80 protein-coding genes, 1 tRNA gene and 1 pseudogene (1 of these 82 cut by a window edge) are annotated in these 95,232 nt (G+C 67.3%); 41 read left to right on the top strand and 41 right to left on the bottom strand.

Going from position 1 to position 95,232, the window contains the following annotated elements:
* Window positions 1-21, bottom strand: partial view of a MarR family winged helix-turn-helix transcriptional regulator gene (locus O1Q03_RS11650; protein ID WP_269503558.1) — the 5' portion only. Its footprint begins 414 nt before the window's first position; 21 of the gene's 435 nt are visible here — the first part of the coding sequence; the start codon lies at window positions 19-21; the stop codon falls past the left edge of the window.
* Between the two features lie 103 nt (window positions 22-124).
* Here O1Q03_RS11650 and O1Q03_RS11655 point away from each other — a divergent pair, with 103 nt between their 5' ends.
* From O1Q03_RS11655 to O1Q03_RS11675, 5 genes are all read left to right on the top strand, one after another.
* Complete coding sequence (locus O1Q03_RS11655; RefSeq protein ID WP_269503560.1) at window positions 125-1,045, top strand: LysR family transcriptional regulator; 921 nt, start codon at window positions 125-127, stop codon at window positions 1,043-1,045.
* A 107-nt stretch (window positions 1,046-1,152) separates the two neighbouring features.
* Window positions 1,153-1,584 (top strand): MarR family winged helix-turn-helix transcriptional regulator, encoded by a 432-nt coding sequence (locus tag O1Q03_RS11660; RefSeq protein WP_269503562.1) that lies wholly within the window; start codon window positions 1,153-1,155, stop codon window positions 1,582-1,584.
* A 64-nt stretch (window positions 1,585-1,648) separates the two neighbouring features.
* Window positions 1,649-2,743, top strand: coding sequence for an HlyD family secretion protein (locus O1Q03_RS11665; protein WP_269503564.1), 1,095 nt, complete (start codon window positions 1,649-1,651; stop codon window positions 2,741-2,743).
* 13 nt (window positions 2,744-2,756) lie between these two features.
* On the top strand, window positions 2,757-4,331 hold the full coding sequence (locus O1Q03_RS11670) for a DHA2 family efflux MFS transporter permease subunit (protein WP_269503566.1): 1,575 nt from the start codon (window positions 2,757-2,759) through the stop codon (window positions 4,329-4,331).
* A 15-nt stretch (window positions 4,332-4,346) separates the two neighbouring features.
* The gene (locus tag O1Q03_RS11675; protein WP_269503568.1) at window positions 4,347-5,789 is read left to right on the top strand and encodes an efflux transporter outer membrane subunit; all 1,443 of its coding nucleotides are present in this window, start codon (window positions 4,347-4,349) and stop codon (window positions 5,787-5,789) included.
* Window positions 5,790-5,839: 50 nt separating this feature from the next.
* Here the strand turns inward: O1Q03_RS11675 and O1Q03_RS11680 are convergent, their stop codons facing one another.
* The 3 genes from O1Q03_RS11680 to O1Q03_RS11690 all read right to left on the bottom strand — a co-directional run bounded on the left by O1Q03_RS11680 (window position 5,840) and on the right by O1Q03_RS11690 (window position 7,169).
* Entirely contained in the window at window positions 5,840-5,998 is a 159-nt protein-coding gene (locus O1Q03_RS11680) for a hypothetical protein (RefSeq protein WP_269503571.1), read from the bottom strand.
* A 30-nt stretch (window positions 5,999-6,028) separates the two neighbouring features.
* Complete coding sequence (gene yfcF / locus O1Q03_RS11685) at window positions 6,029-6,661, bottom strand: glutathione transferase (protein ID WP_269503573.1); 633 nt, start codon at window positions 6,659-6,661, stop codon at window positions 6,029-6,031.
* 97 nt (window positions 6,662-6,758) lie between these two features.
* Window positions 6,759-7,169 (bottom strand): TIGR02594 family protein, encoded by a 411-nt coding sequence (locus O1Q03_RS11690; RefSeq protein ID WP_269503684.1) that lies wholly within the window; start codon window positions 7,167-7,169, stop codon window positions 6,759-6,761.
* Between the two features lie 211 nt (window positions 7,170-7,380).
* Between O1Q03_RS11690 and O1Q03_RS11695 the strand changes: the two genes are divergently transcribed.
* From O1Q03_RS11695 to O1Q03_RS11705, 3 genes are all read left to right on the top strand, one after another.
* Window positions 7,381-8,268, top strand: a complete 888-nt coding sequence (locus O1Q03_RS11695) for a LysR substrate-binding domain-containing protein (protein ID WP_269503685.1) — start codon at window positions 7,381-7,383, stop codon at window positions 8,266-8,268.
* 147 nt (window positions 8,269-8,415) lie between these two features.
* Window positions 8,416-9,732 (top strand): MFS transporter, encoded by a 1,317-nt coding sequence (locus O1Q03_RS11700; protein ID WP_269503575.1) that lies wholly within the window; start codon window positions 8,416-8,418, stop codon window positions 9,730-9,732.
* A gap of 11 nt (window positions 9,733-9,743) precedes the next feature.
* Window positions 9,744-10,985: a metal-dependent hydrolase family protein gene (locus O1Q03_RS11705; RefSeq protein ID WP_269503576.1), complete on the top strand. Its 1,242-nt coding sequence runs from the start codon at window positions 9,744-9,746 to the stop codon at window positions 10,983-10,985.
* Window positions 10,986-11,043: 58 nt separating this feature from the next.
* On the opposite strand, the gene glmS is transcribed toward O1Q03_RS11705, so the two are convergent.
* On the bottom strand, window positions 11,044-12,861 hold the full coding sequence (gene glmS / locus O1Q03_RS11710; RefSeq protein ID WP_269503578.1) for a glutamine--fructose-6-phosphate transaminase (isomerizing): 1,818 nt from the start codon (window positions 12,859-12,861) through the stop codon (window positions 11,044-11,046).
* 1,214 nt (window positions 12,862-14,075) lie between these two features.
* Between glmS and wecB the strand changes: the two genes are divergently transcribed.
* On the top strand, window positions 14,076-15,293 hold the full coding sequence (wecB, locus tag O1Q03_RS11715) for a non-hydrolyzing UDP-N-acetylglucosamine 2-epimerase (protein WP_269503580.1): 1,218 nt from the start codon (window positions 14,076-14,078) through the stop codon (window positions 15,291-15,293).
* 99 nt (window positions 15,294-15,392) lie between these two features.
* Here the strand turns inward: wecB and O1Q03_RS11720 are convergent, their stop codons facing one another.
* The 5 genes from O1Q03_RS11720 to O1Q03_RS11740 form a co-directional block, all read right to left on the bottom strand.
* Window positions 15,393-16,181: a hypothetical protein gene (locus tag O1Q03_RS11720; protein ID WP_269503582.1), complete on the bottom strand. Its 789-nt coding sequence runs from the start codon at window positions 16,179-16,181 to the stop codon at window positions 15,393-15,395.
* A 101-nt stretch (window positions 16,182-16,282) separates the two neighbouring features.
* Window positions 16,283-18,145: a methyl-accepting chemotaxis protein gene (locus O1Q03_RS11725; RefSeq protein WP_269503583.1), complete on the bottom strand. Its 1,863-nt coding sequence runs from the start codon at window positions 18,143-18,145 to the stop codon at window positions 16,283-16,285.
* A 163-nt stretch (window positions 18,146-18,308) separates the two neighbouring features.
* Complete coding sequence (locus O1Q03_RS11730) at window positions 18,309-18,983, bottom strand: OmpA/MotB family protein (protein ID WP_269503585.1); 675 nt, start codon at window positions 18,981-18,983, stop codon at window positions 18,309-18,311.
* An 18-nt stretch (window positions 18,984-19,001) separates the two neighbouring features.
* Window positions 19,002-19,766, bottom strand: a complete 765-nt coding sequence (locus O1Q03_RS11735) for a flagellar motor protein (RefSeq protein ID WP_269503586.1) — start codon at window positions 19,764-19,766, stop codon at window positions 19,002-19,004.
* A gap of 22 nt (window positions 19,767-19,788) precedes the next feature.
* On the bottom strand, window positions 19,789-21,045 hold the full coding sequence (locus O1Q03_RS11740; protein ID WP_269503587.1) for a Crp/Fnr family transcriptional regulator: 1,257 nt from the start codon (window positions 21,043-21,045) through the stop codon (window positions 19,789-19,791).
* Between the two features lie 536 nt (window positions 21,046-21,581).
* Here O1Q03_RS11740 and O1Q03_RS11745 point away from each other — a divergent pair.
* The gene (locus O1Q03_RS11745; protein ID WP_269503686.1) at window positions 21,582-22,484 is read left to right on the top strand and encodes a hypothetical protein; all 903 of its coding nucleotides are present in this window, start codon (window positions 21,582-21,584) and stop codon (window positions 22,482-22,484) included.
* Between the two features lie 36 nt (window positions 22,485-22,520).
* Here the strand turns inward: O1Q03_RS11745 and O1Q03_RS11750 are convergent, their stop codons facing one another.
* Both O1Q03_RS11750 and O1Q03_RS11755 read right to left on the bottom strand, forming a co-directional pair.
* Window positions 22,521-24,209, bottom strand: a complete 1,689-nt coding sequence (locus O1Q03_RS11750; RefSeq protein WP_269503588.1) for an NfrA family protein — start codon at window positions 24,207-24,209, stop codon at window positions 22,521-22,523.
* Entirely contained in the window at window positions 24,206-26,146 is a 1,941-nt protein-coding gene (locus O1Q03_RS11755; protein WP_269503589.1) for a glycosyl transferase family protein, read from the bottom strand. The genes O1Q03_RS11750 and O1Q03_RS11755 overlap by 4 nt, the downstream gene beginning before the upstream one ends.
* 954 nt (window positions 26,147-27,100) lie before the next feature.
* Here O1Q03_RS11755 and O1Q03_RS11760 point away from each other — a divergent pair.
* The 3 genes from O1Q03_RS11760 to O1Q03_RS11770 all read left to right on the top strand — a co-directional run bounded on the left by O1Q03_RS11760 (window position 27,101) and on the right by O1Q03_RS11770 (window position 30,121).
* On the top strand, window positions 27,101-27,391 hold the full coding sequence (locus O1Q03_RS11760) for a hypothetical protein (RefSeq protein ID WP_269503590.1): 291 nt from the start codon (window positions 27,101-27,103) through the stop codon (window positions 27,389-27,391).
* A 12-nt stretch (window positions 27,392-27,403) separates the two neighbouring features.
* Entirely contained in the window at window positions 27,404-29,047 is a 1,644-nt protein-coding gene (locus O1Q03_RS11765; protein ID WP_269503593.1) for a DUF2334 domain-containing protein, read from the top strand.
* A gap of 105 nt (window positions 29,048-29,152) precedes the next feature.
* Entirely contained in the window at window positions 29,153-30,121 is a 969-nt protein-coding gene (locus O1Q03_RS11770; protein WP_269503596.1) for a hypothetical protein, read from the top strand.
* A gap of 146 nt (window positions 30,122-30,267) precedes the next feature.
* On the opposite strand, the gene O1Q03_RS11775 is transcribed toward O1Q03_RS11770, so the two are convergent.
* The 3 genes from O1Q03_RS11775 to O1Q03_RS11785 all read right to left on the bottom strand — a co-directional run bounded on the left by O1Q03_RS11775 (window position 30,268) and on the right by O1Q03_RS11785 (window position 31,786).
* The gene (locus O1Q03_RS11775; protein WP_269503598.1) at window positions 30,268-30,723 is read right to left on the bottom strand and encodes a hypothetical protein; all 456 of its coding nucleotides are present in this window, start codon (window positions 30,721-30,723) and stop codon (window positions 30,268-30,270) included.
* 62 nt (window positions 30,724-30,785) lie between these two features.
* Window positions 30,786-30,920: an HHHH-motif protein gene (locus tag O1Q03_RS11780; protein WP_269503600.1), complete on the bottom strand. Its 135-nt coding sequence runs from the start codon at window positions 30,918-30,920 to the stop codon at window positions 30,786-30,788.
* A gap of 215 nt (window positions 30,921-31,135) precedes the next feature.
* A complete protein-coding gene (locus O1Q03_RS11785) occupies window positions 31,136-31,786 on the bottom strand; it encodes a glutathione S-transferase family protein (protein WP_269503602.1) in 651 nt (216 codons plus the stop codon).
* Between the two features lie 302 nt (window positions 31,787-32,088).
* On the opposite strand from O1Q03_RS11785, the gene O1Q03_RS11790 reads away from it, so the two are divergent.
* Entirely contained in the window at window positions 32,089-33,447 is a 1,359-nt protein-coding gene (locus tag O1Q03_RS11790) for a polyhydroxyalkanoate depolymerase (protein ID WP_269503606.1), read from the top strand.
* A gap of 205 nt (window positions 33,448-33,652) precedes the next feature.
* Here O1Q03_RS11790 and O1Q03_RS11795 read toward each other — a convergent pair whose 3' ends face one another.
* From O1Q03_RS11795 to O1Q03_RS11815, 5 genes are all read right to left on the bottom strand, one after another.
* Complete coding sequence (locus O1Q03_RS11795) at window positions 33,653-34,087, bottom strand: cupin domain-containing protein (RefSeq protein WP_151065338.1); 435 nt, start codon at window positions 34,085-34,087, stop codon at window positions 33,653-33,655.
* 70 nt (window positions 34,088-34,157) lie between these two features.
* Window positions 34,158-34,925 carry an ABC transporter ATP-binding protein gene (locus tag O1Q03_RS11800; RefSeq protein WP_269503609.1) on the bottom strand — a complete coding sequence of 256 codons (768 nt, stop codon included), beginning with the start codon at window positions 34,923-34,925 and terminating at the stop codon, window positions 34,158-34,160.
* Window positions 34,926-34,958: 33 nt separating this feature from the next.
* Window positions 34,959-35,672, bottom strand: coding sequence for an ABC transporter permease (locus O1Q03_RS11805; RefSeq protein WP_269503610.1), 714 nt, complete (start codon window positions 35,670-35,672; stop codon window positions 34,959-34,961).
* A complete protein-coding gene (locus tag O1Q03_RS11810) occupies window positions 35,669-36,358 on the bottom strand; it encodes an ABC transporter permease (RefSeq protein WP_269503612.1) in 690 nt (229 codons plus the stop codon). The genes O1Q03_RS11805 and O1Q03_RS11810 overlap by 4 nt, the downstream gene beginning before the upstream one ends.
* A 176-nt stretch (window positions 36,359-36,534) precedes the next feature.
* The gene (locus O1Q03_RS11815; RefSeq protein ID WP_269503614.1) at window positions 36,535-37,308 is read right to left on the bottom strand and encodes an ABC transporter substrate-binding protein; all 774 of its coding nucleotides are present in this window, start codon (window positions 37,306-37,308) and stop codon (window positions 36,535-36,537) included.
* A gap of 490 nt (window positions 37,309-37,798) precedes the next feature.
* Between O1Q03_RS11815 and hutC the strand changes: the two genes are divergently transcribed.
* Window positions 37,799-38,494: a histidine utilization repressor gene (gene hutC, locus O1Q03_RS11820; RefSeq protein WP_269503615.1), complete on the top strand. Its 696-nt coding sequence runs from the start codon at window positions 37,799-37,801 to the stop codon at window positions 38,492-38,494.
* A gap of 122 nt (window positions 38,495-38,616) precedes the next feature.
* Here the strand turns inward: hutC and O1Q03_RS11825 are convergent.
* A pseudogene (locus O1Q03_RS11825) lies at window positions 38,617-39,138 on the bottom strand (glycosyltransferase); the annotation flags it as partial.
* Between O1Q03_RS11825 and O1Q03_RS11830 the strand changes: the two are divergent.
* Window positions 39,092-39,736: a TetR/AcrR family transcriptional regulator gene (locus O1Q03_RS11830; RefSeq protein WP_269503617.1), complete on the top strand. Its 645-nt coding sequence runs from the start codon at window positions 39,092-39,094 to the stop codon at window positions 39,734-39,736. The pseudogene O1Q03_RS11825 and the gene O1Q03_RS11830 overlap by 47 nt on opposite strands.
* 221 nt (window positions 39,737-39,957) lie before the next feature.
* Window positions 39,958-40,311 (top strand): hypothetical protein, encoded by a 354-nt coding sequence (locus O1Q03_RS11835; RefSeq protein WP_269503619.1) that lies wholly within the window; start codon window positions 39,958-39,960, stop codon window positions 40,309-40,311.
* A gap of 42 nt (window positions 40,312-40,353) precedes the next feature.
* On the opposite strand, the gene O1Q03_RS11840 is transcribed toward O1Q03_RS11835, so the two are convergent.
* The 4 genes from O1Q03_RS11840 to O1Q03_RS11855 all read right to left on the bottom strand — a co-directional run bounded on the left by O1Q03_RS11840 (window position 40,354) and on the right by O1Q03_RS11855 (window position 44,511).
* Window positions 40,354-41,181 (bottom strand): alpha/beta fold hydrolase, encoded by an 828-nt coding sequence (locus O1Q03_RS11840; protein ID WP_269503621.1) that lies wholly within the window; start codon window positions 41,179-41,181, stop codon window positions 40,354-40,356.
* Between the two features lie 114 nt (window positions 41,182-41,295).
* Window positions 41,296-42,213: a LysR family transcriptional regulator gene (locus tag O1Q03_RS11845; protein WP_269503623.1), complete on the bottom strand. Its 918-nt coding sequence runs from the start codon at window positions 42,211-42,213 to the stop codon at window positions 41,296-41,298.
* 220 nt (window positions 42,214-42,433) lie between these two features.
* Complete coding sequence (locus O1Q03_RS11850; protein WP_269503624.1) at window positions 42,434-42,679, bottom strand: DUF3717 domain-containing protein; 246 nt, start codon at window positions 42,677-42,679, stop codon at window positions 42,434-42,436.
* Between the two features lie 296 nt (window positions 42,680-42,975).
* Window positions 42,976-44,511, bottom strand: a complete 1,536-nt coding sequence (locus tag O1Q03_RS11855) for an amino acid permease (RefSeq protein ID WP_269503626.1) — start codon at window positions 44,509-44,511, stop codon at window positions 42,976-42,978.
* 597 nt (window positions 44,512-45,108) lie between these two features.
* Here O1Q03_RS11855 and O1Q03_RS11860 point away from each other — a divergent pair.
* From O1Q03_RS11860 to O1Q03_RS11875, 4 genes are all read left to right on the top strand, one after another.
* On the top strand, window positions 45,109-46,641 hold the full coding sequence (locus O1Q03_RS11860; RefSeq protein ID WP_269503627.1) for a sensor domain-containing diguanylate cyclase: 1,533 nt from the start codon (window positions 45,109-45,111) through the stop codon (window positions 46,639-46,641).
* A 209-nt stretch (window positions 46,642-46,850) separates the two neighbouring features.
* Window positions 46,851-47,930, top strand: a complete 1,080-nt coding sequence (locus tag O1Q03_RS11865) for an FUSC family protein (RefSeq protein ID WP_269503628.1) — start codon at window positions 46,851-46,853, stop codon at window positions 47,928-47,930.
* A 339-nt stretch (window positions 47,931-48,269) separates the two neighbouring features.
* Complete coding sequence (gene argG / locus O1Q03_RS11870; RefSeq protein WP_124830512.1) at window positions 48,270-49,607, top strand: argininosuccinate synthase; 1,338 nt, start codon at window positions 48,270-48,272, stop codon at window positions 49,605-49,607.
* A gap of 304 nt (window positions 49,608-49,911) precedes the next feature.
* Window positions 49,912-50,409 carry a shikimate kinase gene (locus O1Q03_RS11875; RefSeq protein WP_269503632.1) on the top strand — a complete coding sequence of 166 codons (498 nt, stop codon included), beginning with the start codon at window positions 49,912-49,914 and terminating at the stop codon, window positions 50,407-50,409.
* 168 nt (window positions 50,410-50,577) lie between these two features.
* Here the strand turns inward: O1Q03_RS11875 and O1Q03_RS11880 are convergent, their stop codons facing one another.
* Window positions 50,578-51,888: an MFS transporter gene (locus O1Q03_RS11880; protein WP_269503633.1), complete on the bottom strand. Its 1,311-nt coding sequence runs from the start codon at window positions 51,886-51,888 to the stop codon at window positions 50,578-50,580.
* A 188-nt stretch (window positions 51,889-52,076) separates the two neighbouring features.
* A complete protein-coding gene (locus O1Q03_RS11885) occupies window positions 52,077-53,159 on the bottom strand; it encodes a tartrate dehydrogenase (protein ID WP_269503634.1) in 1,083 nt (360 codons plus the stop codon).
* A gap of 108 nt (window positions 53,160-53,267) precedes the next feature.
* On the opposite strand from O1Q03_RS11885, the gene O1Q03_RS11890 reads away from it, so the two are divergent.
* The 4 genes from O1Q03_RS11890 (at window position 53,268) to O1Q03_RS11905 (ending at window position 56,954) form a co-directional block, all read left to right on the top strand.
* On the top strand, window positions 53,268-54,176 hold the full coding sequence (locus O1Q03_RS11890) for a LysR substrate-binding domain-containing protein (protein ID WP_269503635.1): 909 nt from the start codon (window positions 53,268-53,270) through the stop codon (window positions 54,174-54,176).
* A gap of 228 nt (window positions 54,177-54,404) precedes the next feature.
* Window positions 54,405-54,917, top strand: a complete 513-nt coding sequence (locus tag O1Q03_RS11895; protein ID WP_269503636.1) for a helix-turn-helix domain-containing protein — start codon at window positions 54,405-54,407, stop codon at window positions 54,915-54,917.
* Window positions 54,914-56,185, top strand: coding sequence for a type II toxin-antitoxin system HipA family toxin (locus tag O1Q03_RS11900; RefSeq protein WP_269503637.1), 1,272 nt, complete (start codon window positions 54,914-54,916; stop codon window positions 56,183-56,185). The genes O1Q03_RS11895 and O1Q03_RS11900 overlap by 4 nt, the downstream gene beginning before the upstream one ends.
* A 142-nt stretch (window positions 56,186-56,327) precedes the next feature.
* Complete coding sequence (locus O1Q03_RS11905; protein WP_269503638.1) at window positions 56,328-56,954, top strand: LysE family translocator; 627 nt, start codon at window positions 56,328-56,330, stop codon at window positions 56,952-56,954.
* Window positions 56,955-57,043: 89 nt separating this feature from the next.
* Here the strand turns inward: O1Q03_RS11905 and rtcR are convergent, their stop codons facing one another.
* Window positions 57,044-58,663 (bottom strand): RNA repair transcriptional activator RtcR, encoded by a 1,620-nt coding sequence (gene rtcR, locus O1Q03_RS11910; RefSeq protein ID WP_269503639.1) that lies wholly within the window; start codon window positions 58,661-58,663, stop codon window positions 57,044-57,046.
* A 335-nt stretch (window positions 58,664-58,998) separates the two neighbouring features.
* Here rtcR and O1Q03_RS11915 point away from each other — a divergent pair.
* The 4 genes from O1Q03_RS11915 to O1Q03_RS11930 all read left to right on the top strand — a co-directional run bounded on the left by O1Q03_RS11915 (window position 58,999) and on the right by O1Q03_RS11930 (window position 63,104).
* Window positions 58,999-59,070 (top strand) — tRNA-Cys (locus O1Q03_RS11915).
* Between the two features lie 256 nt (window positions 59,071-59,326).
* Window positions 59,327-60,466 (top strand): slipin family protein, encoded by a 1,140-nt coding sequence (locus O1Q03_RS11920; RefSeq protein ID WP_269503640.1) that lies wholly within the window; start codon window positions 59,327-59,329, stop codon window positions 60,464-60,466.
* Between the two features lie 88 nt (window positions 60,467-60,554).
* On the top strand, window positions 60,555-61,778 hold the full coding sequence (locus tag O1Q03_RS11925) for an RtcB family protein (protein ID WP_269503641.1): 1,224 nt from the start codon (window positions 60,555-60,557) through the stop codon (window positions 61,776-61,778).
* Window positions 61,779-61,949: 171 nt separating this feature from the next.
* Complete coding sequence (locus tag O1Q03_RS11930; RefSeq protein WP_269503642.1) at window positions 61,950-63,104, top strand: DUF1176 domain-containing protein; 1,155 nt, start codon at window positions 61,950-61,952, stop codon at window positions 63,102-63,104.
* A 216-nt stretch (window positions 63,105-63,320) separates the two neighbouring features.
* Here O1Q03_RS11930 and O1Q03_RS11935 read toward each other — a convergent pair whose 3' ends face one another.
* Complete coding sequence (locus O1Q03_RS11935; protein ID WP_269503643.1) at window positions 63,321-63,989, bottom strand: O-methyltransferase; 669 nt, start codon at window positions 63,987-63,989, stop codon at window positions 63,321-63,323.
* Window positions 63,990-64,130: 141 nt separating this feature from the next.
* Here O1Q03_RS11935 and O1Q03_RS11940 point away from each other — a divergent pair, with 141 nt between their 5' ends.
* Window positions 64,131-65,426, top strand: coding sequence for an O-acetylhomoserine aminocarboxypropyltransferase/cysteine synthase family protein (locus tag O1Q03_RS11940; protein WP_269503644.1), 1,296 nt, complete (start codon window positions 64,131-64,133; stop codon window positions 65,424-65,426).
* Between the two features lie 120 nt (window positions 65,427-65,546).
* Here O1Q03_RS11940 and O1Q03_RS11945 read toward each other — a convergent pair whose 3' ends face one another.
* The 8 genes from O1Q03_RS11945 to peaA all read right to left on the bottom strand — a co-directional run bounded on the left by O1Q03_RS11945 (window position 65,547) and on the right by peaA (window position 76,567).
* On the bottom strand, window positions 65,547-66,737 hold the full coding sequence (locus O1Q03_RS11945; RefSeq protein WP_269503645.1) for a phosphotransferase enzyme family protein: 1,191 nt from the start codon (window positions 66,735-66,737) through the stop codon (window positions 65,547-65,549).
* Between the two features lie 36 nt (window positions 66,738-66,773).
* Entirely contained in the window at window positions 66,774-67,418 is a 645-nt protein-coding gene (gene pnuC / locus O1Q03_RS11950) for a nicotinamide riboside transporter PnuC (RefSeq protein WP_269503647.1), read from the bottom strand.
* 59 nt (window positions 67,419-67,477) lie between these two features.
* A complete protein-coding gene (locus tag O1Q03_RS11955; protein WP_269503648.1) occupies window positions 67,478-69,709 on the bottom strand; it encodes a TonB-dependent siderophore receptor in 2,232 nt (743 codons plus the stop codon).
* 511 nt (window positions 69,710-70,220) lie between these two features.
* Window positions 70,221-71,939 carry an AMP-binding protein gene (locus tag O1Q03_RS11960; RefSeq protein WP_269503651.1) on the bottom strand — a complete coding sequence of 573 codons (1,719 nt, stop codon included), beginning with the start codon at window positions 71,937-71,939 and terminating at the stop codon, window positions 70,221-70,223.
* 46 nt (window positions 71,940-71,985) lie between these two features.
* Window positions 71,986-73,104, bottom strand: coding sequence for a quinohemoprotein amine dehydrogenase subunit beta (gene peaD / locus O1Q03_RS11965; RefSeq protein WP_269503652.1), 1,119 nt, complete (start codon window positions 73,102-73,104; stop codon window positions 71,986-71,988).
* Between the two features lie 28 nt (window positions 73,105-73,132).
* A complete protein-coding gene (qhpC, locus tag O1Q03_RS11970) occupies window positions 73,133-73,456 on the bottom strand; it encodes a quinohemoprotein amine dehydrogenase subunit gamma (RefSeq protein ID WP_269503653.1) in 324 nt (107 codons plus the stop codon).
* A 1-nt stretch (window position 73,457) separates the two neighbouring features.
* A complete protein-coding gene (peaB, locus tag O1Q03_RS11975; protein ID WP_269503655.1) occupies window positions 73,458-74,888 on the bottom strand; it encodes a quinohemoprotein amine dehydrogenase maturation protein in 1,431 nt (476 codons plus the stop codon).
* Between the two features lie 71 nt (window positions 74,889-74,959).
* Window positions 74,960-76,567: a quinohemoprotein amine dehydrogenase subunit alpha gene (gene peaA, locus O1Q03_RS11980; protein ID WP_269503657.1), complete on the bottom strand. Its 1,608-nt coding sequence runs from the start codon at window positions 76,565-76,567 to the stop codon at window positions 74,960-74,962.
* Window positions 76,568-77,014: 447 nt separating this feature from the next.
* On the opposite strand from peaA, the gene O1Q03_RS11985 reads away from it, so the two are divergent.
* The 7 genes from O1Q03_RS11985 (at window position 77,015) to O1Q03_RS12015 (ending at window position 86,355) form a co-directional block, all read left to right on the top strand.
* The gene (locus O1Q03_RS11985; protein WP_269503658.1) at window positions 77,015-78,508 is read left to right on the top strand and encodes an aldehyde dehydrogenase family protein; all 1,494 of its coding nucleotides are present in this window, start codon (window positions 77,015-77,017) and stop codon (window positions 78,506-78,508) included.
* A 117-nt stretch (window positions 78,509-78,625) separates the two neighbouring features.
* On the top strand, window positions 78,626-78,946 hold the full coding sequence (locus tag O1Q03_RS11990; protein WP_269503659.1) for a high-potential iron-sulfur protein: 321 nt from the start codon (window positions 78,626-78,628) through the stop codon (window positions 78,944-78,946).
* Between the two features lie 233 nt (window positions 78,947-79,179).
* A complete protein-coding gene (locus tag O1Q03_RS11995) occupies window positions 79,180-81,111 on the top strand; it encodes a sigma-54-dependent Fis family transcriptional regulator (RefSeq protein ID WP_269503661.1) in 1,932 nt (643 codons plus the stop codon).
* 49 nt (window positions 81,112-81,160) lie between these two features.
* The gene (locus tag O1Q03_RS12000) at window positions 81,161-82,888 is read left to right on the top strand and encodes an ABC transporter ATP-binding protein (RefSeq protein ID WP_269503663.1); all 1,728 of its coding nucleotides are present in this window, start codon (window positions 81,161-81,163) and stop codon (window positions 82,886-82,888) included.
* A complete protein-coding gene (gene qhpE, locus O1Q03_RS12005) occupies window positions 82,881-83,573 on the top strand; it encodes a subtilisin-like serine protease QhpE (RefSeq protein ID WP_269503665.1) in 693 nt (230 codons plus the stop codon). Before O1Q03_RS12000 ends, qhpE begins: the two co-directional genes overlap by 8 nt.
* Window positions 83,570-84,886 (top strand): flavin-dependent monooxygenase QhpG, encoded by a 1,317-nt coding sequence (gene qhpG / locus O1Q03_RS12010; protein ID WP_269503666.1) that lies wholly within the window; start codon window positions 83,570-83,572, stop codon window positions 84,884-84,886. The genes qhpE and qhpG overlap by 4 nt, the downstream gene beginning before the upstream one ends.
* A gap of 329 nt (window positions 84,887-85,215) precedes the next feature.
* Window positions 85,216-86,355, top strand: a complete 1,140-nt coding sequence (locus O1Q03_RS12015) for a porin (protein WP_269503667.1) — start codon at window positions 85,216-85,218, stop codon at window positions 86,353-86,355.
* Between the two features lie 47 nt (window positions 86,356-86,402).
* On the opposite strand, the gene O1Q03_RS12020 is transcribed toward O1Q03_RS12015, so the two are convergent.
* The 3 genes from O1Q03_RS12020 to O1Q03_RS12030 all read right to left on the bottom strand — a co-directional run bounded on the left by O1Q03_RS12020 (window position 86,403) and on the right by O1Q03_RS12030 (window position 89,616).
* On the bottom strand, window positions 86,403-86,606 hold the full coding sequence (locus O1Q03_RS12020) for a DUF2970 domain-containing protein (protein WP_269503668.1): 204 nt from the start codon (window positions 86,604-86,606) through the stop codon (window positions 86,403-86,405).
* A 143-nt stretch (window positions 86,607-86,749) separates the two neighbouring features.
* On the bottom strand, window positions 86,750-88,936 hold the full coding sequence (locus O1Q03_RS12025) for a pyridoxamine 5'-phosphate oxidase family protein (protein WP_269503669.1): 2,187 nt from the start codon (window positions 88,934-88,936) through the stop codon (window positions 86,750-86,752).
* A 35-nt stretch (window positions 88,937-88,971) separates the two neighbouring features.
* Window positions 88,972-89,616, bottom strand: coding sequence for a glutathione S-transferase family protein (locus tag O1Q03_RS12030; RefSeq protein WP_269503670.1), 645 nt, complete (start codon window positions 89,614-89,616; stop codon window positions 88,972-88,974).
* A gap of 126 nt (window positions 89,617-89,742) precedes the next feature.
* On the opposite strand from O1Q03_RS12030, the gene O1Q03_RS12035 reads away from it, so the two are divergent.
* The gene (locus O1Q03_RS12035; protein WP_269503671.1) at window positions 89,743-90,684 is read left to right on the top strand and encodes a LysR family transcriptional regulator; all 942 of its coding nucleotides are present in this window, start codon (window positions 89,743-89,745) and stop codon (window positions 90,682-90,684) included.
* Between the two features lie 111 nt (window positions 90,685-90,795).
* Here O1Q03_RS12035 and O1Q03_RS12040 read toward each other — a convergent pair whose 3' ends face one another.
* Window positions 90,796-91,440 carry a TetR/AcrR family transcriptional regulator gene (locus O1Q03_RS12040; protein WP_269503672.1) on the bottom strand — a complete coding sequence of 215 codons (645 nt, stop codon included), beginning with the start codon at window positions 91,438-91,440 and terminating at the stop codon, window positions 90,796-90,798.
* Between the two features lie 102 nt (window positions 91,441-91,542).
* On the opposite strand from O1Q03_RS12040, the gene O1Q03_RS12045 reads away from it, so the two are divergent.
* Genes O1Q03_RS12045 through O1Q03_RS12055 form a run of 3 tightly spaced genes read left to right on the top strand, consistent with a single transcriptional unit; the run spans window position 91,543 to window position 94,998 of the window.
* Window positions 91,543-92,445 (top strand): SDR family NAD(P)-dependent oxidoreductase, encoded by a 903-nt coding sequence (locus O1Q03_RS12045; protein WP_269503673.1) that lies wholly within the window; start codon window positions 91,543-91,545, stop codon window positions 92,443-92,445.
* A complete protein-coding gene (locus tag O1Q03_RS12050) occupies window positions 92,442-94,004 on the top strand; it encodes a flavin-containing monooxygenase (RefSeq protein WP_269503674.1) in 1,563 nt (520 codons plus the stop codon). Before O1Q03_RS12045 ends, O1Q03_RS12050 begins: the two co-directional genes overlap by 4 nt.
* A gap of 7 nt (window positions 94,005-94,011) precedes the next feature.
* Entirely contained in the window at window positions 94,012-94,998 is a 987-nt protein-coding gene (locus O1Q03_RS12055) for an alpha/beta fold hydrolase (protein WP_269503675.1), read from the top strand.
* Window positions 94,999-95,232 lie beyond the last annotated feature (234 nt).

Raw genomic sequence — 95,232 nt, forward strand, 5'->3', positions numbered from 1 at the left:
GGCCATCTGGATGTCGTTCATGATCGGCAATTTATATGTGCATATGCATAAAGTCAATGTACACTCCGCCGTAACGGCCGGCCGCGTGCGTTCGGCGCGCCGTCATCGCGTCGAGGAGACGGACATGGACTACATCGACAAGCTGCGCATTTTCCGGTCGGTGGTGGAGCTGCGCAGCTTCACGCGCGCCGCCGACATGCACGGCCTCGCGCGGCCGGTCGTGTCGCGGGCGGTCGCGGAGCTGGAAGCGCGCTTCGGCAGCCGGTTGCTGCACCGGACCACGCGGCAGGTCTCGCTGACCGAAACGGCCGAGCGGATCTACGAGCGCTGCGCGGCCGTGCTCGACGAACTCGATTCGCTGGAGGCGCAAGCGCAGTCGCACACGCGCGAGCCCGAGGGCCTGCTGCGCGTCGTCGCGCACACGACCGCCACGCTGAACCGGCTGGTACCGCTGATCGCCGGCTTCAAGGCCGCGCATCCGAAGGTACGCCTCGACGTCACGCTGACCGAACGCCCGGTCGATCTCGTCGGCGAAGGCTACGACATCGGCATCGTCGTGCCGTACATGCTGACGAGCGAGACGACCGTCGTGCGGGTGATCGAACGCATTCCGGTGGTGCTCGTCGCGACACCGGCATACCTGCGCGCGCATCCGCGCCCTGAAACGCCGGCCGCACTCGCCGATCATCCGTTCGTGCCGCTGTCGCCGTCGTTGCGCCGGCCCGCGCTGTCGTTCCGCGTCGACGGCGACACGCTGACCGTGCCGTTTCACTTCGACATCTCGTCGAACAGCCCCGTCTTCAACCGCGAAATGGTGCTGCACGACTTCGGCATCGGGATCGTGCCGAGAACGCTCGTCGATGCCGAACTCGCGTCGGGCGCGCTCGTGCAGCTGCTGGAAGACGCCGATCTCGTCGATGCGTTCGTGGACATCAAGCTCGCGTACGCGAACCGCGCGCTCCTGCCCGCGAAGGTGAAGGCGTTCATCGACTATACGGTCGCGTACTGCGACCGCGAAGGCCGCAGCGTTCCGGCGGCCGCCTGACCCGGCGCGCGAGCGCGCCCGCCTGCCGCCGATTGGTACAGCCACGATACCAATCTGATCCCGCCCCGCCGCTCGCTCGATGCCGTCTCGCCGCCTAACATGTGCATATGCATACGAAAACCCTCACCGATGACGACTGCTTCGCGGTCCGGCAAGCGGCGCGACGGATCTCGCAGTTCTACGAACGCTATCTGTCGCGCGCCGGTGTCACGCCGTCGCAGTACAGCATTCTCGCGCTGTTGCGGGAGCGTCCGGGCCTGACGATGGCGACGCTGTCGGCCGTGCTGGTGATCGAGCGCACCGCGCTGTTGCGCGCGCTCAAGCCGCTGGTCGCCGCGGCGCTGGTGGCGGGCCGCATCGAGCCGCCGTGCCGCGGGCAGACGTTCGCACTGACCGCGCACGGCGAAACGAAGGTCGCCGACGCGCACGTGCACTGGCTCGCCGCGCAGGAAGCGTTCGAGCGGCGCTTCGGGCCGGCGCAGGCGGCCCGCCTCAGAGACGAATTGTTCCGCATCACGCACAACCTGCCGGAACGTTAGCCCCTTCCCCGATCGACGCCCCGTCGTCGATCGCCTCAATCAGTGCATATACATAGGTGAATCGATGGATACGACCCAAACCGCTGCCGCATCACGCGAGGCAGCCACAATCGACCGGCCCGCGAAGCAGCGCCGCCGCGTGCCGTGGATGCGGATCGCGGTGGCCGTCGTGGCCGTCGCGGTCGCGGCCGCCGCGCTCGACTGGTGGCTGGTGCTGCGCTTCCAGGAAAGCACCGACGACGCGTACGTCGGCGGCGACGTCACGGTGCTCGCACCGAAGGTCAACGGCTTCGTCGACAAGATTCTCGTGACCGACAACCAGCGCGTGAAGGCCGGCGACGTGCTCGTGCAGCTCGATGCGCGCGACTACGACGCGAAGCTCGCGCAGGCCAGCGCCGAAGTCGACAGCGCACGCTCGGCCGTGACCGAACTCGAAGCGAAGCAGCAACTGCAATTCGCGGTGATCGGCCAGCACGCGGCGGACAAGAACGCATCGTCGGCCGAACTGACGCGCGCCGCATCGGATCGCGTGCGCTACCGCGAGCTCGTGAAATCCGATGCGGTGTCGAACCAGATCGTCGAGCGCGCGGACGCCGACTATTCGAAGGCGGGCGCCGCCGTCGAGCGCAGCGATGCCGCGCTGCTCGCGTCGAAGCGCCAGCTCGACGTGCTCGGCGCGCAGCTCGCCGATGCACGGGCGCGCGTGAACACCGCGCTCGCCGCGCAGCGCGTCGCAGCGCTGAACGTCGAATACACGACGATCCGCTCGCCCGTAGACGGTTACGTCGGCAACCGCACAGGCCGCGTCGGGATGCTCGCGAACGTCGGCGTGCCGCTGCTGACGGTCGTGCCGGCGTCGGGGCTGTGGATAGATGCGAACTTCAAGGAAGACCAGTTGCGCAAGATGCATGCGGGCGATCGCGTCGACGTCGCGCTCGATGCATCGAGCACGCGCCTGCATGGCCGCGTCGACAGCCTCGCGCCGGCGACCGGCGCGACCTTCAGCGTGCTGCCGCCCGAGAACGCGACCGGCAACTTCACGAAGATCGTCCAGCGCGTGCCGGTGCGCGTGCATCTCGATCCGCAGCCGGGCATCGAGCACGTGCTGCGCCCCGGCCTGTCCGCGGTCGTGACCGTGCATACCGACCACAAGAACTGAGCGGGAGCCGACGATGACCACCGCATTCTCAGGCGACCCCGCGTCGCAACCGACCAGGCAGCGCGTGTTCGCGTTCGCGCTGATGTGCGTCGGCTTCTTCATGGCGACGCTCGACATCCAGATCGTCGCGTCGTCGCTGCGCGACATCGGCGGCGGGCTCTCCGCGAGCCAGGACGAACTGTCGTGGGTGCAGACCGCGTACCTGATCGCCGAGATCATCGTGATCCCGATGTCGGGCTGGCTGTCGAAGGTGATGTCGACGCGCTGGCTGTTCGCCGCGTCGGCCGTCGGCTTCACGATCACCAGCATGCTGTGCGGGCTCGCGTGGGACATCAACTCGATGATCCTGTTTCGCGGCCTGCAGGGCGCGCTCGGCGCCGCGATGATCCCGACCGTGTTCACCACCGCGTTCGTGCTGTTCCCCGGCAAGCAGCGTCTGATCGCGTCGACGACCATCGGCGCGCTCGCGTCGCTCGCGCCGGCGATCGGCCCCGTGATCGGCGGCTGGATCACCGACCAATGGTCGTGGCACTGGCTGTTCTACCTGAACCTCGTGCCGGGCATCGCGGTGGCCGCGCTCGTGCCGCGCTACGTGCATATCGACGCGCCCGATCTCAGCCTCGTCAAGCGCGGCGACTATCTCGGCATCGTCCTGATGTCGGGCTTCCTCGGCTGCCTCGAATACGTGCTCGAAGAAGGCCCGCGCAAGAACTGGTTCGGCGACGACGCGATCGTGATCTGCGCGTGGATCTCCGGCATCTGCGGCTTCCTGTTCATCGTGCATGCGCTGACCGCGAAGGATCCGATCGTCGACCTGCGCGCGCTCGTCGTGCGCAACTTCGGGATCGGCAGCCTGCTGTCGTTCGTGACGGGCATCGGGATCTTCGTGACCGTGTTCCTCACGCCGCTGTTTCTCGCGCAGGTGCGTGCGTTCAGCTCGCTGCAGATCGGCATCGCGCTGCTGTCGGTCGGCGCGTTCCAGTTGGTCGCGCTGTGCGCGTATGCGTTCGCCGCGCGCTACGTCAGCATGCGTGCGCTGCTCGTGTTCGGGCTGATCTGCTTCGGCCTCGGCTGCTACCTGTACACGCCGATCACGCACGACTGGGGCTGGCGGGAATTGCTGCTGCCGCAGGCGCTGCGCGGCATCGGCCAGCAGTTCAGCGTGCCGCCGATCGTGACGATGGCGCTCGGCTCGCTGCCGCAATCGCGGCTCAAATCGGCGAGCGGCCTGTTCAACCTGATGCGTAACCTCGGCGGCGCGATCGGCATCGCGGTGAGCGCGACGATGCTCAACGACCGGCTGAACTTCCACTACCTGCGCCTGAACGAGCACGTGAGCGCCGGCGAACCGCAGGTCGCATCGCTGCTCGATCGCCAGGCCGCGTACTGGACGTCGGTGGCCGGCGACACGCTGAATACCGCGCAAGCCGGCCTCGCGAACCTGCACCGGCTGATCTATCGCGAAGCGCTGACGCTGACCTACGCGGACGCGTATTACGCGCTGTCGCTGTGCTTCGTCGTCGCGCTGGTTGCCGTCGCGTTTTCCAAACCCATTACCCTGAACGCGCCGCCGCCGGACGCGCACTGAGTCGAGGTCATCGTCATGAAAAAGCTACTCGTCGCGCTGGCCGTCAGCGCATTCGCCGCCGGGTGTGCGGTGCAGCCCGCGCAGCATCCGGCGCTGAACGAATCGGTTCAGACGCTTGCGCCGACCGCGTGGGATACCGATGTGCCGCGCGCCGACATCGACGCCGCCGCCTGGTGGGCGCAGTTCCACGATCCCGTGCTCGACCGGCTGATCGCGACCGTGCTCGACGGCAACCTCGACCTGCAGGCCGCCGCCGAACGCGTGAAGCAGGCGCAGGCGCTGACCGTGCAGAAGCGCGCGGTGCTGCTGCCCGAACTCGATGCGACCGCGCATGCGGCCGACGCGCGGCAGAACACGCCGCCGCCGCTCGGCTATGTGCGGCAGGCCGGCGCGGGGCTGGCGCTGAGCTGGTCGCCCGATGTGTTCGGCGGCGAACGGCTCGATCTGCTCGCCGCTCAAGCGGAGCTGGTCGGGCAGAAGCATGCAGAAGATGCGATGCGGCTCGCGCTTGCGGCCGATGCGGCATCCGCGTATGTCGATCTGCGCTGGGCGCAGCAGGAATTGAAGATCCTGCAGGACAACGCGAAGATCCGGCAGCATGCGCTCGAACTGACGCGCAAGCGGCAGGCGTTCGGGCTGTCGACGGAGCTCGACGTCACGCGCGCGCAGAACCAGCTCGATGCGCTCGAAGCCAGGATTCCACCGACGCAGGCGCAGATTTCACATCAGCTGAATCTGATCGCCGTGTATTCGGGGCGGACGCCGGAATCGGTCGATCGGCTCGTGCTGGCGCAGGCGGGCGACATTCCCGCGCCGCCGGTTGGCGCGCCGGGAACGTTGCCTTCGCAAGCGTTGTTGCGGCGGCCGGATGTGCTGACTGCCTACGCTCAAGTCGAGCGGCGTGCTGCGCAAGTGGGCGTGGCGAAGGCCGAGCGGTATCCGAAGTTTTCGTTGAATCTGACGGACGGGATTCTCGCAGCTTCGTATCTCGGGTTGCCGACGTTGACCGATAACCTGTTCAGCGCGGCGCTGAGTGCGACTAGCCCGATCTTCAACGCGGGACGCATTACCGCCGATATCTCGCAGAGCGAAAGCCGGATGCGTGAATCCGAACTCGGGTTGCGGCAGACGATGCTGCAAGCGTTGCGGGAAGTCGAGGATGCGCGCGCGAATCTCGTCAGTTCCGATGAGGCGACGCGGCGGCTCGATAGTGCATTGGCGGCTTCCGATAAAGCGCTTGGGTTGGCGAATCAGCTTTATAAGGGCGGCGCGACGGACTTTCTGGACGTGCTGTCGGCGCAGGAGGTGTATCTGCGCGATTCGGATTCGCTCAATCAGGTCAAGCGCGAGCATGCGCTGGCGGCGGTGGCGTTGTATCGGTCGCTTGGGGGTGGATGGAGCCGGAATGACGCGGCCGGCGGGCCGCCGACGGAAACCGAGGCAGTGGCAAAAAACTAGGCAGGATCACGATACGGCGCCGGCTCCCATACTCGCCGGCGCCCTGCTCTTCAGCCGCACGATCCGAGACATTGGACCGTCGACAACGCAATCGAGTAAGCCACGATCCCCGCAATACCGAGCCCGACGATCACGGTGACGATACGCGTGACGAGCTTGTGCCGGAACCGGGCCGCAACGAACACGCCTGCCGCCAGCAGGAGCACCATGAGAATCGGCCAGAACACATTCATCGCGAATTACAGCGGCGGACGCTTCAGCTTCACCCAGCGCTGCACCGACGCCCGCTCCCACTGCGCACGCGCGTAATCGGCGAGCCGCTGCGGCACCGGATCGTCGTTCAGCACCAGACGGTTCAGCATCACCGCCAGATCGACATCGGCAATGCTCCATTCGCCGCACAGGTTCGCCGCGCCCGGCGCGAGCAGTTTGTCGGCGGCCGCGAACAGCTTCTGCGCAGCGGCCTGCGCGAGACTCGACAGCGGCTCGCTCGACGGGCCGTAGAACAGCACTTCGGTCGACCGTTCCGTGCGGATCGGCATCAGGTCGCTGCGCAGCCACGCCTGCACCTGCCGCGCCCGCGCGCGCTGGCGGGGATCGGCCGGATAGAGCCGCGTGCCCGGGAAGGTTTCGTCGAGATACTCGGTAATCGCCGACGATTCCGACAGCGCGAAGTCGTCGTGCACGAGCGTCGGCACGCGCTGCGTCAGCGACGTCGCCGCATAGTCGGGCGCGAAATGCGCGCGGTTGCCGAGATCGACGGTCACCAGTTCGTAGGGCCGCGATTTTTCTTCGAGCGCGACGAACACGGACATCGCGTAAGGGCTCGCGTATTGCGTATCCGCGTAGAGACGGAGATGACCGGTTTGCACTGCAGGCTCCTCATGGGTGGAGAACATGGGTAGGGAATTCGGGCGCGATGACCTGGCGCGCCGACGAACCCGGGATGAATCGATGCGGACGGCGCGTTCAGCCGGCGTCGGGCCACCGGTATCCGATCACCTCGCCGACCGGATACGCGAGCTCGCGCACCGCTTCCAGCTGATTGCCGCCGAACAGATGCACGTGTTCGGCGTCGTGGCGCAGATAGAAGCCGACGTGGCCCTTCCAGCTCGCCGGGTCGTCGCGCGTCAGGACGGCGATGCAGCCGTACACCGGGCGCTCGAGCGGGCGCCCCCATTCGAGCCACGAACGCGCGAGCGCGGAACCCGTGCCGCGAATCCCGGCATGCGTCATGCACCAGTTGACGAACGACGAACACCACGAAATCTTGTCGTCGTAGCCGACCAGGTTCGTGTGGTTGTTGTATTCGACGATGCGCGGGTTGATGCTGCCGGGCGGGAAACGGCGGATGCCCAGCTCGGCCAGCGCGACGGACATCCACGGCGGATGGCCGGCTTGCGGGTTGCCCTCGGGGTTCGGTCGGATCACGACGGTCTCGATGGAATGCGGATGGAACGCAGGTTGAATGTCGCTCAATCTTCGCACGAATACGCGCCGGCCGGCAGCGCGTTGTCCGACATGCGGTTTCCGGCCCATACGCCCGTACGCCCGTATCATGTTGATAGCGACCTCGACCTTCACGCCCGCCATGCGCATCACGCCCCTGCCGCCCCTTCAGTGCCTCGTCGCGTTCGAAGCCGCCGTGCGGCATGCCAGCTTCACGAAGGCCGCCTCCGAGCTGCACCTGACGCAAAGCGCGATCAGCCGCCAGATCCAGCAACTCGAGGAATTCCTCGGCCGCTCGCTGTTCGTCCGCGAACACCGTTCGCTGCGGCTCACGATCGCCGGCGAGCAATACGCGGCACAGGTCCAGCACCTGCTCACGCAGTGTGCGCAAGCCACGCACGACGTGATGAAGCCGTACGGCGACCTCGAACTGACGATCGCCTGCTCGTCCGGCGTCGCGGTGCTGTGGCTCACGCCGCGCCTGCCCCGATTCCGCGCCGCGTATCCGGACATCAAGCTGCGCGTGATCGTGCGCGACGGCCTCGCGTCGATGTCGCCGGCGGAGTTCGACGTCGGCGTGTACTACGTGCGCCAGCAGGCGCCGGCCGAGTACACCGCGCGCCGCCTGTTCGACGAGGAAGTCTTTCCCGTGTGCGCGCCGGACTATCTGGCCGGCCGTACGCTGAGCGCGGCCGACCTCGCGAACGAGACGCTGCTGCGCCTGGAAGACGGCCAGCGCCAATGGATGTCGTGGTCCGAATGGTTCGACATGAACGACGTCGACCGGCAGAAGGCGCAGCCGCAGGACATCACGATCAACTCGTATCCGCAGATCGTGCAGATGACGATCCTCGGCCAGGGCGTGTCGCTCGGCTGGCGCTACATGATCGACGCATGCATCGAGGCCGGCCTGCTCGTGCGTGTGACGGAAGCCTCCGCGAGCCACGGCGGCGGCTACTACGTGATCTCGCCGCACGACCGCGCGCAGAACCAGGCCGCACGCCTGTTCTCGCGCTGGCTGTTCGAATAGGCGGAGCAGCAGACCGCGCCCTGAACGCGATCCATGCGCTCCGCGCATGCGTGCATGCAAATCTTTCGTTTCAAAAAATAACCCGGTTGTCCTTAGCATGGGGTTCACGCGGGACACCCGTCCCGCCTTCTGGCAAAGGAAGAGACCATGCAAGGAACGCTTTCCCCGCGCGCCGCGCGTTCCGTCGATGCGGCCACGCAGCAGCGCCGCCGCGCCATCGTCGCGACCGTGATCGGCAACGGCCTCGAATGGTTCGACTTCACCGTCTACAGCTTTTTCGCGGTGATCATCGCGAAGCTGTTCTTTCCGACCGGCAATGAACTGACGTCGGTGCTGCTCACCGTCGCGACGTTCGGCGTCGGCTTCTTCATGCGGCCGGTGGGCGGCATCGTGCTCGGCGTGTACGCGGACAAGGTCGGCCGCAAGGCCGCGCTGTCGCTGACGATCCTGATGATGGCGTTCGGCACCGCGCTGATCGGGCTCGCGCCGACCTACGAGCAGGCCGGCATCGCCGCGCCGCTCCTGATCGTCGTCGCGCGGCTGCTGCAGGGCTTCTCGGCCGGCGGCGAGATGGGCGGCGCCACCGCGTTCCTCACCGAGTACGCGCCGCCGCAGAAGCGCGCGTACTACTCGAGCTGGATCCAGTCGAGCATCGGCTTCGCGGTGCTGCTCGGCGCGGCGACCGGCACGTTCGTCACGACGTCGCTCGATGCGCAGGCGCTGCATAGCTGGGGCTGGCGCGTGCCGTTCCTGCTCGGCATCGTGGTCGGGCCGGTCGGCTACTTCATCCGCAGCCATCTCGACGAAACGCCCGCGTTCAGCGCGGTCGAAGCGCAGGTGAAGGAAAGCTCGCCGCTGAAGGAAGTGCTGTCCACCTACCCGCGCGAAACGTTCGCGAGCTTCTCGATGGTGATCCTGTGGACGGTGTGCACGTACGTGCTGCTGTTCTACATGCCGACCTATTCGGTGCGCACGCTGCACCTGCCGCAATCGACCGGCTTCACGGCCGGCATGGTCGGCGGGATGATGATCATGTGCTGCTCGCCGATCGTCGGCAAGCTCGCCGACGCATGGGGCCGACGCGTGTTCCTGTCCGGCTCCGCGCTCGCGATCCTGGTGCTCGCGTGGCCGATGTTCGCGTGGATCAATCACGCGCCCGGCTTCACGTCGCTGATCGTGTTCCAGGCGGTGTTCGGCGTGCTGATCGCCACCTACACGGGGCCGATCCTCGCGGCGTTCGCCGAGCTGTTTCCGACCAAGGTGCTGTCGACGGGGCTGTCGGTCGCGTACAACTTCGCGGTCACGATCTTCGGCGGCTTCGCACCGTTCCTCATGACGTGGCTCATCGCCCGCACGGGCAGCAACATGGCGCCCGCGCTCTACGTGAGCATCGCGGCCGCGGTCAGCCTCGTCGGCACGCGCTTCGTGAAGGACGCGCGGCGCAACGCGTCAACGATTCGATAAGGATATTTCCCATGACCATTACCGTGCTTCAGGGCGGCAACGTGCTCGACCTCGAACGGGGCGTGCTGCTCGAACATCATCATGTCGTGATCGACGGCGAGCGCATCGTCGAAGTGACCGACCGGCCCGTGGATTTTCCGAATGCGCGGGTGATCGATGTGCGCGGCAAGACCGTGATGCCGGGGTTCATCGATTGCCACGTGCACGTACTCGCGTCGAAGGCGAACCTGGGGGCCAACGCGACGCAGCCGAACATCCTCGCGGCCATCCGGTCGCTGCCGATTCTCGACGCGATGCTGGCGCGCGGGTTTACCAGCGTGCGGGACGCGGGCGGCGCCGACTGGAGCCTGATGCAGGCGGTCGAGACGGGGCTGGTGTCGGGGCCGAGAATCTTTCCGTCCGGGAAGGCGTTGTCGCAAACCGGCGGGCATGGCGATTTCCGGCCGCGCGGCGATGTGCTGGAACCGTGTTCGTGCTGCTTTCGCACGGGTGCGATTGCCCGCGTCGTCGACGGCGTCGACGCCGTGCGGCTCGCGGTGCGTGAAGAGATTCAGAAAGGCGCGACACAGATCAAGATCATGGCGTCGGGCGGCGTGGCCTCGCCGACCGACCCGATCGCGAACACGCAGTATTCGGAAGACGAGATTCGCGCGATCGTCGACGAAGCCGAAGCAGCCAACACCTACGTGATGGCCCATGCGTACACGGGGCGTGCGATTGCGCGCGCGGTGCGGTGCGGGGTGCGGACGATCGAGCACGGCAATCTGGTCGACGACGCGGCGGCGAAACTGATGCACGAGCGCGGCGCATTCGTCGTGCCCACGCTCGTCACGTACGACGCACTGGCGAAACACGGCGCGCAGTACGGGATGCCGGCCGACTCGGTGGCCAAGGTCGCGTCCGTCCAGCAGAAAGGACGCGAGTCGCTCGAGATCTATGCGAACGCCGGCGTGAAGATGGGCTTCGGATCCGACCTGCTCGGCGAAATGCACACGTTTCAGTGCGGCGAGTTCCGGATCCGCGCCGACGTGCTGGGCAATCTCGAGGCGCTCCGGTCCGCGACGACGGTGGCCGCCGAGATCGTCGACATGGCGGGGCAACTCGGCGTGATCGCCGCAGGCGCGATCGCGGACGTCGTCGTGCTCGACGGAAATCCGCTCGACGATATCGGTGTCGTTGCTGGCGAAGGCGAAAACGTCGCGTACGTGATGCAGCGCGGGACGATCGTGAAGACGCGCTCACCCTTGCGATGACCGCTCGCGCGGGCCGGTCGGCAAACGTCGACCGGGCCGCTTGCCGTTCCCCGTCCCGTCACTCGACCGTCACCGACTTCGCCAGGTTCCGCGGCTTGTCGATATCCGCGCCGCGCAGGCATGCGGCGTGATACGCGAGCAGTTGCAGCGGCACGACGTGCAGGATCGGCGACAGCAGCCCGTAGTAATCCGGCATCCGCAGCACCGAGATGCCTTCGCCGTTGTCGATCCGCGTATCGGCATCGGCGAACACGTAAAGCTGACCGCCCCGCGCACGCACTTCCTGCATGTTCGACTTGAGCTTTTCGAGCAGCGCGTCGTTCGGCGCGATCGTCGCGACCGGCATCGCGTGCGTCACGAGCGCCAGCGGCCCGTGCTTCAGTTCGCCGGCCGGATACGCTTCCGCGTGGATATACGAAATCTCCTTCAGCTTCAGCGCGCCTTCGAGCGCGATCGGGTAATGCAGCCCGCGCCCGAGGAACAGCGCGTTCTCGTGCCGCGAGAATTCCGCTGCCCAGCGCTCGATCTGCGCCTCCAGCGCGAGCACGTCTTCGATCGCGGCGGGCAGCCTGCGAAGCTGCGTCGTATAGCGGGCGAGCTGCGCGTCGTCGACGTAGCCGCGCAGCCGCCCGAGCGTCACGGCGAGGATGAACAGCGCGACGAGCTGCGTCGTGAACGCCTTGGTCGACGCGACGCCGATCTCCGGGCCGGCCCGTGTCAGGAACCGCAGGCCGGTCTGCCGCATCATCGCGCTGGTCGGCACGTTGCAGATCGCCAGCGTGTCCATATGGCCGAGCGCCTGTGCATACTTCAGCGCGGCGAGCGTGTCGGCAGTCTCGCCGGATTGCGACACGCTGACCACGAGCGTGTTCGGCAGCGCAAGCGCATCGCTGTAGCGGTATTCGCTCGCGATCTCGACCTGCGCGGGCACGCGGGCGATCGTTTCGAGCCAGCGGCGGGCGGTCAGCCCGGAATAGTGGCTCGTGCCGCACGCGAGAATCAGCACGTTGTCGATCTGCGCGAACGCGCGCGCGGCGTCCGGGCCGAATGTCGCCGGATCGAACAGCCCCGCATCGGGAATCGTCGCGGCGACGGCCTGCGGCTGCTCGAAGATTTCCTTCTGCATGAAATGCCGGTACGGGCCGAGTTCGACCACGCCCTGCGTCGACGTGATGGTCTGGATCGGGCGCACGACCGGCGTGCCTTCGCGTGCGAGCACCCGCACGCCGCCCGGCGTCAGTTCGACGATGTCGCCTTCCTCGAGAAAGATGAAGCGGTCGGTGATGCCGGCCAGCGCGAGCGCGTCGGACGCGAGAAAGCACTCGTCGTCCTTCAGGCCGACCACCAGCGGCGAGCCGGCGCGCGCGCCGATCAGCCGCTGCGGCTCGTGCTTGCTGAACACCGCGATCGCGTACGCGCCGTGCAGCTGCGACGTCGCATCGCGCACGGCGGCGAGCAGGTCGCCGCGATACTTGCTGTGGATCAGGTGCGCGACGACCTCCGTGTCGGTCTGACCGTCGAACTGGTAATTTTCGTCTGACAGTTGCCTGCGCAACTTTTCGTGATTCTCGATGATGCCGTTGTGCACGAGGGCGATTTCGTCGCGCGAGAAGATCGGATGCGCGTTGCAGGTGGCCGGCGCGCCGTGCGTCGCCCAGCGGGTATGCGCGATGGCGGTGCTGCCGGTCAGTCCGGCGCTGCGCACGTTCGCGTCGAGATCCGCGACGCGCGACACGCTGCGTTCGCGGCGCGCCTGACCGTCGACGACGGTCGCCACCCCGCACGAATCGTAGCCGCGATACTCGAGGCGGCGCAGACCTTCAATCAGTATCGGAATGATGTTCCGTTGCGCGACCGCGCCGACGATGCCACACATGACACGTCTCCTTCCCTGGGTTCATTGATCGACCGTGCGCCGTCGTGTCGGCGCGATCCGGTCACCGTTGCAGTTGCCGTCGTCTCCCTTCGTCGCGCGTGTGCGACCGGCGATAGATAGTGGCCGATGCACGCTCGAACATGACCCATGACGCGCCGGATGCCGACCGGAAGCGGTCGCACCTTCGTCGTGCACGTGCGGCCGAGCTTCGCATCGGTCGCGTGTGCAGCCGCGGTTTCCGATTCATTGTTTCGGCATCCCTATGCTTTTTCCGCCGTTCCGGTGCGTTAAACGCACCTTTCCTCATGAAGCATGCAAGCAAGGGGTGAGCCATGGGCAGCCTCGCCCCGTGCGGCAAGGGCCTGCAGGCGCACGATGAATCTCCCGTTACGCGGATCGCGCGTTTTTGATTCATCGGCGAATCAGCGCTCTCCCGCTATCGACTTCGCACCGTCCGCCCGCAGGCCGCGGGCGACTTGCATCGCATCTCGCGCGAACGCCATCGGCCTCCGATAGCCGCCGCACGAACGGTGTGAGCAAAGCGCGTGCGCGCCGCTCCCGCCGCGCCGTTGCGAGCGAGCGTTTCAGATACGAAACGTTTCATACGCGCCGCTTCGGACGACGCAGGTGATGCCGCGCGCAGGCGCAATCGTGCACGTGCGAAGGGGCGCTGAGCGTCGCCGACGGCCCGCGCATTGCCCGGACAAAATTCGCGAACCGAAACGTTTGACGAGACCCGGAACGACGCACGTGTGCGGATCGAGGACCGCACGCAACGCGACTCGCGATTCTTCGGACGACGCGACCCGAGCGACTTGCGCGAACGATCGGACGTATCGCTGCGTCGCGACACCCCATCGACGTGCGCGTCGTAGCAATTGTGAAACGTTCCGCGGCGATCTACGTGTGCGGCGCGAACGGAGCCCGCTCACAGCGCCGTTGGTTTGAATATTGCTATATCGGCAGCAGGGACAGGTGCCCGAATGCAACGACAGTGAGGAGCGCTCATGACGTGATCGACGAGGTGCAAGAAGACGGCCGCGGCCCGACGGTTCCCCGGCGATGGGGGGTGGAGAAACGCGGAGCGACGCCTCGAACACGGTGGATGTCGCGCGGCCGACACAACCGCATGCGGGGGTGCCGAGGTCGGCCGAATGCCTGCTTGGTGCGAAATGCCGGGTCTGCCGGCGCATGGAAGTCCAACGAGGATAATGATGAAAAAGATCTTGCTTGTGTTCGGCACGCGGCCGGAAGCCATCAAGATGGCGCCGCTCGTCCGCGCACTGAAAGCGCGCGCCGACGTCGAGGCGAGTGTCTGCGTGACGGCCCAGCATCGGGAAATGCTGGATCAGGTGCTCACCTTGTTCGACATCAAGCCGGACTACGACCTCAACCTGATGCGTCAGAGCCAGACGCTGACCGACGTGACGACCGGCATTCTTCAGGCGATCGGCGTGGTGTTCGACGACTTGCGTCCGGACGTCGTGCTGGTGCACGGCGACACGACGACGACGCTCGCCGTCAGTATCGCGGCGTTCTACCGCTATCTGCCGATCGGCCACGTGGAAGCGGGCCTGCGCAGCGGCGACATCTGGTCGCCGTGGCCCGAGGAATTGAATCGCCGCGTGACCGACGCGGTGTCGTCCTGGCATTTCGCGCCGACCGAGCAGGCGCGCGACAACCTGTTCGCCGAAGGCGTGTCGGTCGGCGGGGTCGTGATGACGGGCAACACCGTGATCGATGCGCTGCACGACGTCAAACGGATGCTCGATCACGATACCGCCCTCAACGACGGGGTCGCCGCGCACTTTCCGTTTCTCGATCCGTCGCGCCGCGTCGTACTGATCACCGGCCATCGCCGCGAGAGCTTCGGCGAGCCGTTCCGGAATTTCTGCGATGCGCTGTGCACGCTTGCGAAGCGCTATCCCGATGCGCAGTTCGTCTATCCGCTGCACATGAATCCGAACGTGCGCGAGCCGGCGCGCGCACTGCTCGGCAGCGTGTCGAACATTTACCTGATCGAACCGCAGGAATATCTGTCGTTCGTCTACCTGATGTCGCGCGCGCATTTCATCATCACCGATTCGGGCGGGATCCAGGAGGAAGGGCCGGCGCTCGGCAAGCCGGTTCTCGTCACGCGCGACACGACCGAGCGGCCCGAAGCGATCCGCGCCGGCACCGCGCGGCTCGTCGGCACGGATCGGGACCGGATCGTGCGCGAGGCGTCGCGCCTCTTCGACAACGAGACTGCGTACGACGAAATGTCGCGGGCGAGCAATCCGTATGGCGACGGCCATGCGAGCGAGCGAATCGTGCATGCGCTGATGCATACGGCGGCGGAGACCGCAACGGCGACGAGCTTTTCGATGGGCACCGCGGAGATGCCGTTCAATGCGCTGACGATGGGGCTGCAGGTGATGCGTCCGCGTTGACTTCACCGGCGGGCGGCGACCTGTCGTGTCGCTGCCCGTCATTCGTCTGATGCACACGCCCTGCGTCGCCGTCGCAACGCACCGGGCGCTCGACGAGCGCTATCGCACCACCGCGTCGGCCATCGCTTGCGCCTGTGCGACCAGCCGTTGATAGATCCGCTGCGACGGCACCTGTTTTGCGAAACACGCCTGCCGCGCACCCTCGGGCACGCGCGCCGCGCTGCACGCGGCGATCGGACGAAGCGTCACGTTCTTCCACAGCAGATACACGCGCTGGCCCTCGCGGACCGACACGGCGAGCGTGTTCGGCCCATCCGGCACGCCGTCCTGGCTTTCGCCGAGCAGCAACGCCTTCACCACGCCGTCGGCCGGCTGCCGCTTGACGGGCAATTCGGCGAAGCGAAACGCGGCGGCATCGTCGCCGAATACCTGCGTGTAGAGCGTTTCATTGTCGAACATCGCGGCGACGTCGTCGGTCGGCTTGATGCCCGCGTCGGCGGCAGCCGCCCACGCCTTCAACAGCGGAACCGTCGTCACGACGAGATTCGTCTTGCCGTCTTCCGACTTGAAGGCCAGCCCGTCCGGCCCCGGCTGCATCCCGTCGACGGGGCCGACGCTCTGCACCGTACCCTCCGGCGTCGCGGCAAACCCTCTCGCGCGGACCGTGCCGATCAGCTTGGCGAGCCGGGCATTCACGTCGGCCGTGTACTGTTTGTCGAGACCGGCGCGCTCTTCCGTCCGGGCCGCCGCCACGGCCGCCGCGACCTTCTTCCGGTAGGCGAGATACGAATCGGCCGGCGATGCGATCACCTTCACCCCGACCGCGGCGAGCACCGCCGCCACCACCACCGCCCCCGCACCGACCTTCAATCTTGAAATGCGCTTCATTTTTATGACGTCACCGAATCCCGCACCGATCGCTAAAACGGCTGCCGTGAACCCGCGGCAGCCGTCGCTCAGAAACGCGTCATTCTAACGTCGCGCGCAATTCATTCGTCCACCTTGAACGCCGACACGAGCCGCGTCAGTTCCGCCGCCTGCTGCTTCAGGCTTTCCGCGGCCGCCGCACTTTCCTCGACCAGCGCCGCGTTCTGCTGCGTCATCTGGTCGAGCGACTGCACCGCGTCGCCGATCTGATCGATGCCGGCGCTCTGCTCGACGCTCGCTTCGGCGATCTCGCTCATCATCGCGCTCACGCCCTGCACCTGCGACACGACATCGCGCATCACGCTGCCCGCCTCGGCGACGAGCCGCGATCCGGTATTCACGGTGCCCGCGCTGTGCTCGATCAGCGTCTTGATTTCCTTCGCCGCCTGCGCGCTGCGCTGCGCGAGATTGCGCACTTCGGAGGCCACGACCGCGAACCCGCGCCCCTGCTCGCCGGCGCGCGCCGCCTCGACGGCCGCATTCAACGCGAGAATGTTGGTCTGGAACGAGATGCTGTCGATCATCACGATGATCTCGGAGATCCGCTGCGACGCGTCGCTGATCTGCTCCATCGTGGTCACGACTTCGCCGACCACCTGCCCGCCGCGCGCCGCCGTATCGGATGCACCGGTGATCAGCTTCGCGGCCGTGGTCGCCGTTTCGGTGTTGTTGCGCACGACGGCCGTGATTTCCTCCATCGACGACGCCGTGCGCTCGAGGTTGCCCGACTGCCCTTCGGTGCGTTCGCTGAGATCCGCATTGCCCGACGCGATCTGCGCCGAGCCGGTCGCGATCGACACGGACGCCGCGCGAATCCGGTGAACGAGCGTCGACAGCGACGACACGAAGCGGTTGAACGCATCCGACAGCTGCCCGATCTCGTCCTCGCTCTCGACCGTCATCCGGCGCGTCAGGTCGCCGTGGCCGCTCGCGATCTCCGCCAGCAGCGTCGCCGCGCGCCGGATCGGCGCGGCGATCGCGCGGCCGACCAGCCAGATCACGATCAGCGCCACCGCGAGGCCCACTACCGCCGCGACCAGCGCCGCGCTGCGAATCGCGCGCGTCACCGGGCCGAGCAGCTCCGCCTGCGGCACCTCGACGACCACATACGCGGTCAGCTCCGGGATGAACGACGTCGCGATGAAACGCGCGCCGCCGTCGCCGTCGTAGCTCAGGTACGCATACGGCTTGCCGGCCAGCAGCGTCGACGATGCATCGCCGGGCAGGCCCCGCGCGTCCTTCAGGAAGTGCTTGCCGTCGATCAGCGACGTATCGCGATGCATCATGATCGCGCCGTCGGGCCGCACGAGATACGCAAAGCCGGTCTCGCCGATCCGGTACGCGGCGATCCCTTTCGCGAGCGCATCGACGGACAGGCTCATGCTGGCCGCGCCGACCGGCACGCCGTCGCGCTCGACCCGGCTGTTGATGAACATCATGTAGCCGCCGACGGTGACCTCGTGATCCATGTTCACGTCGAACGGCTTGCCCGACGCGAGGAAGGCGGTCAGCCACTGGTCGTTGTCGGTGACCTTGCGCTGCAGGCCGGCTTCGTTGTAGTAGTTGCCGCTCTTCACCGACACCCACTGCACCGACGCCGCCTTCTGCTCGTCCTTCACGTTCTTCGCGAGCTGGATCCAGTTGCGCGTGCCGGCGTCGGGTTCGCCGTCGGCTTCCCACTGCAGCAGGAACGCATCGCGCGCGAGCAGGCGCGACGCCGCGATCGGGCCGGCCATCTGCCGTTGCACGTCGGCGCGAATGCCGTTCACGGCGGTCGGCAGTTCTTCGCGCACGACGCGGTCGCGCACCGCATCGCCGATCAGACGGATGCTCAGCCCGCTCGAAATTGCGACGAACACGAGCAGGCAACTCGTCATGCTGAGAATCAGCTTGTTCTGAATGGAAAGCTTGCGCCAGAAATGCATGGAGTCCCCTCGATAACCGCTCGGTCTGAGCCAGTTCGGGTTATCGGCACGCGAGCGCGGGAACCGCATCGCTGGTTTCGGATGTTCGTCATACCGCATCCGATATATCGCGGATGAGCGGCGCCGGCAGGAGCGCGGCGCCGGCCCGTCAAGCTCGTGACGCTCAGTACGCGACGAAGATCGTCACGCGCCGGTTGCGCGCGCGCGCGGCGGCATCGTCGCCCGCGACGAGCGGCTGCGTATCCGCGCGGCCGATCGCCGCGAGCCGGTGCGGCGCCACGCCGCGATCGGCGAGATAGCGCACGACGCTGCCGGCCCGCGCGGACGACAGCTCCCAGTTCGATTCGTATTTCGCGGTCGCGATCGGCACGCTGTCGGTATGCCCTTCGACGAGGATGTCGCCGGTCGCGTGCGCGCTCAGCGCTCGCGCGATCTCGCCCAGCACGGGCGCCGCATCCGGCAGCACGTGCGCATCGCCGACGTTGAACAGGATCTTCGCGTCGATGCCGATCTCGATGCCGTGCGGCGCCTTCACGAGCGAAATGCGGCCGCTGCGCTTCAACGCATCGAGCGCCGCGAGCCACGCGGGCGCGTCGCCTTGCGCAGCCGCGTCGCGGGTGCTCGCGGCACCGCCGTCGCGCCGCGCAAGCGTCTGATAGCGCGCGTCGAGCGCGTTGTATTTCGCGAGCTGCAGCACATACAACGCGAGAAACAGCACCATCAGCGTCGTGATGAGATCGGCGTACGAGATCAGCCAGCGTCCCGACTGCGCGCCGTCGGGATCGTCTTCGGGATCGGCGGCCGAACCGGCTCGCGCGGAATCAGTTCGGGTGGTCATGTCGCGGCTCCGTGTTCATCATGCGAGCGACTCCGCCGCGCGGCCGCGCACGTCGCCGGTCAGCCGCGTTTCGATCGTGTGCGGCGACTCCTTGCGCGAGATCGCCAGCAAGCCGTCGAGATACAGCTTGCGGAAACGCAGCTCGCTGTCGATCTGCGCGCGCAGCTTTCCGTACAGCGGCAGGAACACGAGGTTCGCGAACGCGAGGCCGTAGAGCGTCGCGATGAACGCCACCGCGATGCCCGGGCCGAGCTGCGCCGGTTCGAGCATGTGGCTCGTCACCTGCACGAGCCCGAGCACCGAGCCGAGGATGCCGAACGTCGGCGCGTAGCCGCCGGCCTGCTGCCAGACGCGCGCGGCGGCCAGCCGGCTGCGCTCGTACGCGTCGAGGTCGCGCTGCAGCGCATCTTCGAGCACCGCGGTCGACACGCCGTTCGCGAGCAGCTCCAGCCCGCGGCGCGCGAACGGATGAATGCCGCTCACGTCCATCGATTCGAACGCGAGCAGGCCGTCGAGCTTCGCGCGATCGCCCCACTCCAGCAGGTCGGCCAGGTGCTTGCGATCGACTTCCTGCGCGCGCACGAACGCGAGCCGCAACTGCTTCACCGCATCGAAGAAGCGCGCCCATGTGTTCTGGATCATCACCGCGCCGAGCGTGCCGCCGAGCACGATGACGAACGCCTCGAACTGGAACAGCATCGAGAAGTGTCCGCCTTCGAGCGCGAAACCGAATACGATGGCCGCGCCGCCGAGCAGCGCGCCGACCAGGGTCAACAGGTCCATGGTGTCTCCGTTCCGTTATCCGTCATGCATCGGACGAGGCCGACGGCGCGGCTGCCGCGCCCGCCGCGGGTGCCGCGGGTGCCTTCGCGGCACGCACGGCATCGAGCACGCGCCGCTCGATCTCCTCGATCTCGATCGGGTCGAGCTTCAGCTCGCGGCGCATCACCCACGACACCTCGTTGCGCCGCGCCTCCGTCATCACGGAGAACAGCTTGTCGGCAACCGCGCGATCGTCGAGGCTCGCGATCAGTTTCGCGAGATCATACGTATCGAATCCGCTGATCACGTCGAACAGCGTGCGCTGATCGACCCACACGATGTCCTCGAGGCCGCGCATGTCGCCGCCCGAGCGCGGGTTGCGCCGCGAGAAATACGCGACGCCCTTTTGCTCGACGTAGCCGAGCACCTTCGACTTGCGGAACGCGAACACCTCTTCGGCGATCTCGGCATGCGACAGCTTGTTGAGCAGGAGCTTGCGGTCGACGCCGATCAGCGCTTCGAGATCGGCCAGCTCGATGAGCTCGAGCTCGCTGTTGATCGACACGTCGAGGTCGCAATCGGCGACCTGCTGCGCACGATCGACCACGCGCGCTGCGTCGAACGTGACGACCTGGCGCGCGTCCGACGACGACGCATGGTCGGCTGCGCTGCCCGCATGGTTCGTCTGCGCGGCTTCGATCGTGACGAGATTGAGCTTCTCCATCCGGCGCAGCATCGCGAGCACGTGCGGCCGCGAATGGCCGGCGATTGCGCGGCAGCGGCGGATCACGTCGGCGAGCGGCACCGACGTCTCGGCCGCATGCGTGTGCAGCGGCCGGCGGGCCCACGCGTCGCCGGACTCGCGCGTGTCGGGCGCCGCCATCAGCGACAGCACATGCGCGTACGACAGCACGCCGGGCATGAAGTCGGCATGCGTATAGGTCGCGAGCTGGTCGTCCTTGCGCTTCACGCGCCGGATCATCGTGCGCACGATATGGCGCAGCAGCGCGGACACCTGCTCGATTTCCTTGTCGAGCATCGCGGCCGGCACGACCGTGAGCTGACAGAACGACAGCGCCTTCGCGGTGTGCGCGCGCGGCTCGGACGCGAGCAGCGCCGATTCGCCGAAGAATTCGCCGCGGCCGAGCGTCGCGACCACGACGCGCTTGTCGTCGCATCGCGTGGACAGCTCGACCTTGCCGTCGGCGATGAGGAACAGGACGGGCTCGCCGGCGAAGCCCTCCGAATAGATGATCTCGCCGGGCGCGGCCGTGCGCGTCCAAGATTGCTGATGGTTCATTTGGTTCCCCTGCTGCGCTGGTTGTCGCGGACTGCGCGCCGCATGTCGGTTGCATGCGATCGACAGTCGTCCCCGTGACCGTTTAACGTCATCGGCACCGGCTTTCTTTAGGGGATTTCTGCTAATTTTTATCGGAAATGAAGATGAAAGGGCCGCCGACGCGTCGGATCGACGAACGGCTATCGCGCACGGCGCGCGGATTGTGTATGAACGGACGCGCGTCGCGCGCGACGGGAAACCGGTCCCGCGGGGGTGCGTGACGGCATGCCGACGGAAGGACCCGCCTTCTCGCGAGCCTTGCCCGAAGCGGCCGGATTCGTTTCGGGATGCTGCATTTATCTCGCCGCGGCACGCGGTAGCAACTTCCGCTCCCGCCCATCCGCCCCTCGTTTACCCGATATCGTCGGATAATTAGCTTTTATTTTCGCCTAAAATCGCGCTTCCCTTTAACCCGGAGCGGAAAGTACGTTTTGATTAAACTGACAAAAACCATCTCGCGCACGGCCATCGCCGCCTGCGTCGCTTATGCCGGCCTGATGCCGGTTTCCCAGTTCGCCCAAGCCCAGGTCGAACCGCTGAAGAACCCGGTCTACGGCGTCACGCTCGATGATCTGACGAAACTGGATGCGATCGTCGCGTCGCTGCAGAACTTGCCTTACCGTCCGACCGTGCGTGTCGTGTTCGATCCGGGCACGTCGGCCGCCGACTACTACGCGCCGTTGCTGCGCCTGCATGCGGTCGCTTACGTGATGGGCGAAGTCTACGATTCGTACTATTTCCCGACGGATCTCGCGACCTACAAGGCACGCACGCAGGAACTGGTGTCGCAACTGAAGAATACGGTCGACGTGTGGGAGATCGCCAACGAAATCAACGGCGAATGGCTGCGCGCCGATCCGTCCGGCACCACCGCCACGGTCAATTCGGAAGAGCAGCAGATCGGCCAGATGGTTGCCGCGGCCAACACGATCGTGAAATCGAACGGCGGCAAGACCGCGATCACGCTGTACTACAACGACGACAGCAAGGGCACCAACTGCTGGGAGAAGCCGCAGGATTACTGGAAGACCTGGCCGACGACCTTCCTGTCGTCGACGGTTCGCCAGCAGGCCGACTACGCGCTGTTCAGCTACTACCCGTATCAGGATTGCCCGGGGCTGAATCCGTCGTGGAAAAACGATTTCGCGGCGCTGGAAAGCATCTTCCCGAACGCGAAGGTCGGCTTCGGCGAGATCGGCACGTCCAGCACCTCGGCGCCCGCATCGGTGCAGCAGAACCTGATCAAGACCTACTACCCGATGGTCAACAGCATGACCGATCCGCGTTTCATCGGCGGCTTCTTCTGGTGGAACTACGCGGAACAGATGGTCCCGTATTCGACGAGCTCGTACTTCCAGTTGCTGCGTCAGACGATCCTCCCGCTCAAGGCGCCGAACTGATCGCCCGGCCATAGTCAACACCGTCAGCGCAGTCGCTCAGAACCACAATGTCGCGCGCACCACGAGACCACGTGCGCGGGCCGCTGACGTCACCCCGAACCGGTATTGCACCGTCACGTCGAGATAGCTTGCCGGCGCGGTATACCTGCCTTCGCGAAACCAGTACCGCACCTGGATGCCGGGCCCCGCACCGATTGCCGTTTGGTCCGACTCGCGATTGTCGTGATCGCCCGCCACCGCGACGTGCGGATAGACGGTCAGCCGGTCGCTGATCATCGGCAAGCGCCACGTGTGCCCGTAACGCAGCTCCGAATAAATGATGTAGCGCCCTGCCTTGATGAAATACGCGCCTTCGACATACGCCTGCCAGCTGCGCCAGCTCGGTTCGGTGACCCTCAGGTCGGTGCCGCCCTCCGACGAATAGCCGAGCCGCATCAGCCAGTCCGTCATCGACAGGCTGCCGATGTGAAACAGCCGCTCGGCGGTCAACACTACGTTCTGGTCGGCCAGCGGCTTGTAGCGCGCCCCGACCGATCCCTGCACGGTCGGCATGCCCGTCACGTTGCCGTTACCATCGTAGGCCGTGCCGTATCCGCGCACGAAGAACTGCAGGATGCGACCGTTCTGATAGCCGATCTTCGGCGGCTGCCAGTACGCCTCGACACCAGGCTGAAGGACGCTGATCGTGCCTTGCGGGCCGAACGCGGCCGACTGGTACGGCGCGCTCAGCACGAAACCCCACCTGCGCTCCAGTTGCTCGACTTCCCGCCGATAGCCGAACTTGCGCTGCGAGTCGAATGCATGTTCGTCTTCATCGGCGTCGAGACTGTGCTCGAAGAGCTGCACGGACTGCTCGTTCAAGCCGATCCGCTTGGCCGCATAGCCGGCGTCCGCGTAGTTCATCGCGTTGCCCGCGCCGCCGGCGAACCCCTCGTGAAATGCGTCGAGCGCCTCCTGATCCTTGTGTTCGCGAAGCAGGTCGTAGGCCTCCTGCAGTTTCCGCATCGCGGTGTCGTCCGCCGGCGCCGGCTGATCGGCTTGCCGCGCCTGCGCGACGATCGACGCGGCCATGTTGCGGTCGCCATCGGACGTCGCGTCGCCCGCCGCCAGCTCGGCCACGCGGATCGCGCTTTCGTTGTCGCCCGCCTGCAAGCTCATCTGCGCGATGCGCACCTGGATCGCGGCCGACTTTTCGCCGGCGAGGGGCGCCAGCGCCACGCCGGCTTCGTGCGGGCGCTTCGCCGCGAGCGCGCTGTCCGCCCACGCGAGGCGCAGGTTGCGCTGCTGCTCGCCGCTCCACTTTCCGGTCGTGACGGCCGCCGAGAAATCGCTGCACGCGACGTCGTAGCGCATCTGCCGCTGCGCCATGTAGCCGTGTTGCGCGAGTACCGGCGCGCTTTTCGGAAACCGGGTGCTCAGCGATTCGACCACCGCGTCCGCTTCGTCGACCTTGCCTTCGCGCCGGTACACGTCGACGAGCAGCAGCCCGAGCTGCTCGCTTCCGGGCTGAATCCGCAACGCGCGCAACACGTTGTTTTCCGCACGCGGCAGGTCGCCTGCATTGATGGCCTTGTATGCGCCGTCGGCGAGCCGATAGGCTCTGGGTGTCAGTGGGCGGGCGGCGAATGCCGGCGCCTGCCAGACGAGCGACATGGCGACCGCCAATGCGCTCAGCCGTGCACAGCGCTGGAGGCTCGTCGCGATCGGGCGTGTCGCGCGTTTCATGCTTGTTCTCCCAGCGGCTTCTCCGGCGGCGCGGCGTCGCCGCGGGTCCGCGCAAATTCGACGAAGCGCGAGTGCCGGGCCAGTTCGGCTGCGATCTCCGCATCGCTCGCGATGAAATAGGCAACCTTCGACCTGGCGCCGCGCCGCACGACGTCCTGCTCGTCCAGCGTGAGCGGACGTCCGACTGCAACGTTCAAGGTTCCGTCGTCCGCGGTCGAAAACGGGACGGCGTGGTACGTGTACTGCACCTCGAAGGCGAGCGCATCCGCGAAGTGGCCCACCGCGACGTTGCCGAGGCTCACGCGGGGCAGTTCGGCCTGTTCGGCGATCGCATCAGCCAGCGATTCGGGCGACAGTGCGCAGTCTTCGAGCAACAGCTCGCCCAGCCGCCTGCCGCACGTCAGTTGCTTGTCGAGGGTTGCCTGCAGCTGCTCCAGCGTGACCACGCCCCAGCCGACCAGGATCTCGCCGATCTTCTGGCGAACCTTCCCGAGCGCTTCGTTCGACAGGTAGGTATGGCTGGTCTTGTCCCACGCGATCGGCTTGCCGCTCGCAAGATGGTTCAGATAAATGCGCCACGCGCGACACACCGCGCAGAAGTTGATCAGGTTGTTGACGAACATGCGCGGAATCGACAGCAGCCCCTGCAACCGGCCGTTCAACCTGCTGACGAAGTAGTAGCGCTGCCCGGCGCGCACGAACAGCATGATCGTGTTCACCCACAGCAGCGGCGCGAACCACGTGGCGGCCTCGGCGAGCGGCCCGCCGATGGGGCCGGCCAGCCCGGCGCTTTGCAACGCGGCAACCAGCAGGAAGTTGAGCAGCACGGCATACGCGACCACCGAGAACAGCGATGTCACGACGCCCTTGCGATCGTGAAAGAACATGTACCGGGTGAGGAGGTCGCCCTTCCAGCCCAGTTGCTCCCAGCCCTGGAACGCGATGCCGAGGATCCAGCGCGCGCGCTGCCGATAGGCGGTCCGGAAGGTCTTCGGAAAATATTCGCGCGTGGCCAGCAGGTTTTGGTTGACGGCGCCGCCCGGTGCGCGCCGTGCATCGGTATCGCGCGTGCGATCCGACAGCGGAAAGCGCGCGAACGTCTCCTTCATCCCGAGGTCTCTCAGCCGGAAGCTGAAGTCGTAGTCCTCGGTCAGCGAAGCGGTGTTGAACGCGGAGCCGCCGCGCGCCTTCATCGCCGCTTCGATCGACCGCCGGCTGTAACACGACGCGACGCCCGCACCCGGGACGACGCCCGTCAGGCGCCCGCGTACCGGCACATCCTTCTGGTGCGTTTCGCTGAAATCGTCGAGATAGCAGCCGGCGACGAACTCGTTCCATTTCCGCGGCAACGACAGCACGGGGAGCTGGACGAGGTCGCTGTCCGCTACCGCATGATTCAGATACTTGAGTTCCACCGGATGAATGACGTCTTCGCAGTCGTGCATGACGACGCCGGCGAACTGGATATGGTGGGTCTCTTCGTAGCGCAGGATCGATCCGACGATCCAGTTCAGGCAGTCGGCCTTGCAGGTCGGCCCGTCGTTCATGACGGTCGCGCGCGTCACCCGCCCCGGATACCGGCGCACCATCCGTTCGACTTCCGCGGTGGTTTCGGCGTCGTTGTGATAGGTCCCGACGAAGATGACGTAGCGCTCGTACTCGAGGGTCGCCAACGTGTTTTCGATCATTTTGGCGATCACGTCATACTCTTTCCAGGCCGGCACCATGAGCGCCAGATAGCGCTCTTCCAGTGCACGCAGCGCGCCGACATCGATGGTCTGCGTTGGCTCGTGACGCAGCAGGCGCCCGATCTCGAACGACCAGTAACAGGCGTCCAGCACGAGATCATCCAGCGTGCTGACCAGGATGATGACGGCCGTCATGATGGCGACGGCAGTCAATCCATTTATATACGTACTCCATATTAGTTGGCTCATCATCGTCCCGATATGTGCGCTCGTTGGTATTGCTTCCCCCTCACACCCAACTCGGACGAAAAGCGCTCCGTCCTCGTCACCCCGTCACCCCGTCACGCCCCGCCCCCGCGGCTTGCACCACGACAACCGCCCGCGTTCGAATACGCCGTCGCCCGTGGCGCTTTCCGATTCACGCGCGCAACGTCGTTCAAAGATGCAACGTATTCGATGCGTGCCGTTCGACGCTACGCACTTGCGTGCCGGCTTGCGTCGTGCATCTCGATGCACGTTGAGATCATCGACGCATGCAGCCTGCTGTCGGGACAGCCGCCGGTCATGCAACGGCTTCGCGCTGCTCAGGTCGTGAAGCAAGTCATGCGCCATCGCCCGCGCAGCCCTTGATATTCAAGGCATCGACGTGTGCAAACAGGGATTTGGTCGACGAATCCGGGCCAAACGTTTCAGTGCTGCAACGTGCATCGGCCGATCGTGAGAAAAGCGCGTTTCGCGTCGCGTGCCGCGCAATCGGCACGCGATGACGACGGTCCCCGCACGAAAAAGCGCGGATCGACCGCGGGCAAGCGCGCACATCGGTCGTCTTCGCTCGCGCGCGCACCCACCACGAATTGCAGCGTGGCCTTATATCGAGCGTGACACGCAACTGGTTTTCCCTGAATCGTCCGAACACACTTCGACAGTAGCCAAACGAATGCGCGAAAACAGCGCTGTTGCAAGCATGAAACGTTTATCGGGCCATTTTCGAGCCGCCGTGACGCGCCAATTCGGGTAGCGCGGCCCAGCATCCATTTGCGACGGATGGTACGTTTTTAGCTTGAAAACACTGCCATCCGGGGCACGATTTTTGTCCGGTGCCAGGCGAAAAACGCGACGCGGCATCCCGATTCTGAAGGGCATCGGGCCGTGGTCGTTTCGTTGCAGCGATGCAACCAATCTGCATATCAGAGGATGAAAATCATGCCTTATCGTCGCAATCAATCTTTTCGAAACGGGTTGAGCACCGTCGCGCTACTCGCTGCTCTGGTTCCTGCGCTCGTCGTCATCGGCACGACGCAGCAGGCGAGTGCGGATCAGACCAAGCAGTCAGGCAAGATCAAGCCGCCGCCACTGCCGATCGGTTCGGCCCAGGTCCAAATCAAGGCAGGCATGTCCGAAGAGGATTGGGAGAAGGCATACAAGGAGACGGGGCGTCCCAAGTTCGACCGGAAGCTCGTCAAGAAAAACAACGGCAACGTTGAACGCGACTAGGGAGAAACGGCCATGAAAAAGATCTTGATCGTCATCGCCCTGCTTGCCGGACTCGCGCAACTCACATTGCCGGGCACCGCGCACGCTCAGGCCACCACCGCCCATACGCTCGTGCTGTACGATAACCCGCCCAACAATGCGTATTCGAAGCTCGGGCTGATGTACAGCATCATGTTGCGCAACCTGCTCGGCCACTTCAACACGACGGTCGACATGGTACCGATACAGAACTACACGGCCGGCATGATCGGCAGCCACGATGCGACGTTCTACGTCGGCGACTACTACAACAATACGATCCCCGCTGCGTTCATGAGCGACGTGATGACCGCCACGAAGACCGTCGTCTGGTTCAAGTACAACCTGTGGCAGCTCGCGTGGAACACGGCCTACACGTTCAACCAGACCTACGGGATCAACTTCCTCGGCCTTGCCGGAATGAACGCGGCGCCTTCGTCGAGCAATCCGAACCCGGGCTTCTACGACACCGTCTCGTACAAGAACCTGTCGATGGTCAAGTACTACGCGTATAACGCGTCGACCGGCGTCATCAGCGCGGACCCGGATGTCGGCCTGACCCAGGTGAGCGACGCCACGAAGGCCCAGACGCTCGTCACCATCAAGAACAGCAAGACCGGCGCCACCGCGCCGTACGTGATTCGCTCTGGCAAGTTCTGGTACTTCGCCGACATGCCGTTCTCGTACATCGGCCCGACGGATCGCTACCTCGTGATCTGCGACATGCTGCACGACATCCTGCAGACCAATGCACCGGTGAATCATCGTGCGCTCGTCCGTCTCGAGGACCTCGACGCGTACACGACGACGTCTTCGATGAAACAGCTGACGGACTACCTGTACTCGAAGAACATCAAGTTCACGATGGCGACCATCCCGGTGTATACCGATCCGAACGGGTATTACAACGGCGGCGTCCCGGAGACGATCCACCTCGCGCAGGCGACGGGCCTCAAGAGTGCGTTGAACTATGCGATCCCGCGCGGCGGCTCGATCGTCATGCACGGGCTTACGCACCAGTACGACTCGACACCGAATCTGCTGACCGCGGTGAGCGGCAGCGACTACGAGTTCTGGTTCGCGGTGCAGAATCGTCCGGTCGATGAGGACTCCGTGCAATGGGCGAAAGGCAGAATGACCGATGGCATGCTCGAGTTCACGACCAACGGCTACAAGGTCGTCGGCTGGGCCGCGCCGCAGTACCAGATGTCGCCGAACGCAGCGGCGGCCACGGCGCAGACGTTCCCGACCACGTTCCAGCGGGCCGTCTACTACACGTCGACCAATCCGCAAATCGGTACAGGGGCCGCCAACCAGGACTTCTCGGCCGGGCAGTTCTTCCCGTACATCATCAACTCCGACTACTACGGTCAGCGGATCATTCCGGAGAACCTGGGCAGCATCCAGTACAACATCTGCAACGTCGACCAGTTCTCGTGCATCGCGTACCCGTGGCAGACACTCGTCACCAACGCGCAGTATGGCCTCGCGGTGCGGGACGGTTTCGCGTCGTTCTTCTTCCATCCGTACTGGCTCGAACCTGACCTCGGATTGCCGGCGCTCCAGGACTTCCAGAGTCTCGTGACGGGCATCACGAACCTCGGCTATACGTGGGTGGACGGCACGACGGCCAAGTGACACGCGCCGGCGAAAGCCTCGTGCGACCCGCAGCAGTCAGGCGGGTCGCACATTTGCATGTGATCGGCTACGATGACGCGCGGGGATGCTTCCGGGGAGGCCGCGATGATCACGTACGCCACCCGGGCCTTGCGCGGCATTCGACAGCGCGCGGCCCGGTTTCTGCACGCAAGCCGGGCGCGCCGGCGCTCGGCCGCACCGCATTCATCGCGCGCGGCGACGTTCGCCGCCGTCGGCTCATCGCTCGTCATGGCCGCGTGTAGCTGGACGCCGCACGACGTGCATGCCGACGGCATCGTCTGGCAGCTGGACAACGCGACGACCCATCCGGCCGGGAACTGGCAGATGCTCGGCATCCACGATCTGTTGATCCAGTGGAGCGTGGTCGACGATACCGCTTACCTGCCCGGCACCAGCATCGGCGCCGCGGCGGACCTTCCGGACTGGGAGCGTATCGGCCGCGAGCCGTGGGCACAAAACGTCATTCTGGGCCTCGCCGGCTACCAGGACGAAAAGCGTGCGCGTACCCATCTGTCGACACTCGCGGAGCAGTCCGCGCAAGTCGCCCGCGTGCGCGTGCCGCTGCATGTCGTCGGCTACTACTTCCCGGTCGAAATCGATCCGACCTGGCAGAACGCGCCCAAGCTCGCCGAGATCCTGCAGAAACTGCCGCGGCCGCTGTGGGTGAGCGTGTACGACCAGACCAATATCGGCGGGAAACCGCTGACCGACTGGCTCGCAGCGTGGCTTCCCGCTGACGTCGGCGTGTTTCTCCAGGACGGCTGCGGCGTCTATGCGCGCGAACCCTACGTCGCACGCAGTTACATCGACGCGCTGGCCTCGCGCCTGGGGAAACAACGTGTTCGGATCATCGCGGAGGCGTTCCGGCCGTCCGAACACGGCGGATTCCGTCCGGCCACCGCCGACGAACTGCGCCGGCAGCTGGCCGCTTACCGCGGCTACGAGGTCTATCTGTTCGATGGTCCGCACTACGTGTCGAACGATCTCACCCGCGCCCTCGTCACCGGAACGCCCCCGGCGCCCGCATCCGCGCCCGCCGCACCCGCGCACTGACGATCCTGGCGCACAGCGGCGGCAATGCTGACGGCCTGCGTCGGGTCGATCGACGGCAGATGGAAAAACGCCCCGCTCGAACGGCGGGGCGTGATAGCCGGCAGACAGCCGGCGGGCAATGCGCGAGCAGGACTCGCGCGGCCGGCTTACGAACAGGCCTTGCCGTGCGACGGATGGAAGCCCTTCGCCTTCGCATCGGCTTCCGACATGTAGCTGCCGTGCTTCGTCTTGCCGTAGTACTTGTCGGTCGAGCAGTGATAGACCTTGGTGCTGTCGTTGGCCCACACCTGGCCCGCGCCGCCGCCGGCTGCCGCGGTCTTCGCCGGCGCGGTCTTCGCGGTTGCTGCGGCGGAGGTCGAAGCCGCGGTGGCAGGCGCGGCTGCGGCCGGTGCGCTGGCGGCGGCTACCGCCGACGCGCCGTACCACGTCTTCACACCCTTGTGACCCGCGCATGCGCCCTTCTTCGACGCGCCCGAGTAGAACGAGCCGTCCTTGCACAGGCCGGTCGTGCCGGCCGGCGCGCTGGCCGGAACCTGGGCGAACGCACCGAGCGACAGCCCCATGCCGGCAGCGAGCACGGCGATCAACATCGTCTTTTTCATTTCCACTCCTGATTTGCGTGAATGTGGACAGCGTCCCGGGGCGCGCCCGAGGAAAGTCGCGACTACCGCACCCAGCGGCACATGCGGTGGTGGTGATCGAAATGGCACACACGGTGCGAATGCGCTTCGGCGAGTGCCGGAACGAGAACGGCGCAAGCCAGTGCCGTGGCCGTCAGAATCTTCGCGATGCGGTTCATGGAACTCTCCCGGGTAGGCCAGCCGCTTGTCCGGCTGGTATCTCCTTAACGCCGGTCAACGGATCCCGGTGTACCGCCTCCACGCGGAATTGACGATCTTTGACATCGACCGCGCAACGTCGATAAAGCCGACCGTTGCGCACTCACAGGCTTTCGATGCTTTCAGTCGTTGCGCGTGCCGTCATCCCACTGCACGCGCGGCGGCAGCGCGGCGGTCAAAACTCCATGTCGAGTTCGTCGATGTCCTCGTGCTCCGCTTTCGCCGCATCGATCCATTCCGCGACGAACGGATGCGCGAGCATGCGCATGCAGTAGTCGGCGATATCGGGCGGGAGTTTCACGTCGTAGGTCAGGAACCGGGTGACGACCGGTGCGTACATCGCATCGGCGATACCGATCTGCGCGCCGAACAGCCAGGGGCCGCCGTACGCGGACAGACATTCGCGCCAGATCGTCACGATGCGCTCGATGTCGTGCTGCGCGCGCGACCAGATCCGGAAACCGGGAAAATGCGCACGCAGGTTCATCGGCAGCGCGGAGCGCAACGCGCTGAAGCCGGAGTGCATCTCGCCGCAGATCGAACGGCAATGCGCACGCGCATGCCGATCGTCGGGCAGCAGCCGCGCCTGCGGCCGAATCTCGTTCAGGTATTCGGCAATCGCGAGCGTGTCCCACACCGTGCTGCCGTCGTGCGTCAGGCACGGCACGAGAATCGACGGCGAGAGCAGCAGCAGCTCCGCGCGCGATGCCGCGTCGATCGGCACGCTCACCGTCTCGAACGCGAGCCCGCTCAGTTTCGCGAGCAGCCAGCCGCGCATCGACCACGACGAATAATTGCGACTGCTGATGGTCAATGTCGATTCCATGTCGCTCCCCTGCTGATTGCCGTTTGCGCCCCCGCACCGAAAGCGCACGCCACGCCGCCCGAACCGCACCACACCTGTGCGGCGCATTCGCCGAAGTGGCGCAGCGCCGCACGATGCAGCCGCCGGATCGGCAGCCGCGCCCCGCGGCGGCCGTGTGTGGCGTGCGCGCATGCGGTGCCCGTGCCTGCATGATTCGCCGCGCTTCGCGCCGCGTTCGTAAACCGCGTGCAACGCCCGTGCCAGCGCAATGCTGGCACACCCCTTGCCTCGCTAAACGCAACGTGACGCACCGAGCGACGGCCATGAACCTGCTTGCCTATCCGCTTTACCAATGGTCTGCGGAATGCCTGCGCCCGGCGCGTGCATGGGCGGCCGCCACGCGCGCGACGATGTCGCTGTGGCCGCCCGCCGCGTCGACACCGACGGCCCGCATGGTCGACGCGCTGTGCGAACTGCTCGAATGCTGCGCGTTCTCGCACCGGCGTCCGCCGTTCGGCATCGCATCGATCACCGTCGACGGCAACACGATACCCATCGTCGAGGAAGCCGCCGCGGCGACGCCGTTCGGCACGCTGCTGCATTTCCGGAAGGCGCGCACGGTGGCACGCCAGCCGCGCGTGCTGATCGTCGCGCCGATGTCCGGGCACTTCGCGACGCTGTTGCGCGGCACGGTCAGCACGATGCTGGCCGATCACGACGTGTACATCACCGACTGGCACAACCCGCGCGACATCCCGCTGTCGGCCGGGCGCTTCGGCTTCGACGAATACGTCGCGCACGTGATCGATTTCATTCGGCACATCGGCCCGGACGCGCACGTCCTTGCGATCTGCCAGCCGACCGTCGCCGCGCTTTCGGCGGTCGCGCTGATGGCCGCCGCCGGCGATCCGGCACAGCCCGCGAGCCTGACGTTGATGGCGGGGCCGATCGACTGCCGCGTGAATCCGACGAAGGTCAACGCGCTCGCGACGAGCCGGCCGATCGACTGGTTCGCGCGCCACCTGATCAGCGTGGTGCCGCCCGGCTTCGCCGGCGCGCAGCGTTGCGTGTATCCGGGCTTCGTGCAGGTCGGCGCATTCATGTCGATGAATCCCGACCGCCATGCGGCGTCGTTTGCCGACCTCTACTTCGAGCGTGCGAAAGGCGATCCGGCGAAAGCCGACACGCTGCGCCGCTTCTATGACGAATACTTCGCGACGACCGATCTCACTGCGGAGTTCTATCTGGAGACGGTCGAGAAAGTGTTCCAGCAGTACGCGCTGCCGCGCGGCGAATTGACGGTCGGCGGCCGGCTGGTGGAGCCCGCCGCGATCCACCGCACCGCGCTGCTGACGATCGAGGGCGAGAAGGACGACATCTGCGCGGTGGGCCAGACCGTGGCCGCGCAGGAGCTGTGTTCGGGGTTGCCGTCCTACCTGAAAACGCATCACGTGCAGACGGGCGCGGGCCACTACGGCGTGTTCAACGGCAGCCGCTGGGAAACGCAGATCTATCCGATCGTGCGCGCGACGATTCACGACAACGAGCCGTACGACCGCACCGCCGATCCCGACCGCGACGTGAGCGGCGCGCACTACGTGACGCTGCGCGCGTTGCTCGATGCGCGCGCAACCCTTCGCGACGCGGCGACGCCCGACATGCAATCCGATCACGTGCGCTGAATCCGCGCTGCCGCGACGACGCCCGACATGCAATCCGATCACGTGCGCTGAATCCGCGCTGCCGCGACGAGCATCGCGGCACCCGGCATCGACGCGAATCCCCTCCGCGCCGGGGGCGCGGCGCGCGATGCCCGGCAATGCGCGGCCCGCCCGGAGGCGGCGTACCGCAGCCTTGCGGATGCGTCGCGCCCGACGCGACGAGGGCTTACGCGCCCGCGTCGCCCCACGGCGTCGGCGCAGGGACGTCGCATGGCCCTTCGACGTCGATCGACTTGAAATCGGCCGGCCCGACGATCTCCAGATACTCCATGTCGGGCGAGTAGTCGAACAGGTAATGCACGATTCCCGGCGCCTGGTGCACGCAGTCGCCGGCGTTCACCAGCGTCTCGCGCTCGCCGTACATGAAGCGCGCCCAGCCCTTCAGCATGATCACGATGTGGAAGTCGGCCTCGTGACGGTGCCAGCCGGTGCCCGCCGCCGGTGCATGATTCGCCCTGACGAGTTGCGCGACGACCCGGCCGTTCGTCGCGCCCGCGATGCCGAGATCGCGATACAGGAAAAAGTCGCGCAGGCCTTCGCCTTGATACGGCGTGTCCTGCGGCTTCACGTGGGAAAAAGCGGTAGGGGTCGGCGTGCTCATCGTGGCGCTCCTCGCTCGAAAGAGTCGTCCGGGACAAGCATTTAGCGTTCCAGGTTGCGACCGCGCCCGCTTACTTGAGCCGCCCCGACAGGAATTGTCCGAGCCGCTCGCTCTTCGGGTTGACGAGGATCTCCTGCGGATCGCCCTCCTCCTCGATCTTGCCCTGGTGCAGGAAGATCACGTGATTCGACACGTTGCGCGCGAAGCCCATCTCGTGCGTGACGACGACCATCGTGCGCCCTTCCTCGGCGAGCTTCTGCATCACCTTCAGCACTTCGCCCACCAGCTCAGGATCGAGCGCCGACGTCGGTTCGTCGAACAGCATCACCTCGGGCTCCATCGCGAGCGCCCGTGCGATCGCCACGCGCTGCTGCTGGCCGCCCGACAGGTGCGACGGATACATGCTCTCGATGCGCGTCGGCAGGCCGACCTTCTCCAGATATTTGCGGGCCCGCGCGATTGCTTCGTCCTTGCCGACGCCGAGCACGGCCATCGGTGCCTCGATCACGTTCTCGAGCACCGTCATGTGCGCCCACAGGTTGAAGTGCTGGAACACCATCGACAGCTTCGTGCGCATGCGCTGCAGCTGCTTGTGGTCGGCCACGCGCAGCGACCCGTTGCGATCGCGCGCGGTCTGGATCGGCTCGGTGCCGATCGTGATCTGCCCCGAGCACGGCTGCTCGAGGAAGTTGATGCAGCGCAGGAACGTGCTCTTGCCGGAGCCGCTCGAGCCGATGATGCTGATCACGTCGCCGGCCTTCGCCTTCATCGACACGCCCTTCAACACCTCGTTGTCGCCGAATTTCTTGTGGAGATTTTCAACGGTCAGCTTGTACATGCTTGGTCCTTCCTTGCGAATCTTGCGTATGCGTTAGTGGCTGCGCGGCGAGAGGTACGCGAGCCAGCGCGTCTCGAGCTTGCGGAATGCCCAGATGAGCGTGAACACGACGGCGGCGTACAGCACGGCTGCGACGCCGTAGGCCTGGAACGACATGTACGTCGCGGAATTGACGTCGCGCGTGACCTTCAGGATGTCGGGCACCGTCGCGGTGAACGCGAGTGTGGTCGCGTGCAGCATCAGGATCACTTCGTTGCTGTAGCTCGGCAGCGAGCGGCGCAGCGCGGACGGCAGGATGATGCGCGTATAGAGCTTGAAGCGCGACATCCCGTACGCCATCCCTGCCTCGATCTCGCCGGCCGACGTCGCCTTGATCGCCCCCGCGAAGATCTCCGTCGCATACGCGCATTCGTTCAGCACGAACGCGAGCAGCGTGCAGTTCATCGCGTTGCGGAAGAACGTGTCGAGCAGCACGTGGTTGTGCACGACCTGCAGGCTGTAGATGCCGGTGTAGCACATCAGCAGCTGCACGTAGAGCGGCGTGCCGCGGAACACGTACGTATAGAGCCACACCGGGCCGGAGATCCAGCGGTTCGACGACGCGCGCGCGATCGCGAGCGGCACCGCCAGCGCGAAGCCGAGCGCGATCGACACGACCAGCAGCCACAGCGTGATCGCGAGGCCGCTGAAGCGGTAACCGTCGGTGTACAGATAGTTCTGCCAGTACTGGCTGATGATTTCGATCACAGTGCAAGCCTCCGGACGCCGACGGAATAACGCTTCTCGAGGTGGTGCAGCACGACGTTCGACACCGTCGTGATCGCGAGATAGATCGCGCCGGCCGCGAGCGTGAAGAAGAAGAAATCGAGCGTGCTCTTGCCGGCGTCCTGCGACGCCTTCACCACGTCGGCGAGGCCGATGATCGATACGAGCGCAGTGGCCTTCACGAGCACCTGCCAGTTGTTGCCGATGCCCGGCAGCGCGAAGCGCATCATCTGCGGGAACAGGATCCGATGGAACACGCGCCAGCCGCTCATCCCGTATGCGAAGCCCGCTTCGAGCTGGCCGCGCGGCACCGCGAGGAACGCGCCGCGGAACGTCTCGGTGAAGTACGCGCCGTAGATGAAGCCCAGTGTGACGACGCCGGCCACGAACGGGTCGATGTCGATCTGGTCCCAGCCGAGCAGGTCGGTCACGTTGTTCAGCAGGATCTGGATCCCGTAGAACAGCAGCAGCATCAGCACGAGGTCGGGCACCGCGCGGATCAGCGTCGTGTAGAAGGTGCCGACCGATTTCAGCGCGCGGTTGGTCGACAGTTTCGCGGCGGCGCCGGCGAGGCCCAGTATCAGCGACGCGGCCAGCGACAGCACCGCGAGCTTCACGGTCTCGACCGTGCCGGCCCACAGCAGCGGGCCAAATCCTTGGAAAATCATGTAAGGGATCCAGAACGATGTGGCTGGAGTATCAATCGCCATTGACTGCGCATCGAGCGCGTTCTCCGCACGACCCGATGCCGTCCGCGCGTCAGGCCGGACGCATCATGCGAAGCCAAGTGGCACCCAGTGACCGATGCGGCACGCATCGCAGCCGATGCGCGCCGCATCGACGGTCAGCCGCCGTAGACGTCGAACGCGAAGTACTTCTTCTCGAGCTTCTTGTACGTGCCGTCCTTGATGATGTCGGCGATCGCGTGGTCGATCTTCGCCTTCAGGTCGGCGTCGTCCTTGCGCAAGCCGATGCCGGCGCCGTTGCCGAGCGTCTTCGGATCGTCGATGTCCTTGCCGGCAAAATCGAAGTTCGCGCCGCGCGGCGTCTTCAGGAAGCCGAGGTCGGCCTGCACCGCGTCCTGCAGCGCGGCGTCGAGGCGGCCGGACATCAAGTCCTGGTACACGCCGTCCTGGTTCTGGTAAGGCACGACCTGCACGCCCTTCGGCGCCCAGTACGCCTTCGCGTAGGTTTCCTGAATGGTGCCCTGCTCGACGCCGACCGACTTGCCCTTCAGCGATTCGGCCGTCGGCTGCAGGCCCGTGCCCTTCTTCGCGACGAGGCGCGTCGGCGTGTTGAACAGCTTGTCGGAGAACGCGATCTGCTCGGCGCGCGCCGGCGTCATCGACATCGACGACAGCACGCCGTCGAACTTCTTCGCCTTCAGCGCCGGGATCATCCCGTCGAAATCGTTCTCGACCCACACGCATTTCGCCTTCAGGCGCGCGCAGATTTCGTTGCCGAGATCGACGTCGAAGCCGACGACCTTGCCGCTTGCGTCCTTCGATTCGAACGGCGGATAGCTGGCGTCGACGCCGAACCGGATCGTCGACCAATCCTTGGCGTGGGCACCGACCGCGATGCAGGCAAGGGCAATACTGAGCGCGAGTTTCTTCATGGCGTTCCTGTCATAGGCGAACTGGGCACGGGTCCCGTCGGGCGTCGCCGCCGTGAACCCTTCCAACCGGGAGCCTTCCGTTTGCCGGCGCCCAAGTTGTACATACAACTTTGCCTTTTCCACCCCGATGCCAGCAATCCGTGTTTATCTCTAATTGTCGGCGGATTGTTTCCATGAGCGAATTTCCCTTATATTTCAATTCACTACACATTACGCGAGGCTGAAGGCGAGCTTTCGCCGCGTGACTCGGGTAGCGCCGGCACGGATTGATCTGTCTATACTTTTCGTTTTCCCGCACGTACCGGCCCGCGGACGGCGTCGCTGCACGCACGTGGCGCGTCGATCCGGCGCTCGCATGCCTGCCGGGATAACCCGAACCGGCCGTCCGCAGTCGGGCCGCGCGGCGTCGAACCCGGTACACTCCGCCCGGACACCGCACGAAGGCCGACCGGCGACGGCACGCGGCCGCCGTCTCTTGAACAGCAACGCAATGACCACACCGATCTATCAGGAAATCAAGGACTTCATCCTCGCGCGCATCCATGCCGGCGAATGGGCGGAGGGCGACCAGGTGCCGTCGGAGAACGAGCTCGCGCGCGAATTCAACGTCGCGCGGATGACGGTCAACCGCGCGCTGCGCGAGCTGACGGCCGAGCAAGTGCTCACGCGCACGCGCGGCTCCGGCACCTACGTCGCGTCACCGAAATACGAATCGACGCTGGTCGCGATCCGCAGCATCTCGGACGAGGTCGCCGCGCGCGGCCACAGCTATCGCGCGCAAGTGCTGGAAGTCGGCGCGGCCGTCGCCGATGCGAAGCTCGCCGACGAGCTGCAGCTCGACACCGGCAGCGCGATCTTCCATTCGCGCGTGCTGCACTTCGAGAACCACACGCCCGTGCAGCTCGAAGAACGCTGGGTGAATCCGGCCTGCGCGCCGGAATACGCGTTGCAGGACTTCACGACGACGACGCCGAACCAGTACCTGACGCGCGTCGCGCCGCTGCAGCGTGTCGAATACCGGATCGAGGCCGCGATGCCCGACACGGCAACGCGCCGCCACCTGACGATGGACGAGCGCGAACCCTGCCTGTTGCTGCATCGGCGCACGTGGTCGCAGGGGATGGTCGCGTCGGTCGCCAATCTTTGGCATCCGGGCAGCCGCTATCGGTTCACCGGGCATTTCTGATTCAGGCGGGGGCGCAGGACGCCGCGGCCGGTGATGGGTGGTACGTCGTGCGTGGCGCGTGGTGCGGCGTGCGGCGTGCGGCGTGCGGCGTGCGGCGTGCGGCGTGCGGCGTGCGGCGTGCGTCAGCGTACACCCGAGCGCACATGGCGCTCGATTGCATCGATCGCGATCCGCAACCCGTCCTCCTGCGCGATACGCGCACCCAGTTCGCCAGCACGTGCTCGCGTGTCGGCTCGCGCGGCGAATGCGATCGCGCGGGCTAGCGCGGCTGCATCCACCCGCCGCCCCGCAACCGGCGCACTCGCCACGCCGAGCCGCCGCAGCCGGTTCGCCCAAAAGAACTGATCGCCCGCGAACGGCACGACGACGGACGGAATGCCAGCCCGTGCAGCCGAATGTGTGGTGCCCGATCCGCCATGATGAATCGCCATCGACGTGCGCGGAAACAGCCAGTCGTGCGGCGTCTCGCCGATCACGCACACGTGCGCCGGCAACATCGACGCATCGATACCGCTCCAGCCCGGATAGAACAATGCGCGCCGGCCGTCGAGCGCGCGCAGCAGCGCATCGACCATCGCGGCCCGGTCGAAACCGGTCATGCTGCCGAAACCGACATACGCGGGCGGCTCACCCGCTTCGAGGAAAGGCCGCCGCGCGCGCAAGCGCATCCAGATGCTCGCGCATCTTGCCGCGACGGGCGCACGCCTGTTCGACGCGCACGGCTACGACGCCGTCACGATGGAGCAGATCGCCGCGCAGGCCGACGTCGCGAAACGCACGCTGTACAACCACTTTCCGACGAAGGAAGCCGTGCTCGCGCACTGGCTGGAGGGTGAGCTCGCACGCGACCTCGCGCACCTGCAACGCGACGTTGCGCGACGCAAGCGCTTCACGTCGCGGCTCGCGTGCGTGCTCGATGCGTCGGCCGCGTGGTGCGAGCAGCATCCGGTCTACCTGCTCGCATATCTGCGGCATCGGTTCCTGAGCATCGGGGCGGCGCAGCCGGACGGCGGCGGGGAGAACGTCAGCGACATCGCGCTCGTGTGGCAGCAGCTGATCGCGGCCGGCCAGCAAGCCGGCGAGCTGGACGCCGCGCTGCAGGCCGACCAGCTCGCGACGTGGTTCCATCACCTGTATCTCGCGGCGATGCTGCGCTGGCTGACCGTGCCCGGGTTGTCGCTGAAACGGGAATTCCAGTCGATCGCGAAGCTGTTCGTCGAAGGCGCGCAAGCGAACGCCTGAGCGGCGGCCGCTGGCGCGACGGCCGTTGATCGCGATGCGCGATGCGCGATGCGCGATGCGCACGCATTTTCGCAACGAATGCAGCGACGGGATGCCAAATTTCCCGAGCCGCAGTATGCTGATGTCGTACGGCACGCACGATACATCGGGCAATCCCCTAGTCCGCACATCGCTGCGCCGCCGTCGAGTCCGCAATCATGCATTGCAAGGAGGGCTTCGTGATGGCTACTACGCATCAGCACTTCCACCTCGAACTACGGCACGCCACCGCGCCGACGTACTTCATCAGTTACCTGTTCCCCGCCTTGCTGTTCGTTTACGAACTGCTGCGCGTCGGCCAGTGGGTCCGCGATCACGGAATGCAATTCGCCGCATTCAAGCAGATGGGTTACGAGTACCTGCTGATGCTGCTGTTCGTCGGATTGCAGATCGTCGTCGAAGCGATCTTCCTGCTCGGCGCCGCGATGCGCCGGGATCATCGCGATTTCGAGCATCGCCTGCCGAACGTGATCCTCGGCATCGGCTGCTCGATCGCACTCCTCGCGATCGACCTCGCGATCCAGCTGTCGTTCTGACTCGGCGGGCGTGCCCCGCCGGTCGTAGCAGCGCTCAGGCGCTCAGGCGCCCGCGTCGCGCAGGAACGTCGCGACGGCTGCCAGCACGTCGTCGGTCCGCTCGCGGTGCGGCATGTGCCCGCATCCGTCAAGCAGCAGGAGCGACGACGGCCCGGCCACGCGCGCGGCGATGCGCTTCGGATGCACGTCCGAACCGTATTCGTCCTGCTCGCCGTGAATCGCGAGCGTCGCGCAGTGCACGTGCGGCAGTTCGTCGTCGAGACTCCAGTCGCGAAACGCCGGCGACAGCCACGTGTCGACCCACGCGCGCAGCACCCATTCGGCCCTGTCGCCGTGATAGCGCGCGAGCCGGTCGAGCTGGCCCGGCGCGTCGAACTGCTCGCCCGCTTCGCGAATGCCGTCGCGCGTGCGATCTTCGACGAATGCCTGCGCGGCGACGGTCACCAGTGCACGGCAACGCGTCGGTTGCGCGGCCGCGCAGCCGACCGCCATGCCGCCGCCGACGCTGTGCCCGAACACGACGAACGCATCGATGCCGAAGTGCTCGAGCACCGCACGAAACCCGTGGTCGGCTTCGTCGCGCACGAACGTCGTGCGGAGCCGGCCCGGATGACGATCCGAGCGGCCGAAGCCGAGCCGGTCGTACGCGATCACGTCGCGTCGCGTCGCGCGTGCCAGTTGCGCGGGGAAATCGCGCCACAGGTCGACACAGCCGAGCGAATCGTGCAGCAGCACGATCGGTGCGGCCGGCTTAGGTGCGGCCGGCTTAGGCGCGGCCGGCTCAGGCGCGCCAGCCCGCCGCCAGCGCTTCGCAAAGAGACGCCCTTGCGGTGTCTCGACGAAAGTCTCTTCGGTCACGATATCGGTCATCTGTCTGTCGTCGTTCTGCATGAAAACGGCGGCACGCCGGCGTGCCGCATCGAATGCCGGTGATGGTGGCCCGGCGCCGCGCGCCGCGTCAGGCGAGCCCCATCGCGCGCCCGCTCATTCGGGCTGCGGCGGCAGGTATTCCATCTGCGCTTCGTCGTACAGCCGGTAGATCAGCGCCTGTATCGCGCGAATGTCCTCCGACTCGTCGAGCATCCGCATGCTCATGATGATCGGCGACACGAGGTTCGGGTCGTCGAGCGGCTTGTAGCTGATGTCGTCGCGCTTCAGGCCATATACGCTGTGCGGCACGACCGACACGCCCTCGCCCATTGCGACGAGTCCGAGCGCGATCTGCAGTTCGCGCGTCTCGTAGATGCGCCGCGGCTGCAGCGCGCGATCGTGGAAGGCCGCGAGCACCTGGTCCGCATAGCTCGGCCGCGGCTCCTTCGGGAAGATGATCAGCGTGTCGTGCACGAGATCGTGCAGCGACAGCACCGACTTCGCGCCGTCGAGCGGATGGCCGACCGGCAGCGCGACGATCATCCGCTCCTCGCGCAGCACGACCCGCCGCACGCTCGGATCCTCGTGGCGGATCCGTCCGAACCCGACGTCGATGCGCCCTTCCTTCAGCGCCTTGATCTGGTCCATCGTCGACATTTCATGCAGGGTCAACTCGACGGCCGGATACTCGCTGCGAAAGCGCCGGATGATCTTCGGCAGCATCCCGTACAGCGTCGAGCCGACGAAACCGACCGACATGCTGCGCTCGATCTTGCCGACGCGCTTCGTCATCGATTCGAGCTCGGTCGTCTGCGCGAGCAGTTGCACCGCGTGCGAATAGAAGAAGCGCCCGGCGTCGGTCAGCTTCAGCGGCCGCGCGTTGCGCTCGAACAGCGGCACGCCGAGTTCGTCCTCGAGCTGCTGGATCTGCCGGCTCAGCGGCGGCTGCGCGATGTGCAGCCGCTCGGCCGCCCGCGTGAAATTCCGCTCCTCGGCAACCGCGACGAAGTAGCGGAGATGTCTCAACTCCATTTCGATCCCTCCCGGACCGGCACCGGACGCTCATCCGGCAGCGCGCCGGCCACGCTCGCGCCTTTCGTCCCGTGCGTGCCTGTCCCGATCCCATGACGATACCTCAGCCGGCGTCGGTACCGGTTCGAGCCGCATCGCGCAAAACGCAAAACAAAACGGGAAGCGCGCGGCTTCCCGTTCCTTCATCGACGCTGCACTGCGGCATCGGCGCGACCGCGCGTCATGCCTCGGTCGCGTACAGCGCGTCGCGCTGCGCGTCGCTCAGCGAATCGAGCGGCACGTCCGGCAGCCGATAGCAGATCATCGCGCCGTACAGCTCGGCGAGACAATTGCTGCCGGCGTCCAGAACGTAGCCGTCCTCGCCGTCCGGGGCGGGCGGATACACTTCGCGCCACGCATTGATCGCGGCTTCGATTCGCACGATGGAAACGGGTCCGGCCTTCCGCTCGGCGGGTGATGCGCTCATGGATTCCTCTGGGTTGCGCTGCGCGGGCCATGCTGGCCGCGACGAAACGATGAAAACGCCGGGCGCCGCCGGCCGTCGCAGGCAGCGCACACGCCGGATGCCGATCCGCGCCGCGCTCGTCGCGCCGGCCGGGCCGCAGCCCGGTAGGGTCGGGAAATATAACCGGCTTTGACCCCGTGCAGGCGAAAGCCGACAAAAAAAGCGGGGTCGGCAAGCACGATCGCGCACAAAGAAAACGGGAAGCCCGCGGGCTTCCCGTTTCGTCGGAGCTCGCGCGGCGGCGTGCCGCGCCCGCATCAGCCGGCGGTTTCGCGGTTCGTCACGCGCTGCGCTTGCGCGCCGCGATTCGCGGCGACCCACGGCGCGATCTCCATGTCCTCGTAACGCACGAACCGGCTCTTGTTCATGAACCGGTAGCCGAGCCACACGACGACGAACAGCGGAATGCCGACGTAGGTCGCGGCGACGCCGGCCCAGTCGATCCGGTTCGCGAGGAACGCCTGATAGTCCTGCCCCAGCGCGATCACGAGACACAGCACGAACGCGAACAGCGGGCCGAACGGGAACCACTTCGACTGGTACGGCAGCTGGTCGACCGAATAGCCCTGCGTCACGTAACCCTTGCGGAACCGGTAATGGCTGATCGCGATGCCGAGCCACGCGATGAAGCCGGTCATCCCCGACGTGTTCAGCAGCCACAGGTACACCGTCTTGTCGCCGTAGAGCGACGTGAAGAAGCACAGCGCGCCGACGGCGGTGGTCGCATACAGCGCATTGCGCGGCACGCCGCCCGGCGACAGCTTCGCGAACAGCTTCGGCGCACGGCCTTCGGTCGCGAGGTTGTACAGCATCCGCGTGGATGCGTACATGCCCGAGTTGCCGGCCGACAGCACGGCCGTCAGGATCACCGCGTTCATCACGCCGGCCGCGAACGCGAGGCCCGCGTGGCGGAACACGAGCGTAAACGGGCTCACGCCGATGTCGGTGACGTCGCTCTTCAGCAGGTTCGGGTCGGTGTACGGAATCAGCACGCCGATCACGAAGATCGCGAGCACATAGAACAGCAGGATCCGCCAGAACACCTGGCGCACCGCGCGCGGGATCGTCGTGCGCGGGTTTTCCGATTCGCCGGCCGCGACGCCGATCAGCTCCGTGCCCTGGAACGAGAAGCCCGCGATCATCGCGACGCCCATCAGCGCCGGCAGGCCGCCGGCGAACGGCGCGTCGCCGATCGTCAGGTTGCCCCAGCCGTTGCTCGGCGCGCCCTTCAGAATGCCGAAGATCATCAGCAGGCCGACGCCGATGAACGCGACCACGGTGACGACCTTGATCAGCGCGAACCAGTATTCGGCTTCGCCAAAGCCGCGCACGGTCAGCGCGTTGAGCAGGAACATCACGCCGAGGAACGCGGCGCTCCACCAGACGCCCGGCACGTTCGGGAACCAGTAGTGCATCACGAGCTGCGCGGCGACGAGTTCGACCGCGATCGTCACCGCCCAGTTGTACCAGTAGTTCCAGCCGAGCGCGAAGCCGAAGCCTTCGTCGACGTATTTCGCGCCGTAGGTCGCGAACGACCCCGACACCGGCATGAACGCGGCCATTTCGCCGAGGCTCGTCATCAGGAAGTAGACCATCAGGCCGATCAGCATGTACGCGACCATCGCGCCGCCGGGGCCGGCCTGCGAAATCGATGCGCCGGACGCGACGAACAGGCCCGTGCCGATCGAGCCGCCGATGGCGATCATCGTCAGGTGGCGCGCCTTCAGCGCGCGATGAAGCTTGGGTGGGTTCGCGGACGAACCGGGTTGGTCGGAATTCGGGATTGCGGACATAAACGAGACGAACGTTGAGCGGGCCGGCATCCGGGGCCGGCGCATGCGGGATCGGGGCGCGCGATGCGCCGCCTGCCGTGCATTCGATGCGGCCCCGATACGCGTTGCGCGCCGGGCGCCTGCGGCGAAGCGCGGATTCTACCTGATTCGTCAGCGGGACAGCTCCGGTCCCGACGCGTCGCCATCGCATGCAGACGCCGCAGAATCAACGGGTTGGACGCAGCGCGCACGGCGCCGCGCCGACCGCGGCGGCGCCCGGACAGAAAGCCGTATTTTTTCAGGGCCGGTTCGCAATGCCAAAGCCGCAATACCCGAGCGGTATTCGATGCAGGGCCGGATCGCGCATTAATCCGACAAGGCAATCCGCATGCGCCCCATTATTCAGACAAAACACATGCACTCGCGATTGATTTAAATCAAATCGTTCACGCAGGACGCGGTAATCATGCGTAACGGTTCGGGATCGCCAGTCACGCATGCAGGTTTCGCATCGCCCGGCTAAAATTCAGGAATTCGCGAGATAATACGGATTAATTCGAAATATTAGCGCGCGGCATCGTCTACGACGCAACTGCCCGTCGCCCCGCCCCCCCGAGGATGAAGCCATACCCGCTGCCCGCCGCGCTGCGCCGCCATACCGCGGCGGCCGTCGCACGCGTTTTGTCGCCCCGCGGCGTACTCGTCGCGGGCATCGTGCTGCTGCTGTTCAGCTGGGGACTCTCCACGTCGCTGTTAATCGAGGCGCGCCACGACGCATATGACCATGCGGTCCAAAATGCGCGCAACCTGATGCTGCTGATCGAGCGCGATATTTCGCGCAATATCGAACTGTATGATCTGTCGCTGCAAAACGTCGTCGACGGTGTCGCCGATCCGGAGCTGATGGCACTGCCGCCGCGCCAGCGTCACCGGCTGCTGTTCGATCGCGCGGCGACCGGCGCGTATCTCGGCGCCATTTTCGTGATGGATCCGCACGGCAATATCGTGATCGACTCGGCCGCGTCGCCGCCGCGGGGCGGCAATTTCGCCGATCGCGCGTATTTCGCCGTGCACCGCGACCGCCTCGCGCAGGGCCTCTACATCAGCCGGCCCTATGCATCCCGGCTGCGCGGCGGCGCACTGACGATCGCGCTCAGCCGCCGGATCACGCTCGCCGACGGCCGCTTCGGCGGCATCGTCGTCGGCACGCTCAGCGTCGACTACTTCCGCGCGCTGCTCGACGGTCTCGCGGTCGGCCGGCACGGCAGCGCGGCGATCGTCGAGAACAACGGCGCGCTCGTGTCGCGCCTGCCGTACGACGCGCGGGTGGTCGGCCTCGACCTTCACGACGCCCCGCTCTTCATCGAGGCGCAGCGCCGCAGCGAAGGCGCGCTCACCGGCGTCGGTACGATCGACGGCGTGCGGCGCATCTATGTTTACAAGCATCTCGATAACCTGCCGCTCATCGTCGACGTCGCGCCGGCCGAGATCGACATCTACGCATCGTGGCGCAATCGCGCGATCTGGACCGCGGTGCTGATGGGCCTGTTCACCGCATTCATCGTCGGGGGCTCGCTCGCGCTGTCGCGCGAGCTCAAGCGTCGGCAGATGGCCGAGTCGAAGCTGTACCGGCTCGCGCACACCGATTCGCTGACCGGCCTCGACAATCGCGGCACGTTCGACGCTGTGCTCGCGAAGGAAGCGCAGCGCGCGTCGCGCAGCGGCCGCCCGCTGTCGGTGCTGTTCGTCGACGTCGATCACTTCAAGGCGTTCAACGACTACTACGGCCATCTCGCCGGCGACGACGTGTTGCATCGCGTCGCGCAATCCGCATCGTGCTGCCTGCGCCGCGACGGCGACCACATCGCGCGCTACGGCGGCGAGGAATTCGTCGTCACGCTGCCCGACACCGATGCGCAGGGCGCGGCCACCGTCGCCGAAGCAATCCGCCGGGCGATCGCCGGGCTCGCCATCGCGCATGGCGCGAGCCCGTACGGCCACGTGACGGCCAGCATCGGCGCCGCCACCGCCACCGGCGGGCGCGTGAATGCCGCGACGCTGCTGCGGCAGGCCGACGAGGCGCTGTACCGCGCGAAGTCAGGCGGCCGCAATCGCGTGTCAAGCCCGGAGCCGAGCGCGGCCGACGCGTGACGGGACGTGACGTGACGTGACGTGACGTGGCGTGACGTGACGTGGCGTGGCGTGACCTGACGTGACGGCTGGCCGCGTCGCGCCGCGACGGCGTGGACAGCCCGCACACCTTCAGCTAGCGTTACGTCAGCTGCGCATGCGGCGCGGCGCCGGCCCGCGCAGGCCGCCCGCGCGTATTCCGGCCGCCCGCCGGCCACCCTCGATCCGTCATGACCGCCCAGCTCCCCTCCCGCCTGCCGCCGCTCGTGCGCCACACGCTTCGTCCGCTGCTGGACCCGTACCGGCGCTACCGGCACGCGAAACTGATCCACGCGGCGCGCGTCGCGCTCGCGATTCTCGTGTCGATCGCGCTGTCCACCGGCCTGCGCGTGCCGCACGGCGAATGGTCGACGATCACCGTGCTGATCGTCGTCGGCGGGCTGCAGCATCACGGCAACATCCGCAAGAAGGCGGCCGAGCGCGCGCTCGGCACGTCGATCGGCGCGCGCGCGGGGCGCGCGCTGATCCTGCTCTACTCGTTCCTGCACGCGCCGCTCGCGATCTATCTGCTGATGGCGATCGCGTGCGGCTTCTGCGCGTATCACGCGATCGGCAAGGCCGGCTATATCGCGCTGCTGTCGGCGATCACGATGGTGATCGTCGCCGGGCACGGCGACAACGAGATCGTCGACGGCCTGTGGCGCGCGGTGAACGTGCTGACCGGCATCGCGATCGCGCTGGCGTTCTCGTTCGCGCTGCCGCTCTACGCGACCTACTCGTGGCGCTACAAGCTCGCCGACGCGCTGCGCGCGTGCGCGGCCGTGCATGCGCGGCTCGCGGGCGACCGGCACGTGAGCGACGACGCGCACCTGAAGGAGATGGCCGCGCTGAGCACGCTGCTCGTGCAGTTGCGCTCGCTGATGCCGTCGGTGTCGAAGGAATGCGATATTCCGGTCTCGCAGCTCGAGGCGATCCAGCGCGGCCTGCGCCTGTGCATCGGCTATCTGGAGATCCTGTCGAGCACCGTGCCGGCCCGCGACGACGTGACGTCCCGCGAGTACGTGCGCACCGCGATGAAGGCCGTGAACCGGCGCATCCGCGACACGCTCGTCGGCGCGAGCCGCGCGCTGAAGTTCGGCACGCCGAGCCGGCTCACGCCGCGCCGCCGGCCGGCCGATCCGCCGCATGACGCGTCGCCGCTGCCGCCGCCGCAGTTGTCCGGCTACGTGTCGATCACGGTCAAGCTGGCCGGTGAAGTGGATCAGTTGCGCGAGAAACTGCTCGATACGGCGCGGGCGTGGAATATTTAAAATCCCGGACGTTTGCCGAATATCGCGCCGAGCGGGGACAACCTTTCATTTTTATTTCAACCCGAAAGCGCGGCGTTCCGGGGCGGCATTCGCGCACGTCGACCGATCGGGCCCCGGAAATACGCGCCGGCTCACCGGTTCGCGACGGCCGTTTCGATCGCCATTTCACGCCGATTCGCGCCTGATTCTCCGGCTGGTTAACCGTCCGCCAACCCCGTCGCGACGGGGCCGCCGACGCATTTGCGCGAAAATCAGCCCTTGCCCCAACCTCCCGGACAGCCGATACTCGCATATTCCGCGAAATACGATCCCACCGGACTACAATCCACGGTTATTCCTATGAGCACGATTCTCGAAAGCCTCCCGACCGGCCAGAAGGTCGGTATCGCCTTCTCCGGCGGCCTGGACACCAGCGCCGCGCTGCACTGGATGAAACTGAAGGGCGCCGTCCCGTACGCATACACGGCGAACCTCGGTCAGCCCGACGAAGACGATTACGACGCGATCCCGAAGCGTGCAATCGAATACGGCGCAGAAGGCGCCCGCCTGATCGACTGCCGCGCGCAGCTGGTCGCAGAAGGCATCGCGGCGCTGCAAAGCGGCGCATTCCACATCACGACGGCCGGCGTCACGTACTTCAACACGACGCCGATCGGCCGCGCCGTGACGGGCACGATGCTCGTCGCCGCGATGAAGGAAGACGGCGTCAACATCTGGGGCGACGGCAGCACGTACAAGGGCAACGACATCGAGCGCTTCTACCGCTACGGCCTGCTCGTGAACCCGGATCTGAAGATCTACAAGCCGTGGCTCGACCAGACGTTCATCGACGAGCTCGGCGGCCGCGCCGAAATGTCCGAATTCATGAACCAGGCCGGCTTCGCGTACAAGATGTCGGCCGAGAAGGCGTATTCGACCGACTCGAACCTGCTCGGCGCGACGCACGAAGCGAAGGATCTCGAAAGCCTCGAAAGCGGCATCAAGATCGTGAACCCGATCATGGGTGTCGCGTTCTGGCGCGACGACGTGAAGATCGCCGCCGAAGAAGTGACGGTGCGCTTCGAAGCCGGCCAACCGGTCGCGCTGAACGGCGTCGAGTTCAAGGATCAGGTCGAGCTGCTGCTCGAGGCGAACCGCATCGGCGGCCGCCACGGTCTCGGCATGAGCGATCAGATCGAGAACCGCATCATCGAGGCGAAGAGCCGCGGCATCTACGAAGCCCCGGGCCTCGCGCTGCTGTACATCGCCTACGAGCGTCTCGTCACCGGCATCCACAACGAAGACACGATCGAGCAGTATCGCGAGAACGGCCGCCGCCTCGGCCGCCTGCTGTATCAGGGCCGCTGGTTCGACCCGCAGGCGATCATGCTGCGCGAAACGGCACAACGCTGGGTCGCACGCGCGATCACCGGCGAAGTGAAGATCGAACTGCGCCGCGGCAACGACTACTCGATCCTGAGCACGAAGTCGCCGAACCTCACGTATCAGCCGGAACGCCTGTCGATGGAGAAGGTGGCGTCGACGTTCTCGCCGCGCGACCGGATCGGTCAGCTGACGATGCGCAACCTCGACATCACCGACACGCGCGACAAGCTGCGCGTGTACACCCAGGTCGGCCTGCTGACGCCGGGTGAATCGTCGGCGCTGCCGCAGATCAAGGGCGACGGCGAGCAGTAAGCCGTTTTACCCGAAGCCGGCGCGCGTAGCCGATACGCGCGCCGGGCCGGGCCGCGCCGGGCAGGCCGTGTGTGCGTCGATGCATGCGCGGCCTGCCGGTTCTTCTGCTTGGCCCCTGCCTTTCTCCGCTTCTCGCGCTTTCCCCGCTTTCCCCGCTTTCCCCGCTTTCCCCGCTTTCCCCGCTTTCTCCGCTTTCTCCGCTTTCCTTCCGTGCTTTCACCCGCGATCGCGTCGCGCGCAAACGGCGCTGCAACGCTGCCGCGATCATGGCAAGCTGCGAGTCGTTCGATTTCCGACCCGGCTCATGACTTCCCTCTTCGTCATTCACGTGAACGGCCCAATCAACAGCGGCAAGACGACGATCGGTCGCGCACTCGCGCGCGTGCTGCCCGATGCGCGCTTCATCGACGGCGACGATCACGACGCGCCCGACGACGCCCCGTTCCACGAGCAGTGGGCGATCGCGCTGGCGCGCGTCGTCAACGAGATCGCGCATGCGCGCGAACGTCATCTGGTGATCGCCTATCCGATCGGCGACGCGGAATTCCGGCAGTTGCGCGCGGCCTGCGACGCACGCGATGCGCGCCTGTTCGTCGCGACGCTCGCGCCGCCCGAAGCGGTCGCCGCGTCGGATCGCGGCACGCGCACGCTGACGGACTGGGAGCGGCAGCGTATCGCCGAGATGTATCGGGAAGGGTATGCGGCGCGCGCGTTCAGCGACTGCTTCGTCGATACGTCGAGCGCGCCGGCCGATGCGTGTGCGGCGGAGATCGCGCGCCGCGCGGCGCTTCCGGCACCTTGATGCGCGCCGCCTGCAGCGCGTAGAACCTCGCGGCCCTTGCGGATATATCCTCGGGGCTTTTCATCCGCCGGGCACTTCCTGCTCTGCATCCCGTGCTTGTGGTTCGGGCTCCGCGCATGAGCATGCGGCGTACGCGTCCGGATCCACGATCGCCGGCGCGCGCCGCCTTCAATGATGATGCTGCACGCGCGACACGACTGCGTCGCGCGCACCCTTGCGGCTCAGCAGCAGCGTGACGAGCGCCGACACCGCGAGCGTGCCGGCCACCACGTACAGCCCGGCCGCATAGCCGCCCGTCACGTGCTTGAGCCAGCCGATCGCGAATGGCCCGACGAACCCGCCGAGGTTGCCGATCGAGTTGATCATCGCGATCCCCGCGGCCGCACCGGCGCCCGACAGGAACGCGCTCGGCATCGCCCACAGCGGCGCCTTCGCGGCGCTGATCCCGACGTTGACGACCACCAGCGCGAGCACGGTCACGAGCGCCGTACTCGCCTGCCCCGCGAACACGAAGCCGGCGCAGGCCAGCACGCACGGAATCACCACATGCCACGTGCGCTCGCCGCTGCGGTCCGAATGGCGCGCCCACCCGATCATCGCGACGACGGCGGCAATGCTCGGGATGCCGGTCAGCAGGCCCGTCTGCAATGCGGTGAAGCCGAACTGCTTGACCATCAGCGGCGCCCACAGGCCGAGCGTATAGAGCCCCGCCGACGTGCCGAAGTAGATCAGCGCGAGCGCCAGCACACGCGGGTCGCGCAGCGCCTGCCACGCGCCGGCCGTATGCCCGGCGTGCGTGTGCCGCACGTCGGCTTCCGACTTCAGCTTCGCGATCAGCCAGTCGCGCTCGTCCGCCTTCAGCCACGCGGCCTTCGACGGCGCATCGGTCAGGCACTTCAGCACCACGAAGCCGAGCACGACGGCCGGCAGCGCCTCGACGACGTACAGCATCTGCCAGTCCGCGAGCCCGAACATCGGCGGCATCTGCATGATCGCGCCCGACAGCGGCGAGCCGATCGCGGTCGAGATCGGCGCGGCCGCCATGAACCATGCGGCGGCCACCGCGCGTTGCTTCGCAGGGAACCACAGGCTCAGGTACAGGATGATGCCGGGGAAGAAGCCGGCTTCCGCGATGCCGAGCAGGAAGCGCAACGCGTAGAAGCTCGTCGGCCCGGTCACGAATGCGGAGACCGCCGACACGATGCCCCACGTGATCATCACGCGCGCGATCCAGATGCGGGCGCCGACGCGGTGGAGAATCAGGTTGGATGGCACTTCGAACAGAAAGTAGCCGATGAAGAACAGGCCGCCGCCCAGTCCGAACGCGGTCGGCGACAGGCCGATCGCCTTGTTCATCGTCATCGCCGCGAAGCCGACGTTGACGCGGTCGAGAAAGCTGACGAAGTAAAGCAGCATCACGAACGGAATGATGCGCCACATCAGTTTCCGCGCGACGCGGGTTTCCAGATCCGCTTGCATGTGTCTCCTCCTTCGAGGTCGAGCCGAGCTCCCTGCTTGCAGGTGCCCGGCGGGTGCTCAACGAGCGCTGACCGGCGCAGCGCCGAAGCGCGCGCACCGGCGCCCGGCTCGCGTCGAATGTGCGAGTCGCGGGCAATCAATTTCCGGTGGAGGCGAGCGGACGGCGATCGTCGCGCGCCTCGTTGCCGTCAGGCAGCGACCGCCGCGGTCGCGACGCGCTCGCAGACGGCCGCCGTCACCTGCGCGGTCGTGGCGCTGCCGCCGAGATCGCGGGTATGCAGCGACGGGTCGGCCGTGACGGCCTCGATCGCCTGCATTACGCGCGCGGCCGCCTCCGTCTCGCCGAGATGCTCGAGCAGCATCACGACCGACCAGAACGTGCCGACCGGATTCGCGAGCCCCTTGCCCATGATGTCGAACGCGGAACCGTGGATCGGCTCGAACATCGACGGATAGCGGCGCTCCGGATCGATGTTGCCGGTCGGCGCGATGCCGAGGCTGCCGGCGAGCGCGGCGGCGAGGTCGCTGAGGATGTCCGCGTGCAGGTTCGTCGCGACGATCGTGTCGAGCGACGCCGGGCGGTTCACCATGCGCGCGGTCGCCGCATCGACGAGTTCCTTGTCCCACGTGACGTCGGGGAATTCCTGCGCGACCTGCTTCGCGATCTCGTCCCACATCACCATCGCGTGACGCTGCGCGTTGCTCTTCGTGATGACGGTCAGCAGCTTGCGCGGCCGCGATTGCGCGAGGCGGAACGCGAAGCGCATGATGCGTTCGACGCCGGCGCGCGTGAGGATCGACACGTCGGTCGCGGCCTCGATCGGATGACCCTGGTGCACGCGGCCGCCGACGCCCGCGTATTCGCCTTCCGAGTTCTCGCGCACGATCACCCAGTTCAGGTCGTCCGGGCCGCAGCGCTTCAGCGGCGCATCGATGCCGGGCAGGATGCGCGTCGGGCGCACGTTCGCGTACTGGTCGAAGCCCTGGCAGATCTTCAGGCGCAGGCCCCACAGCGTCACGTGGTCGGGCACGTCCGGGTCGCCGGCCGAGCCGAACAGGATCGCGTCCTTGCCGCGCAGCGCGTCCAGGCCGTCGGCCGGCATCATCGCGCCGTGCTCGCGGTAGTAGTCGGCGCCCCAGTCGAAATCCTCGAACTCGAACGCAAACCGGTCGCTGCCGCGAGCCAGCGCTTCCAGAACCTGCTTGCCGGCAGGCACCACTTCCTTGCCGATCCCGTCGCCGGGAATGGTCGCGATACGGTAGGTCTTCATGCTGACATCCTCGATTGATCGTGAGCGTGAATGCACTTTACCTAACCTGCAGTACCGGAACCGGCGCTAGAATCAAAGCATCTTTAACTTCGGTTCATTAATCCAGACATGGCGGATACCGTGCAGCCGGCCGATCTCGGCTTCTTCTCGACGCTGGCCGCGTCGGGCAGCCTGAGCGCGGCCGCGCGCGAGCTCGGGCTGACCGCGGCGGCGGTCAGCAAGCGGCTCACGCAGATGGAACGGCGTGCGGGCGTGACGCTCGTCAACCGCACGACGCGACGCATGATGCTGACGCCCGAAGGCGACGTGTATCTCGACTACGCGCGCCGGATCCTCGATCAGATGGACGAGCTGGGCGAACTGCTCGGCAGCGCGAAACAGCGGCCGAAGGGGCTGCTGCGCGTGAACGCGACGCTCGGCTTCGGGCGTGGCCACGTCGGGCCGGCGATCTCGCGCTTCGTCGCGCGCTATCCGGAGGTGTCGGTGCAGCTGCAGCTGTCGGTGATGCCGCCGCCGCTGACCGACGACGCGTTCGACGTCTGTATCCGCTTCGGCGAGCCGCCCGACACGCGGGTGGTCGCGCGGCGCCTCGCGCCGAACCGCCGGCTGCTGTGCGCGGCGCCCGCGTATCTCGCGCGGCACGGGACGCCCGGCACGCCGCACGAGCTGACGCGGCACAACTGCATCGGCATCCGGCAGGGCGACGAGGGTTACGGGATCTGGCGGCTGACGAGCGGGCGCGGTGCGGCGCGCCACACCGAAGCGGTGCGAATCAACGGCAACCTGACGACGAACGACGGCGAGATCGCAGTGAAGTGGGCGCTCGACGGGCATGGGATCCTGATGCGCGCCGAGTGGGATATCCGCGACTATCTGGCCGACGGGCGGCTCGTCGTCGTGTTGCCCGACTACGAGACGCCGAGCGCGGACATCTATGCGGTGTATGCGCAACGGCATCAGATGTCGACGCGGATACGGGCGTTCGTGGAGTTTCTGGCGGGGGAATTGGGCGGGTGACGGGGGCGCCCTGCTGGACGAAGTCGGACCGTAGGCCCTGCGCAAACCGCGTTCGGCGCTGACTCGACATGCCAGCGCAATGCCAATATTTCCACTATTTTCCTGCAATTTCGCCAGAATATTTACACAATCGGCCACCGAACCAGCATCGCACCATGCCGCCTGCAGGCCAAAGTGCTATTATTTTGGCGTTATCCTGCAAAAATCGATGAAATATTAGCTCCGATCATGGCCAAGAAGACCGCCCCGCTCTTGCCGGCATCCAATCGGCTACTCGTCGACTTCGGCGAGCGGCTGAAGCTGGCGCGCCTGCGCCGAAAGCTGACGGCGAAACAGGTCGCCGAACGCGCCGGCATGTCGCCGATGACGCTTCGCTCCCTCGAAGCGGGCGGTTCCGGCGTAACGATCGGGGCCTATCTTTCCGTCATGCAGACGCTCGGGCTGCAGGACGATCTGGAAAAGCTGGCCGCCACGGACTCGCTCGGCCGCCAGCTTCAGGACGCCCGCCTCGCCACACCGCGGCGCCGGAAGGAAACAGCATCGCCTCCCGCGGCAGCGGCGCGCGCATCGGCCAACAGGCGCGCTCGCGCGCGGGTCGCCCCCGCGCCCCAGACCGGGGAAACAGCCGCGACGGCAGCCGGTCGCGCCCTGCCAGACGACAATCGCGGTACGACCGCCGCGGATCTGGCCGCATTGCTGAAACCGGTGGGCAGGCGGCACGGGGGCCCAGCCAAGAAATGACGACCATCTCCGTCTATGCGGACTGGAACAGCCTGCCCGCTCCCCGAAAGCTCGGTGTTCTGCACGCGCGGCAGACGCGCGCCACCGAACGGTTCGAATACCAGTACGACGCGGTTGCGCTGGCTGCGCCCGAGTTCGCCGGTGTGCAGCTCGACCCCGGCATCGGCCTCTTCGAAGGACCGCAATATCCGGTTCCGCCGCGCAACACGTTCGGCGCGTTCGCCGATTCGAGCCCCGACCGGTGGGGCCGCATGCTGATGGATCGCCGGCTGGAGCGCGACATTCGCGCCGGACTGCGACCGAAGGGCACGCGACTGCATGAGTCCGACTACCTGCTCGGCGTTCATGATCTCTATCGAGTCGGCGCATTGCGCTACAAGCTCGACGACACCGGAGAATTTCTCGACGACCGCATCGATCTCGCCGCGCCACCGTTTGCGGAGATTCGTGAACTCGAGCAAGCCAGTCGAGCTCTGGAGGAAGACGTCGACAACATCGCGCCGGACGGTCGCGATTGGCTGTCGATGCTCATCGCGCCCGGCGGCTCGCTCGGCGGCGCAAGACCGAAAGCCAGCGTGGCCGACGATCGCGGGCATCTGTACATCGCAAAGTTCCCGAGCGCGCGAGACGACTACGACGTAGGTGGCTGGGAAATGGTTGTCAATGCACTGGCGCTCGGCTGCGGCTTGAACGTCGCCCATGCAGAAGCGCGGAAATTCGCCAGTGACCATCACTGCTTCCTTGTCCGGCGCTTCGATCGGACTGCCGATGGCCGCAGGCTGCATTTTGCGTCGGCCATGACGATGACCGGACATGTCGACGGCGACGATGCATCCACCGGCGCCAGCTATCTGGAACTGGCGGAGGTGCTCATCCGACACGGCGCGCGAGCGAATGCAGACCTGCGCGAACTATGGGCGCGCATCGTATTCAACCTTCTCGTCTCGAATACCGACGACCATCTTCGCAATCACGGATTCATTCTCGAGCCGGATGCGGGCTGGAGACTCTCCGCCGCGTACGACATGAACCCCGTCGCCGTGGCCGATTGTCTCAAGCTCAACATCACGGAAGCCGACAACGCGCTGGACCTCGAACTCGCCCGCGAGGTATGTGAATATTTTCGGCTGAGCCTGAAAGACGCCGACGAGATCATCGACGACTTCCGCGGCGTCGTCGCCCAATGGCGCACGCTCGCGGCACGACTCGCGCTTTCCGCCCGCGAACAGGAGCGCATGGCCGACGCGTTTCGCCTGGCCGGCGCCTGAGCACGTCATTCGACCATGCTCGTCGTCGACGCTGACCACGCCGTCGAGCCGATTTTGCGCACCGCGACGTCCATCGCGAAATCGAGGAACCGAATACAATGCGTCGATTCCCCGCCGCTGCGCCAACCTTGCCGGAGCCGCCATGTTCGACCTGACCACGCTGACCACCTTCACGGCCGTCGTCCTGGGCCTGTTCCTGATCCCCGGCCCCGCCGTGCTGCTCGTGCTGAGCCGCACCGTGCAGGGCGGGCGCAAGACCGGCATCCTGACCGGGCTCGGCGTCGCGAGCGGCGATTTCGTGCATGCGCTGTTCGCGGCCGTCGGCTTGTCCGCGCTGCTGATGACGTCGGCGCTCGCGTTCAACGTCGTGAAGCTGGTGGGTGCCGCGTACCTGATCTACCTCGGCGTGCGCGCGCTGCTCGACAGGCCGTCCGATCCGTCGCTGCCGAAGGTGTCGCCCGTCACGCCGCTGAAGGCGTACCTGCAGGCGATTCCCGCCGAAGTGCTGAATCCGAAGACCGCGCTGTTCTTCCTCGCGTTCATGCCGCAGTTCGTGCATCCGGAACGCGGCTCGACGTTCGTGCAGTTCGCGGTGCTCGGGCTGATCTTCGTCGCGCTCAGCTCGCTCTACACGACGCTGATCGCATGCTCGATCCGCCCGCTGGGCCGCCTCGTGAAGCGGCTCGCATGGCTCACGCGCTGCCAGGGGAAGATCATCGGGTCGATCTTCATCGCGCTCGGGCTGCGGGTGGCGGTGCAGCAGCGCTGAATGGGCACGGCCGCATGACGCGCGCCGACGTTGGGGGCCCGCGTCGAAGCGACTGACGCCGGCCGGCACGGGCGCGGTGCCGTCGGACGTCAACGCGCGACGTCGAGCGCCAGCCGCACCGCCTCCCAATCGAGCCCGAATCGCGCGAGGTACTTGCGCAACCGGTCCGCGTCGTTCGGCTGCTTCTTGTTCTGCCGCGACACCGCGAACAGCGTGCGCCCGGCTTCCGACAAACTCGCCGATACGCGGCACACGTCCAGCACGCGTTCGAGCTGCGCGCGGTCGAACAGGTCGAGTTCCGCCGCCCGCGCACCGAATACCGCGTCGACGTGCGCGTCCGGCGCCCGGCCGCTGCCCGGCGACGACCACGTGCGCGTCAAGCGCTCGACCTCCTGTTCGGCGATGCCCTCGGTAATCCGCCCGGCATCGGCCAGCGTCGCCATCCGCGTGATCGATGCGGACAGCTCGCGGAAGTTGCCGGCCCACGTCGCGCGCGGCGATGCGGCGAACGCGAGATAGCGCCGCTTCGCTTCCACGTTGAACCGCACCTGTTCGCCCTGCTCGCGGCCGAAACGATCGAGTTCGAATTCGAGGTTCGGCTCGATGTCCTCGCGGCGTTCCGCGAGCCCCGGCAATTCGTAAGTCCACAGGTTGATCCGCGCATACAGATCCTCGCGGAACGTGCCGGCCGCCACCATCTGCCGCAGGTCGCGGTGGGTGCCGGCGATCAGCTCGAAATCGCTGGTCGCCTCGACGTCCGCGCCGACCGGCAGGAAGCGCTTCTCCTCGATCGCCTTCAGCAGCATCGCCTGCTCGTCGAGCCCGAGTTCGCCGATCTCGTCGAGAAACAGCAGGCCGCCGTCCGCCGCGCGCAGCAGGCCCGCGCGGGCGGACTGCGCGCCGGTGAACGCGCCCTTCACGTGCCCGAACAGCGTGGACATCGCGGCGTCGCCGCGCAGCGTCGCGCAGTTGATCTCGATGAACGGGCCCGCGAGCCGATGGCGGCCGCGCTTCAGTTCGTACACGCGCTTCGCGAGAAACGACTTGCCGGCGCCCGTCGGGCCGACCAGCAGCATCGGCGCGCGCGAACGCACGGCCACGCGCTCCAGCTGCTCGATCAGCGCGTTGAAGCGCGCGTTGCGCGTCGCGATGCCGGCCTTCAGGAACGACACCGTCTCGTCGCGCTCGTGCGTGAAGCGCTGCGCGATGCGGTTGTAGCGCGACAGGTCGAGATCGATCACCGACACCGTGCCCGGCCCGCTCGGCCCTTCGTCGGTCTGCTGCGGCGGCCCGGTTTGCACGAGGCGCGCGGGCAGGTAGCGCGCTTCCGCGAGCAGGAACCAGCAGATCTGCGCGACGTGCGTGCCGGTCGTGATGTGAACCAGATAGTCCTCGCGGTCGAGATCGAACGGATAGGCGCGCGCGTAGTCGTGCAGCGTCGCGTAGACCTCCTCGAAATCCCACGGGTCGCGGATCGTGATCGGCGTGAGGCGCACGTCGGTATGCGGCGACAGTTCCGCGAGATCGTCGCGCACCTGCAGCGCGAGGCGCGTGTAGCCCGGCGGATGCAGCAATTCGAGGCGATCGATCGCGAGATCCGGTTGCGCGCACAGCGACACGGTCGGGCGCCACTTGCGGAAACGGCGCGGCGCGCGGCCGCCCTGGTCGAGCACGGTGCCCAGAAAGCCGATGGCGACGGTTTTGCGCATGTTTATCTCATGGGATAAAAGCCAATCCGATTTTATCTAAATTCGGCAGTCGAGCGACAACGACCTTCCCTTCGCTCGCCGCCCCAAAATAAACAATCCTCTTTTGTTTCAACCACTTGTCGACATTTTCAATGGCTGCGCCAGCCGCTGGCACGCTCCTCGCTAAATAAGAGGGGCCGGATGTCCCGCTGGCCCGCGAGCCAGGGTTCAAAAAGCCCTGCTGGTGCGCCGCCGCCGAACCTCGTTCGTTGCGGCCGCGCATGCCGCCATGGACAGACGAAGGCAAAGGGGCGCGCGAGGCAGCTTCGTCCGGGTTCGAATCCCGGGGCGCCCACTGTTCGGAAGCTCAACAGGTAGAGCAGCCGGCGCAAGCCGGTGTGTGGCGGGTTCGAATCCCGTCCGAACGTTGTCCGCAAGGACAATTTCTGATGAAAGCAGTACCCGCCGGCGCGGGCCGACAGGCCCGCCGCGCGTCGAACCGGTTGCGGTTCCGCGCGATCGGCCGGGCGGCCGGACGGCCAGCGCGAACGCGCACGACGACGCGATGCAGGATGCGTCGCCGCGTGCTGCCGCGCCGGCCAACGCGCCGCCCGCCCGATCGCGTCGCACCCCGATCCGTACGAGGCATGTCGTCCGGCGGTCATTGAAGAAAAGGACAAGAATATGTGGAAGCGTCATGTAGTGAAAAAGAACGAACGCGCGCTGCTGATGAATGAGGGCGATTTCGTGAAGGTTCTCGAACCGGGCGTGTTCAAGGCCTTCGATCCGTTCAAGCGACTGTCGGTGCAAACCGCGCGTCTCGACGCGCCGCTCGCCGACGAAGCGTTGGCCGACTATCTGCGTCACGACGCACCGGACGTGCTCGCGCAGCACTTCGTCGCGATGGACCTGGCCGACGACGAAGCGGGCCTGCGCTACGAAGACGACGTGCTCGTCGAGATCCTGCCGCCGGGCACGCGCCGGCTGTACTGGCGCGGCCTGATCGCGCACCGTCTGGAGCGCGTCGACCTCGCGCAGGACAGCATGCTGCCGGCCGCACTCGCGAAGCGCATCGCGCAACCGGCGCTGCGTGCGCGCGGCGTGGCGGGGCTGGCGGGCGTGCTGCTTGCGCAGGTGCCGGCGTATCACGTCGGGGTGCTGAAGATCGACGGCAAGATCGAGCGGCTGCTGGACGCGGGCGTGACGGCGTTCTGGCGCTTCAACCGCGACGTGGCGGTCGAGCTCGTCGACCTGCGCCTGCAGCCGCTCGAAGTCGCGGGGCAGGAAATCCTGACGCGCGACAAGGTCGCGCTGCGGCTGAACCTGTCGGCGACGTGGCGTTATGCGGACGTGCTGCATGCGTTCGCCCAGCTCCAGAAGCCGCTCGAACACCTGTATCGCGAGCTGCAGTTCGCGCTGCGTGCGGCCGTCGGCACGCGCTCGCTCGATGAACTGCTGGAGGACAAGCAGGCGATCGACGACGTCGTGATCGCGCAGGTCCGCACGCGCCTTGCGCAATCGGGCGTCGACGTGCGCAGCGTCGGCGTGAAGGATATCGTGCTGCCGGGCGACATGAAGACGATCCTCGCGCAGGTGGTCGAAGCCGAAAAGGCCGCACAGGCGAACGTGATCCGCCGCCGCGAGGAAACGGCGGCGACCCGCTCGCTGCTGAACACCGCGAAGGTGATGGAAGAGAACCCGACCGCGCTGCGACTCAAGGAGCTGGAAACGCTCGAGCGCGTCGCGGAACGGATCGACCGCATCTCGGTGTTCGGCGGTCTCGACCAGGTGCTGAACGGACTCGTCAGCATCAAGGGCGCATGATGCACGAAGCACACGAAGCGCATGAAACTGGATGAAACGGCGCGGCGCAGGGCCGCCGCGCCGCACGCATGAACGAATGGTGAAGCCTATGAGTAACGACGATTATCAACTGATGGAACTGGCGAACGGCAAGCCGGTGAAGATGTGGACGCAAGGCGTCGCCGTCGAGGACGACGCGCGCACGCAGTTGCGCAATACCGCACAGATGCCGTTCATCTTCCGGCACGTCGCGGTGATGCCGGACGTGCACCTTGGCAAGGGCTCGACGATCGGCAGCGTGATCCCGACGAAGGGCGCGATCATTCCGGCGGCGGTCGGTGTCGACATCGGCTGCGGGATGATGGCTGCACGCACGACGCTGCGCGCCGCCGATCTGCCCGACTCGCTCGCGGGCCTGCGCAGCGCGATCGAACGCGCGGTGCCGCACGGCCGCGCGCCGGGCCGCCGCGATCCCGGCGCGTGGGGCGATCGCACGCCGGCCGCCGTGACGGATGCATGGAAGTCGCTGCTGCCGGGTTTTCAGCGGATCGTCGACAAGTATCCGAAGCTGCAGAAGACGAACAACTACGCGCATCTGGGCACGCTCGGCACCGGCAACCACTTCATCGAAGTGTGCATCGACGAAGCCGATCGCGTGTGGTTCATGCTGCATAGCGGCTCGCGCGGCGTCGGCAACGCGATCGGCAGCCTGTTCATCGAACTCGCGCAAGCCGACATGCGGCAGCACATCGCGAACCTGCCGGATCGCAATCTCGCGTATTTCAACGAGGGCAGCCGGCACTTCGACGACTACGTCGAAGCGGTCGGCTGGGCGCAGGACTACGCGCGCCGCAACCGGCAGGCGATGATGGATGCGGTGATCGGCGCCGCGCGTGACGTGATCGCCAAGCCATTCGGGCTCGACGAGCACGCAGTGAACTGCCACCACAACTACGTGCAGCGCGAACGCCACTTCGGCGAGGACGTGCTCGTGACGCGCAAGGGCGCGGTGTCCGCGCAGAAGGGGCAACTCGGGATCATTCCGGGCTCGATGGGCGCGAAGAGCTTCATCGTGCGCGGGCTCGGCAACCCGGAGAGCTTCTGCTCGTGCAGCCACGGCGCCGGCCGCTCGATGAGCCGGACCGAAGCGAAGCGCCGCTTCACGGTCGACGACCAGGTGAACGCGACGCGTGGCGTCGAATGCCGGAAGGACGCGGGTGTCGTCGACGAAATCCCGATGGCCTACAAGGACATCGATGCGGTGATGGCGGCGCAGCGCAGCCTCGTCGAAGTGGTGCACACGCTGCGCCAGGTGGTGTGCGTGAAGGGATAGCGGGCGCGTCGCCAAGACCCGCGCGCATCTTCGATCGCCGTCGCACGATTCGCGGCCGCAGCAGCGGTATACTCGTTGCTGTCCGGCCGCGCTCGATCCGCATCGCGCGCTTACGATGCGCTTTCAACCGGACGTCCGCCCTACTCCCCGTCATCGCCGATACGAACCGTCATGTTTCGTCATCTCCCGCTTGCTGCCGCCGTCATCCTGCTCACCGTGTCGCTGTCCGCTGCCGCGCGCGACTCCGCGCAACATCCGGTCGCGCGCGATTTCAAGAACTGGTCGGTCGTCTGCGACAACGCGAACCGCTGCGTCGCCGAAGGCGGCAACGACGACATCGACGACACGCGCACCAGCCTGATCGTGCGGCTCGCGCGCGACGCCGGCCCGGATGCGCGACCGTCGCTGGAGATCTTCGCGTCGGCGCCGCTCGATCTGCGCACCGCGCGCGCGGACGGTCGACCGTTCGACGCAGTGCCGGCCGAGTGGCACGCGCTCGCCAAGAGCAACGAAAACGACGACGTCTATCCGTTCCATATTCGTACCGGCGATCCGACGACGGTCGACGCATGGCTGACGATGTCGCACAACGCGCAGGTGCTGAGCTTCGGCGACCCGGCCGATACGCGCACGCCGCGGGTATCGCTGTCGGGACTCAATGCCGCGCTGCTGCTGATCGACGACACGCAAGGCCGCATCGGCACGGTCACCGCGCTGCTGCGCAAAGGTGCCAAGCCCGCATCGGCGGTGCCCGCCGCACCGGCGCTGCCGCCCGCGCCCGTTCCGGCGCCGCGCGTGGCCGATCTCACGCCGGCCGAACAACGCCCGCTCGTCGACGCGGTATTCGACAAGTTCGGCGCCAGCGTGAAGCGTTGCGCGGCCGATGCCGGCGACGAGATGTCGCTGGCCGATCGCCGCAAGGCCGCATCGGCCACCGCGATCTCGACCACCGACGCGATCGTGTCGATCCCGTGCGAGACGAGCAGCGCGTACAACCATACGGACCTGTGGTATCGCGTGCACCGCAGCGCGCCGTATGCGCCGACGCCGCTCGACTTCGGCGAGAACGCCAGCGCGGGCCTCGACCCGGCATCGTTCTCGAACCAACTGACCGAAGCGATCTACGATCCCGCGCATGCGACGCTGTCGAGCCTCGATCGCGTGCGCAGTGCCGGCGATTGCGGGTCGAGCGCGTCGTGGGTGTTCGACGGCCGGCGCTTCGTGCTGAACGACGTCGCGATGCACGGCGCGTGCAACGGGTTGTTCCAGGCTCAGTGGCCGCGGCTGTATCGCACCGGTGGGTCGGTGGATACGCAGCAGCCCTGACGAAAACGCATCGCGGCGTCGCGGCCGGTGATCGACAACGATACCGGGGCGCCGATCCATGCACCGTTCTTTCCTTGCGTCGACGCATCGACGCATCGACGCGACTCGGCTCTACGACCGTGTGCGCGTCGCGCAGACGCTCACGACCGGTGCGCAAGGCACCTGCCGTATTGCGCGGCGTACCGCGGAACCCACGTCGCCTCGCATCACCTCACATCACTCGCCGACGATCGAGATCGAGAACCCGTCCCAGCCCTTGAGCCCGACCGTCTGCACGGCGGTCGTCGTGACGTTCGGCTCCGCAACGATCCGCGCGAACCCGTTGCGCACGCCGACGACGTCCGGCTCGTGATTGTCGGGATCGGCGACGCGCCCGCGCCGCACGACGTTGTCGACGACGATCACCGTGCCGGGCCGCGACAGCTTCAGCGCGGCGTCCAGATAGACGGCGTTGTTGTCCTTGTCCGCGTCGATGAAGATGAAGTCGAAAGGCGCCTCGCCCGCATCGACGAGCCGCGCGAGGCTGTCCTTCGCGCTGCCGACGATCACCGACACGATGCCCGCGAAGCCGGCGCGCGCGATGTTCTGCGTCGCGACCTTCGCATGGTCGGGATTCAGTTCGAGCGTGACGAGTTGCCCGCCGGGCGGCAACGCACGCGCGAGCCAGATCGTGCTGTAGCCGCCGAGCGTGCCGACCTCGAGGATGCGCCGCGCACCGCGGATCGTCGCGAGCAGCTGCAGCAGCTTGCCCTGGTTCGGCGCGACGTTGATCGCGGGTAGCCCGGCCGCATCGCTCGCCGCGAGCGCGGCGTCGAGCGCGTCGTCGGACGGCACGAGCGTCGCCGAGAAATACGCATCCACCTTGTTCCACTGATCCTGATCCATCGCGCGTCCTTTGCCTGTCGTTCGTGGAAAAGGCATTCTATGCGCCGCCATCCCATAAGCAACAAACCATTCGTTCTAAGGACAGCGGCGCACGTGCTCCTATAATCGCTCGACGATCACAACAACAGACGGAGCACACCCATGACCGATCAGGCCTCTTCGAACTGGCGCCTCGAAACCATCGCCGTGCACGGTGGCTATCGCCCCGACCCGACCACGCGCGCGGTGGCGGTGCCGATCTACCAGACCGTTGCGTACGCATTCGACGACACGCAGCACGGTGCGGACCTGTTCGACCTGAAGGTCCAGGGCAACATCTACACGCGGATCATGAACCCGACGACGGACGTGCTCGAGCAGCGGATCGCCGCGCTCGAGGGCGGCATCGGCGCGCTGGCGCTCGCGTCGGGCCAGGCGGCCGTCACGTACGCGATCCAGACGATCGCGGAAGCGGGCGACAACATCGTGTCCGCGAGTTCGCTGTACGGCGGCACCTACAACCTGTTCGCGCACACGCTGCCGCAGTACGGGATCACGACGCGCTTCGCCGATCCGCGCGATCCGGCATCGTTCGAGCCGCTGATCGATGCGCGCACGAAGGCGATCTTCGCGGAATCGGTCGGCAACCCGCTCGGCAACGTGACCGACATCGCCGCGCTCGCGGAAGTCGCGCATCGCCACGGGATCCCGCTGATCGTCGACAACACGGTGCCGTCGCCGTACCTGCTGCGTCCGTTCGAGCATGGCGCGGACATCGTCGTGCACTCGCTGACGAAATATCTCGGCGGGCACGGCACGAGCCTCGGCGGCGCGATCGTCGACTCGGGCAAGTTCCCGTGGGCGCAGCACGCGGACCGCTTCAAGCGGCTCAACGAGCCGGACGTCAGCTATCACGGCGTCGTCTACACGGAAGCGTTCGGGCCGGCCGCGTACATCGGCCGCGCACGCGTGGTGCCGCTGCGCAACATGGGCGCGGCAATCTCGCCGTTCAACGCATTCCAGATCCTGCAGGGCATCGAAACGCTCGCGCTGCGCATCGAACGCATCAGCGACAACGCGCTGAAGATCGCGCAGCATCTCGCGCGCCATGAAAACGTCGAATGGGTGAACTACGCGGGGCTGCCCGATCATCCGGACCACGCGCTCGTCGCGCGCTACCTGTCGGGCCGCGCGCCGGGCATCCTGACGTTCGGCGTGAAGGGCGGCCGCGACGGCGGCGCGAAGTTCCAGGACGCGCTGAAGCTGTTCACGCGGCTCGTGAACATCGGCGATACGAAGTCGCTCGCGACACATCCGGCATCGACGACGCACCGGCAGTTGTCGCCGGCCGAACTCGCGAAGGCCGGCGTGAAGGAGGAAACGGTGCGGCTGTCGATCGGCATCGAGCATATCGACGACCTGCTCGCCGATCTCGACCAGGCGCTCGCGCGGCTGTAACGGGAACGGGCGCGCGCCGCCGGTCGGCCGCGCCCGGTATCGGGGGGCGGCAACGATTCGCCAGTGCGAGGCGTGGCCGCGCATCGAAACGAAGACGTTCGGGAAATCGGCAAGCGCGCGTCAGGCGCCGCTCTGCTTCTCGCGTCGGCGTTGCACCAGCCAGTCGAGCAGTTGACGCCCGTCGCGTTCGCCGAACCATTGCGCATGCCCGATCAGGTAACCGTCGTACGCAACGTCGACGATATCGGGCGCGTTGACGATACAGCCGAAATACGCAACTTCCGACAGTGCGAACTCCGTATGCACGATCGGCAGCAGCGCAACCAGCGCCGCGTGTGCAGCGTCGCTCAGCGGTTCGAGCGACTCGTAGCCGTCGAGCAGCGCGGCGATCTGTTCGTACTCCACACGGCGCGCATCGGCCGGCGCCATCCAGTCGATCGTGTTGCGCTCGATCGCAAGCGCGACGTCCATCACCGCGCAGGTGCAATCCGACAAACCGAAATCGAGCAACGTCCGCACGTCTGCGCCGGGCCCGGCGTCGGTCCACAGCAGGTTCGACGCATGCCAGTCACCGTGCGTCCACAGCGGCGGCAATGCTGGCAGCAGCGGCACGAGGCGCGCATGATACGGGCCAATGACGTTCGCGACGTCGCCGCGCCAGTCGCGCGTACCGAGCGCGTTCACGAGCAACGGTTGCGCCGTGACCCAGCGTTCGAGCGCAGCGGCAAGATCATCTGACGACAGCACGCGAAAACTCGACAGCAGCGGGCGAACCGGCCGCGCCGGCGCGTCGTGGCCGGCCGACGCGCGATGCAATCGGGCCAGCGCGCGGCCGGCCGCATATGCGTGCGACGGATGCGTGAACGGCTTCCACGACATCACGCCGCGATACGCGTCGACACCGGGCGCGACCACGTGCACTTCATATGTCCAGTCGCCGGATGCGAACGCGGTTGCGCCGTTACGATCGGCCAGCACGTCCACCACCGGCATCCCGCGTTCGCGCAGATGCGCGATGAAGCGATGCTCCTCCTCGAGCCCCGCGACATCGCGCAGGCTTGCGTGATGTCGCTTGACGAACAACCCGCGGCCGTCCGCCATCCGCACGAGCACGGCGGCCGCAAATTGCCGCGGGCTGTGCCACGTCAGCCGCACCGGTTCACCCGCGCCGTCGATCCGCGCGAGCACGGCCGCCACTTCGTCGTGCGTGATCAGCGGCCAGTCGCGTTCGGCCTGCTCGCCGTCCACGCCGAATTGCGGGGGCGCGACGTCGCGCGACAGGGGGCCGTCCGGCTCGAGGGGAAATGACATGAACGACGTTGCTCCGTAGTTGAATCGGTGCGCGAATCAGCGCACGCCGCCGCCCGACGCGAGCGGCCCGCCGGCAGCCGCACGCAATGCGGCGGCGGTCCGGCTCCAGTCGCGCCAGCCGATCACGGCGAGCGCGATGAACAGCGCATAGAGGCCGGCCGTCAGATACAGTTCCTTGAACACGAACATCCCGACGTACACGACGTTCACGACGATCCACAGCCCCCACGACGCGATGTAGCGCCGCGCGGTCCAGTATTGCGCGACGAGGCTGAACGCGGTCAGCGACGCATCGACGAACGGCAGCGCCGCGTCGGTCCAGCGCGCCATCATCCCGCCGAGCAATGCGCTGCCGACAACGGCCGCGATCAGGTCGGGCAGCATCTTCATCGGTCGTACGCCGGTCACGGGCGCGACGTCGCCGGCCGGCGCCGCCTCGCCGCCCGCACCGCCGCCTGCCTCGCTCGCGCGCTGCGCGAGCCAGCGCTGCCAGCCGTACACCTGCAGCACCGCGAACGCGCCCTGCAGCAGCATGTCGGAGTACAGCTTCGCATCGAAGAAGATCCAGCCGTACAGCGCGACCGACGCGAGGCCGACCGGCCAGCACAGCATGCGCCGCTTCGCGGTCAGCCAGATCGCGAGTGCGCTGACGATCACGCCGGCGATTTCGAGTGGGGACATCGTCTGGGCTCTCCTGGTGGGCCGCCGGGGCCGCGCGTCACGCCGCGGGATCCGATCGATCAGAAATCATAGGTCAACGATACACGGGCGGTGCGCGGCGCACCGGCGAACAGGTACGCATCGCCCTGCTGCTCGCCTGCATCGCGCCAATAGAACTTGTTGAACAGATTGTCCACCGACACGCGCAACACCGTGCGATGGCCGCCGATCTTCGTCGTATAGCGCGCGCCGAGATTGAACACGAACCACGACGGCACGCGCGCGGTGCCTTCCTCGTTCGCGTTGCGCGCGGCGCTGTATTCCACGCCGCCGACCACGTTCAGGCCCGCGACGCCCGGCACCGCGTAGTCCGCGTACAGCGACGCGCGCAGCGCGGGCACGTTGATGATCTGGTGCCCTTCGTAGGCAGGCGAACCCGAATCGACGGCGCGCGCACGAATCGCCGCGACGCTGGCCGTCAGGCCCAGCCGCTCGGTCACGCGCCCGGCCGCGCCGAGTTCGATCCCTTGATGCCGCTGCGTGCCGCGCTGCACGAACGTGTAGGACGTGCCCGATGCGTCAGGATCGGCGAACTGGAACGGCTTGCTGATCGAGAACACGGCGGCCGTGAGGCTCAGACGGTCGAGCCAGTCGTATTTCGCGCCGACCTCGATCTGGTGCGATTCGACCGGCGGCAGGAACGCATACGCGTTGGTCGCGCGCACCGGCGCCTGATCGCCGAGCGACAGCGCCTTGCTGTACGACGCATACAACGACAGTACGCTCACCGGCTTGTAGACGAGCGCGACCTGCGGCAGGAACACCGAACGGTCGGTATGCGTCGCGTCGCCGTCGAGGCTGCTCCAGCTGCGCTGACGCAGCAGCACTTCCTTGCCGCCCGCAAGCACCTGCCAGTGTTCGCCGAGGCTGATGCGGTCGAGCCCGAACACGCCGTACTGCCACGAGTCGAGCTGCGGATACGACGGCCCGGGCGTGTTCGGCGACGGTGCAAACGCAACGTCGGGCCCGTAGATGTTCTCGCTGCCGACGTAGTCGTACACGGCAGTCGCCATATGCACGACGCGGCGCTGCACGCTCACGCCGAGCGTCAGCTCGTGGCGCAGCGGGCCCGTCGCGAACTTGCCGGTCGTCACGGCGCGCAGATCGTCGTTGCGCCGGTATTCGCCGGGGCTGCGGAAGTCGTACACGTCGTAGTCGCCGTTCGCGCCGAAGAAGAACGGCGACGTCGCGCCGGCCGCGCAGCTTGCCGCATACGAACAGCCATACGCGAACGCACTGTTGTCGTCGATCATCGTGCGGCTGCGGCCGGCAGCGATGTACGCTTTCCAGTCGTCGTTGAACTGGTAGTCGAAACGCGCGTTCAGGTTCAGCGCATCGGTCGTCACCGGTTTCGCCCACGGCTGCGTGCCGAGCGCCTTCGACGTCGTCTTCACCGACGGCACGACCGTGCCGCCGAGCAGCTGGTAGCCGGGCGCGGACCGCTGGATCCACTGCTGGAACTCGGCATTGAGCTGCAGGCTCGCGCGCGGGCTGATGTCCCAGTCGGCGGCGATCGAGCCGAACGTGCGCCGGCCGTTCGTACCGTCGATATAGGAGTGCATGTTCTCCTTCGCCGCATTGATCCGGAAACCGAACTGATTGTCCGGGCCGAAGCGGCGGCCGAGATCGACGGCCGCCGACGTCGAGCCGCGGCTGTCGACGCCGCCCGTCACGCTCGCGACGTTCGCGGAGCGCTTCGTCACGAAGTTGATCACGCCGCCCGGCGCGACCACGCCGCTGTCGATGCCGGCCAGCCCCTTCAGGATCTCGACGCGCTCCTTGTTCTCGAGCGGCACGTTCTGTTCGCCGGATACCGTCAGCCCGTCGATCCGGATCGCGCTCGCGAGATCGACCGGGAAGCCGCGGATCGCGAAGCCTTCGTAGTAGCCGACCGGCGCATAGTCGTTGACGACCGATGCATCGTTGCGCACCACGTCGCTCAGACGCTTGGCCTGCTGATCGTCGATCACCGCGCGCGTGATGACGTTCACCGACGCCGGCGTGTCGCGCAGCGGCGCGCCGTCGAGCCCCGCGACCGATGCTTCGCGCGCGCGAAACGTGCTGCCGCGCTCGCCGCTGACCGTGATCGCCGGCAGCGTCGCGCTGCCGGACGCATCGCTGTCCGGCGCGGGCGCGTCTCCCTGTGCTGCGGCGCCCTGCGCCGCGAAAAGCGTGATGCCGAAGCCGACGCCAAGCCCGACCTTCGCGCGCCGCCGCCGTGCGGGCGACGCTGTTGTTCTATTTACCGTCATTGTTCTGGATGGAAAACTCGCCACTCGACCCTGTCGAAACACGTTACGAAGCTGCGAAGCGCGAACCCGCGCACGAATCCGCGACGGGCCCGGCAAATCTCTGCGGGCACGCGCGCGGACACGACATTCATCAGACGAATCGGGCGACGCGGCCGCATGCGTGCCGATCGATCGGGAAACCGCAGGATGGGACATCGGATCCGGATGACGCGCCGGGCACCGACGCGGCCGCCGATTCGTTCGTCGGGTGCCTGTCGGGCGCGCCGGTTGCATCGCGCGACCTTGTGTTGCGGGGGACGCTTCGAACGCCCCGGTGCGGGCGCACGGCGCGGCGGTGCGCCGTTCGTCGGAATGGCGGCAGGCCCGGCGCGCGCGGCATCGCGGCGTGGCGCGCATTTTACCCCGCGGCGCGCGCGGCGGCGGGGAAAACCGCCCGGCGGGTGCGCGGGCAGACGCGGTGGGCGGTGGGCGGTGGGCGGTGGACGGCCTGGCGGCCGCCGCCGCTCGACAACTACGCGGTATCGGCGGCTTTCAGCCCCCATGTGTCGATCATCTGCTGGCGCATCACGAACTTCTGCACCTTGCCGGTCACCGTCATCGGCAATTCGTCGACGAAACATACGTACTTCGGGATCTTGTAGTGCGCGATCTGGCCGTCGCAAAATGCGCGCACGTCGTCCTCGGTCATCTGCTCGTCGGCGCGCAGCACGATCCACGCGCACAGCTCCTCGCCGTACTTCGCGTCGGGCACGCCGAACACCTGCACGCTCTGGATCTTCGGATGCCGGAACAGGAATTCCTCGATCTCGCGCGGATAGATGTTCTCGCCGCCGCGGATCACCATGTCCTTCAGCCGGCCGACGATGTTGCAGTAGCCGTCCGTATCGAGCGTCGCGAGATCGCCCGTGTGCATCCAGCCGTCGACGATCGTTTCGCGCGTTTTCGCATCGTCGTCCCAGTAGCCGAGCATCACCGAATAACCCTTCGTGCACAGCTCGCCCGTCTCACCGACCGGCACGATCTCGCCGTTCGGGTCGACGATCTTCACTTCCAGATGCGGCTGCACGCGCCCGACCGTCGTCGTGCGTTTCTCGAGCGGATCGTCGGTCGAACTCTGGAACGACACGGGGCTCGTCTCCGTCATCCCGTACGCGATCGTGATTTCCGACAGATGCATCTGCGACACCACGCGCTTCATCGTCTCGATCGGGCACGGCGAGCCGGCCATGATCCCGGTGCGCAACGTCGACAGATCGAATTTCGCGAACTCCGGATGATCGAGCTCCGCGATGAACATCGTCGGCACGCCGTGCAGCGCGGTGCAGCGTTCGTCGGCCACCGCCGCGAGCGTGGCGACCGGGTCGAACGCCTCGCCGGGGAACACCATCGCGGCTCCGGTCGACACACATGCGAGCACGGCCAGCACCATCCCGAAGCAGTGATACAGCGGCACCGGAATGCAGAGCGCATCCTGTTCGGTGAAACGCATCGCCATCGCGATGAACCGCGCATTGTTGACGACGTTGCGATGCGTGAGCGTCGCGCCCTTCGGGCTGCCGGTCGTGCCGCTCGTGAACTGGATGTTGATCGGGTCGGTCGCAGCAAGCGTCGCGCCGATCGCATCGAGCGCCGCGACGTCGAGCACGTCGCGGCCGCGCGCGACGACGTCCGGATAGCGCAGCATGCCCGGCGTATGGCCGTCGCCCATCCGGATCACGATGCGCAGCGCGGGCAGCCGCGCCGCATGCAGGTCACCCGGCGCGCAATGCGCGAGTTCGGGCGCCAGCGCCTGCAGCATCTCCAGGTACTTCGACGACTTGAACTGCTCGGCCGCGATCAGCGCGCGGCAGCCGACCTTGTTCAGCGCGTAGTCGAGTTCCGCGAGCCGGTAGGCCGGATTGATGTTGACGAGGATCGCGCCGACGCGCGCGGTCGCGAACTGCGCGAGCAGCCATTCGACGCGATTCGGCGACCAGATGCCGACGCGGTCGCCCTTTTCGATGCCGAGCGCGGCAAGGCCGGCCGCGAGTACGTCGATCTCGTGCGCGAACGTGCGCCAGTCCCAGCGAATGCCCTGCTCGCGGAACACGACGGCCGGCCGCGCCGGAAAGCGCGCGGCGGTGTCGCGCAGCAGCGCGGCGACGGGCGCGTCCGACAGCGGCACGTCGGTGCGGCCGCGCACGATCGACAGGCCGTCGCACGGCACGCCGGTTGCGATGGCGGTGGTCATGTGTGTCTCCTGGTCGGCGGCGCCGGCCCACGGGCCGGCGCGCGCGTCATCGTGTAAAGATCTGCGCGGTCGTGATCGCCATGTCGCCGCCCGGCACGCGAATGTCCTTCAGCTTCTTCAGCGTGTCGGCGTCGTACACCGCGACGGTGTTGAAGGTGCCCGCGAGGTACAGCTTGCTGCCGTCGCGGTTGAACGACAGGCAGTAGTACGAATGATCGAGCGGCGCGGCTTCCACCAGCTTCTCGTTCTTCACGTCGTACTTCGCGAGCCGGTTCAGCACGCCGTACATCGCGTTCGGATCCTTCGGCGACACCCCGCCCGTGAAATACACCTCGGTGACCGGCGCGAAATCCTTGACCGTCGCGTTGCCCGTCTTCAGGTCGATGTCGATGTAGCCGTACATCGTCTGCGCGGAGGCCGGATCCTTCTTCTCGTCCTTGAAGCGGTCGGCCGTGTAGAGCAGGTTGAACGTATGCTGCGGACGCTGTTGCGGCCACACGTACAGCACGTCCGGCTGGCCGTGCAGCGGCTGTTTCCAGTTGCGCAGCGGCACCGCGACGTCGTACTTGCCCGTCTGCACGTTCATCCGGTAGATGTCCGCGCCGACGATGAACAGCGACCCGTCGTCGGCCGCCTGCAACATCGTCGTCTGGCGCGGCGCCGCGAACGTGCGCACCGGCTTCGCGTCGAGCCCGCCGTCGGTGCGGTACACCTGCAGGCGCGGCGACGCCACTTCATAGCTGTCACGGTTCAGCTTCGTCGGATTGACGACGCTGTAGATCTCCTTGCCGTCCGGGCTCAGCCCGATCGAGAACATCGCGCGCGCACGCTCGTTGCCGGCTTCCGCGAGATCCGCGTGGAACACGGTCTTGCACGAATCGAGGTCGATGCCGTACAGGTCGCCGTAGTGATTGTTCAGCACATAGGCGCGCGTGCGGTCCGGGCTGATCTGGATCGTGCCGGGGCCGAACGCGTCGGGCAGCGTGCAGGTCTTCGCGATGCTGTCGGTGCCCGTGTCGATCACCGTCAGGTTGTTCGGATAGTTCGTGACGGCGAGGTACTCGCGCCCGGCCTGCAGCGGCGCATCGGCCGCGGCCGACAGCGACGCGGCCGATGCGAGCGCGGCGGCGAGGAGCGCGCGGCTCAGGGGTGTCGTGAATCGCATGGGGAATCCTTGATCGGTGCCGGGTGGATCACTTGTCTTTGGGGAACACGCTGCCGAGCTGGCGCCAGTCCGCGCCGGAATCGATCGCATGCTTGTTCCAGTCGGGATAGGTGCTCATCATGTCGGGCACCTGCGCGGGCCACCAGCACGGATCGGAGCAGCCGTACAGGTCGGCTTCCATCGGCTGGCACAGCGACGCGACCCCGCCGAACACGTCCGTTTCCCAGCCGGGATCGGTCGTCGACGTGCAGCCCGCGACGGACGTCATCGCCACGACTTCCTCGAGGCGATCCTGCTGCACGGCCTCCTCGAGCTTTCTCGCCTTGTTGTTGAGCGGCTTCAGATGTTTCATGTCAGTTCGCCTTGCGCGGAGTGATGTGGTTGTCGATGAACGCCGGGTTGCCGGCGATGATCCGGCTGTAGACCTCGATACCGAAATCGATCCAGTCGCGCATCAGCTCGCAGTAGTGGTAGGTCGGATGCGCGGGGTCGCCGTAGCGCGCGTAGCTCTCGTGATAGCAACCGCCCGAGCACAGGTTGCGGATGCGGCAGGTTTCGCAGCCGGTGCCGCTGCGATCGAGGCGTTGCGACAGGAAGTCGTTGAGCTGTGCCTGCGCGACGCCTTCGTGCACGTTCCCGAAAGTCGGCAGCGTCGAGCCCGTGAAGCGGTGGCACAGGTTCAGGTCGCCCTTGTGATCGACCGCGAGCATCTTGAGCCCCGCGCCGCACGGCAGCGACTTCTTGTGCCCTTCGTGCAGGTCGGTGATCAGCTGATGCAGGTTCGAGAAGCCGATGTTGCGGTTCTCGAGCGCGGCGGCCAGGTAGCGCCTGCCGAGCGCCTTCATGTTCGCGAACACCTGCGCGAGTTCGGCCGGCTGCAGGTTGAACGTGTCGAGCTGGCCCGACGTGACCGGCGCGAAGCCGACTTCCGCGAAGCCGAGCTCGTTGAACAGGTGATCCCAGATCCCTTCGATGTCGGTCACGCCGCTCGTGAGCGTCACGCGCGCGCCGACCGGGCGGCTGCGGTAGCGCTCGAGCAGCATCTCGACCTTGCGGCGCACGACGTCGTAGGTGCCCGCGCCGCCGACCGTGCGGCGGTTCAGGTCGTGGATCTGGCGCGGCCCGTCGATGCTGATCGACAGCCCGAAGCGATGCGCGTCGAGCCAGTCGATGATGTCCTCGGTCAGCAGCGTCGCGTTGGTCGTCATCACGAACTCGACCTGCTTGCCGAGCGCGCCGAAGCGCAGCTCGCAGTACTCGACCATGCACTCGATCAGCTTGCGGTTGCTGAGCGGTTCGCCGCCGAAGAACACGACCGTGTAGCGCGGCAGGTCGGGCGACTCCTTCAGCAGCATCTCGACCGACGCCTTCGCGGTGTCGATGTCCATCCGCCGCCCGGCGGACGGCGTGTCGAGGTCTTCCTTGTAGCAGTAGGTACAACTCAGGTTGCAGCCGGTGTTCACGTTCAGCACGACCGTATCGATCGCGGTGCGCTCGACGCGCTTCACCGCGATCTCGGGCGTGAGCGGCGAGCCGTCGCTGACGACCTCGAGGGCCATCAGCTCGCCGAGCGTCTCGGCGAGTTCACCGTGCGGCGAGCGGCCGGCCAGCCGCGCGAACAATTCGTCGGCCGTGCAGCTGCTCGCACGCAGTGCGTCGATGATGTCGGCCGTCACGCGATCGGCCGCGAACAGCGAACTGCTCGGCACATGGAACATCAGGCGCTCGTCGTCGACGCGCACTTCGTGCACGTTACGTTCGACCACGTTCAGCAGGGCGCTCATCGGATTCTCCTTGGATTCTTCGGATTCGGACCGGGCCGCACGGCGGCCCGGCGCAGAGGCATGCGGACCGGTCAGGGCAGCGGCGGATTGTTCCAGCGCTGCACCGCGACGATCATGTGCCCGGTGCCCGTCACCATGCGCGAGCCGTCCGTCACCGTGGCGACGACGTTCAGGTTGCCCGTGTTGTTGGTGCCCATCCGGCGCGCGGGGTTCGGGCCCGCGTTGCCCGGCGTGAAGATGCCCGTCGACACCTGCATCGCGCCGGCGAACTGCGTGTCGCGATCGTTCTTCGACTGGTCGTCGAACGGCGCGACCGACCATTGCGCGGGCACGACGCCGATACGGAACGGCTTGCCCGCACCGTCGACGCCCCATGCCACCGCATCGAAACGCCCTTCCACCTTCGGCGTCGACCCGCCGTTGCCGCCGATGCGCGCGACCGCGAAGTCAGGCTCGACCTTCACGTCGTGGATCTCGCGATAGACCGCGAAGCCGTCCGCGTGCGCCGCGCCGACGCTCACGCTGCGCGGGCCGGCCGCGCTGCCGTCGGCAGCTTTCACGCGCACGCGCACATATCCCGGCGTGCGCTCGAGCACCGCTGCGACGGTCACGCCTGCGCCGAACGCGGGCGTGCCCTGCAGGTTCGCGCCGACGATCGTCACGTCGGTCTCGCCGCCGGCCTTCACATAGGCCGGCTGCACCGCGACGATCTGGACCTTGCCGAGCTTCGCCGCGTTGAAGTCGAGGCCGCGCTCGTCGTGCGCATCGTCGAACATGCGGCCGCGCAGCGTGCCGTCGCTCGCCATCAGCACCTGGCGCATCGTCGTGTCGCCGACCTTCACGCTCGCGCGCCACTCGTAGCCCGTATAGAGCACTGCGGTGCCGGTGCCCGCGAGCGGGCTGCCGTCCGCGAAGCGGCCCTTCAGCTCGACGTCGAAGCGGTCGCCCGCGCCGCCCTTCACGGTCATCGTGCCGTACGCGTCGCCCTTGCCCGGCATGTGGCCGCCGAAGCTCCACGTGCCGGCGAGCGCGGTCGCGGGCGCATGATGCCGCTTCCAGTCGGTCCATGCCTTGCTGTCGTACGGATAGTCCTTCGCGAGCATCGGCGCCATCTCGGTCAGCGCGACCTTGAACCAGTCGCGGTCGCGGCCCATCGCCGAATACTCGATCGACGGCCACTGCCCGAGGTGGAAGTTCACGAGCCTGTCCCATTCGGCGACCGGGCGGCGCTGCAGCAGCGGACGCGCGGCCGAGTGGCAGCGCGCGCACATCTGCTTGAACTCCTCGTTGTTGACGGTCTCCTGCGTGTTCAGTCGACGCTCGGGCGCATAGCGGAAATCCTTCGTCTCCGACGGCGCGAGGCCCTGCGTGTCGGACAGGTACTTCACGAGGATGCGGCGCTCGTCGTCGCTGATCGTGAGGCCGTGCATCGTCTGCATCCGCGCGATCGTCATCAGCCAGCCTTCCGGCGTCTTGCGCTGATGGCTGATGCGGCTCCACGAATCCTTCGACTCGGCCGCGTGACAGGCCGCGCATGTCTGGCTCAGGATCGCGTGCGCATCGCGCGGTGCCTGGGCCTGCGCCGGCACGGCGCCCGAGGCCAGCGCGAACGCACCGGCGGCCACGACGGCCGCGGCCGCGCGGGGCGGCCGGCTGCGTCGAATGAAAGTCTTGAACAAGGCTCTGCTCCTTTACGTGGGGTCTCGAATCGTCCGGCATGCAGCGCTGCGGCGCTTGTCTCATGCTCTTCAAGCACAGGCCGTGCCAATCGCCCGATCCGGATTTGCCACAAGGAAAACACGCGCTTTTGTCGCCGAACGCTCGGGAAAATCCCGATTCAAACCGACGCGCCAAATCGGCATTCGCGCGCCTTCGCGGCCGCTGCGTCACGTCGGCCGGCCGCGCGCGTGCCGCATGTCGCGTCTCACGTTGCATGCGAATTCTCAAATTGAGACGCCGCACCGCGCACGCCGCGCACCGCCGATCTGGCGCGGCATCATCGACGCTCGCACCGCGCGCCCCGCGCCGCATGGCGCGCGCGGCCCGCGTGCAGACCGCATTGCGGCCATTGGTACGGAAGCTGCTTTTTGCATCGGCACCCGAACCCCGATGAGCGAGGAGCTTTCATGCAGGCAACGTTGTCGTTACTTCCGCAAACCCAGTCGTTCATCGCACGCACGCCGTCGATGCTGATCGGCGATACGTGGCGCAGCGCCGAGAGCGGCGCGACCCTGGCCGTCCACAACCCCGCGACCGGCGAAGAACTGTGTCGCGTGCCGGCATCCGGCGCGGCCGACGTCGATCACGCGGTGCGCGCGGCACGCCACGCGTTCGACGATTCCGCGTGGAGCCGCATGCGGCCGCGCGAACGGCAGAACCTGCTGTGGCGTCTCGCGGATCTGCTCGAGCGCGACGCGCAGCAACTCTCCGAACTCGAGTGCGTGAACAACGGCAAGAGCGCGCAGATCGCGCGCGTGATGGACGTGCAGCTCGCGATCGATTTCCTGCGCTACATGGCCGGCTGGGCGACCAAGATCGAAGGCGCCACCGTCGACGTATCGATGCCGCTGATGCCCGACAGCCAGTTCCACGGCTTCATCCGGCGCGAGGCGGTCGGCGTGGTCGGCGCGATCGTCGCGTGGAACTTCCCGCTGCTGCTCGCGTGCTGGAAGCTCGGCCCCGCGCTCGCAACGGGCTGCACGATGGTGCTGAAACCCGCCGACGAAACGCCGCTCACCGCGCTGCGGCTCGCGGAACTCGTGCAGGAAGCCGGCTATCCGGCCGGCGTGTTCAACGTCGTCACCGGCACCGGCGTCGACGCGGGCGCGGCGCTCGCGCACCACCCCGACGTCGACAAGCTGACCTTCACCGGCTCGACCGAAGTCGGCAAGCTGATCGGCAAGGCCGCGATGGAATCGATGACGCGCGTGACGCTCGAACTCGGCGGCAAGTCGCCGACGATCGTGTGCGACGATGCGGACCCGGCCGTCGCGGCCGCCGGTGCGGCCACCGCGATCTTCTTCAATCACGGCCAGGTGTGCTGCGCAGGTTCGCGCCTGTACGTGCAGCGCAAGCACTTCGATCGCGTGGTGGGCGACATCGCGGGCATCGCGAGCAACATGAAGCTCGGCAATGCGCTCGATCCGTCGGTCGACATGGGCCCGCTGATCTCGGCGAAGCAGCAAAAGCGCGTGGCGGGTTACATCGAGCGCGGCCGCGAACTCGGCGCGCAGCTCGCGTGCGGCGGCGAAGCGTACGGCCCCGGCTACTTCGTGAAGCCGACCGTGCTCGTCGACGTCGACCAGAAAGGCCCGCTCGTGCAGGAGGAAATCTTCGGCCCGGTGCTGGTCGCGATGCCCTTCGACACGATCGACGACGCGATCCGTCTCGCGAACGACACGCGCTACGGGCTCGGCGCGAGCATCTGGACCAACAATCTGTCGGCCGCGCACCGGATGATCCCGAAGATCCGCTCCGGCTCGGTGTGGGTCAACTGCCACAGCGCGCTCGACCCCGCGCTGCCGTTCGGCGGCTACCGGATGTCGGGCTTCGGCCGCGAGATGGGCGCGGCCGCGATCGAGCATTACACGGAGTTGAAGTCGGTGCTGATGAACGTGTGATCGCGTCGCCGACATGAGTCAGGCTTGCGCCGCGCGGCGAGGTCGCGCGGCGCGCGTGTTGCCCCGGTTCGCAGTCTTCTGCGCTGCTCTCCACCTATAACGACAACGAGGCACCCGATGCCGCACCGCCCCGCTTCCCGCCGTGCCTTCATGATCGCCGCCGCCGGCCTGCTGTCGGCCGCCGCGCTGCCGCGCGCTGCGTGCGCCGCGCCGGCGCTGCTCGATGAAACCGATCCGGCCGCAAAAGCGCTCGGCTATCGCAGCGACGCCGCGCACGTGGACCGCGCCGCGTTCGCGCGCTATGCGCCGGGCCAGGACTGCGGCCGCTGCAGCCTGTACCAGGGCAAGGCCGCCGATCCGAGCGCACCGTGCCCGCTGTTCGCCGGGAAACGGGTCGCGAACGGCGGCTGGTGCAACGCGTACAACCCTCGGGCCTGAGCGCCGCCACCCCGCGAAATCCGCACCGCCTGCGCGCGATGCACGCCGCCCCGTCACGTTCGCCGACGACGGCCCTCCCGCGAGCGCGAGTCGCCCGCACCGCCGCGCCCCGCCTGGGTCTTAGGTTTTTGACCGGATGGATTTATGCCCGGGCTTATGCCAGACTCGGCGGGCCTTTTTGCGTGCGGCCGCGCCGGATCGGACGGCCCGACATTCTCCTGAGGAGGGGCGACGTGCAAGACTACTTCCCTTCCGGCCAACGACTCCCGGACCGGCTGCAGGCAACGCGCCTGATTCGCGAACGACTCAGTTCGGACGGCGTGCTGCCGCAAGGCTGCCTGCGCATCGAAATCGACCAGTCGTGGCGGCGCAGCCTCGATCACGGCGTGCGCTGGGACGACGACGCGCGCCTGAACCTGCATGAATTCTGCAATCTCGACGAGCTGCGCGACGCGAACCGCCTGCTGCTCGACGCGGCTGCACCCGAACTCGCATTTCTCGCCGAGCGTTGCGGACGCGACGGCATGATCATGCTGGCCGATGCGCGCGCAACCATCCTGTCGGTCGACGGCGACGCGAGCGCGCTCGCCGCACTCGGCATCGGCGACATCCGCGCCGGCGCGAACTGGTGCGAATCGCTGCGCGGCACCAACGCGCTCGGCACCGCGCTCGTCGAAGGTTGCGCGGTCGCGATCGACAGCGGCGAGCATTTCCTCGGCCGGCTGAGCCGCTTCTCGTGCCGCTCGGTGCCGCTGCGCGATCCGCACGGCAACCCGATCGGCGTGCTGGACCTCACGCGCGAAGGCGAACTGCCGCTCACGCTCGACGGGATGTCGATGCTGATGAGCACGGCGGCCACGCACATCGAGACGCGCCTGTTCGACGCGTACTTTCCCGAGCACGTCGTGCTCGTATTTCATCCGCGCCGCACGTATCTCGGCTCGAGCTGGAGCGGCGTGCTCGCCGTGTCGGAAGACGGCCGCATCGTCGCCGCGAACGCGCATGCGTGCGAGTTGCTCGGCGCCGCACGCGACGCACTCGTCGGCCGCCGCTGCGAAAGCGCATCGCTCGCGCGCACGCCGTCGTTCGTCGCGTTCGCCGAGCAAGGCGGGATGCTGCGCATCGAAGGCGTCGACGCCGCGTTCCACTGCAAGGCGCTGCGCCTGCCGCGCACGACGGCCGTGCCGGCCGTGCGCGAACGCGTATCGGCCCCGGCGGCCGGCGCCCGGGATGACGCCTGCACGCAGGCGCTCGCGGCCCTTGCCGGCCGCCAGCCGCGGCTGTTGCGCGCGCTGACGATGGCGCGACAAGGGCTCAACAACGGGCTGCCCGTGCTCGTGCAGGGTGAAACCGGCACCGGCAAGGAAGTCGTCGCACGCGCGCTGCACGATGCGAGCATGCGCGCCGGCAAGCCGTTCGTCGCGGTGAACTGCGCGTCGATCCCCGAAGGGCTGATCGAGTCCGAGTTGTTCGGCTATCGCGACGGCGCATTCACGGGCGCACGCAAGGGCGGGATGACGGGCCGGCTGATGCAGGCGCACGGCGGCACGCTGTTTCTCGACGAAATCGGCGACATGCCGCTGCATCTGCAGGCGCGCCTGCTGCGCGTGCTGCAGGAACGCAAGGTCGCGCCGCTCGGCGCGGGCGACGAGCAGGCCATCGACATCGCGGTGATCTGCGCGACGCACCGCGACCTGCAGACGATGGTGCGCGACAAGAGCTTCCGCGAAGACCTCTACTACCGGATTCACGGCGTCAACGTGCTGCTGCCCGCGCTGCGCGAGCGCGACGACGTCGACCTGATCGTCAACGCGCTGCTCGCGCGGCTCGGCGCGCCGCATGTGCGCATCAACGCGGAGCTCGCCGACGTATTCCGCCAGCATCGCTGGCCCGGCAACATCCGCCAGCTCGAGATGGTGCTGCGCACGGCGCTCGCGGTGCGCGACGAGCACGACGACGTGCTGGGCCTCGATCATCTGTGCGACGGCTTCATCGACGGCGTGTGCCCGTCGCGCGATGCGTCGTTCGGGCTGATCCGCCGTCACGAGGACGACCTGATCCGCGAATCGCTCGCGCGTCACGACGGCAACGTCGCGGCCGCCGCGCAGACGCTCGGGATCAGCCGCGCGACGCTGTATCGCCGGCTCAAGCGGCTGCAGTCATGACGGTGCGCGCGCGTTCGGCTGCTGCTTTCCGTACGGATCGATCGCGCCGATGCTGAAACTCGTCCTGCGTTTCGTGAAGACCGACGATCGCGCGCAGCTCGCGCGCGCGCTCGGCTGGCTGTACGGTTTCGTGCGGCCGCACCGGCTCGCGATCGCGGGGCTGCTCGCGTTGTCGGCCTGCGCGTCGCTGCTGGCGCTCGCGCAGCCGTGGCTCACGAAGGAGCTGATCGACCGCGGGCTCGTCGGCAAGGATTTCCGGATGCTCGTCGCGATCGCGTTCGCGATGGTGTTCGCCGGCTTCGTCGGCACGCTGCTCGGCGGCGTCAACCGTTACCTGCATACGCGGCTGTCCGGCCGCGTGCTGTTCTCGCTGCGCAGCGCCGTCTACGCGCACCTGCAGCGGCTGTCGCCGTCGTTCTACGGGCAGCGCCGCCTCGGCGACCTGCTGTCGCGCCTCGACGGCGACGTCGCCGAGATCCAGCGCTTTGCGCTCGACGCGCTGTTCTCCGCGGTGTCGAACGTGATCGGGCTGGTCGGCACGCTCGTGCTGCTGGTGACGCTGTCGTGGAAGCTGTCGCTGGTCGCGCTGCTGCTGATTCCGTTCGAGATCCTGTGGCTGCGCACGATGCGCCGCAAGGTCGAGCGCGATGCGCGGTCGGTGCGCGAAGGCGCGGCCGACGTGTCGTCGTTCCTCGTCGAGACGCTGCCCGCGATGAAGTTCATCCAGGCGGCCGGCCGCCAGCGCGCGGAGCAGGCGCGGCTCGACGGCCTCGGCGAGCGCTACATGGAGCGCCTGCTGAAGCTGCAGGTCACCGAATTCATCACGCAGTCGGTGCCCGGCACGCTGACGTCGCTGTCGCGCGCCGGCGCGTTCATCGTCGGCGGCTACTGGGTGATTCGCGGCGACTGGCCGCTCGGTTCGCTGATCGCGTTCTCGAGCTATCTCGGGATGGCGATCGGCCCGGTGAAGAGCCTGCTCGGGCTCTACGTCGCGCTGCAGCGGATGACGGTGAGCCTCGGCCGCGTGATGGAACTGCAGCGCGCGCTGGTGGCCGTGCAGCCGCCGGCCGTCGCGCGTGAGCTGCCGCCGCGCGGCGACCTCGAATTCGTCGACGTGTGGTTCGCGCACGACGAGCGCGCGCAGCCAGTGCTGCGTGGCGCCGCCGCGCGCGTGCCGGCCGGCAGCAAGGTCGCGTTGTCGGGGCTGTCGGGCAGCGGCAAATCGACGCTGATCGACCTGATGCAGCGCTTCTACGATCCGCAGCGCGGCAGCGTGCGCATCGACGGCGTCGACCTGCGCGACGTCGATCTCGATGCGCTGCGCCGGCACGTCGCGGTCGTCAGCCAGGACATCGTGCTGTTTCGCGGCAGCCTCGCGGACAACATCCGTTACGCGGCGCCGAACGCGACGCGCGACGACATCGCGCTCGCCGCGCGCGCGGCCCGCCTCGACGAACTGATCGCGACGCTGCCGGGCGGGCTCGACGGGCCGGTCGGCGAGCGCGGGCAACAGCTGTCCGGCGGCCAGAAGCAGCGCATCGCGATCGCCCGCGCGCTGCTGCAGGCGCCGGCGATCCTCGTGCTCGACGAGGCGACGTCGGCCGTCGACGAAGCCACCGAGCGGCAGGTCATCGCGCAGATCGACACGCTGTTCGGCGATCGCACGCGCATCCTCGTCAGCCACCGCGCGTCGACGCTCGCCGGCGTCGACCTGCATTTCGAGCTCGCGGACGGGCAACTCGCGCGCCGCACGCACCGGGACGTCGCGCATGCGTGACGACGGGAGCGTGCGCGTCGGTATCGTCGACAGCGGCTATCCGCCGTCGCTGAGCGCGCGCGTGGTCGACGCGCGGCGCTTCTCGCTCGACGATGCTTTGGTACTGCGGACCGGCGCCGCCGAGCCGGACCGGCTCGGCCACGGCAGCGCGATCTGCGCGACGATCGCGGACGCCGCGCCCGATGCGGCGCTGATCGTCGCGCAGGTGTTCGACGCGCGCGGCGTGACGAGTGCCGCGCAAATCGCGCACGCGATCGACTGGTTGCTGACACAACGTGTTCGCGTGATCAACCTGAGCGTCGGTGTGCGTGCCGATCGCGACTCGCTGCGCGACGCATGCGCGGCGGCCGTCGCGCAACGCGTGACCGTGTTCGCGTCGAGCCCCGCACAAGGCACGCCGGTGTTTCCGGCCAGCTATCCGGGCATCGTGCGCGTGACGGGCGATGCACGTTGCGCATTGGGCCAATGGTCGTGGCTCGACAGCGCGCAGGCCGATTTCGGTGCGATCGTCTCGAGCGGCGCACCGCGCGCGCCGGCCGGCGCGAGCATCGCGTGCGCGGCGCTCAGCGGCCATGCCGCGCACTGGTTCGCGCGGCACCCCGACGCGGATACCGCCGCGCTCGTCGCGCATCTGCGCGAAGCCGCGGCTTACGTCGGCGTCGAACGGCGCACCCACGCATCATGAAGCGCGCGCCGATCGCCGTGCTCGGCGCAGGCCCGGCCGGCGCCGCCGCCGCGCTCGGCCTCGCGCGGCTGGGCTATCCGGTGACCGTCGTCAGCGAATGGCGGCGCTTCGATGCGGTCGAAGGCGTGTCCGATCGCGTGCTGCAAGGGCTGCGCCATGCGGGGCTCGTGCAGGCGGCCGCGTGCGCGCTGCCGCCGTGCGCGCGCACGACGCGCTGGAACGGCGACACGCGCACGCTCAATCACGAACACCTGATCGATCGCCGCCGTTTCGACGAAGCGCTGCGCCGCGATCTCGCCGCAGCGGGCATCGCGGTGCGCGAAGCGACGGTGCGCGCGGTGCAGGCCGACGGCGACGGACATGCGATCCGCATCGATACGCGGGCCGGCTGCGACACGCTGCATGCGGCGTTCGTCGTCGAGGCGCGCGGGCGCCTCGCGCCGCTCGCGCGCGACGCGATGCGCGGGCCGCAAACGCTGAGCCTGCTGAACGTTTGGCAGCGCACACCCGGCGATCCGGCATCGGCAGTCGAGAGCCTGCCCGACGGCTGGGCGTGGATGGCGCGCCTGCCCGACGGCCGCTGCTACTGGCAGGCGACGCTCGACGTCGCGACCGCGACGCTGCCGCCGCGCGACGCGCTGCCCGCGTGGTGTGCGACGCTGCGGCACACGCCGCTCGCACGCGACTTCTTCGGGAACGAGGCCGGGGACGATGCGCGCGTGTTTGCACGCACCAGTAGCGCGACGCTGTGCGGCGACACGGGCGGCACGAACTGGCTGCGTATCGGCGACGCGGCAATGGCCGTCGATCCGTTGTCCGGCAACGGAATCTTCCAGTCGCTGTCATCCGCGCTGCAGGCGCCGGCCGTCATCCATACGTTGCTCGCGCATCCGGAGCGCGCGGCACTCGCGCTGCGCTTTCACGAGCGGCGCATCACCGCGCTGTTCATGCGTTTCGCGCGGATCGGCCGCGACTTCTACGCGCTCGACACGCAATGGACCGATCGACCGTTCTGGCGGGCGCGCCGCGCGTGGCCCGACGATGCGCCGTCGCATCGCGCGCCCGATTTCGACGCGCTCGCGATCGAGCGTGCGCCCGTGATCGAAGGCGATACGATCGCCGAAGCCGACGTCGTCACGAGCCCCGACCAGCCGCTCGGAATCTGGCATCTGCAAGGCATCGCGCTCGCGCCGATCGTCGCCGCGCTGCGCGACCAGCCGGCCGCGCAGGTGCTGGCGCAGTTCGCGCCGCAGCAAGCCGCGCTCGTGCGGCGCTGGCTCGAAACGCAGGGTTATCCGTTCTCGCGCGCGTAACGCGCGCTCTTTCTCTGTCCCCCCACCTCGTCGTGCCTGCATGCCGCGATGCTCGGGTCGCCGCATGCGCGTTTTCGCGCGGACGCTTCTTCTGCGTCGCATGTCGCGTCTCAAGTTGAGACGCGACATGCGACACGCGATGCGAATTGCTACGCGATTGATACGCGATCCCGCACGAATCGACCGCACCGCTCAATGAAATGGAACGCAGCCCGCGCATCGCGGTCTTGAAACCGGTGATGGCATGCCATCTGCTTATCGAAGGTCAAGCGCCGCACACGCCGCGCGACCGACCATCGACCGTTTCATCTTTCTAGCCCGCATTCCACATGAAAAAACTACCCTTCATCCTGTCGGCAGGATTCCTGATCGGTTGCGCGAACGCGCATGCACAAAGCTCCGTCCTGCTGTTCGGTGTGCTCGACGAAGGCATCAACTACACGAACAATGTCGGCGGGAAGTCGTCATGGCAGATGGCGAGCGGCGATCTCTCGACCAGCCGCTGGGGCATCAAGGGCGACGAGGATCTCGGCGGCGGGCTGCACGCGATCTTCGACCTGGAAAGCGGCTTCGCGGTGGAAAGCGGCCAGCTCGGCTACGGCAACCGCCTGTTCGGCTTCCAGTCGTATGTCGGGCTGCAGTCCGCGCGGCTCGGCACGCTGACGCTCGGCCGCCAGTTCGATAGCGTCTCCGATACGATCGGGCCGCTGACCGCGAACGGAAGCTGGGCCGGCTTCCTGTTCTCGCATCCGCTCGACAACGACAACACCGACGCGTCGTTCCATGCGAACAACGCGGTGAAGTACACGAGCCCCGTGGTCGGAGGGTTCTCGGGCACTGTGATGTATGCATTGAGCAATCTCGCCGGCGGCTTCGCGCAGAACCGGATGCTCGGCGTCGGCCTGAACTACACGTACCAGACGCTGTCGGTCGCCGCCGTCTACGAGAACATGTCGAATCCCGGCACCACGGCGGGCGGCGCACTGACGCCGGACGACACGGATTTCGTCGCGGGCAACCAGAAGATCTACGGGATCGGCGTGAACTACGGAATCGGCGCCGCGACGCTCGGCGCCGTGTATTCGCACGTGAACGTCGGGCACCCGGATGCGTCGCTGTATGCGGGCAGCCTCGGCCTCGCGAATGCGCGGCTCACGTTCGACAACATCGAAGTCAACGCGAAGTACAACGTCACGCCGTCGTTTCTGGTCGGCGGCATGTACACGTACACGCGCGGCGGTCTCGATCAGGCCGGCGTGAAGTCGTCGCTGCACTGGAACCAGTTCGGCGCGACGGCGCAGTACCTGCTGTCGAAGCGCACGTCGGTCTACACGCAGGTCGCGTATCAACTGGTGGGCGGCAGCGCGACCGGCACGCCGCTCGATGGCGCGCTCGTGCCGGGTTCGCCCGGTGCGTCGTCGAACGGGCACCAGATCGTCGCGCGCGTGGCGCTGAATCATACGTTCTGAGCGTGCGTGTTGCATGCCGTGCCGCGCACCGGTGCGGCACGCGGCGCTCAGAACCCCTGCATCGTCACCGTCGGATCGACGACCAGATGCACGACGCCGTAGATCACAGCACCGATCAGCACCGCGAGCACGATCGCGACGAACGGCAGCATCGTGAAGTTGGCGTTCGCGAGATCGGTCGCGTGCGCCTTGCTGTTGCGTACGCCGAAGAAACTCCACAGAACCAGGCGGATCATGCTGAACAGTTTCATGATGTTGCTCCTTTCCTCTATCGGTTGACGCTATCGTCGATCCGACAGGCGTCCGAAAAAAGAAGCAGTTGCGCACGGTTTTTGCGCAGCACGGGCTGTGCGACCGCGTGTCGCATGGGCGCAGCACCGCGGCGGCGCGCGCGTCAGAGATCGAGCACGAGCGGCTCCGCGGCCCCTTGCGCCGGCTGCGCGACGCACAGCAGCGCGCAGCCCGGGCCGACCGATGCATCGTGCGCCTGCACATAGTCGACCGCGCCGGACAGCACGCGCGTCGCGCACGTGCCGCATGATCCGGACCGGCATTCCGACGGCACCGCCACGCGTTGCCCTTCGGCGAATTCGAGCAGCGTGCCGTCGGCGGGCGTCCATCCGGCATCGCGCGCCGAGCGGCGAAACACGACGGGTACGCTCGGTGCCGGCGACGCCGCTGCCGCGCGGGCCGTGCTGCGCGCGACGCTCGACGGCCCGAACGCCTCGAAGCGGATACGCTCGTCCGGCACGTTCAGCGCGCGCAGTCCTTCATACAAATCGCGCATGAACGCGGACGGCCCGCACAGATAGAAGTCGTAGTCGTCAAACGGCAGGATCCGCTTCAGTTGCGCGATGTCGATGCGGCCCGGTCGCGCCGCGCCGTCGCGTTGCGGCTGGCTGTCGAACCAGTGCAGCGCGACGCGTGCGTCGGTGTCCGCGATGCGTGTCAGCGCCGCGGCGAACGGCCGGTCCGCCGTATCGCGTGCGCCGTGCACGAACACCACGCGGCGCGACGGCGCATCGTCGGCAAGCGCGCGGCGCAGCATCGCGATCATCGGCGTGATGCCGATACCGGCCGACACCAGCACGGCCGGGCGCGGGCTCGCGACGTCGAACGTGAAACGGCCGCGCGGCATCTGCGCGTCGAGCGTCATGCCGGCCCGCGCGTGGTCGTGCAGCCATGTCGACACGCGCCCTTCCCGCTTCACGGTGATCCGGTAATCCGCGCCGCCGGGCGCATCGGAGAGCGTGTAGCTGCGGATCGTCGGCGCATCGTCGCCGGGGACCGCGACCCGCAGCGTCAGATGTTGTCCGGCTTCGTATGCGGGCAACGCGTCGCCGTCGGCCGGTTCGAAATGGAACGAACGAATCGCGCGCGCTTCGTCGACGATCTTCGTGATGCGCAGCGACCGCCATGCGGGCGCTGGGGTAGGTGTGGCCGCGGAGAGCGCCGGCCGGGCCGTTGCCGCCGCGCCACCCGACGCCGCTGCTATCGCCATCGCCGCAAACTGCGGCGCGGGCTCGACCGCCGACCACCGGAACGGCAGTACGCGCCGCGTGCGCCGCACTTCGCGTACATGAAACCGCACGACGCGCTGCGCGCCGGCGAAGGACGCGACGAGCGGGCCGTCCCATACGATCTCAGCATCGGCGGCGACGTAGAGCAAATCGCCGCTGTCGAAATCGACGAACAACAATCCCGCGCGCGGATCGTGCTGCAGGTTGCCGAGCGTGTTGAAGAAGCGGTTGCCGCTGAAATCCGGCGTCGTCAGCGTATGCGCATCGTCGACGCGCACGAAGCCCGGCATCCCGCCGCGATGCGACACGTCCGCGCCGCGCGCGGAACCCGCATCCACCGACGTGTTCGCACTCGCGACGAAGAACGTATCGGCCTGCGCGAGCAGCGCGCGGTCCGCGTCGCTCAGCCGGTTAGATATGTCGGATGCGCCCGATACGTGGGATACGCCGGATGCATCGGATGGATTGGATGTATTGGATGCGTTGGATGCGTTGGATGCGTTGGACACGCTGGATACGTCCGATACGTCGGATTCAACCACCTCGGCCGCTGCACCAACCTCGTCCCCGACAAACGTCGGCTTGCGGCCCTGGATGTACTTCGCGCAGTTGCCGAAGCTCTGCTCGACCGCGATCGTCAACGCATCGCCATCGATCGCGCGCACGACGCCGTTCACGCGATTGCGCCGGCGCGTATCGAATTCGATCCCGAGCCCGCCGAGCGGCGCGCCCGGCCGCCACGCGCCGGCCAGCGGATCGCCCGGCAGCGCGCGCGCCGCGATGCGCAGCGTCCGGGCGTCCGGCGACGTGACGAAACCCGGCGCACCGACCCGCAACGTCGCCCACGGCTGGCCGCTCGCATCGACGCCGCCAAGCACGAAAAACGGCAGTTGCGCGAAAAACGTCCGGTGCTGGTCCGGCATGAAGCGCCGGATCCCGCGCCGGCCGGCCGCGCTCGCCGCGTCCGTCACGCCTGCGCGCTGCTGCACGGCAAGCTCGCCCGCGTGGAATGGTGCGGTGTCGAGTTCCCAGCCCGGTACGACGGCGGTCGGCGCATTCATCATGTTCTCCTGAACAAGCGCGGTGGCAGTGACCGTCAAGCGGCGAGCAGGCCCGCGCGCGTCGCCGGCATCGCGACGAAGCCCGGCAACGCCTCGATACGCGCGAGCCACGCGCGCACGTGCGGATACGGTTCGAGCGACACGCCGCCTTCCGGTGCGTGCGCGATGTACGTGTACGCGGCGATGTCCGCGATCGTCGGCTGCGCGCCGGCCGCGAACGGCTTGCCGGCCAGCTCGCGATCGATCACGTCAAGCACCTTCGCGGCCGTGCGCTTGGCCGCTTCCGCGTCGAGCTGTGCGCCGAACACGGTCACGAGCCGTGCGGCCGCGGGACCGGACGCGATCGGGCCGGCCGCGTACGACAGCCAGCGCTGCACGACCGCCGCGCCGACCGGATCGTCGGGCAGCCAGTGCGCGTCCCCGTAGCGCTTCGCGAGATACACGAGGATCGCGTTCGAATCGGCGATCACGGTGCCGTCGTCGTCGATCACCGGCACCTGCCCGAGCGGATTGAGCGCGAGAAACGCCGGTTCGCGCTGCGCGCCGGCCGCGAGATCGACGTCGATGGTCCTGGACGGCAGCCCGAGCAGCGACAGGAACAACCGGACACGGTGCGCGTGCCCGGACAACAGGAACGAATAGACGCGAATGGGCGAGGCGGGCTTGCTGGCGGCAGACATGGAAACACTCCGGAATCTCGCGCCGCCGGGGATCGGCGACGAACGGCTCCAGCGTAGCGCTCGCCGTTCGTCGCCAGAAGACGGATAATCGCGGAAACATTCTCCGCTTTCATAGGACAATCGACGATGGCTGATCTGCGCGACGTGAACCTGAACCGGCTGGCGATCTTCGTCGCGGTGGTCGACGCCGGCTCGCTGACGGCCGCGGCCGAGCGGCTCGGCCTCGCGAAGACGGTCGTCAGCACGCACATGCAGCGCCTCGAATCCGAGGTCGGCGCGAATCTGCTGGTGCGCACGACGCGGCGGCTGAGCGTGACCGATGCCGGACGCGTGTTCTACGACGCGTGTCGCGAGATCGTACGCGCGACCGAAAGCGCGCTCGACGCGGTGTCGTCCGACGCGGGGCCGCTGCGCGGCACGCTGCGCGTGAGCGTGCCGATCGACTATGGCGCGCTGGTCGTCGCGCCGGCCGTCGTCGCGCTGCGCGACGCGCATCCGGGGCTCGACGTCGAGCTGATTGCGAACGACCGCGTCGTCGATCTCGTCGCCGACAACCTCGACGTCGCGATCCGCATCGGCCGCCTCGCGGATTCGAACTACCGCGCGGTGCAGTTGGGCGAGTATGAGAAATGGCTGGTCGCGAGCCCGGCGTTCGTCGCGCGCCACGGGCTGCCGCGCGAACCGGACGCGCTGGCCGCGCTGCCGTTCGTGATGCTGTCGACGCTGCCGCGCCCGCATACGATCGAGCTCGACCATGCACGCGACGGCCATGCGGCGGTGCGCTGTGTCGCGCCGGTCGTGTCGAACACCGCGACCGCGTGCCGCGCGATCGTGCTCGCGGGTGGCGGCTTCGGGCTGCTGACGGATTTCTCGACCGCGGACGACGTCGCCGCCGGCCGGCTCGTGCGGCTGCTGCCCGCGTGGCGCTCGGCGCCGGCCGGGATCCATGCGGTGTATCCGTCGACGCGACTGCCGTCGCCGAAGGTGCGGGCGTTCATCGATGCGATGAAGGCGAAGCTCGGGGAAACTCCGGCCGCACCGATGACACGGCGGTCGCGGTCGAAGTAGCAAAAAGAAGAAACGTGAAGGTCAGCGCTCAATACGCGTGCATGAGTCGTCTCACGAGCAACGACTTCAGGTCTTGCGCGAGGCGAGGATAGTCGTCCGATCCCCACGTCCTTACCCGCCCGCTTCGCCCAACGTCCCCAGCAACACCTTCCTGCAGCTCGCGACCATCTGCGCCTCCGGGTCGCGATAACCGGTGAGCAGCCACGCCGCGCCGACGTTCGTCATCGCGCCGACGAGCGCGAGCCCGATCAGCCGCTGCTCGGTGCGCTCCGCCGGCGTCACGGCCTCGCGCGACGCGCCGATCGCCATGATCAGCTTGCCGAAGTCGAGCAGCATCCGCTGATAGGTCATGTCGGTATCCGCGCTCACGCCCATCACTTCGAGCAGCAGCACGCGCGCCGCGCATGGATCGCGCAGGAAACCGAAGAATGCGGCGAGCCCCGCGTCGACACTCTCGCGCAGATCGCCGCCGCGCTCGGCCACCGCGCGCGCGACCGCGTCGTGCAGCTGCTGCGCGTGATGCAGATAGGTGCAGCGCAGCAGATCCTCGGTGCTGTCGAACGCCGCGTAGAAATAGCGGTCGTTGAGCTTCGCCTCCTGACAGATCGACCGCACGGTCGCCTTGCGAAAACCCACCGTGCCGAACACGCGCGTCGCCGCGCGAATCAACGCGTCGCGCCGCTCGGCGGCCCGTACCTCGGGCGCCACGCCGCCATACGACCGGCCCCTTTTTTCCGTTTCGAGTGCTTTCTCCATTCCGCTATTTGACATCAGGACACCCGAAAACTAAAGTGGTGACGATCAACACCACAATAGATGCGCCGCCGGTACAGCGCAAGCGGCACGGGAGGACGACGAATGAAGGGCTTTTCCGGCAAGGTCGCCGCGATCACCGGCGCCGGTTCGGGCATGGGCCGCAGCCTCGCGGTCGAGCTCGCGCGGCGCGGCTGCGAGGTCGCGCTCGCCGACGTCAACGACGTCGGGCTCGCCGGCACGGCGGCCGCATGCGCGAAGCACGGCGTGCGCGCGAGCACGCGGCGGCTCGACGTCGCCGATCGCGACGCGGTGTTCGCGTGGGCCGATTTCGTGCGCGCGGAACACGGCAAGGTCAACCTGATCTTCAACAATGCGGGCGTGTCGCTGGCCGCGAGCGCCGAGACCGCGCGCATCGCCGATCTCGAATGGATCGTCGGCATCAACTTCTGGGGCGTCGTGCATGGCACGCAGGCGTTCCTGCCGCATCTGCGCGCGTCGGGCGACGGGCATGTGATCAACACGTCGAGCCTGTTCGGGCTGATCGCGATGCCGACGCAAAGCGCGTACAACGCGACCAAGTTCGCGGTGCGCGGCTTCACCGAAGCGCTGCGCATGGAACTCGAGCTCGACGGCGCACCGGTGAGCGCGACCTGCGTGCATCCGGGCGGCGTCGCGACCAACATCGTCGATGCAAGCCGCGTCGACACCAGCATCCATGCGCTCACCGGCCAGGACGAAGCGACCCATCGCCGCCAGGCAAACCGGCTGATCAACGCGACGACGGCCGACGATGCCGCACGGCAGATCCTCGCCGGCGTCGAGCGCAACGCGCGCCGCGTGCTGGTGGGCGCCGATGCGCGTCGTCTCGACAAGCTCGCGCGCCTGCTCGGCGCCGGCTATCAGCGGCTGATGCTGCGCCACGTGCGCCGCGCCCGCACACGCAACCTCGAACGCGCGCATCCCCCGGCCGCGCGCCCGACCACGCCGACCAAGGACCCCGCATGACCTCGACGACGACCGACCGGCGCGATGCGCCGCCCGCCCGCGGCGACAGCCGCGACCTCGACGTGCTGATCGTCGGCGCCGGCCTGTCCGGCATCGGCGCCGCGTATCACCTGAAGAAGCGCTGCCCGCATGCGAGCGTCGCGATCGTCGAGGCGCGCGATGCGATCGGCGGCACCTGGGACCTGTTCCGCTATCCCGGCATTCGTTCGGATTCCGACATGTTCACGCTCGGCTACAGCTTCCGCCCGTGGCACAGCGACAAGGCGATCTCCGACGGCCAGACGATCCTCGACTACATTCGCGACACCGCGCGCACGTACGGCATCGACAAGACGATCCGCTACGGCCAGAAAGTCGTCGCGGCCGACTGGGATTCGAACCGCGCGCGCTGGACGGTGCGCGTCGAGCGCGCGCACGACGGCACGCGCGACACGCTCGTCTATACGTGCCGCTTCCTCTACATGTGCAGCGGCTACTACGACTACGACGGCGGCTACCTGCCCGACTGGGCCGGCATGGAATCGTTCGAAGGCCGTATCGTGCATCCGCAGCACTGGCCGAAGGACCTGTCGTACGCGAACCGGCGCGTCGTCGTGATCGGCAGCGGCGCGACGGCCGTCACGCTGGTGCCGTCGATGGCGGCCGACGCGCAGCACGTGACGATGCTGCAGCGCTCGCCGACCTACATCGTGTCGCTGCCGGTGCGCGACAAGATCGCGAACGCGTTGCGCCGCGTGCTGCCGTCGAAGCTCGCGCACCGGCTCGTGCGCGTGAAGAATGTGTTGCTGACGATGTACCTGTACAACGTGTCGCGCCGCAAGCCCGCGCGCACCAAGCGGTTCATCATCCGCGCGGCCGCGAAGCAACTCGGTGCCGACTTCGACGTCGCGAAGCACCTGACGCCGCGCTACATGCCGTGGGACCAGCGCGTGTGTCTCGTGCCGAACGGCGACCTGTTCAAGGCGATCCGCGCGGGCCGCGCGTCGATCGTCACCGACGAGATCGAGCGCTTCACGCCGACCGGCCTGAAGCTGAAAAGCGGCGAGCAGCTCGACGCCGACGTGATCGTCACGGCCACCGGGCTGAAGGTGAAGCTGCTCGGCGGCGCGCGCGTGACGGTGGACGGCCGCGCGGTCGACTTGCCGCAGACGGTGTCCTATAAAGGAATGATGTACAGCGACGTGCCGAACCTCGCGTCGTCGTTCGGCTACACGAACGCGTCGTGGACGCTGAAGGCCGAGCTGATCTCGCGCTACGTGTGCCGGCTGCTGAACCACATGCGTGCGCACGGCTACGACACGTGCGTGCCGCGGCTCGGCGCCGGCGATCTCGGCGACGTGCCGGCCGTGAACCTGAGCTCCGGCTACATCCAGCGCGCAGCCGGCATCCTGCCGAAGCAGGGCCACCGCAAGCCATGGAAATTCCATCAGAACTACGTGCTCGATCTCGCATCGCTGAAGTTCAGCGGACTCGCCGATTCGGCGATGCAGTTCGAACGCCGCGCGCAAGCCGGCCCGGCCGCCGCGCCGGTTGCCGAACCCGTACTCGAAACCCGCTGAGGCCGACATGAGCCATACGCTCCATCTGATCCTGAACGCGCTGCTCGGCGCCATCGCGGTGCTCGCCGCGCTCGCGCTGTTTTCCGGTTACGTCGCGAGCCGCGTGACGCGCGCGTTTCCGCCCGAGGGCCGCTTCGTCGACGTCGACGGCGACCGCCTGCACTACGTCGAGTACGGCAGCGGCCCGCCGCTCGTGTTCGTGCACGGGCTCGCCGGCCAGTTGCGCAACTTCGCGTACCTGCCGCTCGCGCGGCTCGCGCAGCGGCATCGCGTGATCCTCGTCGACCGGCCCGGCGCCGGCCGCTCGCTGCGCGGCGCCGGCTCGCAGGCGAACGTGTTCGCGCAGGCCCGCACCATCGCCGCGTTCATCGACGTGCTGAAGCTCGACCGGCCCGTGCTCGTCGGTCACTCGCTCGGCGGCGCGATCGCGCTCGCCGTCGGCCTCAACCATCCGGAGCGCGTGAGCCGGCTCGCGCTGATCGCGCCGCTGTCGCACGAGCAGACCGAGCCGCCGGGGCCGTTCAAGCCGCTGATGCTGCCGTCGCCGCTGGTGCGCCGCTTCGTGTCGTGGACCTTCGCGATCCCGCTGACGATCCTGACGGGCCGCAAGGCCGTCCAGCAGGTGTTCGCGCCGGAAGCCGTGCCGCGCGACTTCCCGGTCAAGGGCGGCGGCCTGCTCGGGCTGCGCCCGCACGTGTTCTACGCGACGGCGACGGACTTGCTGTCGGCGCCCGTCGACCTCCCCGCGATGGAGCGACGCTACGCGGAACTGTCGTTGCCGGTCGACGTGCTGTACGGCCGCGCCGATCCGATCCTCAACTGGCGCGACCACGGCGAGGCGCTCGCGAAGAAGTCCGCGCGCGTGCGGCTGAAGGTCGTCGAAGGCGGGCACATGCTGCCGGTCACGATTCCGGAGGCGACGGCGGACTGGCTGCTCGAAGTCGCCGCGCAGCCGGGCGATGCGACCGTGCGGGGCACGCATGTCGAGCATTGATAGCCAGAGCGGGTACTGACGGGCTGCACCTGCGTGGCGATGCGCAGGTGCGGCCTCGCTCCTTACGACAGGCAAGTCGTTGAGTCGCGCGTCCGATGGGTGCTCGGCATGTCGGCCGCGGGCGCGCGCTGTGGCTCGCGGCACCGCCGCTTGCGTACGTCGCGCCGGCAGTCCGGCAGTTCGGCGGCCGGTCGCGCCGGGTCGCGGCGGGCCGGGTCGCGGCGGGCCGCGCCG

The sequence above is a fragment of the Burkholderia sp. IMCC1007 genome (genome assembly GCF_027257875.1).
GTDB lineage: Bacteria > Pseudomonadota > Gammaproteobacteria > Burkholderiales > Burkholderiaceae > Burkholderia.

Bases quoted from the DNA above. Each gene is read 5' to 3' on its own strand.
- O1Q03_RS11655 (WP_269503560.1), top strand. From the start codon at position 125: ATGGACTACATCGACAAGCTGCGCATTTTCCGGTCGGTGGTGGAGCTG.
- O1Q03_RS11660 (WP_269503562.1), top strand. From the start codon at position 1,153: ATGCATACGAAAACCCTCACCGATGACGACTGCTTCGCGGTCCGGCAA.
- O1Q03_RS11665 (WP_269503564.1), top strand. From the start codon at position 1,649: ATGGATACGACCCAAACCGCTGCCGCATCACGCGAGGCAGCCACAATC.
- O1Q03_RS11670 (WP_269503566.1), top strand. From the start codon at position 2,757: ATGACCACCGCATTCTCAGGCGACCCCGCGTCGCAACCGACCAGGCAG.
- O1Q03_RS11675 (WP_269503568.1), top strand. From the start codon at position 4,347: ATGAAAAAGCTACTCGTCGCGCTGGCCGTCAGCGCATTCGCCGCCGGG.
- O1Q03_RS11680 (WP_269503571.1), bottom strand. From the start codon at position 5,998: ATGGTGCTCCTGCTGGCGGCAGGCGTGTTCGTTGCGGCCCGGTTCCGG.
- O1Q03_RS11690 (WP_269503684.1), bottom strand. From the start codon at position 7,169: ATGTCCGTCGCGCTGGCCGAGCTGGGCATCCGCCGTTTCCCGCCCGGC.
- O1Q03_RS11695 (WP_269503685.1), top strand. From the start codon at position 7,381: ATGCGCATCACGCCCCTGCCGCCCCTTCAGTGCCTCGTCGCGTTCGAA.
- O1Q03_RS11700 (WP_269503575.1), top strand. From the start codon at position 8,416: ATGCAAGGAACGCTTTCCCCGCGCGCCGCGCGTTCCGTCGATGCGGCC.
- O1Q03_RS11705 (WP_269503576.1), top strand. From the start codon at position 9,744: ATGACCATTACCGTGCTTCAGGGCGGCAACGTGCTCGACCTCGAACGG.
- glmS (WP_269503578.1), bottom strand. From the start codon at position 12,861: ATGTGTGGCATCGTCGGCGCGGTCGCGCAACGGAACATCATTCCGATA.
- wecB (WP_269503580.1), top strand. From the start codon at position 14,076: ATGAAAAAGATCTTGCTTGTGTTCGGCACGCGGCCGGAAGCCATCAAG.
- O1Q03_RS11720 (WP_269503582.1), bottom strand. From the start codon at position 16,181: ATGAAGCGCATTTCAAGATTGAAGGTCGGTGCGGGGGCGGTGGTGGTG.
- O1Q03_RS11725 (WP_269503583.1), bottom strand. From the start codon at position 18,145: ATGCATTTCTGGCGCAAGCTTTCCATTCAGAACAAGCTGATTCTCAGC.
- O1Q03_RS11730 (WP_269503585.1), bottom strand. From the start codon at position 18,983: ATGACCACCCGAACTGATTCCGCGCGAGCCGGTTCGGCCGCCGATCCC.
- O1Q03_RS11735 (WP_269503586.1), bottom strand. From the start codon at position 19,766: ATGGACCTGTTGACCCTGGTCGGCGCGCTGCTCGGCGGCGCGGCCATC.
- O1Q03_RS11740 (WP_269503587.1), bottom strand. From the start codon at position 21,045: ATGAACCATCAGCAATCTTGGACGCGCACGGCCGCGCCCGGCGAGATC.
- O1Q03_RS11745 (WP_269503686.1), top strand. From the start codon at position 21,582: ATGCCGGTTTCCCAGTTCGCCCAAGCCCAGGTCGAACCGCTGAAGAAC.
- O1Q03_RS11750 (WP_269503588.1), bottom strand. From the start codon at position 24,209: ATGAAACGCGCGACACGCCCGATCGCGACGAGCCTCCAGCGCTGTGCA.
- O1Q03_RS11755 (WP_269503589.1), bottom strand. From the start codon at position 26,146: ATGAGCCAACTAATATGGAGTACGTATATAAATGGATTGACTGCCGTC.
- O1Q03_RS11760 (WP_269503590.1), top strand. From the start codon at position 27,101: ATGCCTTATCGTCGCAATCAATCTTTTCGAAACGGGTTGAGCACCGTC.
- O1Q03_RS11765 (WP_269503593.1), top strand. From the start codon at position 27,404: ATGAAAAAGATCTTGATCGTCATCGCCCTGCTTGCCGGACTCGCGCAA.
- O1Q03_RS11770 (WP_269503596.1), top strand. From the start codon at position 29,153: ATGATCACGTACGCCACCCGGGCCTTGCGCGGCATTCGACAGCGCGCG.
- O1Q03_RS11775 (WP_269503598.1), bottom strand. From the start codon at position 30,723: ATGAAAAAGACGATGTTGATCGCCGTGCTCGCTGCCGGCATGGGGCTG.
- O1Q03_RS11780 (WP_269503600.1), bottom strand. From the start codon at position 30,920: ATGAACCGCATCGCGAAGATTCTGACGGCCACGGCACTGGCTTGCGCC.
- O1Q03_RS11785 (WP_269503602.1), bottom strand. From the start codon at position 31,786: ATGGAATCGACATTGACCATCAGCAGTCGCAATTATTCGTCGTGGTCG.
- O1Q03_RS11790 (WP_269503606.1), top strand. From the start codon at position 32,089: ATGAACCTGCTTGCCTATCCGCTTTACCAATGGTCTGCGGAATGCCTG.
- O1Q03_RS11795 (WP_151065338.1), bottom strand. From the start codon at position 34,087: ATGAGCACGCCGACCCCTACCGCTTTTTCCCACGTGAAGCCGCAGGAC.
- O1Q03_RS11800 (WP_269503609.1), bottom strand. From the start codon at position 34,925: ATGTACAAGCTGACCGTTGAAAATCTCCACAAGAAATTCGGCGACAAC.
- O1Q03_RS11810 (WP_269503612.1), bottom strand. From the start codon at position 36,358: ATGATTTTCCAAGGATTTGGCCCGCTGCTGTGGGCCGGCACGGTCGAG.
- O1Q03_RS11815 (WP_269503614.1), bottom strand. From the start codon at position 37,308: ATGAAGAAACTCGCGCTCAGTATTGCCCTTGCCTGCATCGCGGTCGGT.
- hutC (WP_269503615.1), top strand. From the start codon at position 37,799: ATGACCACACCGATCTATCAGGAAATCAAGGACTTCATCCTCGCGCGC.
- O1Q03_RS11830 (WP_269503617.1), top strand. From the start codon at position 39,092: ATGCTGCCGAAACCGACATACGCGGGCGGCTCACCCGCTTCGAGGAAA.
- O1Q03_RS11835 (WP_269503619.1), top strand. From the start codon at position 39,958: ATGGCTACTACGCATCAGCACTTCCACCTCGAACTACGGCACGCCACC.
- O1Q03_RS11840 (WP_269503621.1), bottom strand. From the start codon at position 41,181: ATGACCGATATCGTGACCGAAGAGACTTTCGTCGAGACACCGCAAGGG.
- O1Q03_RS11845 (WP_269503623.1), bottom strand. From the start codon at position 42,213: ATGGAGTTGAGACATCTCCGCTACTTCGTCGCGGTTGCCGAGGAGCGG.
- O1Q03_RS11850 (WP_269503624.1), bottom strand. From the start codon at position 42,679: ATGAGCGCATCACCCGCCGAGCGGAAGGCCGGACCCGTTTCCATCGTG.
- O1Q03_RS11855 (WP_269503626.1), bottom strand. From the start codon at position 44,511: ATGTCCGCAATCCCGAATTCCGACCAACCCGGTTCGTCCGCGAACCCA.
- O1Q03_RS11860 (WP_269503627.1), top strand. From the start codon at position 45,109: ATGAAGCCATACCCGCTGCCCGCCGCGCTGCGCCGCCATACCGCGGCG.
- O1Q03_RS11865 (WP_269503628.1), top strand. From the start codon at position 46,851: ATGACCGCCCAGCTCCCCTCCCGCCTGCCGCCGCTCGTGCGCCACACG.
- argG (WP_124830512.1), top strand. From the start codon at position 48,270: ATGAGCACGATTCTCGAAAGCCTCCCGACCGGCCAGAAGGTCGGTATC.
- O1Q03_RS11875 (WP_269503632.1), top strand. From the start codon at position 49,912: ATGACTTCCCTCTTCGTCATTCACGTGAACGGCCCAATCAACAGCGGC.
- O1Q03_RS11880 (WP_269503633.1), bottom strand. From the start codon at position 51,888: ATGCAAGCGGATCTGGAAACCCGCGTCGCGCGGAAACTGATGTGGCGC.
- O1Q03_RS11885 (WP_269503634.1), bottom strand. From the start codon at position 53,159: ATGAAGACCTACCGTATCGCGACCATTCCCGGCGACGGGATCGGCAAG.
- O1Q03_RS11890 (WP_269503635.1), top strand. From the start codon at position 53,268: ATGGCGGATACCGTGCAGCCGGCCGATCTCGGCTTCTTCTCGACGCTG.
- O1Q03_RS11895 (WP_269503636.1), top strand. From the start codon at position 54,405: ATGGCCAAGAAGACCGCCCCGCTCTTGCCGGCATCCAATCGGCTACTC.
- O1Q03_RS11900 (WP_269503637.1), top strand. From the start codon at position 54,914: ATGACGACCATCTCCGTCTATGCGGACTGGAACAGCCTGCCCGCTCCC.
- O1Q03_RS11905 (WP_269503638.1), top strand. From the start codon at position 56,328: ATGTTCGACCTGACCACGCTGACCACCTTCACGGCCGTCGTCCTGGGC.
- rtcR (WP_269503639.1), bottom strand. From the start codon at position 58,663: ATGCGCAAAACCGTCGCCATCGGCTTTCTGGGCACCGTGCTCGACCAG.
- O1Q03_RS11920 (WP_269503640.1), top strand. From the start codon at position 59,327: ATGTGGAAGCGTCATGTAGTGAAAAAGAACGAACGCGCGCTGCTGATG.
- O1Q03_RS11925 (WP_269503641.1), top strand. From the start codon at position 60,555: ATGAGTAACGACGATTATCAACTGATGGAACTGGCGAACGGCAAGCCG.
- O1Q03_RS11930 (WP_269503642.1), top strand. From the start codon at position 61,950: ATGTTTCGTCATCTCCCGCTTGCTGCCGCCGTCATCCTGCTCACCGTG.
- O1Q03_RS11935 (WP_269503643.1), bottom strand. From the start codon at position 63,989: ATGGATCAGGATCAGTGGAACAAGGTGGATGCGTATTTCTCGGCGACG.
- O1Q03_RS11940 (WP_269503644.1), top strand. From the start codon at position 64,131: ATGACCGATCAGGCCTCTTCGAACTGGCGCCTCGAAACCATCGCCGTG.
- O1Q03_RS11945 (WP_269503645.1), bottom strand. From the start codon at position 66,737: ATGTCATTTCCCCTCGAGCCGGACGGCCCCCTGTCGCGCGACGTCGCG.
- pnuC (WP_269503647.1), bottom strand. From the start codon at position 67,418: ATGTCCCCACTCGAAATCGCCGGCGTGATCGTCAGCGCACTCGCGATC.
- O1Q03_RS11955 (WP_269503648.1), bottom strand. From the start codon at position 69,709: ATGACGGTAAATAGAACAACAGCGTCGCCCGCACGGCGGCGGCGCGCG.
- O1Q03_RS11960 (WP_269503651.1), bottom strand. From the start codon at position 71,939: ATGACCACCGCCATCGCAACCGGCGTGCCGTGCGACGGCCTGTCGATC.
- peaD (WP_269503652.1), bottom strand. From the start codon at position 73,104: ATGCGATTCACGACACCCCTGAGCCGCGCGCTCCTCGCCGCCGCGCTC.
- qhpC (WP_269503653.1), bottom strand. From the start codon at position 73,456: ATGAAACATCTGAAGCCGCTCAACAACAAGGCGAGAAAGCTCGAGGAG.
- peaB (WP_269503655.1), bottom strand. From the start codon at position 74,888: ATGAGCGCCCTGCTGAACGTGGTCGAACGTAACGTGCACGAAGTGCGC.
- O1Q03_RS11985 (WP_269503658.1), top strand. From the start codon at position 77,015: ATGCAGGCAACGTTGTCGTTACTTCCGCAAACCCAGTCGTTCATCGCA.
- O1Q03_RS11990 (WP_269503659.1), top strand. From the start codon at position 78,626: ATGCCGCACCGCCCCGCTTCCCGCCGTGCCTTCATGATCGCCGCCGCC.
- O1Q03_RS12000 (WP_269503663.1), top strand. From the start codon at position 81,161: ATGCTGAAACTCGTCCTGCGTTTCGTGAAGACCGACGATCGCGCGCAG.
- qhpE (WP_269503665.1), top strand. From the start codon at position 82,881: ATGCGTGACGACGGGAGCGTGCGCGTCGGTATCGTCGACAGCGGCTAT.
- qhpG (WP_269503666.1), top strand. From the start codon at position 83,570: ATGAAGCGCGCGCCGATCGCCGTGCTCGGCGCAGGCCCGGCCGGCGCC.
- O1Q03_RS12015 (WP_269503667.1), top strand. From the start codon at position 85,216: ATGAAAAAACTACCCTTCATCCTGTCGGCAGGATTCCTGATCGGTTGC.
- O1Q03_RS12020 (WP_269503668.1), bottom strand. From the start codon at position 86,606: ATGAAACTGTTCAGCATGATCCGCCTGGTTCTGTGGAGTTTCTTCGGC.
- O1Q03_RS12025 (WP_269503669.1), bottom strand. From the start codon at position 88,936: ATGAATGCGCCGACCGCCGTCGTACCGGGCTGGGAACTCGACACCGCA.
- O1Q03_RS12030 (WP_269503670.1), bottom strand. From the start codon at position 89,616: ATGTCTGCCGCCAGCAAGCCCGCCTCGCCCATTCGCGTCTATTCGTTC.
- O1Q03_RS12035 (WP_269503671.1), top strand. From the start codon at position 89,743: ATGGCTGATCTGCGCGACGTGAACCTGAACCGGCTGGCGATCTTCGTC.
- O1Q03_RS12040 (WP_269503672.1), bottom strand. From the start codon at position 91,440: ATGGAGAAAGCACTCGAAACGGAAAAAAGGGGCCGGTCGTATGGCGGC.
- O1Q03_RS12045 (WP_269503673.1), top strand. From the start codon at position 91,543: ATGAAGGGCTTTTCCGGCAAGGTCGCCGCGATCACCGGCGCCGGTTCG.
- O1Q03_RS12050 (WP_269503674.1), top strand. From the start codon at position 92,442: ATGACCTCGACGACGACCGACCGGCGCGATGCGCCGCCCGCCCGCGGC.
- O1Q03_RS12055 (WP_269503675.1), top strand. From the start codon at position 94,012: ATGAGCCATACGCTCCATCTGATCCTGAACGCGCTGCTCGGCGCCATC.